The sequence below is a fragment of the Weissella ceti genome, assembly GCF_018394055.1.
Lineage (GTDB): Bacteria > Bacillota > Bacilli > Lactobacillales > Lactobacillaceae > Weissella > Weissella ceti.
Map to the genome: position 1 here is coordinate 802693 of NZ_CP074441.1, position 115343 is coordinate 918035.

The 115343-nt window shown below is 38.7% G+C and carries 112 protein-coding genes and 2 riboswitches (1 of these 114 running past the window's edge); of the genes, 11 read left to right on the plus strand and 101 right to left on the minus strand.

Annotated features, from left to right (window positions below; all coding sequences use genetic code 11):
• The first annotated feature begins 104 nt into the window (after window positions 1-104).
• A complete protein-coding gene (locus tag KHQ31_RS04145; RefSeq protein ID WP_213408101.1) occupies window positions 105-452 on the plus strand; it encodes a YxeA family protein in 348 nt (115 codons plus the stop codon).
• A gap of 114 nt (window positions 453-566) precedes the next feature.
• Here the strand turns inward: KHQ31_RS04145 and KHQ31_RS04150 are convergent, their stop codons facing one another.
• From KHQ31_RS04150 to KHQ31_RS04195, 10 genes are all read right to left on the minus strand, one after another.
• The gene (locus KHQ31_RS04150) at window positions 567-905 is read right to left on the minus strand and encodes a thioredoxin family protein (protein WP_213408103.1); all 339 of its coding nucleotides are present in this window, start codon (window positions 903-905) and stop codon (window positions 567-569) included.
• 254 nt (window positions 906-1159) lie between these two features.
• The gene (locus tag KHQ31_RS04155; RefSeq protein WP_213408105.1) at window positions 1160-1369 is read right to left on the minus strand and encodes a hypothetical protein; all 210 of its coding nucleotides are present in this window, start codon (window positions 1367-1369) and stop codon (window positions 1160-1162) included.
• A 206-nt stretch (window positions 1370-1575) separates the two neighbouring features.
• Window positions 1576-2529, minus strand: coding sequence for a membrane protein insertase YidC (gene yidC / locus KHQ31_RS04160; RefSeq protein WP_213408107.1), 954 nt, complete (start codon window positions 2527-2529; stop codon window positions 1576-1578).
• A gap of 95 nt (window positions 2530-2624) precedes the next feature.
• Window positions 2625-3068 carry a hypothetical protein gene (locus KHQ31_RS04165; RefSeq protein ID WP_213408109.1) on the minus strand — a complete coding sequence of 148 codons (444 nt, stop codon included), beginning with the start codon at window positions 3066-3068 and terminating at the stop codon, window positions 2625-2627.
• Between the two features lie 181 nt (window positions 3069-3249).
• Entirely contained in the window at window positions 3250-3759 is a 510-nt protein-coding gene (msrA, locus tag KHQ31_RS04170) for a peptide-methionine (S)-S-oxide reductase MsrA (RefSeq protein WP_213409711.1), read from the minus strand.
• A gap of 104 nt (window positions 3760-3863) precedes the next feature.
• Window positions 3864-4295, minus strand: a complete 432-nt coding sequence (locus tag KHQ31_RS04175; RefSeq protein ID WP_213408111.1) for a GNAT family N-acetyltransferase — start codon at window positions 4293-4295, stop codon at window positions 3864-3866.
• Between the two features lie 58 nt (window positions 4296-4353).
• Complete coding sequence (locus tag KHQ31_RS04180; protein ID WP_213408112.1) at window positions 4354-4845, minus strand: GNAT family N-acetyltransferase; 492 nt, start codon at window positions 4843-4845, stop codon at window positions 4354-4356.
• A gap of 139 nt (window positions 4846-4984) precedes the next feature.
• Window positions 4985-5668 carry an NADPH-dependent F420 reductase gene (locus KHQ31_RS04185; protein WP_213408114.1) on the minus strand — a complete coding sequence of 228 codons (684 nt, stop codon included), beginning with the start codon at window positions 5666-5668 and terminating at the stop codon, window positions 4985-4987.
• A gap of 159 nt (window positions 5669-5827) precedes the next feature.
• The gene (gene ndk / locus KHQ31_RS04190; protein ID WP_213408116.1) at window positions 5828-6244 is read right to left on the minus strand and encodes a nucleoside-diphosphate kinase; all 417 of its coding nucleotides are present in this window, start codon (window positions 6242-6244) and stop codon (window positions 5828-5830) included.
• A gap of 135 nt (window positions 6245-6379) precedes the next feature.
• The gene (locus tag KHQ31_RS04195; RefSeq protein WP_213408117.1) at window positions 6380-7711 is read right to left on the minus strand and encodes an APC family permease; all 1332 of its coding nucleotides are present in this window, start codon (window positions 7709-7711) and stop codon (window positions 6380-6382) included.
• A gap of 363 nt (window positions 7712-8074) precedes the next feature.
• On the opposite strand from KHQ31_RS04195, the gene KHQ31_RS04200 reads away from it, so the two are divergent.
• Window positions 8075-8698: a DUF1361 domain-containing protein gene (locus KHQ31_RS04200; RefSeq protein WP_213408118.1), complete on the plus strand. Its 624-nt coding sequence runs from the start codon at window positions 8075-8077 to the stop codon at window positions 8696-8698.
• Window positions 8699-8968: 270 nt separating this feature from the next.
• Here the strand turns inward: KHQ31_RS04200 and tagD are convergent, their stop codons facing one another.
• From tagD to KHQ31_RS04265, 13 genes are all read right to left on the minus strand, one after another.
• Window positions 8969-9376, minus strand: a complete 408-nt coding sequence (gene tagD / locus KHQ31_RS04205) for a glycerol-3-phosphate cytidylyltransferase (RefSeq protein WP_213408119.1) — start codon at window positions 9374-9376, stop codon at window positions 8969-8971.
• Between the two features lie 28 nt (window positions 9377-9404).
• Entirely contained in the window at window positions 9405-10580 is a 1176-nt protein-coding gene (locus KHQ31_RS04210; protein ID WP_265583720.1) for a CDP-glycerol glycerophosphotransferase family protein, read from the minus strand.
• Window positions 10581-11019: 439 nt separating this feature from the next.
• Complete coding sequence (locus KHQ31_RS04215; protein WP_213409714.1) at window positions 11020-12009, minus strand: YeiH family protein; 990 nt, start codon at window positions 12007-12009, stop codon at window positions 11020-11022.
• A gap of 322 nt (window positions 12010-12331) precedes the next feature.
• Window positions 12332-14188, minus strand: a complete 1857-nt coding sequence (locus tag KHQ31_RS04220) for an ABC transporter permease (RefSeq protein ID WP_213408120.1) — start codon at window positions 14186-14188, stop codon at window positions 12332-12334.
• A complete protein-coding gene (locus KHQ31_RS04225) occupies window positions 14188-16188 on the minus strand; it encodes a glycosyltransferase (RefSeq protein ID WP_264336117.1) in 2001 nt (666 codons plus the stop codon). Before KHQ31_RS04225 ends, KHQ31_RS04220 begins: the two co-directional genes overlap by 1 nt.
• Complete coding sequence (locus KHQ31_RS04230; RefSeq protein ID WP_213408121.1) at window positions 16181-17248, minus strand: bifunctional glycosyltransferase family 2/GtrA family protein; 1068 nt, start codon at window positions 17246-17248, stop codon at window positions 16181-16183. The genes KHQ31_RS04225 and KHQ31_RS04230 overlap by 8 nt, the downstream gene beginning before the upstream one ends.
• Window positions 17249-17676: 428 nt before the next feature.
• The gene (locus tag KHQ31_RS04235; RefSeq protein WP_213409716.1) at window positions 17677-18852 is read right to left on the minus strand and encodes a thiolase family protein; all 1176 of its coding nucleotides are present in this window, start codon (window positions 18850-18852) and stop codon (window positions 17677-17679) included.
• Between the two features lie 205 nt (window positions 18853-19057).
• Complete coding sequence (locus KHQ31_RS04240) at window positions 19058-20008, minus strand: Dyp-type peroxidase (protein ID WP_213408122.1); 951 nt, start codon at window positions 20006-20008, stop codon at window positions 19058-19060.
• A gap of 207 nt (window positions 20009-20215) precedes the next feature.
• Complete coding sequence (locus KHQ31_RS04245) at window positions 20216-20647, minus strand: Fur family transcriptional regulator (RefSeq protein WP_213408124.1); 432 nt, start codon at window positions 20645-20647, stop codon at window positions 20216-20218.
• 11 nt (window positions 20648-20658) lie between these two features.
• Window positions 20659-21861: a serine hydrolase domain-containing protein gene (locus KHQ31_RS04250; RefSeq protein ID WP_213408125.1), complete on the minus strand. Its 1203-nt coding sequence runs from the start codon at window positions 21859-21861 to the stop codon at window positions 20659-20661.
• Window positions 21862-21970: 109 nt separating this feature from the next.
• On the minus strand, window positions 21971-22753 hold the full coding sequence (locus KHQ31_RS04255) for an ABC transporter permease (protein ID WP_213408127.1): 783 nt from the start codon (window positions 22751-22753) through the stop codon (window positions 21971-21973).
• Complete coding sequence (locus KHQ31_RS04260; RefSeq protein ID WP_213408130.1) at window positions 22737-23390, minus strand: ABC transporter ATP-binding protein; 654 nt, start codon at window positions 23388-23390, stop codon at window positions 22737-22739. The genes KHQ31_RS04255 and KHQ31_RS04260 overlap by 17 nt, the downstream gene beginning before the upstream one ends.
• Window positions 23391-23496: 106 nt before the next feature.
• Window positions 23497-24291 carry an alpha/beta fold hydrolase gene (locus KHQ31_RS04265; protein WP_213408132.1) on the minus strand — a complete coding sequence of 265 codons (795 nt, stop codon included), beginning with the start codon at window positions 24289-24291 and terminating at the stop codon, window positions 23497-23499.
• Between the two features lie 288 nt (window positions 24292-24579).
• Here KHQ31_RS04265 and KHQ31_RS04270 point away from each other — a divergent pair, with 288 nt between their 5' ends.
• Entirely contained in the window at window positions 24580-25536 is a 957-nt protein-coding gene (locus KHQ31_RS04270; protein ID WP_265583721.1) for a sugar-binding transcriptional regulator, read from the plus strand.
• 193 nt (window positions 25537-25729) lie between these two features.
• Here KHQ31_RS04270 and KHQ31_RS04275 read toward each other — a convergent pair whose 3' ends face one another.
• From KHQ31_RS04275 to KHQ31_RS04290, 4 genes are all read right to left on the minus strand, one after another.
• Window positions 25730-27511 carry an FtsX-like permease family protein gene (locus KHQ31_RS04275; RefSeq protein WP_213408134.1) on the minus strand — a complete coding sequence of 594 codons (1782 nt, stop codon included), beginning with the start codon at window positions 27509-27511 and terminating at the stop codon, window positions 25730-25732.
• 14 nt (window positions 27512-27525) lie between these two features.
• The gene (locus tag KHQ31_RS04280) at window positions 27526-28278 is read right to left on the minus strand and encodes an ABC transporter ATP-binding protein (RefSeq protein ID WP_213408136.1); all 753 of its coding nucleotides are present in this window, start codon (window positions 28276-28278) and stop codon (window positions 27526-27528) included.
• 242 nt (window positions 28279-28520) lie between these two features.
• A complete protein-coding gene (locus KHQ31_RS04285; RefSeq protein WP_213408138.1) occupies window positions 28521-30215 on the minus strand; it encodes an alpha-glucosidase in 1695 nt (564 codons plus the stop codon).
• A gap of 171 nt (window positions 30216-30386) precedes the next feature.
• The gene (locus KHQ31_RS04290) at window positions 30387-31715 is read right to left on the minus strand and encodes an SLC45 family MFS transporter (RefSeq protein WP_213408140.1); all 1329 of its coding nucleotides are present in this window, start codon (window positions 31713-31715) and stop codon (window positions 30387-30389) included.
• Window positions 31716-32079: 364 nt separating this feature from the next.
• Here KHQ31_RS04290 and KHQ31_RS04295 point away from each other — a divergent pair, with 364 nt between their 5' ends.
• Window positions 32080-33012 (plus strand): LacI family DNA-binding transcriptional regulator, encoded by a 933-nt coding sequence (locus KHQ31_RS04295; protein ID WP_213408142.1) that lies wholly within the window; start codon window positions 32080-32082, stop codon window positions 33010-33012.
• 86 nt (window positions 33013-33098) lie between these two features.
• Here KHQ31_RS04295 and dltD read toward each other — a convergent pair whose 3' ends face one another.
• From dltD to KHQ31_RS04330, 7 genes are all read right to left on the minus strand, one after another.
• Window positions 33099-34379: a D-alanyl-lipoteichoic acid biosynthesis protein DltD gene (dltD, locus tag KHQ31_RS04300; protein ID WP_213408144.1), complete on the minus strand. Its 1281-nt coding sequence runs from the start codon at window positions 34377-34379 to the stop codon at window positions 33099-33101.
• Window positions 34372-34611, minus strand: coding sequence for a D-alanine--poly(phosphoribitol) ligase subunit DltC (gene dltC / locus KHQ31_RS04305; protein WP_213408146.1), 240 nt, complete (start codon window positions 34609-34611; stop codon window positions 34372-34374). Before dltC ends, dltD begins: the two co-directional genes overlap by 8 nt.
• 27 nt (window positions 34612-34638) lie before the next feature.
• Complete coding sequence (gene dltB / locus KHQ31_RS04310) at window positions 34639-35880, minus strand: D-alanyl-lipoteichoic acid biosynthesis protein DltB (protein ID WP_213408148.1); 1242 nt, start codon at window positions 35878-35880, stop codon at window positions 34639-34641.
• A complete protein-coding gene (dltA, locus tag KHQ31_RS04315; protein ID WP_213408149.1) occupies window positions 35880-37415 on the minus strand; it encodes a D-alanine--poly(phosphoribitol) ligase subunit DltA in 1536 nt (511 codons plus the stop codon). Before dltA ends, dltB begins: the two co-directional genes overlap by 1 nt.
• Window positions 37416-37442: 27 nt before the next feature.
• Window positions 37443-37571, minus strand: a complete 129-nt coding sequence (gene dltX, locus KHQ31_RS04320; protein WP_213408151.1) for a teichoic acid D-Ala incorporation-associated protein DltX — start codon at window positions 37569-37571, stop codon at window positions 37443-37445.
• Between the two features lie 318 nt (window positions 37572-37889).
• Window positions 37890-38471, minus strand: a complete 582-nt coding sequence (locus KHQ31_RS04325) for a GNAT family N-acetyltransferase (protein WP_213408153.1) — start codon at window positions 38469-38471, stop codon at window positions 37890-37892.
• A gap of 160 nt (window positions 38472-38631) precedes the next feature.
• Entirely contained in the window at window positions 38632-41001 is a 2370-nt protein-coding gene (locus KHQ31_RS04330) for a mucin-binding protein (protein ID WP_213408155.1), read from the minus strand.
• 284 nt (window positions 41002-41285) lie between these two features.
• Here KHQ31_RS04330 and lepA point away from each other — a divergent pair, with 284 nt between their 5' ends.
• The 3 genes from lepA to KHQ31_RS04345 all read left to right on the plus strand — a co-directional run bounded on the left by lepA (window position 41286) and on the right by KHQ31_RS04345 (window position 44099).
• Window positions 41286-43061: a translation elongation factor 4 gene (lepA, locus tag KHQ31_RS04335; RefSeq protein WP_213408161.1), complete on the plus strand. Its 1776-nt coding sequence runs from the start codon at window positions 41286-41288 to the stop codon at window positions 43059-43061.
• A gap of 169 nt (window positions 43062-43230) precedes the next feature.
• A complete protein-coding gene (locus tag KHQ31_RS04340; protein WP_213408163.1) occupies window positions 43231-43467 on the plus strand; it encodes a hypothetical protein in 237 nt (78 codons plus the stop codon).
• 68 nt (window positions 43468-43535) lie between these two features.
• A complete protein-coding gene (locus tag KHQ31_RS04345) occupies window positions 43536-44099 on the plus strand; it encodes a helix-turn-helix domain-containing protein (protein WP_213408165.1) in 564 nt (187 codons plus the stop codon).
• A 69-nt stretch (window positions 44100-44168) separates the two neighbouring features.
• Here KHQ31_RS04345 and KHQ31_RS04350 read toward each other — a convergent pair whose 3' ends face one another.
• From KHQ31_RS04350 to KHQ31_RS04455, 22 genes are all read right to left on the minus strand, one after another.
• Complete coding sequence (locus KHQ31_RS04350; RefSeq protein ID WP_213408167.1) at window positions 44169-45194, minus strand: alcohol dehydrogenase catalytic domain-containing protein; 1026 nt, start codon at window positions 45192-45194, stop codon at window positions 44169-44171.
• Entirely contained in the window at window positions 45184-45894 is a 711-nt protein-coding gene (locus KHQ31_RS04355) for an IspD/TarI family cytidylyltransferase (RefSeq protein WP_213408169.1), read from the minus strand. The genes KHQ31_RS04350 and KHQ31_RS04355 overlap by 11 nt, the downstream gene beginning before the upstream one ends.
• 10 nt (window positions 45895-45904) lie before the next feature.
• Complete coding sequence (locus KHQ31_RS04360) at window positions 45905-46699, minus strand: LicD family protein (protein WP_213408171.1); 795 nt, start codon at window positions 46697-46699, stop codon at window positions 45905-45907.
• A 99-nt stretch (window positions 46700-46798) separates the two neighbouring features.
• The gene (locus KHQ31_RS04365; protein ID WP_213408173.1) at window positions 46799-48526 is read right to left on the minus strand and encodes a CDP-glycerol glycerophosphotransferase family protein; all 1728 of its coding nucleotides are present in this window, start codon (window positions 48524-48526) and stop codon (window positions 46799-46801) included.
• A 59-nt stretch (window positions 48527-48585) separates the two neighbouring features.
• A complete protein-coding gene (locus KHQ31_RS04370; RefSeq protein ID WP_213408175.1) occupies window positions 48586-49323 on the minus strand; it encodes a 3-oxoacyl-ACP reductase in 738 nt (245 codons plus the stop codon).
• 7 nt (window positions 49324-49330) lie between these two features.
• Window positions 49331-49819 carry a QueT transporter family protein gene (locus KHQ31_RS04375; RefSeq protein ID WP_264336043.1) on the minus strand — a complete coding sequence of 163 codons (489 nt, stop codon included), beginning with the start codon at window positions 49817-49819 and terminating at the stop codon, window positions 49331-49333.
• Window positions 49820-49823: 4 nt separating this feature from the next.
• Window positions 49824-49868: riboswitch (PreQ1 riboswitch) on the minus strand.
• Window positions 49869-50083: 215 nt separating this feature from the next.
• Window positions 50084-50275, minus strand: a complete 192-nt coding sequence (locus tag KHQ31_RS04380; protein ID WP_213408179.1) for a hypothetical protein — start codon at window positions 50273-50275, stop codon at window positions 50084-50086.
• A gap of 146 nt (window positions 50276-50421) precedes the next feature.
• Window positions 50422-51753 carry a dihydrolipoyl dehydrogenase family protein gene (locus KHQ31_RS04385; protein WP_213408181.1) on the minus strand — a complete coding sequence of 444 codons (1332 nt, stop codon included), beginning with the start codon at window positions 51751-51753 and terminating at the stop codon, window positions 50422-50424.
• Window positions 51754-51801: 48 nt separating this feature from the next.
• Window positions 51802-52362: a TetR/AcrR family transcriptional regulator gene (locus KHQ31_RS04390; protein ID WP_213408183.1), complete on the minus strand. Its 561-nt coding sequence runs from the start codon at window positions 52360-52362 to the stop codon at window positions 51802-51804.
• Window positions 52363-52501: 139 nt separating this feature from the next.
• Window positions 52502-52771: a 30S ribosomal protein S14 gene (gene rpsN / locus KHQ31_RS04395; protein ID WP_009496480.1), complete on the minus strand. Its 270-nt coding sequence runs from the start codon at window positions 52769-52771 to the stop codon at window positions 52502-52504.
• Between the two features lie 2 nt (window positions 52772-52773).
• On the minus strand, window positions 52774-52923 hold the full coding sequence (rpmG, locus tag KHQ31_RS04400; RefSeq protein ID WP_009496479.1) for a 50S ribosomal protein L33: 150 nt from the start codon (window positions 52921-52923) through the stop codon (window positions 52774-52776).
• Window positions 52924-53113: 190 nt separating this feature from the next.
• Window positions 53114-53746, minus strand: a complete 633-nt coding sequence (locus KHQ31_RS04405) for a hypothetical protein (RefSeq protein WP_213408185.1) — start codon at window positions 53744-53746, stop codon at window positions 53114-53116.
• A 108-nt stretch (window positions 53747-53854) separates the two neighbouring features.
• Window positions 53855-54058 carry a hypothetical protein gene (locus KHQ31_RS04410; RefSeq protein ID WP_213408187.1) on the minus strand — a complete coding sequence of 68 codons (204 nt, stop codon included), beginning with the start codon at window positions 54056-54058 and terminating at the stop codon, window positions 53855-53857.
• Between the two features lie 112 nt (window positions 54059-54170).
• Window positions 54171-55355, minus strand: coding sequence for an acetate/propionate family kinase (locus KHQ31_RS04415; protein WP_213408189.1), 1185 nt, complete (start codon window positions 55353-55355; stop codon window positions 54171-54173).
• Window positions 55356-55666: 311 nt separating this feature from the next.
• Complete coding sequence (gene pepT, locus KHQ31_RS04420) at window positions 55667-56917, minus strand: peptidase T (RefSeq protein WP_213408191.1); 1251 nt, start codon at window positions 56915-56917, stop codon at window positions 55667-55669.
• 16 nt (window positions 56918-56933) lie between these two features.
• The gene (locus tag KHQ31_RS04425; protein WP_213408197.1) at window positions 56934-57731 is read right to left on the minus strand and encodes a Nif3-like dinuclear metal center hexameric protein; all 798 of its coding nucleotides are present in this window, start codon (window positions 57729-57731) and stop codon (window positions 56934-56936) included.
• Window positions 57718-58419: a tRNA (adenine(22)-N(1))-methyltransferase gene (locus KHQ31_RS04430; protein ID WP_213408198.1), complete on the minus strand. Its 702-nt coding sequence runs from the start codon at window positions 58417-58419 to the stop codon at window positions 57718-57720. Before KHQ31_RS04430 ends, KHQ31_RS04425 begins: the two co-directional genes overlap by 14 nt.
• Before the next feature lie 164 nt (window positions 58420-58583).
• Window positions 58584-58736 (minus strand): hypothetical protein, encoded by a 153-nt coding sequence (locus KHQ31_RS04435; protein ID WP_213408199.1) that lies wholly within the window; start codon window positions 58734-58736, stop codon window positions 58584-58586.
• Between the two features lie 18 nt (window positions 58737-58754).
• Window positions 58755-59258: a Fic family protein gene (locus tag KHQ31_RS04440; protein WP_213408200.1), complete on the minus strand. Its 504-nt coding sequence runs from the start codon at window positions 59256-59258 to the stop codon at window positions 58755-58757.
• The gene (locus KHQ31_RS04445) at window positions 59221-59433 is read right to left on the minus strand and encodes a hypothetical protein (RefSeq protein ID WP_213408202.1); all 213 of its coding nucleotides are present in this window, start codon (window positions 59431-59433) and stop codon (window positions 59221-59223) included. Before KHQ31_RS04445 ends, KHQ31_RS04440 begins: the two co-directional genes overlap by 38 nt.
• Window positions 59434-59662: 229 nt before the next feature.
• A complete protein-coding gene (locus KHQ31_RS04450; protein ID WP_213408204.1) occupies window positions 59663-60943 on the minus strand; it encodes a tetratricopeptide repeat protein in 1281 nt (426 codons plus the stop codon).
• Complete coding sequence (locus KHQ31_RS04455) at window positions 60944-61090, minus strand: hypothetical protein (RefSeq protein ID WP_213408206.1); 147 nt, start codon at window positions 61088-61090, stop codon at window positions 60944-60946. It lies immediately after the preceding gene.
• Window positions 61091-61198: 108 nt separating this feature from the next.
• On the opposite strand from KHQ31_RS04455, the gene KHQ31_RS04460 reads away from it, so the two are divergent.
• Window positions 61199-61675 carry an NUDIX domain-containing protein gene (locus KHQ31_RS04460; protein WP_213408208.1) on the plus strand — a complete coding sequence of 159 codons (477 nt, stop codon included), beginning with the start codon at window positions 61199-61201 and terminating at the stop codon, window positions 61673-61675.
• Window positions 61676-61802: 127 nt separating this feature from the next.
• On the opposite strand, the gene KHQ31_RS07895 is transcribed toward KHQ31_RS04460, so the two are convergent.
• From KHQ31_RS07895 to KHQ31_RS04585, 26 genes are all read right to left on the minus strand, one after another.
• Window positions 61803-61928: a hypothetical protein gene (locus KHQ31_RS07895; protein WP_264336046.1), complete on the minus strand. Its 126-nt coding sequence runs from the start codon at window positions 61926-61928 to the stop codon at window positions 61803-61805.
• Between the two features lie 553 nt (window positions 61929-62481).
• Complete coding sequence (locus KHQ31_RS04465; RefSeq protein WP_213408210.1) at window positions 62482-63414, minus strand: lactate/malate family dehydrogenase; 933 nt, start codon at window positions 63412-63414, stop codon at window positions 62482-62484.
• A gap of 19 nt (window positions 63415-63433) precedes the next feature.
• Window positions 63434-64651 (minus strand): MFS transporter, encoded by a 1218-nt coding sequence (locus tag KHQ31_RS04470; RefSeq protein ID WP_213408211.1) that lies wholly within the window; start codon window positions 64649-64651, stop codon window positions 63434-63436.
• Window positions 64644-65153: an ECF transporter S component gene (locus tag KHQ31_RS04475; RefSeq protein WP_213408213.1), complete on the minus strand. Its 510-nt coding sequence runs from the start codon at window positions 65151-65153 to the stop codon at window positions 64644-64646. The genes KHQ31_RS04470 and KHQ31_RS04475 overlap by 8 nt, the downstream gene beginning before the upstream one ends.
• Before the next feature lies 1 nt (window position 65154).
• Window positions 65155-65967, minus strand: coding sequence for a bifunctional hydroxymethylpyrimidine kinase/phosphomethylpyrimidine kinase (locus tag KHQ31_RS04480; protein ID WP_213408215.1), 813 nt, complete (start codon window positions 65965-65967; stop codon window positions 65155-65157).
• A gap of 328 nt (window positions 65968-66295) precedes the next feature.
• The gene (locus tag KHQ31_RS04485; RefSeq protein ID WP_213408217.1) at window positions 66296-66538 is read right to left on the minus strand and encodes a GlsB/YeaQ/YmgE family stress response membrane protein; all 243 of its coding nucleotides are present in this window, start codon (window positions 66536-66538) and stop codon (window positions 66296-66298) included.
• Between the two features lie 331 nt (window positions 66539-66869).
• Entirely contained in the window at window positions 66870-67259 is a 390-nt protein-coding gene (locus KHQ31_RS04490; RefSeq protein ID WP_213408219.1) for a hypothetical protein, read from the minus strand.
• Between the two features lie 46 nt (window positions 67260-67305).
• Window positions 67306-68091 (minus strand): alpha/beta hydrolase, encoded by a 786-nt coding sequence (locus KHQ31_RS04495; RefSeq protein ID WP_213408221.1) that lies wholly within the window; start codon window positions 68089-68091, stop codon window positions 67306-67308.
• 67 nt (window positions 68092-68158) lie between these two features.
• Entirely contained in the window at window positions 68159-69577 is a 1419-nt protein-coding gene (locus KHQ31_RS04500) for a CDP-glycerol glycerophosphotransferase family protein (RefSeq protein WP_213408222.1), read from the minus strand.
• Between the two features lie 45 nt (window positions 69578-69622).
• On the minus strand, window positions 69623-72355 hold the full coding sequence (locus KHQ31_RS04505) for a CDP-glycerol glycerophosphotransferase family protein (RefSeq protein WP_213408224.1): 2733 nt from the start codon (window positions 72353-72355) through the stop codon (window positions 69623-69625).
• Complete coding sequence (locus KHQ31_RS04510; RefSeq protein WP_213408226.1) at window positions 72324-73466, minus strand: glycosyltransferase; 1143 nt, start codon at window positions 73464-73466, stop codon at window positions 72324-72326. Before KHQ31_RS04510 ends, KHQ31_RS04505 begins: the two co-directional genes overlap by 32 nt.
• Before the next feature lie 11 nt (window positions 73467-73477).
• Window positions 73478-73912 (minus strand): hypothetical protein, encoded by a 435-nt coding sequence (locus tag KHQ31_RS04515; protein ID WP_213408228.1) that lies wholly within the window; start codon window positions 73910-73912, stop codon window positions 73478-73480.
• 357 nt (window positions 73913-74269) lie between these two features.
• Window positions 74270-74545 (minus strand): HU family DNA-binding protein, encoded by a 276-nt coding sequence (locus KHQ31_RS04520; RefSeq protein ID WP_009496463.1) that lies wholly within the window; start codon window positions 74543-74545, stop codon window positions 74270-74272.
• Between the two features lie 331 nt (window positions 74546-74876).
• Complete coding sequence (gene der / locus KHQ31_RS04525) at window positions 74877-76187, minus strand: ribosome biogenesis GTPase Der (RefSeq protein ID WP_213408230.1); 1311 nt, start codon at window positions 76185-76187, stop codon at window positions 74877-74879.
• 135 nt (window positions 76188-76322) lie between these two features.
• Window positions 76323-77570 carry a 30S ribosomal protein S1 gene (gene rpsA / locus KHQ31_RS04530; RefSeq protein WP_213408232.1) on the minus strand — a complete coding sequence of 416 codons (1248 nt, stop codon included), beginning with the start codon at window positions 77568-77570 and terminating at the stop codon, window positions 76323-76325.
• 95 nt (window positions 77571-77665) lie between these two features.
• Window positions 77666-78343 carry a (d)CMP kinase gene (gene cmk / locus KHQ31_RS04535; protein ID WP_213408234.1) on the minus strand — a complete coding sequence of 226 codons (678 nt, stop codon included), beginning with the start codon at window positions 78341-78343 and terminating at the stop codon, window positions 77666-77668.
• Between the two features lie 120 nt (window positions 78344-78463).
• The gene (locus tag KHQ31_RS04540) at window positions 78464-79027 is read right to left on the minus strand and encodes a LysM peptidoglycan-binding domain-containing protein (RefSeq protein ID WP_213408236.1); all 564 of its coding nucleotides are present in this window, start codon (window positions 79025-79027) and stop codon (window positions 78464-78466) included.
• 165 nt (window positions 79028-79192) lie between these two features.
• Complete coding sequence (locus KHQ31_RS04545) at window positions 79193-80629, minus strand: RecQ family ATP-dependent DNA helicase (protein ID WP_264336048.1); 1437 nt, start codon at window positions 80627-80629, stop codon at window positions 79193-79195.
• The gene (locus KHQ31_RS04550) at window positions 80629-81675 is read right to left on the minus strand and encodes a hypothetical protein (protein ID WP_213408238.1); all 1047 of its coding nucleotides are present in this window, start codon (window positions 81673-81675) and stop codon (window positions 80629-80631) included. Before KHQ31_RS04550 ends, KHQ31_RS04545 begins: the two co-directional genes overlap by 1 nt.
• An 18-nt stretch (window positions 81676-81693) precedes the next feature.
• The gene (locus tag KHQ31_RS04555; RefSeq protein WP_213408240.1) at window positions 81694-82281 is read right to left on the minus strand and encodes an ECF transporter S component; all 588 of its coding nucleotides are present in this window, start codon (window positions 82279-82281) and stop codon (window positions 81694-81696) included.
• Between the two features lie 74 nt (window positions 82282-82355).
• A riboswitch (FMN riboswitch) is annotated at window positions 82356-82473 on the minus strand.
• 60 nt (window positions 82474-82533) lie between these two features.
• Window positions 82534-83304, minus strand: a complete 771-nt coding sequence (locus KHQ31_RS04560; protein WP_213408242.1) for a pseudouridine synthase — start codon at window positions 83302-83304, stop codon at window positions 82534-82536.
• Window positions 83297-83908 carry an SMC-Scp complex subunit ScpB gene (gene scpB / locus KHQ31_RS04565; RefSeq protein ID WP_213408244.1) on the minus strand — a complete coding sequence of 204 codons (612 nt, stop codon included), beginning with the start codon at window positions 83906-83908 and terminating at the stop codon, window positions 83297-83299. The genes KHQ31_RS04560 and scpB overlap by 8 nt, the downstream gene beginning before the upstream one ends.
• 3 nt (window positions 83909-83911) lie before the next feature.
• The gene (locus KHQ31_RS04570; RefSeq protein WP_213408246.1) at window positions 83912-84691 is read right to left on the minus strand and encodes a segregation and condensation protein A; all 780 of its coding nucleotides are present in this window, start codon (window positions 84689-84691) and stop codon (window positions 83912-83914) included.
• A complete protein-coding gene (locus tag KHQ31_RS04575) occupies window positions 84684-85058 on the minus strand; it encodes a reductase (protein WP_213408249.1) in 375 nt (124 codons plus the stop codon). The genes KHQ31_RS04570 and KHQ31_RS04575 overlap by 8 nt, the downstream gene beginning before the upstream one ends.
• A gap of 22 nt (window positions 85059-85080) precedes the next feature.
• Window positions 85081-85986, minus strand: coding sequence for a site-specific tyrosine recombinase XerD (gene xerD / locus KHQ31_RS04580; protein WP_213408251.1), 906 nt, complete (start codon window positions 85984-85986; stop codon window positions 85081-85083).
• A 58-nt stretch (window positions 85987-86044) separates the two neighbouring features.
• Window positions 86045-86917: a CvfB family protein gene (locus tag KHQ31_RS04585; RefSeq protein ID WP_213408253.1), complete on the minus strand. Its 873-nt coding sequence runs from the start codon at window positions 86915-86917 to the stop codon at window positions 86045-86047.
• A 205-nt stretch (window positions 86918-87122) separates the two neighbouring features.
• Here KHQ31_RS04585 and KHQ31_RS04590 point away from each other — a divergent pair, with 205 nt between their 5' ends.
• On the plus strand, window positions 87123-87671 hold the full coding sequence (locus KHQ31_RS04590) for a hypothetical protein (protein WP_213408255.1): 549 nt from the start codon (window positions 87123-87125) through the stop codon (window positions 87669-87671).
• A gap of 94 nt (window positions 87672-87765) precedes the next feature.
• Here the strand turns inward: KHQ31_RS04590 and KHQ31_RS04595 are convergent, their stop codons facing one another.
• The 5 genes from KHQ31_RS04595 to glpK form a co-directional block, all read right to left on the minus strand.
• The gene (locus tag KHQ31_RS04595) at window positions 87766-88926 is read right to left on the minus strand and encodes a CDP-glycerol glycerophosphotransferase family protein (RefSeq protein WP_213408257.1); all 1161 of its coding nucleotides are present in this window, start codon (window positions 88924-88926) and stop codon (window positions 87766-87768) included.
• Between the two features lie 206 nt (window positions 88927-89132).
• On the minus strand, window positions 89133-89831 hold the full coding sequence (locus KHQ31_RS04600) for an MIP/aquaporin family protein (protein WP_213408259.1): 699 nt from the start codon (window positions 89829-89831) through the stop codon (window positions 89133-89135).
• Window positions 89831-90619 (minus strand): triose-phosphate isomerase, encoded by a 789-nt coding sequence (tpiA, locus tag KHQ31_RS04605; RefSeq protein WP_213408261.1) that lies wholly within the window; start codon window positions 90617-90619, stop codon window positions 89831-89833. The genes KHQ31_RS04600 and tpiA overlap by 1 nt, the downstream gene beginning before the upstream one ends.
• 17 nt (window positions 90620-90636) lie before the next feature.
• The gene (locus KHQ31_RS04610; RefSeq protein WP_213408263.1) at window positions 90637-92439 is read right to left on the minus strand and encodes an FAD-dependent oxidoreductase; all 1803 of its coding nucleotides are present in this window, start codon (window positions 92437-92439) and stop codon (window positions 90637-90639) included.
• A complete protein-coding gene (gene glpK, locus KHQ31_RS04615) occupies window positions 92440-93948 on the minus strand; it encodes a glycerol kinase GlpK (protein WP_213408266.1) in 1509 nt (502 codons plus the stop codon).
• A gap of 182 nt (window positions 93949-94130) precedes the next feature.
• Between glpK and KHQ31_RS04620 the strand changes: the two genes are divergently transcribed.
• Window positions 94131-95156: a PucR family transcriptional regulator gene (locus tag KHQ31_RS04620; RefSeq protein WP_213408268.1), complete on the plus strand. Its 1026-nt coding sequence runs from the start codon at window positions 94131-94133 to the stop codon at window positions 95154-95156.
• Between the two features lie 56 nt (window positions 95157-95212).
• Here the strand turns inward: KHQ31_RS04620 and KHQ31_RS04625 are convergent, their stop codons facing one another.
• The 12 genes from KHQ31_RS04625 to KHQ31_RS04675 all read right to left on the minus strand — a co-directional run bounded on the left by KHQ31_RS04625 (window position 95213) and on the right by KHQ31_RS04675 (window position 112597).
• Window positions 95213-96184 carry a cation:proton antiporter gene (locus KHQ31_RS04625; protein WP_213408270.1) on the minus strand — a complete coding sequence of 324 codons (972 nt, stop codon included), beginning with the start codon at window positions 96182-96184 and terminating at the stop codon, window positions 95213-95215.
• 146 nt (window positions 96185-96330) lie between these two features.
• Window positions 96331-96498: a type II toxin-antitoxin system RelB/DinJ family antitoxin gene (locus tag KHQ31_RS04630; RefSeq protein ID WP_009496442.1), complete on the minus strand. Its 168-nt coding sequence runs from the start codon at window positions 96496-96498 to the stop codon at window positions 96331-96333.
• Between the two features lie 177 nt (window positions 96499-96675).
• Entirely contained in the window at window positions 96676-98901 is a 2226-nt protein-coding gene (locus tag KHQ31_RS04635; protein ID WP_213408272.1) for a RelA/SpoT family protein, read from the minus strand.
• 118 nt (window positions 98902-99019) lie between these two features.
• Window positions 99020-102334: a DNA polymerase III subunit alpha gene (locus tag KHQ31_RS04640; protein WP_213408274.1), complete on the minus strand. Its 3315-nt coding sequence runs from the start codon at window positions 102332-102334 to the stop codon at window positions 99020-99022.
• Between the two features lie 356 nt (window positions 102335-102690).
• Window positions 102691-102816 (minus strand): hypothetical protein, encoded by a 126-nt coding sequence (locus tag KHQ31_RS07900; protein ID WP_264336051.1) that lies wholly within the window; start codon window positions 102814-102816, stop codon window positions 102691-102693.
• Between the two features lie 294 nt (window positions 102817-103110).
• The gene (locus tag KHQ31_RS04645; protein ID WP_213408276.1) at window positions 103111-103299 is read right to left on the minus strand and encodes a DUF2929 family protein; all 189 of its coding nucleotides are present in this window, start codon (window positions 103297-103299) and stop codon (window positions 103111-103113) included.
• 151 nt (window positions 103300-103450) lie between these two features.
• Window positions 103451-103948: a dihydrofolate reductase gene (locus tag KHQ31_RS04650; RefSeq protein ID WP_213408279.1), complete on the minus strand. Its 498-nt coding sequence runs from the start codon at window positions 103946-103948 to the stop codon at window positions 103451-103453.
• A 1-nt stretch (window position 103949) separates the two neighbouring features.
• A complete protein-coding gene (locus tag KHQ31_RS04655) occupies window positions 103950-105863 on the minus strand; it encodes an ABC-F family ATP-binding cassette domain-containing protein (RefSeq protein WP_213408281.1) in 1914 nt (637 codons plus the stop codon).
• A complete protein-coding gene (locus tag KHQ31_RS04660) occupies window positions 105863-107086 on the minus strand; it encodes a CCA tRNA nucleotidyltransferase (RefSeq protein WP_213408283.1) in 1224 nt (407 codons plus the stop codon). The genes KHQ31_RS04655 and KHQ31_RS04660 overlap by 1 nt, the downstream gene beginning before the upstream one ends.
• A gap of 268 nt (window positions 107087-107354) precedes the next feature.
• Window positions 107355-107918 carry a hypothetical protein gene (locus KHQ31_RS04665; RefSeq protein WP_213408285.1) on the minus strand — a complete coding sequence of 188 codons (564 nt, stop codon included), beginning with the start codon at window positions 107916-107918 and terminating at the stop codon, window positions 107355-107357.
• Window positions 107919-108080: 162 nt separating this feature from the next.
• Complete coding sequence (locus tag KHQ31_RS04670; protein WP_213408288.1) at window positions 108081-109001, minus strand: site-specific integrase; 921 nt, start codon at window positions 108999-109001, stop codon at window positions 108081-108083.
• Window positions 109002-109114: 113 nt separating this feature from the next.
• The gene (locus tag KHQ31_RS04675; RefSeq protein ID WP_405196832.1) at window positions 109115-112597 is read right to left on the minus strand and encodes an HsdR family type I site-specific deoxyribonuclease; all 3483 of its coding nucleotides are present in this window, start codon (window positions 112595-112597) and stop codon (window positions 109115-109117) included.
• An 83-nt stretch (window positions 112598-112680) separates the two neighbouring features.
• Here KHQ31_RS04675 and KHQ31_RS04680 point away from each other — a divergent pair, with 83 nt between their 5' ends.
• Window positions 112681-113247 (plus strand): restriction endonuclease subunit S, encoded by a 567-nt coding sequence (locus KHQ31_RS04680; protein ID WP_213408292.1) that lies wholly within the window; start codon window positions 112681-112683, stop codon window positions 113245-113247.
• Between the two features lie 156 nt (window positions 113248-113403).
• Here KHQ31_RS04680 and KHQ31_RS04685 read toward each other — a convergent pair whose 3' ends face one another.
• Window positions 113404-113985: a restriction endonuclease subunit S gene (locus tag KHQ31_RS04685; RefSeq protein ID WP_213408294.1), complete on the minus strand. Its 582-nt coding sequence runs from the start codon at window positions 113983-113985 to the stop codon at window positions 113404-113406.
• Window positions 113982-115343, minus strand: the 3' portion of a protein-coding gene (locus KHQ31_RS04690; protein ID WP_213408296.1) for a type I restriction-modification system subunit M. 222 nt of this gene lie beyond the right edge of the window; the window shows 1362 of its 1584 coding nt (coding positions 223-1584); its start codon lies beyond the right edge, outside the window — the gene reads right to left on this strand; its stop codon occupies window positions 113982-113984. The genes KHQ31_RS04685 and KHQ31_RS04690 overlap by 4 nt, the downstream gene beginning before the upstream one ends.

Sequence of the window (115343 nt, forward strand, 5' to 3'; positions counted from 1 at the left end):
CTCGCTGTTTTTTGTTTCCGTTGACCACCGATGATATTTATCGTATAATACTATTGTTCATAAAATAAACCCACATTATGGGCATAAACAGAGATGAGGTATACATGATGAAAAAAATTTTGGCGCTACTACTCCTAGCCGCGGTTCTATTCGTTGGTTTCAAGGGATATAACTACTACAATGATCGTTACAACGGTTCACCTTATTATGTTCAAGTGTTAGATGCGCCTAAGGAAGAACGTCAAAAATCTGACGATGGCCAAGATATGGGCATGGGTTACATCTACAATTTCACTGCTAAGGATCCTAAGGGACAACCACGTAACTTAGAAGTGGTTGAATATCGTAAGCCTTTACCAGAAAATGCTTGGATTAAGATCACAGCAAGCAAAAAGATTGTTAATAATGTTGAAATCGTTGCTGCAGCGGATGTTCCTACTCTCGCTAAGTAAGCATATCATCCGTATATAAACACAAAAAGGCTAATCGAATAATCGATTAGCCTTTTGTTTTTGTAAAAGCTGACTGTATTTTACGACGTGTAGTCGGTCATCTTTATTTAGTCATTAAGCAAGGTTTGCTTCTAACCAAGCTTCAATGTCTACGGGTGATAGACGTTCCCCATTTCCAATGTGATCAACTTGCTTTCCATCTTCAAATAGAACAAAAGCAGGAATTCCACGTAGGTTTTGATTCAATGCGACATCAAGGTTTTCATCACGATCAGCATCAATCCAAGCGACATCCTTTGATTCAACTTGATCACGGAACTTTTGGACGAATGGCTTGATTACCTTACAGTCTCCACACCATGATGCTTGTAAGAACATAATTGTCTTCCCATCCGCATTGATGGCTGATTCAACTTCTTCATTTGTATGGGCTGTTGCTTCATAAAAATTCATGAATCTTTCCTCCTCTCATCTTTTCTTATATTATATGCCGTTTAGAAACGGAATACAAGATATTCTACTTACACAATATAAGTGCAATGATGGTGGAATATTTGCTTTTCTACCTTCGAATTATTTGCATCGCAAAAAAAAGAAATAATGCAATTAAAATAACAAGCACAAAAAAACAATGAAAGGTTGTTAATAGTGTGACTAGCAAATAACACACAAGTGTTAGGCCCCATAATATTACTAAATGACTGGCTTTAATCATAACTTTTCACATCCACAATAGCTTTATTCATCATATTCTGATTTAATGTTTGTTTTCTTGGGCAAGGCTTATCAAACGTTATCAGATCAATATTGATCATTTTACTTGCTAAAAGCATTGTGCGCCCGTTCGCCGGTGCGAGACTATGTAACTTATGCTTCATCCAACTATAAAATCTTAATTGAAATAATTTTTTAGGCATAGTCATCCTCCTTATGTTTACATCAATATATGTTGAATTATAGCAAGCATTATTGAATTGTTTACGCACTCTTTTTTAGAGAACGATAAATTAACTGTGTTTTTAACATATTGCTCCTGCATCTAATCCATACATTTTCTAAAATGATTAATGTACAGAAAAACCGCTTACTAGGTATTTCACCTAATAAGCGGTTCATATTAATGTTATTGGTTGTTCTTTTGCTTACGAGCTTGATTTTCACGACGAATGTCTTCTTCAGTCACTTCGTTAGTGATATCCTTCGGTGCTTCTTGAGATTGCGCAGCTTGTTGCTCTTGCGCCTTCTTCATAGCAGTTGCGAACGCACCAGTTTGTTCAACTTCAACACGACCAGCCAAAGCATCATCGGCGACATCAACAACAACGAATGAATTGGCAACTCCGGCACGAATACGTGGACGCCATACAACGATGATAATTGTTTGAACAATCATAATCAAGGCACCTACCAAGAAGTACAAGGCAATACCAGCGTTAGTTACCCAAGTCATGAAGAACATCATAACTGGCATAATGTACATCATAGTTTGCATAGCCTTCTTTTGTTCCGCTGGAATACCAATCATTGAAAGATATGCTTGAACCATGTAGATCACTCCAGTGGCGATTGCCAAGAATGGGCTTTGTTCTGCCAATGAAATCCCAAAGAATGACGCGTGAGCCAATTCTGGAGACCCCTTAATGGCATCGTACAATCCAATAAAGATTGGCCATTGAATGATCAATGTTGTGAAGTTCATCCCCCCAAACATTGATACACCGTTCTTTTGGTAAACAGCCATCATTGCTTGAGACGCCTTCATCTTTTCTTCTTGTGTTGTTGCATTCTTTTGCGCTTCTTGCACCTTTGCTAATTGCGGTTGTAGCAAACGCATCTTTTCTTGTTGCACTGTGGCAGCATGTTGTTGTTGGACCATCATTGGCATCAAAACCAAGCGGACAACAACTGTCAACATAACAATTGACCAACCAACGGCATTCACACCACCGATTGAGTGTTCTGCCCATTGCATAAAGTTAGTCAATGGCCCTTGCAAGAACCCAATGTTTCCAGTAAACATCAAGACTAACAGTGCAATCAACAAAATTGGTGTAATGCTGAATTTCTTCTTATTCATTTTGCTCTATTCCCTACCTTAAGACATCATTTATTTGTCTTATTATATCACATGTTCTTCAAATGCCCTTAAGATAGCCCTTTTCTTATCTAGATTTAAATGAGTCTTGTATATAATGCAACTTTATCCAGATCAATCTGTTTTTTGTCATCAAAATTATCAAATGCAGATATATTACCTGGATACTGCTGAATAACATTAAACGCATATTGTGCAACTTCATCTGGTGTTACATTATTTATTTCTAATTGTTCTTTTGACAATTCTACTAGCAACGTCCGCTTATCACGTGCACATCCTTTGATTGCTGAAACATATCTATTTCGTTCTCCTTCAACGGCACGCTTCCCTTCAAACCATTGATTCAACCCATCAACTTGTTGATTAAAGGTTTTGTTGATCACCTTTTTATCGTCAGAATGGCCGCCCATCCCCAAAAACATCAACAAAACTACAGCTACAGCCACAACCAATCCCCTAATTTGGTCCTTCCCCATCTTATTCACTACTCCTCTTTTTTGAAGTGTTCCCAATCCCATACTCACTCATGAATCAAATATTTACTAAAAATAAAAATGATTCCAAAAATAAAAATCATACATTCATCTTTTTGATAAGTTTAAAATTCATTATACACGATTATCCCCAATGAATCATGATGGATTCGAACCATCAATGCACCCCGTAATTTAGTGCTGATTCTGTTTAAAAGTTATTTGTTTATTGCCAAAGTTGTTCTAAAATACGTTCACGGTGTGAATGATATTGTTGGTAAGCAGTTGGATGCTTCTTGTAGTATTGTTGGTGATAGTCTTCTGCGACGTAAAATGGCACTGCAGGTTCAATACTTGTCACAACTGGACGAGACAATTGACCACTCTCATCTAATGCTTTCTTACTTGCTAATGCTAATTGATGTTGTTCTTCTGTAGTGTAGAAAATAGCTGGACGATAACTAGATCCACGATCGAAAAATTGTCCAAATTCATCTGTTGGATCTGTTTGTTGCCAATAAATGTCTAATAATTCTTGATAGCTGATTTTATCTGCATCATACATGATTTCAACTGCTTCTGTATGTCCAGTTAGATGTGTACACACTTCTTCGTATGTTGGATTAACTGTGTGTCCACCAGTGTACCCGGTCAGGACAGTTTCGATACCATCTTTTTCTTCAAAGGGCTCTACCATACACCAAAAACACCCCCCGGCAAATACAGCACGTTCAATATTTTTACTCATTTCGCATACCCTCCATTAGCTTTTTTCGTGGTTCCTTTCTGCACGTTTTTACATCATTTACTTCTGATTCATTAAGATACAATCCTATGCTATCACAGGAAAAGTTTCATTTCGATGTGTTCAATGTTTGCTTCTAAAAAGGGTTCCCCCACTTTGCTAAAACCTAATCGTTCATAAAATGAACTAGCATGTACTTGTGCACCTAAATTAACTGACTTGATTCCTTGCAATTTAGCAGTATTAATAATTTCCGCCATCAATTGATGTCCAAATCCTTGCCCACGCATTTCTTTAATCGTTGCTACTCGTCCAACATGCCATTCATTTCCTTGTGAATGAATCCGGGCTGTTGTTACAGGCACTGTTGGTCCGACATACCCTACAAAATGAATGGCCTTCGCATCTTGATCATCAAACTCCAGCATAGGATCAATTTGTTGTTCTTGTACAAAAACAGCTTCTCGAATTTGCTTTGCATCTTCACTTACTTGTGAAAGACCTGCTGTTTTTACTATATTTAGCATATCTTTCCACCTTCTTTTTGATTTCTTGCTTCAGACTATATATTTCATACGTGCATCATTAAATGCCAAATTCTGGAGCGTACACCAATGTTCCCGTATCTACTGGACCAAATGGCTTAATGTGGAAATATTCACTTGGTACATCCATCGGTGGCAACACATCAATAACCGCAGCTGGTGAATAACCAAATTGTGTGTAGTAAGCATCCCCAAGAATACTGATAAAGGCGTAATCATTGTCAGCGGCAATTTCATCTAATTCATCCATCAACGCTGAGCCAATGCCTTCTTTTTGATTTGCAACGCGTACCGCAATTGGCGCTAATACTAATCCCTTAGTATTCCCAACCATGGCTTCGCTCAACAATGCATGTCCTTTTACAATATTTTCATCCCATGCGATCAATTCAATCGTGGGTGTATCACTTTCACGTAAAGCTTGGGTCAATTCAGCTTCGCCACTGTATCCATGGTCAGAATTGGTAAAAGCATCTCGTAATAATTGATCAATTTGTTCAAACATTTCTGGTTGCGCTAATTTAATTTCCATATTGATTCTCCTCGCTTATCTCTTACCTATACTGTAACAAAAACCCCTCATAGTAGACATAAAATTCAAATGATTCGTTGGTATAGACAAAAGAAAAACCTTAACTGATATACAGTTAAGGTTTTCATTTACGCATTAATTAGGCCTTGTGCGCTTCCTTGAATTCAGCAAGCTTCTTCTCAGCCAATTCCTTAGTAGGAACTTGTCCTTCTAGACCACCATATTGGTGCAATTCTCCACCAACTTCAAGATGTCCGTAACCTGATACATTCAATCCCTTAGTATCAGCGTTCAATGGGAAGTAACCAGAATCCTTAATCAATTCTTCAGCCAAGCGATCGTTTTCAGCTGAGTCTGTTGCATAGTACAAGACAACTGACTTATCAGCTGAAGCTTCATCAGCTAAGCTATCTGCCCCCATTGTTCCAAAGGCCTTAATGTATCCCACACCTTCAGGCAAGTTGAAACGAATAACTTCACCAGATGAAAGTCCTTCTGGCAATGTACGACGTGATTCACCTTGTGAGTTGTATCCAACAGGGTTAGATGGATCAATGACAATCTTGTTTCCCAATTGTTCGTAATAGCGGTTGATGAAGTCCAATTGTTGAACCATCCACATCGTTAGGATAAGAACGTCACCTTGCTTCACAGCTTCTTCTTCTGATACAGCGTGAACGTTATCACCATGCGCATCCGCAAACTTTTGAATCTTATCAAAAGAACGGTTTGCAAGGTAGATTTCATGGTCACTACCATTATTCAACAAGTTGTTTACAACTGCACTACCAATGTTTCCAAATCCAATAACAGAAATCTTCATTATCCTAATCCTCCACTTTTCTACTCTATAACTTATTTAGCTGAGCTAAACTATATTTATATAATAAGCATCTTACCTTAAAATACCCTTATTATAAGTAAGTGGTTTAAAAATTATTTTATTTTTCTTATTACCATTACATAGGTTATATACAGATTGCTAATTGAACCAGATGTCAATCTCGCGAGATGCTGTTTCTGGACTATCCGAACTGTGTACAACATTTCGTAGAATGCCATCTGGCCAATCACGTCCAAAGTCTCCACGAATTGTTCCAAAAGCAGCTTCATCAGGATTTGTATTTCCCGCCATCTTACGGAAAACAGGAATCACGTTGGTCCCACTCGCAACGATTGCAACAATTGGGCCTTCTTGCATATATTGCTTAATTTCCCCAAAGTATGGCTTATCGATCTTGTCATGATAATGTGCTTCTAACAATGCATCAGTCGCCTTAGTCACCTTAAGTTGATCAATGCGATAGCCCTTATGTTCCAAGCGTGAAATAATTTCACCAATATGCCCTTGGCTAACACCATCAGGTTTTACTAGAATCAATGTACTTTGTTCTGCCATAAGATTATCTCCTTTTCTTTATACGCTCATTATAGCGTAGTTCATTCACTAAAAAAAGAAAGCGTTTTCCATTCATTAAAAAAAGAAGGTAGCATTCAAATAATAAATGCTACCTTCTCTAAAAAGTCATCTATATTAAATTTCAGTGTTCAATCGCTTAGCATAGTATAGATAGATTGGTAATCCTGTCAGTACGAGTCCAATAGATACCATTGCTGAGAACGGATTACTAATTATTGTACTTAGCAAGACATACAATGCTCCTAGCCCGGCTAAAATTGGCACGATTGGGTATAGTGGTACCAAGAAAATATTTTCAGGGTGACCATTACCTGCTAACTTGTCAGCGCGGCGTAAACGGACCAAACCATAAAAGGCCATTAGGTAGAACATCCAAATGATGAACATACAAGCATTTGATAGCCAGTCTGCTGACGCTGAGAATTGTAGTAATCCACCTAGAACTGCAAGTGTTAAAATCGCTCCTGCAGGTTCTTGTGAACGGTTAATGTACATCATAAATTTAGGCATCATACCATCAGCAGCCATGGCGTAAATTGAACGTGGTAAAGCCATCATCTTTCCATTCAATGTGCCCGCAATGGAAATCAAAATTGCTAATGATAATAGTCGTCCACCTAGATCACCAAAGGCAGATGTTACGACACCAAAAGTTGCATTATCACCCAACGCAATAATTTCAGCGGCAGGCATACTTTGCATAACACCATAAGAAATACCGACATACGCAACAATCACAATCAATAGACCATAAATAATTGCACGTGGGATGTTCTTACTTGGATTCTTTAATTCTCCACCCAAACTTGTTAAAGTTGCCCATCCATCATACGCATATAATGTTGCTAGGATGGCTACACCAAAGCCACCACCCGGCGTTGCTGTGATTGTATCAATTGTTTGACCAACAGCATTTACATTTCCAAAGAACAAACCAAAGATAATAATTGCCGCAATCGGTAATAATTTGATTGATGTTGTTGCAACTGCGAATGCTGCTGGAATACGATTATCCAATAGGTTCATCCCTGTGATAAACACAATAGCTAGCAATCCAATCCACTTAGCCCAATCACTTGGTAAGTAAAAGAAGTTCGTAATTAAAATGGCGAAATAAGCTGATAATGATGCCACAATAGCGGGCCCATATAGAAATGATTGTCCCCATCCACTTAAGAAACCAGCAGCTGGACCAAAAATTTTATGTATATAAACGTATAATCCTCCAGTTGATGGAATGCGTGACCCTAATTCTGCAATCGTTAATCCGGCCATTAAAGTAATTAGACCACCAAATAGCCATGCTAGCAGTGCACCTGTTGTTGATCCTGTAATGCTAAGTACTTGTGCTTGTTTAAAGAATATTCCTGAACCAATAATTGTTCCAACAACGATTGAAATCCCCGTCGTCAGGCCCATTGATCGTTGCAAATTTTTACCTGCCATGCGATATGCCTCCATATGAATATAAAAAAGCCCTCCACTCCTGTTATCTAACATACGAGTGATGGGCTTTGTGATTTGTAAATTACGTTTTTCCGACGCAAAAATCCTCACCCAATTAGGAACTGGTTGAGGTTGTAGAGAAACGACGATTTAGTTGTTGTGCGTGATAATACATAAGCTCTACCTCTGCTTTCGGATATGTTAATTAGAAGATTATCATTTAACGAGCATATATGCAAGAGTTTTCTCATTTTAAGGGAAACCAATCATTTTCCCGTTAAAGTACACAACATAAAAAATTTAACAACAATTTAACGTATCTCTGATAGATTAGACCGTATTCCATACAAAACTGAGGTCTTTATGAAAAAATACATACTCTCAACTCACATCTTAATTTTATTGTTTATCGTTACAATTTTTCTCTTACCTACTCGTTTCACTTTTCTTGCCTGGAATATCTTCCTAGCCGTTATCCCTTTTGATATTGCCTTATGCGTTAAAAAGCTAACGCCTAAACACAAATTATTAGTAATTCCTTTAACATTATTATGGTTGATTTTCTATCCAAATACCATTTATATGATTACCGATTTTGCGCATCTTTCTGCAATTGGTACTGGACTAATAACCTCTACCCAAATTTTAAATTATGGCCTATTAGCTATTGGTATTTTCTTAGGTGTGTCGTTAGGTATTTCTTCGGCGCGTATAATGCTTCAAACTTGGCTACCGACTAGTTCATATATAGTAACGTTCGGCGTATTCTCAATCATTTCAATCCTATCTTCATATGCTATTTACATGGGGCGATTCTTACGCTTAAATAGTTGGGACTTGCTATTGGATATCCACAACGTAATACTACAAATGAATCATGCACTTTCTGTCCATTCCTTACATTTCATTCTGGTCTTTACTTTTGTACAAATTTTCTTAATGATTATAAATGTGACATTAAATCCATATACACAAAATAATAACTAATATATGCTTTCCTCTGATTATTCGTGTAATGTATAAATCCTTTTTTCCGTAATATCAGAAAGCTTAAGACAGTAAAGCACTCCACGGCTCTTTTTAAAAGTAAAGTCGGTAATATACATCCAATGAACCTCAATAATTCATACTTTAGTAGTAAAATTAACACTTATATTTAGAACATCCAAATTCATTTTTATAACTAAAAAAGCAGCTAGTTTCTTGATGAAATTAGCTGCTTTTGTTGATTCTTATATATTGAAAATAAGTACCTTGTTATTTGAAATCATTTGCAATATCACGTTTTATTTGTGTTGTACTTGTGTTTCCTCGTGGGAAATACATTACTTTTAGATCAGGAAATTCTAATTTTAACCCATCAAATTTCCCTCTCCAGTCATCCCCCATTGCAAATATATCAATGTCTAACATATCGATATACATAGACTTGTCATCCCATGTTTGTTCAGGCACAACTAAATCAACATAACGAATAGCTTCTAAAATGTATTTTCGAGTCGCGTAATCTTGATATGCACGTTTACCTTTTTCCATATTAAATTGGTCTGTTGAAAGCATAACGATTAGTTTATCCCCTAAGTTTCGTGCATTTTTTAACATATCGATATGACTTTCATGCAATAAATCAAATGTCCCTGCAACTAATACTGTTTTTTCACTCATAAAATTTTCCTTTTAACCCATCATTTTCTTATTTATATGTTATAAACCTATCAATTATATCAGTAATACTTTTATTTTCTATTAAAGGATTATACACATCGTTGAATTCTTGTAATGTATTTGGATCAAATACACGATCCTTGATTGCATCTAATAATTCACTCTCATCTTGAATGATTTTATTTGGTAATTCTGATTCGACATCTAAATAAAATCCTCTAAGAACGTCTTTATAATTTTCGAAATCATACATATAAAAATATATCGGACGATTAAGTAATGCGTAATCAAAGAAAACACTTGAATAATCTGTTACAAGTACATCACTAACTAGATAACAATCATTAATTTCTGCATTTGCAGGTACAAATTGAACAAATTTTTTAAGTTTTTCTGAAATTGTGAATGTATTAGCTATTAAATAATGAGGTTTAAACAACACTACATACTCATCACCTAGTGACTCATACCAATGTTCAAAATTTACATTCAACTGAAATGAATAGCCGGAATCTGTATAATTATCATCTCTAAACGTTGGAGCATACAAAATAACTTTTTTATTGTCCGGAAGCTTAAACTGCTCCTTTAACTTAGCTACATAGTTATCATCATAATTTAACAAAATATTATTCCGTGGATATGGAGCCATCAACATTTTAGAAGTTGAATACTGAAATGCTGATGCATATCGATCACGCATATAGTTACTTGATGCTAACAATAAATCCCACTTCTCACTATCCACATCATACGTTTTTAACATATCTGCATATGACATTTTAGTTCGATAAAATGTCTGATTTTCGTTTTGGATATCATGAGCCAATCGTTTCAAAGGAGTACCATGCCAAGTCTGAAAATATACTTGATTTTTTCTTTTATACATATAATTTGCCATTTTGGAATTAAACACCCAATATTTGGCTTTTAATGAATAATAAAAATATTTCATATGACGCATTCGAACGACTTTGGCGCCTGGAATAATGACATTTGGATTGTTCATAGCAAAAACGAACGTGTACCCTGCGTATTTCGGATTATCTCGCATTTCTTCAAAAATCGCCCTAGGATTACATGAATACCCTTTTCCATGAAAACTACAAAATAAAACAACTTTTGAATCTACTCTAACAAACACTCCCATTACGCGTAGTATCACAGGCATTAATTTAACAATTATCTTTTTTACATTTTTCACAATTACACACCATCATTCTACTTAAATTTCAAACCTGCACCAATTCTTTTAATTATATCCATGTTTTTTATAGACGTCAAATGCACAAAATGTAGTTAATATGGTATGTTATGACGTTTTTAGAGACAACATATCTGACCATACTTACAAAACTTATTACCATAATTTATTTCTTGATGTGGCATTGCAGTTAGTCGCTTATTTACAATAAAGCACATTTTAACTGTGATCTCTTTATATCCGTTACACTTTTAACTAAACGTAGGCGCATACTTCCAAAATAAAAAAGGCAGCTAATTTCGAATTGAAATTAGCTGCCTATACCTCGCCCATCCTAATAAGTTTTACCTTAGAATCCTGAACACGACGGATTGATTATTGTCAGCCAGCCGCTTTTTCGGTATATATTTACTTTTGCCAATGTATATAGACTTACTGATTAGATAGCGTATATAACGTAAATCAAAGCTAATGCAACAACAATTTGGAATAGAATTGTCAACAATCCGTATCCAAGGAACTTTGTTCCTGCCTTCTTAATTGTTAACCACTTCAAACTCAATCCAATTCCAGCCAAGTTAACAACTCCAAAGAAGCCTGTAATGTGCTTACTTGCGAAAATGGCTTGTTCTGGCAAGTGTAAGAATGTGTTAATTAGCACACCTAGCAAAAATACGATAACAAACCAAGGAACACTTAGCTTTGACTTCGTCTCCACTTCTTCTACTGCTTCTTCCGTTGTTTCTTTATTAACCGCACGTGTCATATAAATAACCACAACTGACAATAAAATAACTCGTAACATCTTAAACAAAGTTGCGTACGTAACAACGTCTGGATTAATCAGACTAGCTGTTCCAACAACTTGACCAACAGATTGCAAAGTTCCCCCAACAAGGGCTCCCATTAGCATGTTATTATCACCCAAGAAAATTGGTGCCAACATTGGTAAGATTAGCAATAAGATGGTTCCAGAAATTGACACTACTGCAACGGCTGTACGACGGTCATCATCATGCGCTTTAATTGCTGGTGCAATAGAAGCAATCGCACTTGATCCACACACTGCATTTCCACCAGCCATCATCGCTGCTGTACGAATATCAACTTTGAAAAGCTTGGTTCCAATCCACATAACAAACTTAATTGTTGCCCACATTAATAGCAAAATAAATAGAATTCCTTGCCATCCAAGTGAGAAGATTGTATCAAATGTTAATGAGAATCCTAGAACTGCGATTCCCACTTCAATGGGATACTTTTCAGACCACTTAACTCCTGATCCCCAACGATCTGCAGTCAAAACAACATTTCCAATGAATAATCCTAAGAACATTGCAAGTGTTTCACTACCAAGCATGGGTAAAAACTTTGCTAATTGTTCTGCTACAAGCGCTACAGTAAGGGTCAAGGCAATTCCAGCCCACATACCACGATTAATTTTAAACAAAACTCTACTACCTTTCTGAAATAGAAAATTGAGACGTCAGTAATCATACCATAATAGGTTCATATAAAATTGATGATTTTTAGTTCACCACTTTATTATCGAAATTGGTACGTACCATTTCTTTACATTTATATTTTATTGTATAGAACCGGTTTCACATCAAGAAAGAAACTGACCTTTTTTTCAATGTTTCTTTAAAAAATAAACAGTTTGTGGTGGTTCATACACATTAAGATTCCATCGGACGTATCCATAGACAAAATAAAAAAACGACCTAAGTCGTTTTCATTCTTACATGATATTATACATCCATTTTTTTAACTGCTATCAGACCAGTATCCGTTACTTGATACAACCCAGGCGTTAGTTTTTGATGATATACAACATTAGCTAACTTTTCATACGTCTCATGTTTAGGGAGTAATAAGACATAATCGTAATCTTCGTTATGCTTTTTAAATTCTTCTGGTGAATAATCAAAAGCTTCTTGTGCATCCACATTGGCTGAGAAAAAATAATATTTTCCAGCAAAACCAGCATAATATGAATTAACTTCATCAGTTTCAGGATCAACTAATAGTACCTTTTTATCGTTATACGTATATTCTTCAGGCGTTAATTTAGCCAATTGGAATGGTAGTCGATCAGCATTTTGTTGCTCATTGAAGTTTAAACGACCAATTTCACCATTTAACCCAATAATCGCAAAGAATAACAACGCAAAAGCACTTCGTTGATACAATTTTTTATTACGTAATACACGGAATGACTTAAGATCACGTTTCTCATAGTTACGTTCAAACATATTATCGTCTAACGTTCTTGTAACCATCCCCGCCCCCCAAAGCAGCAACAGTACAACAACCGTGGATAGATAGCGCTCAAATCCAGCTAATACAATCGCTTCATCGTAAGGCATAGACACAAGGTACATCGCAAAAATACTGATATAGTACAAGATAAAAATAAAGTCTAGTAATAGTAATTGATAGAGCACAATTGAGCGTCGATTAATTAGCTTTAGACCAATCCAAACTGCTAACATCGTGATGTTGATAAGCACCATACCACGAGTAGATAGAGATGACCACTGCATCGAAGCATCCAGCATCCGATGTGCAATTTCACGCATGTATTCAATTCCTTCAGAGTTCAATTGCCCACTAAATGCAGCAGCATCCAGCTGATGCTTTGAACTAGTGAAGGTACTCTTAACATGATTTAACCAAATCAAGAACGGTGTCACGCTCAATGCCACCACTGCTAGCCAACGCGTAATAATACTAATCACACGTTTTACTGACCAAGCCTTCCCCTTTGGATATACCCACAAGGCGACGAAATAATTAATCAACAAAACTGCGACAAAGAAAGCTCCCGAGTTCTTGATTAGCAACAAGTTGGCACTGGCCAGAAATACGTGACCCGCTTGTAACCATGGATGCTCTTCACCATAAACACACGCGCCGACAAAACCAGCTACCGTTACTGCTGCAATAACATAATCAACGAGTAAATTATTAAAACCAATTTCAACGTTCGCAAACATGGTCAATGTAATCACCATACAAATAATTGATGAAAACAGCACACGTTTCTTGTCTTTTAAGAATTCAAACACACCGTACACTGTCGCCCAGATGTAGATGAATTGCGCTACCAACATATTTCCTGAGCTGAAACCAGTAAAGTTAATAAAGTAGTTATTAAACAACGCTGTCCCAATTGGGTATGAGCTAAAGGAAATAATTGTATCACTAGCACCCGGTAGACGTTGCTCAAAGAACATAAATTTCACAATAGTTGCCCAATGTGAAAAATTGTCATAATGTACCATCGTCATACCCTGCAAGGTCATCCCAATCAAGATTCCACCTAAGATCATCCACACGTCAAAAATATGAACATGTAAACCAGCGCCTCGTACTTTGTGCAGCAAACGTAAAATAACCTGACCAATGAAGAGAACTAATCCAATTCCCGTAACAACATAAATTCCGGTTTGAAAGTAACCTGTCATTGCAAATGCATATAACAACAGGGTAATAATCCAGAAACTAGTAATCCAACCTAGGTAAGCAGCAACGCCCCATTGACGTAATTGCAAGAAATACCCCAGGATCACAACCATAAAGAGTAAAAGACCTAAAAGATTCATTATGATCGCCCTCGTTTCTTATCTGATTTTGCCCATTTATTGTAACGACGCATCCATTTTTCAAAGCGTTCAGCCACATTTGTATACAAGGCGTCCGTTGGTGTAATCCATTCATCTTGTTCTTCTGGTAACACCAGGTTAAATCCATCATAGATGATTTGGAAATAGACATTACTTGAGTGGCGTCCCATTGAACCTTCCACCAATTCAATTGCGTATTGATGTTGGCCATCTACGTCAATGACACGGACAATATGCCCAAGCACATGCGCAAATTCGTTCTTGTACTTCAATTCAATTTCGATTTCTTGTCCAGCCGTTGTAACCACATCATTTGTATTTGGTGTAATCACTAGCATCCCCTTTTCAGAGACATTAATCGTTTCAATAGCATGCTTGACACCATTAACCATGACATTTCCGTAATACGTACGGTCAAAACGTTCCGCATCTCGATACACTGGACGTCCACTCGCCAAGAAAATACAGAAAGTTACATTAATTAAATGCATGACTAACCAGAAAGTTACGATACTTCCCATCATGATTTCCGTACCAAACTTACCATAATTAAAGTGAATAATCGCTGCTACTAGAAATGCAAATGCGACAACGTAAGGTGCCATGTATAGACGATCACGCCAACCAAAGACACTATCTTTATCCGTCACTTTAAACTTAGTTTGCTTAATCCCTAATGCTTGGAACAAGACTGGTAAAACAAGGTATGGCGCAAAAAATGTTTCCTGTACTTCACCCCAGCGTTCATTACGAATACTACTTGATGTATCACCCAGTACCCAATGTAGAAGGAAATATCCTGGTGCCCAGAAAATCATCAATAGCCATAAATTAGCAATGACGACTGGTTCTTCAAACAAAGCAAAAATAACTGGTGCAGCCATAAAAATAATACGTCGAGAAAATGACCACCAATATAGATAACTGTTAATCAAAACCAATCGGTTATTAAACTTTAACTTACGATTCCAGAAAATACGCATGTTACGTGATGATTGAATAACCCCACGTGCCCAGCGCACACGTTGCTTAATTACACCCTTAACGTCAACTGGTGAGATTCCACTCGCTTGTGGTTCTTTGGTTGAGTAACTAACGTACCCTTCCATATTGATACGACCACCCAATTCAAAGTCTTCTGTTAGCGTTCCCACAGGGAAGCCACCTGCATCATCAATTGCTTGACGAAGAAATACAGTATTAGATCCTGTAAAAATCGCTGATCCTGTCATACTATTCAACACATTGATATCACGTGAGAAATAGTCTTGTTCATTTGGTACGACTTTTTCAGAGAACAAGTTGAATTGGAAAATGTCTGCATTATAGAAACTTTGTGGCGTTTGCACAAACCCCAATGGTTGCTCTTTAGGATCGTCTTGCGCTTGATCAGCCATATTTTGCATAAATACTGGCACTGTTGCATTCAAAAATGTTGAATATGGAATCATATCCGCATCAAAGATTGCCACTAATGGTGAATTCACTAATGTTAATGCATGGTTAATATTTCCTGACTTTGCATGCTTATTACCAGATAGTCCAATGTAACGTCCACCATATTCTGCCGTTAGTGTTGCAACTTCAGGACGATTCCCATCATCTGCTACGATTAAATGTACTTTACGCTTATCTGGGTATTCCATATAACTAATTGCGTTGAAAGTTTTACGTAGTAATTCAGGATCTTCATCATGTGTTGCAACGATAATATCGACATCTGGTACTTCTATCCCAGGCAAGTACTCCATATGGTCTAAATCTTGTTCAATGTGCTTCTTTGCGACACGTATACGTAAGTAAATCACGATATACGCCGTAATATTCGAGATAATTTCGGAACCAATTAGTAGAATCGCAAAGATTAAAATCCCAATTGAAGCGTTCCAAGGCAGTGTAAATAGCACACGCCAAATTAAATACAATACAGTTAGCAGGAACGCTAAAACATAGGCTATCTTTTTGGTTCGACTAATCATTTCCCACTCCCTTAAAAATCCAGCGCTTTTGGATTTGATAACTCACGACAAACAATAGTAGATCAGCCACAATTTTTGCAATCATTGCTGTCAATGTTGTTTCCGCAGATACAAGGTATTCTGCAATTAAGTATGTCAATTCTGCTGCAAAGAACATTTGGACAATTACTAATGCAAAATACTTAACTAACGTGTTATTACCTGCTTTATCAAATACGTAACGATGGTTTAATCCATAGTTCACCAAACTTGATACAATACGTGCAATAATAACAGCCCACATGATGTGTTCGCGCGTTTGCGTTCCCAAAACGATCATCATGATTGTATATACACCTAAATCAACTAGAAATGATGCAATTCCTGACCCCGCAAATTTTAGGAATTGCCCATAAATTGATAATGAATCCTGTACAACTCGGAAATTTGATCCAACATTATCATTCAAGTAAATAGTTTGAATTGGTACTTCAGTCATCTCAACCCCGTATTGATGACTATCTAATAACATTTTAAATTCGAATTCAAAATGATTTTCCGGAAAAGCCAATAATGGCGCAAAATACTTCTTTGGAATAACACGTAAACCAGTTTGTGTATCTGATACCCCTTGACCAGTAAATTTTGAAAACAACCAACTTGTCAGGATGTTTCCAAAACGGCTACGTAGCGGAACATCTGGATCGAATTCACGAACACCTAAGACCAAGTTCTCTCCATTAAATGCTTCAATACTACGACGAACATCGGGAATCGCATGTTGTCCATCTGCATCTAATGTAGCAACACCTTGAATTTCTGGATATTCAACGTCAAAGTACGCTAGTCCTGTTTTTAAGGCTGCGCCTTTCCCTGCGTTTTCGGCGTGACGAAGCAATGTCATACGCGGACCATACTGTTCAATTAATGTTGTAAATATGTATTGATGTTCTTCATTACTACCATCATCAACGATAACGACGTTTTGGCTTAATTGCTCGTCTCCCATAATTTCTTGCATCACCATCAAAAATTGTTCATCTGGATTAAATGCAGGAATTAGTATACCTATGTTGCCCATGTTATTTACCTCTTTATTTATGTACTCTCATATCCATTTGCTTAATTACACAATTACTTACAATAACATAGTTGTTATTTGCATTCAAAATTTAAAATTCATATTCCCATATATTTTGAATAAAAACCATGATTAAATTTTAAAAAGTTGAAACCCGTTTCATAAAGCTTATAAAAAAACAAAAACAAACACAACGCCCGGCAACTATACCAAATGACATACTGAACAAATAGTAAGCAACTACACAGGCATTTGTTAGACGATACCATTTAACCAAAAATAATTTCATTCGTGCTCACTAAAATATGCGTATTTTTTGACAAAAAAACAAAAAATAATCTTTTTAATACGCAATCCATTGCAATTGGTACAGTCATCATAAATTCACAAGCATTTAATCAAAATAAATACAAAATAAAAATCTTATATTATTGACGGGTAATCAACGCAGAAACGCCCATGCCACCACCAATACATAATGCAGCTACACCACGTTCAGACGGCTTCAACTCATGAATCAGAGTTACAAGTACACGCGCTCCGGAAGCACCTACTGGATGTCCCAAAGCAAGCGCACCACCATGTGGGTTAACACGACTATGTTCTAATCCTAGTAACTTATTAGAAGCTAACGCTTGTGCCGCAAAGGCTTCATTTAGTTCAAAGGTATCAATATCGTCGGTTGTTAGGCCATTGTCATTTAATAGCTTATCAACAGCATAGTATGGCCCTACTCCCATTAATTTAGGATCCAAACCAACTAAACTAGCCCCTTGCCATTCTGCTAATGGTGTTAGTCCATATTCTTTCAGAACGTCTTCACTAACAAGAACAAGCGCAGCAGCCCCGTCGTTAATACCTGATGAATTCCCTGCTGTTACACGTCCGTTTTCTTGGAATGCTGGCTTAAGACTAGCTAACTTGTCCAATGTTGAATTGGCACGTGGTCCCTCATCTTGTGCAACAATGATTGTTTCTTTTTTAGTTTTAACTGTTACGGGAATAATTTCAGCATCAAAGTATCCTGAATCACGAGCTTCGCTGGCATTTTGATGACTTGCCAAACTAAAAGCATCCATTTCTTCACGAGAAACGTCATATTTGTCCGCAACATTTTCTGCTGTAATTCCCATGTGGAAACCTTCATTAGCATCTGTTAAGGCATCGGCTAACAAAGTATCACGCATTGTTCCATCACCCATGCGGTAACCAAAACGGGCCTTATCTAAAACATATGGTGCATTTGACATGCTTTCCATACCACCTGCGACCATTACATTTGCTTGTCCTGATTGAATCATAGCCGCTGCCATGTTTACACTAGTCAACCCTGATCCACAGACATCATTTAATGTAACCGCAGGCACACTATCACCTAGTCCAGCTAGTTGGCTCGCTTGGCGCGCAGGATTTTGCCCTGCTCCGGCTTGAATAACATTTCCCATAAACACTTGATCCACTGTTAAATCATTCGGCAACTGCGCTTGCGTTAGAGCACCTTGAATGGCTACTCCACCTAACATCGCAGATGTTTGACTCGCCAAAGCCCCACCAAATTTCCCAATGGGTGTACGTTTTGCACCAACAATAAATACGCGCTTCACCATGTGTCATCTCCTCGTTTCTATGTAACTGTAGTAAATCATAAGTAGCTTAATGAACTATTAACACAAGAAAACATTATACATCATAATCCAAGACAAGTATCTAATCTTGTTTTCCAAGCCAGGTTAGACACTCTATAAACAAAAAAGCATTGCAGAGCAATACCTTCTTTTCACTATCGTACATATATAAATAGAACTAGGTTTAATCGTTCAATTCGCCACCAGCAATCTTATCCAATAATGGACGTGATGGAATAAAGAATAATTGCCCAGATTGAATCGTTGAAAACGTCAACAAGAAGTCATTCATGTCTACCATTTGTTGTAGCATTCCCTTAGTCACTTCCCAGTAACGTGAATAACCAATAAAGTATGTTCCTGTTTCCCCACGTGCTGGATCAGAAAATGGCACATTCATGCGGATAATCTTTTGTTCTTCACCATCAACCTCAGTCTTTGAGGCTAAGTTATGTGCATTCGGTAGCTTATCTTCATCTTCTAATTCTAAGTCAGTGAATTTGTCACGACCCACAGCCTTATCTTGATGTGCCACTGACATCTTACGCCAGAAGTCCATGTCATGTTGCCATTTTTGTGGGAATGCATATGATCCATCAATAAAGAACTCGTCTTCTTCACCGACTAGGGCATATGGTGCCGCATCTTCAACTTGTGGCGCTTCAGTCCCATCAATGTAGCCAATAATGGCACGACCTTCCATATAACGGAAGCCCTTCGTTTCATCAATCACTTCTGCAAACGATGACAAGAACTGCATATATTGTGTGATGACTTCATACAATACGCCAGCATTTTCAGCACGTACGTGCAAGAAAATATCTCCATCTGAGGCTGGCATTGAGGCTTCTGGTCCAGAAACTCCTTCAAAAGTTGTCAATTCGCGAGGCTTAGGCGCAGTAGGGAACAAATAGTCCCAAGCATTACTACTAAATCCAATGGATACACGTAGATTTGATTCTGGTTGGCGAATCTTCATTGAACGGTTAATCGCCTGCGAACGATCAACAAACTCTTGAATGCCTTCTTGTGTTGTTTCTTGATTTTCACGCTTCAATCGCAAGACGACAAAGACAACATTTTCACCTATGTCCTTCCAAACATCTTGTGCTAAATTCGGATTTACTTCTACCATTTTCTTTCCTCCTAATATGTAACACCATTCAATTTGATTGGTTATTCACATTCTACCATAACTTGTAATCATTCTAAATTAGAACACTGGTTTTTATATGCTTATTTTTTTGGTTATTTTATATCAATTTAAAATTTTAGACAGTTTTAGACAGAAATGGTCTAGAAACAAAAAAGTCGATTACTAGCTTGTAATCGACTTTGACACTTAATTTAATTTTGCTTGGCAAGCTGGGCATAGGCCACGTACTTCTACATGGTAACCTGTAATTTTATAACCTGTTTCTTCACTTGCAATTCGTGTTAATTGACTCATATCAAATTGATCACCGTCAGTAATCAATCCACAATTTGTACACATCGCATGATAGTGCGGTGTCCCAAAGTAGTCGAAATGTTGCTTTCCATCAACATCACTATCGATGACAAGAACTAATTGTACTTTTTCTAACATTTCTAACGTATTGTATATTGTTGCAACACTGATTTGCTCACCCTGAGCTGATAATCCTTGATGAATCATCTCGACCGTTGGATGCGTGTGTTGTTCAGCTAAGTAACTTAAAATCGTAATACGTTGATTTGTCATCTTGTAACCTGCATTACGGATGACTTGTAATGCGCCATCAATCGACTTCATGACGTCCATCCCTACTCCATTGCCATTATTTCAGTAAAAATTGGCGCTGCTAAATCTTCATCAATTTTCCCTGTGACATGATTACTAAATAAAACCACACCGTTCTCACCAGTTTTATCTAACATCATACTTGGTTCGTATCCTTGTAAAATACCGTGCAATAAATAACCATAATCTTGAACATACATACCACCTGAATAACCATAACCACCTTCAGTACGTAGCTTAGTTAATTCCGAGAACTCTTGTTTGGTTAATTCCGAGAACTCTTGTTTGGTTAGATTTTGCCCTTTAATTTCGTCGCTAATGTATCTATATGCGTCCCATGCAGACATAAAAAGACTGCCTGTTCCAACTTCACGATGAAATCGTTGTGGATTGAATTGTTTGACGTCTCCGTTTTTGGCATACGCAGTGGGTCGATTTTCTAATGCTTCAAACTCATCAACTGTTAAAACATTATATTTTGGCTTCAATTCACGTTCCACTAACTTATTATATGGAGTTTTGGTAAGTTTATACAACACATTCGTCAAGATTTGATAATCGGCAGCGTTATAATGCCATTTTTTATCATTCGTTGGCTTGTAGGTTATACCTGTCAAATACATGTTCATAAACTCTTGTTCGGAACGATCCCCATAAACATACCCGATCCCGTGATATGGGGCGTCCATGCGAATTAGATCACGCAATGTCGTTTCCTCAGCCCCCAACATTTTGGGATAAAAATAAGATAGCTTTGTATCTAATGTCATCTGGCGGCGCGTTAATTCTTTCATCAACAAATATGCGGTCACATTTTTAGAAATCGATGTTAATGAAATGGGTGTGTCTGGCTCAAATGGTACACCTGGTGACATCTCACCAAATGCTTGTTGCCAAATGGGTTGTCCGTGTTTAATCAATAACACACTGCCTTGGTAATGCTGTTCCTCTACCATATTAAGTATGGTCGTAAACTTCGGATCATCTATTTTACCCACTGTGCCCAATTTTGCATGTTGTACGTGTGATTCGTTTGCCTTAACATTTTCATCAGTTATTTGTTTTGTTACCTGTGCTTTTGTCGATGATATTTCTGTATGCCTAAATTCCGACTCGTTTCGTACGTGTTTCAATTCTATTTGAAACCACACGAATGTAATTCCGATTGCAACGATAACGAGACACCCAATGACCTTTATCCCTTGCCATGTATTATGTTGTTCCATGATTTCCTCAGCTAATTTCCTAAACAGTATTGTTTAATTGTAAGCCATTTATATCATCTTGAACATTGAACTTTAATTAAATGTAAGCTAATTATATTTTTTAAAAATTTTAGTGATGCGTTTCTCCAGGTAGTACCAATTGCCAGTGGGCGTTAAAGAAACGTCGTACAGCCAAATAACTTGTAAACATTGAGGCAATCGCTGTGGCTGAAAGTAAGGTAAATGCCACAACAATTTGATACTTAATGGCATAGACTGGATCTACACCAGCCATGATTAGTCCTGACATCATTCCCGGCAAACTCACCAACCCATAAGTACGAATTGAATCAATAGTTGGTTGCATCCCAATACGTACTGCTTCATTTGCAATAAGCTTACCAGCTTCACTTGGTCGTGACCCTAATGCTAAACGTTCTAGAATTTGTTCTTGTTGATCTTTGAATTGTTGATTCAATCCACGAAATACCAAGCCAACTGCGACCATAGAATTACCAGCGACCATCCCTGTAAAAGGAATTATTTGATAAGGGACAAATTTAATAGCCCCACTTGCGACTAGAATTCCTACTGTAATCACTGTAGATGACATAATAGCAATTAACGCAATTCTAAACGCATGTGGCAGATGATCACTACGTCCTCGTGCATTCCATGCTGCATTGAAAACGATCACTAACGCCATAATTGCAGTTAGCCAAATTTCATTCACATTAAAAATAGTATGTAATACAAACCCAACAACAGTTAGTTGTATCACAGCGCGAATAACTGAAATAATCGTGTCTTTACCTAAATTTAGCCGTAGCCGATAACTGACAATTAAAGAGACGGCAACTAATGCTAGCGCCAGCATTAATGATGTATTACTAATATCAACGGTTGTATTCATGAATTTGTCCCTTTCCATCTTCTAATCGTAATTCGTATCGTGCATGTGCGATTTCATCTTCATCGTGGGTAACGGATAAGATACCAAATTGGTACTTAGCTTGCATTTTCACAATCAATTCCCATAATTCAGCCTTACTATGCGCATCTAATCCAGTAGAAATTTCATCTAGTAATAAAAACTTTGGCGGGAATAATAAGTTACGAATAACCGCAATTCGTTGACGTTGTCCACCAGATAATTCATGAATATCGCGTGTTAAAAAATTAGGTGTTAGGCCAACCATGCCTAACAGTTCAATTTGACGATCGCGATCAACAGTTTGTTGACGTACTTGATATGGGAGATCTAAGTTTTCTTGTACTGTCTCATCAAATAATTGTGCCATCTGCATAGCATAAGACACATCTTCACGATAGCTTTCGATATCGTGATTCCATTGTGATACGCCATCTAATAGCACTTCACCGGATGTTGCATCCTGTAATCCAGCAACAATTTTTAGAATGGTACTTTTACCGCTTCCTGATTCACCTGTAATGGTTAACCATTGTCCGCTTGTCACTTCAAAGCTAACATCAGAAAACACAGTTGAATCATATGTCATACCGATATTATTAATCGTTAGTTTGTTCATAGCTTTTCCCCTAAATAAAAGACTCGAAGAACATATCTTCGAGTCCATTTTATAACTAATTTAGAATGATTACAATTTAAAAGTTTGTTTTTTCACATGAAAACTTTCATTTATTCGCATTTAGAAATGCCAACACAGCTTCGTTAAACAGTTTAGGCTTTTCTGCATGTGGCATGTGCCCAGTATCAGGAATAATCACAGCGTCAGCAAGCTGATTTAGTTGTGCACAATACAAGGCATGTTCACTAGACCAAAGCGGAGACTGTCCCCCTGCAATATACAATTGTGGCACATCAATGCTTTTAATAACGTTTTGCCACTTTAAACTGACATGGTTCATCAATAAATCTTGATTTCCCTCTGTATTAAATGGATATGCAGCTTGATCTGCTTTAATAGCTTTAAATGTTTCGTCTGGTAGTCGGGTCACTGTCATTTTAGTTTCTTTAAACCGCTCCATAACGTTTGTCATCGTTCCCCATGTTGTATCAAATAAACTATATGCCCATTCATCTGCGGAAAGGCACTGTGGTGATTCATCAATTGTGATAATTCGTTCAACTCTTCTGGTTCCAAACAGCTGACAATAACTCCATACTACTGCTGCTCCCATTGAATGAGCAAGCAAGATAACTTTGTCTCGATTCAGATATGTAATCATTTCATGAATATCTACGCTAAGTCGAGCAATGGTCGCTCCTGCATCGTATGAGGACCGTCCATGATTACGTAAATCCACTTGCACAATATGATAACCAGCCGCCTTGAGTGGGTTAATTTGTTCTTGAAATTCAGCATGGCGTCCTGAAAAACCATGGATCATGATAACCGTTGGATTTGTTTGTTCTCCAAATTCTTCATAATATAGATTCGCACCATCATTTAAGGTTAAAACTGACATTTTCCACCTCTTTCTCAACACCATATTCAACTGCTATTATTTGTGTATGTTAGTTTAACAACATTATCTAACAATGTATATACCGTATACAAATAAACGATATCATTTTTTCTAACGTAATTATTATCTTTCACTTCAAATTTTAACAACCATCGTCTATTTTTTAAAACCAAAACTATTTTTATTTAATTTTTTAAAATTTTAACTTCTTACTATAAATACTTGTATATGATTAGTATATGTCATATACTGGTGTAAACCTAATAATAAAGAAGAAAGAAGAAGTATATGATGGCAAAAAAAATGAACCATCGGGATCTTTTGGCTAGCCTAGCCCATGATTACTATCTATCACAACTATCGCTTGCTGACTTAGTGGAAAAATACGATCTAAGTCGTTACCTTGTTAACAAATACCTTGAAGACGCGCGTCGTGAAGGTGTCGTTACAATTAATGTCGCGGCTCCTAACCCGCGTAATCTAGAAATGGAAACAAAGTTCCAAGAACTGTTTGATATCGACAATGTTCACATTATTAGTGACAGTTTGAACCCTATTGAAACAAGTGAAAACGTCCTAAACTATGCTGCGCACCAAATCACACCTTTGATTACACAAAGTCGTGTTGTTGGTTTGACATGGGGAAGCACTGTCTATAACTTGATTCAAAACCTACCGGTTTCAATTCAAGAAGATATTACTTTCACACAATTCCTTGGTGAAAACATGAAATATAAGTCTGACGTTGGATCAATGCGCATGGTAGAACTTGTTGCATCTAAGTTCTCTGCCGAATATCTAACAATGGCTGGTCCACTTTATGTTTTGAACGATGATGTTCGTGAAGGGATGAAGTCTGAAATTGCGATTAAGCCATCATTTGATGCCGCGCAACACATGGATTTCTTGTTCACAGCTCTTGGAACAGTTGCATCACTAAACAGTATTCCTGTGTGGCGTGAAAATGCGGATGCAATCCTTTCAGGAATTAATCAAGAAGATATTGCTGGAATGGTTTACGGCCGTCCATTCGATATTGATGGTAACTTCCTAGCCTTAGACAACGATCACGTATTTGGCCTAGATATTGACACAATCATGTCTACTCCGCGTCGTTTTACAGTTGTTAAGAGCAAGTTTAAGACCGACGCTTTGATTGGTGCCCTACGTGGTAAGTTCTTCACTGACATTGTGATGACTGAAGCTGTTGCTCGTCGTGTCTTAACAGACATTCCAAACAAGTAGTCTTCAATACTTGTTTGTTTAAATTAAAAAACACGTTGACATCCCGATCTGTCAACGTGTTTTTTGTATGCCATCACACCACCTAATCTAAACTTATATCTTGTTGCTATGTTAGATACAAAAAAGACACCTCAATTTATTGAAGTGTCTTTTTGTATATACTGTATTTTCTATTCGCTCAGCGAATTAAGGATTATTTCTTGTTTAATACCAAACGTTGGTAAATCATGACTGTAACTAAGTAGTACATGACATATATACCGATTACCCATGGCAAGGCTGTTGCAACACCAGCATATGCATCTGGCATCATTGGCTTAAACATTTGTAGTCCAAGCAAGGCATCCGCCAAACCAATTGTCATTGGAATAAAGAATAGAATTCCCAAGTCCTTTGCAACTGTCATCTTCGCTTGATGCTTGGTTACACCCACCATGTTCAAAATTTGGTAACGGCGAATATCAGAAGCGACGTTAGATAGAATCTTGAACATCAAAGTTGATGCAAGCATTACCATAAAGGCAATTCCTAGGAACATACTCATGAATTCCAATCCACCAAACAAGCTCTTCATCATAATCAACATACCATATGATCCAGGTACGCTTGATGGCCCTTCTTGATCACTTTGATCCAAGAATTGTTCTTCACCCTTGTAAATACTACGCAAGACCTTATCATTACCATTTACATCAGATGTCGTAAAGGCACGCATCGTCTTTTCTTCACCAGCTGGCAATTCGTCTACCACAACAGCACGACTTTGGTATTGGGTTCCAGCAACATAATTAGCCCAGTTACCTAGTGTGAAGTTCTCTTGCATCTTTTCTGAATCAGGAGAAATATATTCCAAACGTGAATCATTCATCCCAATAAACTCACGGTTAGGAACCTTAGACTTCGCAAGATCTGACTTCAAGAAAAAGACTTCTTCACCCTTAACAACATACTTTACATCTGTTCGATAAGTAACATCAGAAACATCTGTTAAATCTGTTTCTTCGTTACGAACAACCATTGTGACTTCTGAGTTTTGTACCGCTTGTGATGGCAATGAGATGTAATATCCTTGCCCAACGCTCATGGCACCAAGCGCCATTCCGAATAAAACTGAAATCATTGTCAAAATACGCTTGTAGTCAGCTAAACGGAAACGTAATTGTCCATTTAAGAATGGGCGTAATCCACGCATTCCAAAGTTAGACTTTTGAATCCATCCTGTAACCAAGTTCAATGTGTGACTAACGAACAAGTATGTTCCGATCACATTCAAAATGATAATAACCACAAATCCAGCAATTTGAATAGTCTCAATGTGTGGCATCAACCAGTAGCTGGCTACCAACATTGCTAATCCAAGCAAGCCAAAGATAAACATCTTAAATGTGCTTAGCTTTGTTTGCTTAACAGTCGCATCAGCTGTTAGCAATGTCAATGTATCACGACGAGTCAAACGCATACGGTTGTACAAACCGTTCACAAAGAACACAAGCATGAAGAAGACCACCGTTACGATAATGGCATTTGGTGTCACCACTGACCAGTTTGTCAACTTAACACCAATCAAATCCATTAGGTAATCGGCACTAACACTTGTTAGTCCCATCCCCAACAAAATACCAAGTCCAACTGAAACAATTCCAACTAATAGCGTTTCACGCATCAATAGTGTTCCAATTTGACGCTTCGTCGCTCCCAACATAGAGAACAACCCGTATTCTTTCTGACGTAAACGTAGTAAGAAACTATTTGCAAAGTTTAAGTACACAAAGGTAATGATCCCCAACAAGACTTCACCAATGATAAACACTGGGATAATCATCTTCATTGTTGAGTTAGCCTTCAAAAAGGCATCATTTGTTGCCATGGCACTGAACATGTAGAAGATTCCAACGGCAATAGTTGTTCCAATTAATAGAACTAGATAATCACGCCACTTATGACGCAATGATTTTAAGGCAATCTTAGTTAACATATCTGCCACCTGCCTTATTCGAAGTTTCCAAGTTCGCGTAGGATTTCACCGTAGAAATCTTCACGAGCTGAGTCACCACGTACAAGTTCACCTGAGATTTCTCCGTCGTTCAAGAACAAAATACGTGAAGCAAAACTTGCTGAGAAAGGATCGTGCGTAACCATCAAAATTGAGATGTCCGCGTTTTGGTTAATCTTAGTTAGGTAATTCATCATTTCACGCGCATTTTCTGAGTCCAATGCTCCTGTTGGTTCATCTCCAAAAATCAATCCTGGGTTGTGTACCAACGCACGTGCAGCCCCAACACGTTGTTGTTGTCCACCAGATAGTTCTGATGGGTACTTGTTCAAATATTCCGCAATGTTCAACATTGTGGCTACTTCGCTAACACGTGTCTTAATTGCGGCTGGACGTTCCTTTTGCAACATCAATGGCAATGCAATGTTTTCGTAGACTGTCAAACTGTCAACTAGGTTATAGCTTTGGAAAATGAATCCCATATCTTCACCACGGAACTTTGCAATTTCGTTGTCGTTCATGTGCAAGATATCTTGTTGGTTAATACGTACTTCACCAGATGTTGGCTTCATCAAAGTTGATAGGATGTTCAACAATGTTGACTTACCAGACCCTGAAGGTCCCATAATCGCCAAAAATTCTCCCTTTTCAACTGATAATGAAAGATTATGTAAGACTGTTTGTTCGACACCTGCGGCACTCTTATAAACTTGCTTAATATTATTTGCAACCAAAGCTGGTTCTGTCATGATATTACCTCTTCTATTTTTTATTTTTAGTCATATCTTATTACACAGGTAACGTTATCATACGCCGTATAATACTGCAACAGAAAAAATTAATCCAATTTAACCTGATAAATCACATAACATTATCTATGAGATGACATCATTCCGTACAAATCCCACCATTAAGCCATTTAATCCGGTTTTTAGAGAAACAAAAAAACGTACTTCAGATATTAATAAAATCTGAAGTACGTTCAATTTTTTTATTGTCCAATGACCATAGCGGCATATGGCGCCAACGTAATATTATCACCTGCCAATGTCTTCGCTGCATGAATATCGTTTACCAATAGGACTTCTCCAGCCATAATCGTAGGCATTGAAACGGTTTGAGTTTCTGCACCTAGATTAATCAAAACAGTGATTGTACGATCACCTAATTGACGCTGGTATGCAATCACATCCGCTGGTACATCCATTAATGGTGTAAACTCACCATCAATAATTGTTTCATGCCACATGTCATCAACACGTACTTTATTCATTGCGCGGTAGTATGCTAAGACTGAGTTTTCATCTGTATTTTCCACCGCAACGTTAATACCTTCACGACGATTGTTCATTTCCAACCAAGGCTCTGCGTTTGAGAAGCCACCGAACGCTTCATCAGTCCATTGCATTGGTGTTCGTGCGTTATCACGAGACTTTGCATTAACTGTCTTCAATGCCTCTTCCTTCGATACACCAGCTTCCATCGCAACGGCATAGTTGTTCAATGAAGACACATCATTGAATTCAGAAATATCAGAACGTTCGAAGTTCTTCATTCCAATTTCTTGCCCTTGATAGATGAATGGCACACCAGGTACAAAGTAGTACATTGTGGCCAATGCCTTTGCGGCCGTTGGTGTTTGGAATTCAGGATTTGGAACATACTTAGTCAATGCACGGTTTTGGTCGTGGTTTTCTAAGACATTTCCCAGCATTCCGTTTGACTTCTTAATTTCAGCTTGGCTAGCAAACAACGTTTCCTTCAACAGCTTAGTATCCCAAGCTGATGGGCCGCGGTACCATTCGTTAACATCTTGTACTTCAATGTTAATGTATGAGAAGTCAAAGATCATTGAGAAGTAACCATTAGGGCCAATGTAAGCTGGTAAGTCTTCTTCAGGTACACCATACGCTTCACCAACCGTAATGACATCGTACTTATCAAATGTTTCTGCCTTCAACTCATCTAGGAATACGTTAATTCCAGGACGGTTTTGTCCCTTCTTAACTACTGACACACGTCCATCGTCACCATCCGCTGGCAATGATGCCCAGTCTAGATCCTTCTTCAAGTGCGTAATCGCGTCAACACGCCATCCAGCAACACCCTTTTCATGCCACCAGTTAATCATGTCATAGATTTCACGACGCAAAGCTGGGTTTTCCCAGTTCAATTCTGGTTGTTCTGGTGCAAATGTGTGGAAGAAGAATGTTCCAGGCTCTCCTGGCACTTCTGTCCACGTTGAACCACCAAAGATTCCACGCCAATTGTTAGGTACTTCACCGTCTTCAGTTGTCTTGAAAATGTAGTAATCACGGTACTTACTTGTTGGATCTGCCAATGCTTGCTTGAACCATTCATGTTGATCAGATGTGTGGTTAACAACTAAATCCATCACGATCTTAATACCGCGTTCTTCCCCTTCTTGTAAGAGGATATCAAAGTCTTCCATAGTTCCAAATTGTGGATCAATTGCTTGGTAATCAGCAATGTCATATCCCATATCAACCATTGGTGACTTATAAATTGGTGAAATCCAAACCATAGTTACCCCTAAGCTTTGTAGGTAGTCCAAACGGTTAATAATTCCTGGCAAATCTCCAATTCCATCATCATTAGTGTCTTGGAATGAACGTGGATAAACTTGATATATTACTTCATCTTTCCAACGGCTAGTTGTTCCCATTATGTCATCCTCCCTGGATTTTAATGTCTTATTGAATGATACAGAATAGCCAGACCCTAAGGTCTGACTATTCTCTTTATTTACATAAATTTGTTTTACTATTTTATTTACATCTTACATTTGAGCCTGATAAGCGTTTGTCATGTTCTTAATATGAAACTCTGTTAGTGCTTATTGCTTAACAAAACGTGTTGCAACAGCACCCATAATCATCAAGATTCCTGAAATCAACAACATTGTTGGCATGCTTGCACCAACCAATGGGAAGATCGCAAATGAAGCAATTGATGCAACGATTTGTGGCACACAGATAGTACTGTTGAATAGTCCCATGTATGTTCCGTCGTTCTTACCATCCAAAGCTGTCGTCAAGTACATGAATGGGATAGCGTTCATTGTTACCCAACCGATACCGATTGCAATAAATGAAGCAATCAACGCCATTTGTGAGTGAATCAAGAATACTGAGATAAATCCAAGTCCACCAATCACCATTCCACCAGCGTAAGCCATTGGACGTTGCTTAGGCGTTGTCTTAGATAGTAGCAACCCCCAAACTACAGACGCAACCGCTTGAGTCGCTGACAAGATTCCAAACCAGTTACCAGCTGATTGGTATGCAGCTGATGAAGGATCAGCAGTGTTCCAAACGTTATCAGCAATCGCACCTGTTCCGTAAGTCCACAAGTATTGGAAAGCTCCCCATGCGAAGAATTGCACCAATCCTAGTGTCCAGAAAACCTTAGGGGCAGACTTTAACAAGCTGAAGACACCTTGCTTGTTTTGTTCATCCTTGTTAATTCCGTGGTACTTAGCGTATTCGTCAGGTGTGTATTCCTTAACAGACATAACTGAGAAGATTGCACTAACCAACAGTAGAATAGCACCAATGTAGAATGCCCAGATAACTGAGTTAGGCAAAGTTCCCTTTGCCGCAACATTAGATACACCAATCAAAGTCAAAATGAATGGTAGCAAAGTTGCTAGGATTCCCCCTAGGTTACCCCAGATTGTTTGGAATGACCACGCATAGTTCTTTTGATCGTCAGGTACCATATCTCCGATGATCATCTTGAAAGGTTGCATGGCCATGTTAGAAGACAAATCCATGAACAAAATGGCGAAGGTTGCAAACGATAAGGCTGCTACCGATCCAAATCCAAAACCAAAGGATCCAGCGTTTGGCAACAATATCATCATGATAACGGCAATCAGGGCTCCAATCAATAGATATGGCATACGACGACCACCTAACTTAGGCAACCATGTACGATCTGACAAGAACCCAACAATCGGTTGGATAAACATTCCCACCAATGGTGGCAAAATAAAGAAGAAACCAAGTGTATGTGGATCTGCTCCAATTGTTTGGAAGATACGTCCCATACTTGAACTTTGCAATGAGAAGGCCATTGAAACTCCCAAGTTTCCAATAGTCATCATCATGATTGTGCGTTTTGCCAAACTTGGCAATGATTTTGTTTTTACCGCTTCAGCCATCTGACTGTCCTCTTTTCCTATATAATCCATAAATCGCTTATCAACATTTATTATGATAGCGCTTACAGAAAACGTTTACAATGGGTTTTCAGATGTTACCGGTAACATTATCATTTGAGCGGATGACTTATTTTTTCACATAGTCCGTAAACCCGCTTAACAACTGCATTTACTTGCATTCCCGCCTTTTCGTGCCAAATCACCCCATTCAAGCTTCACAAACTGCATCCTTAGATATCAATCAACTGTATACGCAATGACTCCACCGTTCTAACCTATTATAAGGATTTGTTTCCCTGAATTATTTGCTATAATACTGTAAAGGCTTTCAAAACAATTCATATAAAGATAAGGAGCAATATTTATGGTATCTATCACAGATGTCGCTAAACATGCGCACGTTTCTAAGATGACCGTATCCAGAGTTTTAAATCATCCTGAAAAAGTTTCACCTAGCATTAAAGCTGATGTCTTAGCTGCCATTGATGAACTTGGTTACGTCCAAAATCGTGCTGGTCGCTCCTTAGCCACTAAACGTAACTACGCAATCGCATTCGTTATGTTAGATCAAATGGATCAGGTTGAACCTTACTTTGGGAATCTTATCCTATATATTGCAGATGAATTGCAACGAAAAGGCTACACAATGTCGCTACATCGTTCTTTAGACGATAGTTATGAGAATATGGATGGTTTATTGATTAGCGGTGCCCGTCCACATGATATTGCAGCGATTCAACAACTGTCACTTCCTTCTGTGTCATATGGTAATCATCCTGACATCAATTCGGTTGATATTGATAATATCGCTGGGACAGCATTAGCCACAGATGAACTTATTAGTCACACATATGATGAGTATCTTTATCTGGATCTTGATATGCCTGATACCTTTGCAAACGATCGTAAACAAGGTTTTCTTGATCATATTGGTGCTCAACCACACACCATTATCACCTTAGCGAATGATGAACATCTGGCATTTGACGCCGTTTCAACCGTCTTAAAAGAGCATCACAATATTGGGATTGTTGCTTCAACAGATCGTTTAGCATTAGGTGCTTTACGTGCGGTTAAACAAGCCAAGCTAGTCATTCCTAATGACGTCGGTATCATTGGATTCGATGGTATTTTTATCCACAAATTGGCTGAACAAGAACTAAGCACCATTGTGCAGCCATTAGCTGGGATTGCTCAAGAAATGGTTAATCTATTATTAGAACAACTAGACACACCATTGGACTCGACCATATCCCGTGCAGTTCCCCCTTATTTCAGTCAGGGTCAGACTTCGTAAGTGTTTTATCATTCATATGTATAAAAAAAGAACTAACCATAGCGAATGCTGTGATTAGTTCTTTTTTTGTGTCACTTACCTTGTTATTACTTAATAACATCAGTAATGTCTTGTTCATAAGGTAGGTAATTATCCCACGCTTCTGATAAGAATTGATTGTCAATCTTGTATTCAACAGGTTTACTTGGTTGTGACAAGAATGGCTTAACTGCATCATCAATTGCTAGCCAACCGTTCCATCCAACGTGGATTGTATCTTGTAGGAAATACGGCTTACCACCATCTTTACTCAAATCAGTAATGTTATTGAACCCTTGCGTTGTCAATTGTGTTTTAATCTTTTCGACTGCTGAGTTATAACGATCAACATTTAAGCCGGTGTAGTCGGACCACTTCTTGTTGACCGGCGGAATGATAAACAAGACATCTGTCTTCGTCTTAGCCAATTGTTCCAACACTAATTGGAAATCACTATACTCACTTGAACGACAATAGTTAAAGTGTGTTTGTGAATTTTTCAATTTTGCCAACTTATTTCCATGCCCCAAGCGTTCAGCAAAGAATTTATTTTGAATACCAAATTGATTATTCGTTGTATTTTCTTCACCTGCTTTAGTTGCAATTTCTGTCAACGTTTGAAGATCAAACTTATTAGGCAATGTTGATAGATTTTTCTCAACATCTTTTTTATAATCAGCATTCAAACGCCATGCACTGAAGAACTTATCTTCCTTCATTTGGATTTGTAATTGCCAATCAATCCAATCATGATCTGCTTGATTCAATGACTTACCTTCTGAGACTTTAGTCATCAACTTAGTCATTTTACCATCCGGAATCATGGCTAGGAAACGTGTGGCCGCGTATTGATCAGATGCATCTGTTGTTGCATTCTTTAAGAAATACAGCGCTTGGGATGGGCTATAAAACTCCCCAAAGGCCCCCTTACTTGTTCCACGCTTGGCAAACCATTGTGGTGAGATTACAAATACAGCTTGTTTGTTAGTCATTTGGTCAGAAATTTGTTGCATACCAAAATACTGTGATAGAGATGTTGCTCCAGCTTGCCCTAGTAGCAATGGTCGATAATCACGATCATACTTCTCAGCTAGCACTGAAGGATGAAACGGATCAAATCGTTTCCATTCACTTGAACCAAAAAATGGTACAAAGCGATGTTCTGTATTCCCTAATAGTTCTTGTTTTAGCGTTGCGCTTTTAAAGACTTTTGGATCAACAGATGTCGCTGTTTTCTTCTGTGCTGTGTAATCCATCTTAGGACTAACATCAACTAAGAATACCAACGTAATGACACCTAACACCGCAAGCAAGACTGGCCCAAACATCAGCCAGAGACGCTTAAGCATTACGTAATCCCTCTACTCCAGCAACGATCTTGTTAGCTGTATTCCAGTCATCACGTCCCATTTCAGAAACAGGTACCTTGATGGCAAACTTTTCTTCAAGTGCAAGCACTAATTCAACAACTCCCATTGAATCCAAAACACCAGCATCAAACAGGTCTTCATCCATCATGTCAGAAACATCTTCCATGAACAAATCTTCGATAATTGCGTTTACTTCTTCATTAATATTCATTATTTTTCCTCTTTATAATTAGATGTATTACTTGAACCATAGCTTATCTAGGAAGCCAGAGAACAACAAGAAACTAAACATTGTGACATTGAACGTAAAGAAGATGGCAAACGCATTTGTCCAACGATTACTTGGCAACAATGCTTGGCCAGCTTTCTTACGCTTCAAATTAATTTTCTTCTTCTTACGCAACCACCAATCATTGATGATCAAGCACAATCCATGGAAAACACCATATGCGATGTAGAACCACGTTAGACCATGCCAGAATCCCATCAATGTCATGTTAAATAGGTACGCAACAGATGATGTTGTATTACGATTCTTAAATACCTTGTGTCGCATCAGAACCATGACTAGTCGCATAAAGACATAGTCACGGAACCAGAAACTCAATGACATATGCCAACGGTTCCAAAACTCTTTAACATTCGGTGCCAAGAATGGCTTGTTAAAGTTCATCGGGGTTTTTACACCCATGACGTATGAAATTGAAATCGCAAATAATGAGTAACCAGCAAAGTCAAAGAACAAGTTTAGTCCGTACAAATACATCACTAAAACTGTTCCCCAGTTGAATACGCCACCTTGTGCCAAAGCAAATTTTTCTACCGGTGGTAACATCACTGACCCAAAGGCATAAGCAAGCATAAACTTGTAGAAAAATCCTAGCATCAAGAACCAAACTGCTTTTTGCAGCATATCGAGATATTCTGAACGTTCAGGCACCGCTGTAATATCTTCTTCAAAACGACGGAAACGATCAATCGGACCTGATGATACCGTTGGCATAAATAAGATAAAGCGGATTGTCTGCCAAATCCCAACGTTAGCAAGCACCCCATCGCGCATTTCCATAATCATTGCAACTGTCTTGAAGGTTAGATATGAAATCCCCAAGAACCCAAGTAATGAATTATGTCCGCTCAAAAGTGGCGTAAATTTAACAATAACCAGCGGCAAAATACTTAAGGCAACTGCACCATAGAAAATCCATTTATTATCGGCTTTTTGACGATAGCGGTCATATAACCAAACCAAGCCAGTTTGCCAAACCACATACCCCGCTAATGCATAGAATTGTGGCCAACTAGCACCCGCAAACATCAATAAAATAAATACAAAGGACACAATGGTCTCATAAATAGCCCAACGCTTACCTAAGAACATCCCCACAACGATTGGTAATAATCCTAACAACAAGAAACCAAAATATTGTGGATCACTGTATGGTTGCATATTAGGTAATGAACTTAACCATTCCGTCATTATGCATTCACCTCAGCAATAAGTGCCTTAATATCAATTTTACCGTTTGGTGTCATTGGTAGGCTTTCGCGATACATAAAGCGTGATGGCATCATGTATGGCATCATATCATCAACCAATGTTTCCTTAATCGCCTTAGTTGCAAGCAATGGCTTACCAAATTCTTCCATTACGCCGTCCTTTGGTACCACATATGCCAACAATTGTTGTACTTTATGTTGATCGTTGTAACGAGGTACTGCCACAGCTGCTTCAACCAATGGTGATAGGTTCAAAACGTGTGATACTTCCTCCAATTCGATACGGTAACCGTTGAACTTAATTTGGAAGTCCAAACGCCCACCATAATGAATCAAATTTTCTTCATCAAAGAATCCAACGTCACCTGTGTGGTAGGCTGGTTGTCCATCAATTTCAAAAAACGCTTCCGCTGTCTTATCTGGGTTATTCAAGTAACCCTTAGAAACAGCTGGACCAGTTACAATGATTTCACCTTGTTCACCAACTGGTAGAATTTCACCATCTGCCATGACATATGTTGGAGAGTCAGGCTTTGGATATCCAATTGGCAAACGTTCTGCCTTTTCAATCATTGCTGATGTAATTTCGACCGCTGATAAAGCAACCGTTGCTTCTGTTGGCCCATAGGCATTTACAATACGTGCGTCTGGGAAACGTTCATGAACCTTCTTAGCTGTGTTAACGGTCAATTCTTCACCATCGAAGTAGAAGTACTTCAATTGTGGCATCTTTTCAGCATTAAATTCGTCTGACAACATTGCCATATCAGCAAATGAAGGTGTTGAGGTCCAAATTTCAATATCTAATGTAGGTAATACGCTAAATAGTTGCTTAAAGTCATTAACCACATCACGCGGCAAAGCAAACAAAGTTCCCCCTGCCGCTAGCGTTGGTGCCCAGTACATCACTGACAGGTCAAATGAGTATGGTGGTTGAGCCAACATCTTTGGTTGTGCTGGTACATCAAAGGCATCCGCTTCTAACATCCAATTTGTGAATGATAGCAAATTATCATGTGAGATTTGAACACCCTTTGGCTTACCTGTCGTTCCAGATGTAAAGATAATGTAGTAATTATCATCGCCACGAACCATGTTCACAGCGTCATATGTAATATCTTTTGCCATTTCTGTTTGTACTGTTTCCAATGAGAAAACCGGTACATCATTTAATTCGACTGGTAATACATCGATTGCAACAACTGCCGCAGGATTAGCAATTTCTACAATAGAAGTAATACGTTCTTCCGCCGAATTAATGTCAACTGGAATGTAGGCGTGCCCTGACTTAGTCAATGCCACAAATGTAACCAACATTTCATATTGTTGTTCTCCAAACACCATGACTGGTGCTTGATCCGGTAGATTTACCGTATCAAAATACGCAGCAAGCGCATCTGAATCATGCTTTAATTGCGCATATGTGTGCGTCGTTCCCAAAATGTCATAGACTGCTTGGTCGCCTTGCGTCTTTGCATAATTATCAATTGTTTCGATCATATTTGTTGTTAACATGATTTTTCCCTCATATCACTTTATTTACTAGAATTCGTTGTAGATAAATCCACCTTGTCCATGACCAGAGTAGCCATATAGGTAAAGCAGAAATAATAGAATGCCGAAGTAAAATACGGTTTGAAAAACGAACCGCCAAAATGTGCTATTTTTCATAATATTTGAACCTCTTACGTAATTATCCAACTGAGTGAATTCTTTATGAGTATACTCTCCTAAGTGCCTTAAAACCAGCTTTTTTATCGTCTATTATGACGAAACATTACCATTACTTTACATAATTCAAAGATTTTGTCATAAAAGACTTATTTGTTATAAGCAATAATTATGACGTTAATTGTCAACGCCCTACATCAAACAACACTAGCCAATAAATACATTACACTATTTCAACTGTAATTATATGTATAAATAGAATTACTCTACAAATAATCTTTGAAAGTAATTCCCACTTATTCTTCTCGCTTATGACAATTAAGCACCTACAAATGTACGAAAAGTATCTAAATTAGATTTATTGAATACAAACGTTGGAATTCCCGGAATTGCACCCAGTTCATCAATCCCCTTCAAATAGTCGTCCATTGTAATATATGTCGTTGAACGCATTAAATGAAAGACACCACCCAATGTGTATGACATTAAGTTGGAATCTTGCATACCATTTCTATTATAAAATTCATAACGACGTTCGCGTTGTGTTGCATTTTCGGCATTCACATCTAACATCTCTGTTTCAAGAATAATTCCTTGCGGGTATGTTGCTTGTAGTGCTGCAAGGACCTTACTACCATAACCTTGGCCACGTAATGATGCATCCATTGCTAGGTATAAAATAAGCGCTTTATCATTTGCCATGTTATTTAAGAAAATAATCCCCACGGCTTGATCATCATCATAGACAATTGGCATTTGTGCGCCAGGCACATCCTGAGTTAAGGCAACTAGAATATCTAATGGTGCACGTTCTTCTACAGGAAATGCTTCCATATAAATTTTTTCCCAATATGCTAATGCCTCTGTATCATCAGCAGTTACATTTTTAAAATGAATCATACACTTTCTCCTCTATTTTTAACTTATGTATTATATTATATCACATATAGCTACTTGGACATAAAATACATTCATAGCTAGTTTAAACAAAAAAACCTTTTTGGGTCATCTGTTCGAGGCCTCAAAAAGGTTTTAGTTTATTTATTCAAATATTCTTTTATCATACTGGTACACTTTGTAAGCTCCAAGTCAGGCCAAATGTCTGCACTTTATCTTTTAATTCTGATGAAATAGTTTTATTCCTCAATTTTAATGCGAGACTGTCTTTATTTTCTTGGTTTAGCAACACTGTTTTATCAGAAAAACTATTTGCCATGTTACTTTGATAAATGGTTTTAGACTCGTTCAACTCAACAGTAACATTGTTAATCACAAGGGCTGCGGGTACAGATGCCTTATCTAAGGACAAGCTGACTTTCCAATTAGGCACATTTAAACTCGAAACTGCTAATTCACCTGTAATACTTTGTGCCCTTTGATTTTTGCGGCCAAAATATTCATCACTACCTAGACTCACTTCTCCAAACGAAATCTCAGAGGGGGCAATCAAATGCATAAACTTATTTTCTTTGTAATTCACTTGTACTGTTTGGTTAATTGGTGTTTTATCCGTTAATTTTTCAGTTGGAACATGCGTTTTGTCAGCTAAATACCCTGGTATTTCAGGACTAGATACTTCACCAAAAGACTGAATAGGTTCTAACAATGTTGTAGTGCCTAGCGATGGAACTATTTTTACCGATTGTTTCACCGATTGTACTTGTGTAGGTGGCACTTTCATTCCCGATGGTCCTTGATATTGAATCGTACGCTTATACTCTTTTGTCACAATATTAACGATACGACTGTATGTCACAATAATTTCTTGTTTCAATGGTGTATCATTCTGAAGGGTTTGAGCCGAAATCTTTGTTTTATCTGGATTAAATCCATTAACTGCCGGAACTTGTACTTCATCAAATTCTCTAATGGGATCAGTTAAGGTGACCTCCCCAATCGCTGGTTTAACACGTACATCTTGTTCTACAGATTGTTTGACATCTGGTAATAATTGCTTACCATCTGTATCTTGAAATTTGACCACTCGCTCGTATGTACGTGTTTCATTTGTTTCCGTAAGATTGTATGTCACAACAATTTCTTGAGACCTAGGTATACCGCTACTTAACCTTTGAGCAGGAATATCAGATCTATCTGGCAAATATCCATCGACCTGCGGAATATTTATCTCGGAAAATGTTTGAATTGGGCTAGCTAATTCGGTTTTTCCAGTTGCTGGCGTAGCAATAACTTTTTGTTTTATAGTTTGAACAATATCACTTGGTATGTTCATGCTTGAAGGTCCCTGAAACTTAATGGTTCGGGTGTAATCTCTATATTCCACTCGACTTATTGGTGTGTATGTTACAAACAACGTCTGTGTTAACGACGTATTACTCGTTAAGGTTTGTGCTGGAATGCTTGATACATTTGCCTGATAGTTGGGAATCGAGGGAGTTGGTACAGATGAAAACGTCTGTATGGGGCTTTCTAATGACGTTTTTCCGGTAGCCGGCGTGACCCGCACCTTCTGTGTAACGGTCTGTACTTTATCTGGTGGCGTTTTCATGCCACTTGGACCAAGATAACTTATTGTACGTTTATATGTCCGATTTTCTACCCGACTAGTTGCAGTATAGTTAACATTTACTTCTTGATTGACTGGTGTATTAATGGTCAATTTTTGTGCTGGAACATTTGTCTTATCTGGTTGATAGTTGGTTACAGTTGGCGAAGTTACGCTAGAAAAGGAACCAATTGGACTTTTTAAACTTTCTTGTCCTGTAATTGAGTCCACATTAATCGTCTGATTTACAGTTTGGACCTGTGTTTTCGGATCGGTCACACCGGCAGGCGTATGATATTTAATAGTACGTTGATATGTCCTCTGTTTAGTGATTAATTTTGGTGTGACATACACTTCACACGGCGTATTATTTCTACCTGAATCTGGTTTTGCATAACCAGCTACATTCGCAAATTTTACAAATGTATAACCTTGTGGAATGTATCGCTTAGCCACTACATCCAAACTATAAGAGCCTCCGTTTAGTTGAAGCCGATATTCAGTGGTTAGCACCCGCTTATTTGTATTAACGTCAATAATCCAAATAGGTATATATGGCCAGTTACTTCGAGGTTCCTCTTTAGTGTCACTTAATTGTGATAATATTCTATTTTCACGTACCATATGTTCTTCAGTAGTGATGTGGTTAATTAAATAGCCATTTAAGGGCTCGTCTCCATTTTTATCTACGTTCATTTCTAAATTTTTATCTTTTGGGGCTACAATTTGAGACACGGCCTCACCATATATAGACACACTATCTCCCACATTTTCTACTTGAGGTTTTAATTGTTCCCTAAATAACATGTTTTGCATTTCAGATGTATTTGCTTCCGTCTTTGTTAGTACGATTTGTAATCCAAAACAAATAACCATACATAACGTAATAACTAATTTACTTACTAGCCTCAATTTGTTATTCAATATCCATTCCACCTTTATTTAAAAATTTGATATGGCTTTCACCTTTACATTGCAGAAAGCTTATCATCCCAATGCACGTGTTCTCATTTTTAATATTTCCTAAATTCCCTACTACTAGTTTATTTCATAGAACCCGTTTCATAACAACTACAAAATTTTGTGATTATTCCTCTATTTAGCGTAAATATGATTTGCAAACCACGCTCCCCTCCTTTTCTTGTGTATATATCAGTCAATAGATATAATGAGTAGATATAAATAAAAATAAGGACGGCGCTTATTAAATGTCACAACGACAAGAAAATATTCGAAATTTCGCAATTATTGCGCATATCGATCACGGTAAGTCTACTTTGGCTGATCGTATTATGGAAACAACAAACACAATCAGTAATCGTGAAGCATCAGCTCAACTCCTAGATGATATGGAAGTTGAAAAGGCTCACGGTGTCACTGTTAAGTCACGTACTGTTCGTAACTACTATGTGGATGCTAATGGTGATGAATATGAATACAACCTAATTGACACGCCTGGCCACGTCGACTTTAATTACGAAGTGTCACGTAGTCTATCTGCCACTGATGGTGTGTTGCTATTGGTTGACGCAACTAAAGGTGTGCAAGCACAAACCGTTGCAAACTACCGCCTTGCTAAGGATGCAAACCTAACCATCATCCCCATTATCAATAAGATTGATAACCTAATGGCCGATGTTGAAAAAACAGCTGCTGAATTGATTGATTTGGATGAAAGTTTCGTGCCAGAAGTAACGCTACATATTTCCGCTAAGACTGGATTAGGTATTGACAGTGTTCTTGAAGCGATTCGTGATCGTATCCCGGCGCCAGTTGGTGACCCAGAAGCACCATTAAAAGGCCTAATCTTTGACTCAAAGTTTGATCCATATCAAGGAGTTGTCGTACAGGCACGTATCTTTGAAGGAACATTGTCTAGCCAAGATCAATTGCGTTTCATGGCCAAGGATGTTCAAACTCAAAGTAAAGAAATTGGGTTCTTTGACCCAATGAGCCGTAAGACCAACACATTGTCTGCTGGTGACGTAGGCTACATCATTACGGGAATCAAAGATCCGCGTGCAGTACAAGTTGGTGACACTGTGACAACTAAGAAGAATGGTGCATTAGAGCCATTCCCTGGTTACCAACAAATTGAACCAATGGTGTATGCTGGTCTATACCCTAAGGGTGGTGAATACAGTGACTTGAAGTTAGCCATTGAAAAGCTATCTTTGAACGACGCGGCTTTCCAATATGAACCAGAACAATCAGAAGCACTTGGAATGGGATTCCGTGGTGGTTTCTTGGGAATCTTCCACTTGCAAATCATTCGTGAACGTTTGAAGGCTGAATTTGGACTAGATGTTCTAACAACGATGCCTAACTCAACTTTCCGTGTCACAGTTAAGAATCAAGACGCACCGTTATACATTGAAAACCCAAATCAATTCCCGCGTTACAATGAACTGGTAACGGTTGAAGAACCATATGTGCGTGCCAAGATTACTGCACCGAACGAACAATTGAACGACATCATGCGTTTGGCTGAAGGTCGTCGTGGTGAAATGGCTGATTTGGAAACAATTGGTGACATGTTGTTGATCACCTACCGTATGCCAATTTCAGAAATTGCCTATGACTTCTTTAACGAACTAAAGTCTGTCTCACACGGATTCGCTACCCTATCCACAGAACGTGATGATTTTGGTCCATCTGATTTGGTTCGTTTGGACATTGCAATTGACTACGTTGATATTGATGCACTGACATTCGTCATGCACCGTCTACGTGTTGATGCATTCGCCCAAGAGATTACTAACCGTCTAAAGGACTTAGTACCACGTAAGCTGCAAGCAATGCCCGTACAAGCTACAGTAGAAGGTCGTGTGATTGCGCGTTCAGATATTCCACCACTACGTAAGGCTGCTGCTTCAGGTGGTAAGACATCAAAGAAACAACAACAAATGCGCCGCCAAGGTCAAAAATCACAAATTGAATTGCCACAAACTGTATTTGACGCAATTCTAGATATGAATAGTTAAGATTAATTGATACTAAAAAACCACTTAATGCCTAAATTCCAAGGTCATTGAGTGGTTTTTGTTTTAATACATTTTTTAAGCATCCCTAAATATGATTGTCAGTCTATTTGAACATATTAAGCTAAACTGTTCATATTGCGTTGTTATTTTTATTTGGAGGGAAATCTCAATGGAATTATTATTGAACCTTAATCTTGAGGATAACATTATTTATAAACAAGAAATATATCAAGACAATGGGCATCATATTACACGAATTGTTACCTTACAAGGTGGTGTGTTTATTCTAGATCAGACATCTGTCACGGAAAGATTTCAATGTAATTATCATTACACATTGTCTGATCTAGGTATTACTCCCATTTATACCCTACCCAGTGATGATTTCATAGATGTTCGCATCTAAAGTTTCTTCTTTATATTGCCACTTTTCAGGTACAATATAATTAAAGAAACCATTCAAGGAGCCAATCTATGAATAATCTACAAACTTTACGTGAATTTTCAGAACTTTCACAAACAGTTATCGCAGATGCCATCGACGTATCAGTTGATGAATTAGCTGCATTTGAAAGCGAGACACTACAACCGAGTATTTCTCAATGGCAAGCACTAGCTGAATTTTTTGCTTCTCGATTCCACGTAGCCAACATCGGTAGTCATCGTGAGCCCATTCATTTTCGTCTAAGTACAGATTATTTAATGAACACAGGTCTAACATTAAATGACCTATTAGCGATGCAATGGTATTTTCTAAATCGTCGTCCTGAGCTTGGCCAATTTGGCGTTGCTTTGTTCACACCAGGTGACCCTACTGCCTTAGAGCGTATTACAACTGATTTAAATAAAATACTTGATGAATATGCGGGATTCCTATTATTAAACCATGATGGATCCCTAAATAAATTTATTGATGAACGCAACAATAATAAAATTAGCGATTGGCGTTTAGTACTATATAAAAATGAAAAACAATATTTAGATATCACTGATACCTTAGTCTACATGTCTAACTTGCCGAATTTCAGTCAATTTTAAATTTAAACTGTCTAATAAAAACACCGAGATACCCATTGGGTTATCTCGGTGTTTTATTTATTTATGATTTTACATCTTCCAGTCAAGTACTGTCTTACCCCAGTTCTTCGTTAAGTCATCATCAAAAGCATCTGTAATATCTTGAATTGTTCGTACTTCTTGAACTTCAGGAACCATAACCTCTAAACGATTTTTAGCTGCATCGCTGTTGGCCACCATATCAATAGCTGTTTGGAAATCTTCTCGCGTTGAACGAGTTGTTCCAACCAGTGACAATCCCTTTTCTAGGACCATACGTGTATTAATTGCGACAGGATTTTCTGAAACACCTGATAAAACAATTGTTCCGCGTGGTTTGATATATTTAATAATTTGTTCGATCGCACTTTTAGATCCTTGACCACCAACTACTTCAATCGCCTGATCAATTACTAAATCTTCCGGTATGTCATTAATTTGGAGTGTCTTAGCAAAAGAAATATAGTCTAATTTCTCTTGATGCTTTCCAAAAACAAATAGTTCAGAATCAGGGAAAAGTTCACGAGCAACTACGGCCGTAATATACGCAACGTTTCCGTCGCCCCAAATCCCAATTTTGTCAGATCGATTAATCATCGTTTCTTTCAAACGATGAATTGCTTGGACTGCTACAGAAACAACTTCAAAAAATGCATTCATATTTGATTTAGCTTCTTGTGGAATTTCAATCAAATTTTCTGGCTCCATCGCCACATATTCGCGCATAAATCCATCTTCCGTTGAAGAACGGAAAGTAGAACTGCGAAGATAGTTATCAGAAACTAACTTATCATGCCCATGAGCATGTGTTGGAATCATAGCAACTAACGTACCTGGCTTGAACGTATTTGAAGTATCTCGAACAACTTCACCTACCGATTCATGTACCAACGCCATTGGCAAACGTTGTGCTAAAATTTTTTGATCTCGCATACCAGTATAATAACGTTCGTCGGCACGACACAAAGACATTAATGTTGGACGAACAATTACTGTATTTGGTTGATTAATCGACATGTTTACAGATACTCGTTCAATTTGACGAACACCTGTTAAACGATAGACATTATTTAACATCTAAGTTCTCCTGTGCAATGATATTGGCAATGCGTAAATCATACGGACGAGTAATCTTAATGTTAGACTCATCTCCTTCAACGATACCAACTTTATGTCCGGCCAGTAGCATTACCTTAATTGAATCAGACAAAATTACACGTTCATCTTCAGTCATTTGGTTATATTGCTCTTGGAAGGCCATAATATTAACCGTTTGTGGTGTTTGCCCTTGGTACATTTCATCACGTACTGGGATTTCCACAATTTCACCATCAATCGCTCGAACAATTGTATCAGTTGCACCAATCACTGTATCAACAGCCTTATACTTGGCAATTGCATCAATATTATCCTTCAAGATACGACGAGAAATAAACGGACGCACAGCATCGTGCATAACTAAGACATCATCCTCTGTTAGACCAAAGTTTTCTTCAATATAGTTAATCGCGCCCATCACTGTATCGTTACGTTCTGCTCCACCTTGAATGACGACGATACGATCATCATCTAAATATTTTGCAAATAAATCACGTGCATATTGCATCCATTGTGGGTGTACAGAAACGATAATCTTATCGAATTCTGATGCTAATGAAAATTTTTCTAGTGTATGAATAATAATTGGCTTGTCTGCTAGATTCAAAAATTGCTTTGGCAACTCAGTATGCCCCATGCGACTTCCAATTCCACCAGCCATTACTTGTGCGTAAATCATATGTTTACTCCTATTTCATCCAAAACTTTGCGTGTTGTTGTTCTTGTTTAATTGGTGTCTGCCAATCGCCATATAATTGCGTTAAATACGTGTCTATATCAGCAACTTGCCAAACTTGACTGCCTTCAAAGGTAACTGGTACCAAGTCTTGCCAAATGTTTTTGTCAAAAAACTCTTTTTGTCCATGCATACCATTCAATACACCTGCATATGCCGGCGACTTCATGTATTTCAGGTAAATATTTACCCATTTTACTTCTAATGTATTCAATGAATGCGCTTGATTATTATGAATCACTTTTCGCAACATTTTCTTAAATGGAACACCTTTAGCATCTGGTGGATATGCGCCAGTTGAACGCGCAGTATTTCGTAAAATATTGATTATTTTATGACCAACTAAGTAAATTTTACGCTTAATTGACTTTTCATCTAATTCGTCGATGGGAAAAATATCAATAAAGACACCATGTGTCATCTGATAGTATGGTGATTTACCTGTAGATTCAGTATCTACTAATCTCATGTACGGCACCAGACTATCTTGATCATGTTCTTGGATTAAACGAAAACGCGGATTTTTTGGTACATAATTTTCTTGTATCCACGTATAATCTGCACGCATCAAACCAACGTCAACATCATCATCCCAAGGAATAAAGCCTTCGTTTCGGACATGACCTAATAAGCTACCACCTAACAAAATAATTTGTTTTTGATGATCAGCTGCAAACCCCGCAACATCTTTTAAAAGTTCGCGCATAATAGCTTGTATTTGATTTGTTGATAGCTCTTTTTGCGTCATACTCTTTCTCTAACTTTCACATATTCCTTTTTAGTATATTCACTATTTTCAAGGACGTCAATTTTTCATATTTATTAAAAAACAAATATTTTAATTTTTTTATTTCGTTATTTTATATGGATTAATTGTCTTAAATCCTGATTGCATTGCATCAACAAAACGTTTTGAAGCCAGTCCATCTAAATCATCAAAATAATAATCTAAAAATCCATTTAAACGTTCTTCATCTACTGTTTTATAATCTTCAATTTCACGTACTAGGTCGTCAAACTCTTTTACAATTGGACCTGGCACAAAATCAGTATAATTAACATAAAAATCTCGTTCTGCTGTGTAAGCTTCTAAATCAGGTGTAAAGAAGATTGTCTTACGCTTCAATAAGCTATATTCAAAGACAACAGAAGAATAGTCAGTAATTAATACATCTGATACTAACAATAAATCATTGATTTCACGATAACTTGATACATCGTAAAAGAAATCTTTGTATTCAGCAGGAATATTCATTTGATTCTTAACAAATGGATGAACTTTCATCAAAAATACAAACCCTTGTGGTTTAAGTGCATCATACAAAGCTTTAAAATCAAGCCATTCATATGGATAGTGTGCTGTTCGTTGTCCTGGGCCACGGAATGTAGGAGCAAACAGCACAACTTTTTTATCTTGAATAAAGGGTAATTCTTCTGTTAATTCAGCAATCGCTTGTTGTTTCTTAACATCATCGAAAAATAAATCTGTACGTGGTGCACCAAGTGGCAACACTTTATTTCGATCAATACCAAATCCTTCAGCATAAAATGGTGCAACATTTGTCGAAGAGACAACGGCAAAATCATAATTACGATGATTTTTTGATAGCGGATTGGGTCCACCAGGCTTGCCAACACGACTAAAGCCAAATGTCTTGAAAGCACCAACTGCATGCCAAACTTGAATTAAATCAACTTCAGGGCGAATCGTTAACGGATATACTAACGGATAATAATCGTCCAAAATAACTTGATGGCTTGTTGCAATCCCCCATGCTAACTGTGTATATTCACGCCATGACTTTAACTCATTATTGGTTTTCTTCAAATAGAAATTTAAGCGAAAATCTAATTTTTGATTTTCAATTTCCTCTACAATATATTGAAAATTACCTGATAAGTCGTTACGGGAATCTGACAAAAATAGTACTTTTTTGTTGTCTACTTTTGCAAAACGTACAAACATGCGGTATAGCATCTCAAAATATACTCGTTGTAGCTTATCATAAGCTTTACGTGGGAATTTTCGTGCCTGTTTCATCAATTTAATTAATTTACGACTAATTTTTTGTCCATAAGCCATCAATTTGTTGTTGATTGAAACAAAGTCTTTGTTAGATGTAATATATCCATCACTGGTTTTCAATCGTGGTAGTCCACTCTCAGTCCATTCTACGGCTTGAATTTTGACTCGTTCCCCACGCATAGTTCGCTTGTTTGTGCGCGTTGATTCATCAAAAGTTGTACTTGTATAGTAGTGTGATGATGAAATAATAAATACACTATCTACGTTTTCGTAGACATAATTTACAATGTTCTTTTCTAATAACACTAATTGTCGAATATCTGATCGGATGTAGCCGCGATCTGTCTTAAAGAAGGGCGTTCCAGTTTCAGTCCAACGTAGTCCTTCTACAGTGATTAATTCAAACTGTTTTAATGTGCCTTTTGGTGTTGCGTTTGTTAATTGTACAGCCGTAAAAATTGGTTGATCGCTTAATGCCACCACACGTGCTGGAAATTTTTTTGGCACCAAATATTCGACTGATTCATTTTCTAACGGTGTTTTTATCAATGTTCAACTCTCTTACATTTCATTAATTAATTTCGTTTTGCTTATCTTTTAAGTATACACTATCGGATTGTCCACCCACCATCGATTGGTACAACCTGTCCTTGAATGTATGCTGATTGTGGACTTGTTAGATACAAGGTTAAATCTGCAACTTCCTGAGGTTGAGCCCAGCGTTTTTGTGGTGTTTGTGCAGCGACTTCTTTTGCCATCAACCCTTCACCTGCAAAGTCTGCGGCATTCATAGGCGTTTCAATCGCCCCTGGAGCAATAGCATTAATATGAATCCGATCAGCTGCATAATCTAATGCAAGTTGACGCATCCACCCAACTAATGCATGCTTTGACGTTGTATACGCACTACCGCCACCGCCGGCAATCATCCCCGCGATAGATGCCATATAGATGATCTCACCTTGCTGACGTCCTTGCATTGATGGCAACATTGCTAACGTTAATTGGATTGGGGCATTTAAATTGATTTGCATAATGCGTTGATAATCAAGCATGCTCATCTCTAATGCTGGCCTGAAAGCATCTAAGACACCTGCAGTACTTAAGAAAATATCAATCTTCGTTAATAACTGCGTATTATCTGCAATCCACTCATCAACTGCAATCCCATTTGATAAATCCAATTGCCAAGTTATCAATCGAGTATTTACCTCAGTAATGATCTCTTTATCAATGGCGTAAAAATCTGCGCCAGCTTCTAAATAGGTCTTCATCTGTTCACGACCTATACCTGATGCAGCACCAGTTATAAGAACTCTTTTTCCGGTATAATTTTGATTAATCATATCGTCCCTACTTCGTTAAATCAAAACGGCGGCTCAGTCCATAGATTAATACACCACCTAGCATCAATGACACAAATTCACCTATTGCGACCCAACCATAGGTCATCCAAAATGGTGTATCTGCAAAAAGATGTAGTTCTAGCGCAATAACCCACATCATAGCCGAATTAATAACAGTGCTTAACACTAATTTCAATGCGATACTGTCAATGTGACGCGTTGCGTAATAGCTCATGGTTGTCATCATGAACGTTCCTAGTGTACCAAACAACATGTCAATCATCCCCAATGGAGAAAACATGTTAACAATGAACACACCGATTGTTACAGCAACAATATAGCGTTTATTAAATACAGCTAGATGATTTAAGCCTTCTGATAGTCGAAATTGAATCGCACCATATTGTGGCACTGGGATAATAAAAGTTAGGATAACATACAATGCACCAATTACAGCAATGATCGTACTATCCTTCGTATTAAATCGTTTTTGCATCTTCATGCTCCTAGTTTTTTTGCGTGGGATGGTTACGAACCACGTTAAATTTAAAATTTAGACAAATAAAGGCCAAATCTTATTTAATAATTATAACATTAATGGTATAGCACTGCCTTATTCTTCTAAGGAAGATACAAAAAGAGCCGAGGATGATCTTACATCATCCTCGGCTCTTTTCTTGTGTTATCTTTTCTTGTGTTATCTTTTCTTGTGTTATCTTTTCTGGATGTTATTTCCTACAACATCCTAGCTAGGAAATGCTTATGATTCCACAAGTTCAAATAATTCAGTTTGTACACCTCGTCCAGCCCACATTGCTTGGATAACTTGTGCTTCGTCAAGCGGCATGCCTTCCAACCCTTCTAATGTGCGTTGTTCAGTCAAGCAATTGTTACGTCGACCTAAGATCAACACTGAACTAAATGCTTGATTCAAAATCTTTACCAAGTACATATACATTTCCTAACCCTATTTATCAATTTACTCATACAATTATACAGAATTTCAGATGTTTTCTCAACCAGTTTACTTACTAAAATCCATGAATAACAGAAAAAAACTAGGCATGGTCAGCATGCCTAGTTCTTAATTATTTTTGATTAAATTTGTCCCCAAACATCAAATGAAATTGATGGGAAAATACCAACCAAACGGCTGATTTGTTCTGGTGACAACTTAAATTCAATTGCTGGTAGCAATGCGTTTACGATATCTTCTGCACGGTCAGAAACATCAGATACACCAACAAGGTTACCTTCTTGGTTGAAGATCATTGTAGTTGTTCCTTGTGTTTCGTATGTCACTTGACGGTACCAGTTTCCAGCAACGTCATGCTTAACGATCGTGTACAATTCTGGTTGTTCTTCCGCAGCTTGAACAGTCACACCTGCCATCGCAACACGTGGTGTTGTGAAGACGTTTGTGGCGATTGTTGGGTAGTCAATAGCCGCTTCTGATTGACCTGAGAAACGACGCATTAGGTACAATGATTCGAAGATTGCAGTTGGTGTCAACTTAGGTTGAGTCTTGTTGATAACGTCACCTGAAGCGTAGATGTTTTCAACGCTTGTTTGCAAGAATTCGTTAACTTCGATTCCAGCAGCTGATGCTTGAATACCCAAGTTTTCCAAACCAATATTTTCAACGTTGGCAATACGACCAGTCGCATCCAACACGTAATCAGTTACGATTTCGCCGTTTGTAGTTGTCACTGTGATTTGACCAGCGTTTTCAGCCAATGAAGCTACTTCAGTATCACGCATGATTGTTACACCACGTTCTGCCAAGTCAGCCAATACAAGGTCTGAAGACGCTTCTGGGAAGGCACGCAAAGCCACTGATCCACGTAGAACCAATGTAACGTCTGCACCGGCAGCGTTAGCCATTGTTGCACTTTCCAAGGCCACATATCCACCACCAATAACAGTCATCTTAGCTGGCATTTCTGACAAAGCCAAGAAGTCCTTTGAATCGTGTGCCAATTCTGTTCCTAGAACATCCAAACGGTGTGGACGCAATCCAGTTGAGATAACAATCTTATCCGCAGTGTATGTCTTGTCTCCAACTTGTACAGTGTGAGCGTCAACCAATTCACCACGACCAAAGATCATTTCGATCCCTTGTCCAGTCATCATACCTTCAATGGCACCTGGCAAAACATCAATAACATTGTTCTTGTGTGCTTGGTTCTTTGCCCAGTCAATCTTAGTTTCACCTGAGATGATTCCGTTTGACTTTTCAATGGCGTGTTGTAGCTTAACAGCTTCTTCTAGCAAAACCTTAGCGTTACATCCCCAGTTTGGGCAAGTTCCCCCAACCTTGTCAGCTTCGATAACACCAACCTTAACACCGCTAGCCGCCAAAGGAATGGCACCGTCAAATGTTCCGTGTCCGCTACCGATATATAGGACGTCAAAGTTAAATTCTGTCATTGTATTTCCTCCAAATGTTTTGTTGTCAATAAAGCGATTGCTACATCATTAATCCATGAAAATTGCGCGTTGCGCCATTTCAATCAAAGCATCTACTTCTTCTACCTGTACCTTCGCATTATGTTGGGCACGTGTTTGTAGTAGCCATTGTAGTGGTTGTAGCGCTTGAGCTACAATCAAATCTACGTTTTTAGTCCGCAACTTGTTTTGTTCATACGCTTGTTTGATAACGGCCATCATTGCTGGCCCCAGTAAACTATCATCCCCTTGCATTTCCTCGGGTAAGTATTCTGGATTCGCACTTAACGCAGTCATGAAATTAACTTGCTTTGGATGTGCTAAAAAGGTTTCAGCATACGTACGCATCACTTGAGCAAACTGCTCTTGCACCGTTGATGCTGGGTTTGGTAGTGGTAAATTAAGAATTAGTGTCTCACGAATGCTTTGATATAAAGTTCCCAACAAGTCCGCTTTATTTTCATAGTAAATGTATGCTGTTGCGACTGATACATTAGCACGCTTAGCCAATTTATTAATACTCAATTGGCTTAATCCCTGTGCTTGTACCAAGTCGTAAGCAGCATCCTCAAGGGCCTGAATCTTACTCATATCTCTATTTCGCATACTTAAATACTAAACTGTTTATAGCCTTTATTCAAGTTAAGTCGCCGAACATGTTAAGTATTTAGACACAAAAAAAGCACCCCACAAGTGGGATGCTTCTTTTAGACTCCTGATAATCTGCCGATTACCAAGAAGCCTTCTTAACACCAGGGATTTGACCCTTGTGTGCCAAGTCACGGAAGTTCAAACGAGACATTCCAAATTGACGCATGTAAGCGTGTGGACGTCCGTCGATCTTGTCGCGGTTGTGTGCACGAACTGGTGATGCGTTACGTGGCAACTTTGATAGTCCTACGTAATCTCCAGCAGCCTTCAATTCAGCACGCTTTGCAGCGTACTTTTCGATAGTTGCTTCGATCTTCAATTCTTTTGCGATCTTTGACTTCTTAGCCATAATTACTTAACCTCCTTGAACACAGTAACACGACGCAACTTTGGAGAGTACTTCTTAAGCTCCAAGCGGTCTGGTGTGTTACGACGGTTCTTAGAAGTTAGATAGATACGTTCGCCAGTTTCAGCTGACTCTAACAAAATGTTAATGCGCATTAACAATAACTCCTCGAATTTATTTGTGAGGTGCCCCCCACTACTTACTTGAACGACAGATTCGGCTGCATCGGCCAAATCCAAGCTTGCGCCGTTTCAAATAGCTAGTAAATACAAATGTTTACTATACACGGATTATCAAACAACTTCAAGCTTTTCCCAAGTAATTTTTTCATTTTTTCTGACAACATTATACTGCTGTCTTACGTCCATGATACCAGAAGATAAAACCAAATGCAGCTGCAAGCGTATCCAATGCCAAAACATCAAAGAATCCACGTAGCGGCCAGCCAATAATACTGACGCCCATTACCATCACATGGAATAGTCCAAATAAAATGGCTAGTAATTGGACAGCGTTTCCTAAACTCATTTGGCTATCTGAAAAGGCAGCTTGACTGTAGCGCCACAGTGTAACGATGATTAGCGATACATATAATGTATTCATCACGTTACCAGCTGTTAAACCAGTCTCAAAGGCGACTGTTGCCATTTGAGAAGATACTCCCAGACTTAGTCCCACATAGATTACGAACGCCACAGCGACCTGTTGGAGCTTTGTCGCAAGGTCGTCTAGTCGTCGACTTTTATATTGTTGATACACAGCAACCAGACTAAATAAGATTAATCCGGCTGCCACAATTTGCAAGGTCACGAATGCCATTCGATAAGGTGCATCACTGGCGGTCAAAACAGCCAGTGGATCTCTCGTAATATCGTAGAGTGGCCAGATAAACGTTGCCACCATACTTTGCATCATTAAGATTAAAGTCCCCCCAATTCCTGCGAAAATACTTATTTTTTTTTGCCACCATTCTTGCATATTATTCCCCTAATTCGTTTTTAATATCATTTATTATAGATGATTTGACCGTAAAATTTCTAATAAAAAACACCATATCGTCGTTGATATGGTGTTCGTATGTTCAAATTAGTCACGAGTAGTAGACTTAACTTCCTCGAATTGACCTTCAAGCACATTTTTATTATTTACTTTGTTTTGTCCAAATGACGCACCGTCTGCAGTATAAACATTTACTTGTTCACGCAAACGCGCCATCATTGTGCGAGCCTTGTAACGTACGTACAAGCCAATCGCTAGGAAAATTAAAATAATAACGAACAATACTGACATTGTACATCCCCCGTCTCTTTTCTATACATATAGATTAACAGCAATAACTTAAAAGAGACAAAAAAATATTTAGACAAACAAAAAAGCCTGCCTAAGCAGACTTTAAAGTGAATTATCCCTTTAGACGTTCAACGTCACGAGCGATTTCAAGTTCTTCGTTTGTTGGGATCAACAATACTGAAGCAGCTGAATCTTCTGTTGAGATAACGCGTTCAACACCACGAACGTTGTTCGCTTCTGTGTCAATCTTGATTCCCATGAAGTTCAATCGGTTGATGATGTCTTCACGAACGTTAGCAGCGTTTTCACCGATACCAGCAGTGAATGTGATGGCGTCAACTCCACCCATTTCAACGATGTATTGTCCGATGTACTTAACAACGCTGTCAGTGAACATAGTCAAAGCCAACTTAGCGTGTTCGTTAGTGTCTTCAACTTGTTCCAAGTCACGCATGTCTGATGACAAAGTAGAAACTCCCAACAATCCTGACTTGTTGTTCAAGACGTGTAGCATTTCTTCGTTTGACAATCCTTCACGTTCTTGGATGTAGTAGATCAATGAAGGATCTACGTCACCTGAACGAGTAGCCATAGTTACACCTGCCAAAGGAGTGAATCCCATTGAAGTGTCAAATGACTTTCCATCCTTGATGGCAGCAACTGAGGCACCAGCACCCAAGTGCAAAGTGATAACCTTAAGATCTTCCAAAGGCTTCCCCAAAACAGCAGCTGTACGTTCTGAAACGTAACGGTGTGAAGTTCCGTGGAATCCGTACTTACGTGCCCCATACTTTGTGTAGTATTCGTATGGCAATGCGTACAAGTAGTTTTCACGAGGCATTGTTTGGTGGAAGGCTGTGTCAAATACTGCAACAGAAGTAGCTTCTGGCAAGATTTCACGGAAGACCTTGATACCTTCAGCGTTAGCTGGGTTGTGTAGAGGAGCGTAAGCAGCAAGACGTTCGATCTTGTTAACTACTTCGTCGTCAACAACAACTGACTTGTTAAACCATTCTCCACCCGCAACGACACGGTGTCCAACACCTGTGATTTCGCTGATTTCAGCGATAACGTTTTGTTCTTGGAATTGTTCAAGCATTGTTTCAATAGCTGAACGGTGGTTTTCGAAATCCTTAACGATTTCAAACTTTTCACCGTTGAACTTCATTGAGAACACACCGTCTGTTAGACCGATACGTTCAACTTGTCCGTTAGCAATGACTGTTTCTTCAGGCATTTCCAACAATTGGAACTTCAATGAAGATGAACCCGCATTAATTGATAAAGTTTTTGACATGGTTAAATCCCCTTCTGACATTTACGTAATTTCTTCAAATTATATTCTAGCACAATTACTTAAACTCTTGTGAGTTTTGTTTAATTTCTTCGTATATTCGTGTAAAAAAACGTTGATTCATCGTATTGATTGCGCATTCACTTTTTTTCACAAACTCGACGTCATTTATCTGTAAAATGGTTAATTACACCTTTTTTACGTGACAAAATCATCACTAACTAGACGTAATTTACAATTGTTTAAGAAAACAACATTTTATCAAGTTATATTTTTTACGAAAATTTTTAGCACAATAACACCTTTTTACTGAATTAAGCTTGTGTGTTTAATTCAACAATCTTCAATACTGTATCAACCGCTTGCTTCATTGTACGTGTTGAAACGTATTCGAAACGACCATGCATGTTTTCAGCACCGGCGAAAACGTTAGGTGTTGGTAGGCCCAAGAAAGTAATCTTTGACCCATCAGTTCCACCACGAACTGGTTCGATGATTGGTGTGATATCCAGTTCCTTCATGGCTGCTTCTGCAAGGTTAACTGATGTCATGTTGTCCTTCAAAATTTCACCCATGTTGTAGTATTGGTCAGCCATCTTCAAAGCAATACGTTCTTCACCAAAGGCAGCGTTCATGTCATCAACGATCTTTTGCATCATTGCCTTACGACCTTCAAACTTTTCGCGGTCGTGATCACGAATGATGTACGCCATTGAAGCTTCTTCAGGTGTACCGTCCATTGCTAGTAGGTGGAAGAATCCTTCCATGCCTTCTGTGTGTTCTGGACGATCATGTTCTGGCAAAGCTGCGTGCAAGTCCATTCCAACTTGCAAGGCATTAACCATTGTATCCTTAGCTGTTCCTGGGTGAACGTTACGTCCCTTGATCTTAATTTCAGCACTAGCAGCTGAGAATGTTTGCCATTCTAGTTCCCCTAGTGGTCCACCATCAAGTGTGTATGCAAAGTCTGCACCAAATTCTTCGACGTGGAAGTTGTTGGCTCCCATTCCGATTTCTTCGTCAGGTCCGAAAGCAAAGCGCAATTCTCCGTGCTTTACTTCTGGGTTAGCAATGAAGTATTCTGCAGCGGCCATAATTTCAGCAACCCCAGCCTTGTCATCTGCTCCCAACAAAGTTGTTCCATCAGTTGTAATCAATGTGTGGCCATCGTACTTCTTTAGACTTGGGAAGTCCTTTGGTGACAAAGTGAATTCGTCATTCAACTTAATGTCTGATGCACCGTCGTAGTTTTCGACGAATTGTGGTTGCACATTTTCAGAGTTAAAGTCGGCTGTGTCAACGTGCGCAATGAATCCAATTGTTGGTACGTCAGCATCAATGTTTGATGCCAAGTCTGCGAATACATATCCGTCAGACATTGTACGAACGTTTTCAAGTCCCATCTTTTCCAATTCAACGGCCAAGTCAGCCAAGAAAGCAACTTCCTTCGGGTCAGAAGGTGTTGTCGTTGATGTTTCGTCAGAACGTGTATTAATCTTCACGTAACGTACAAAGCGCTCCACCAAGTTTGGGTATACTGCGTTAATTTGTTCTAATTCACTCATATTGATTACCTCTTCCTTAGATATATTGATAAGGATCTGTATTCACATCAGATGTAAATACATTATCCAATTCCCACTTATTATCATTTTGCCACTTTTTAACTAATTTTGCCATTTCTGATGTCGCTAAAGCTTCCATATGATGATCTGGATCAATCACAACGAAGTCATCCATCAAAATACTGTGCCCAACGTGATAATAAATATCCGCTGTAACATAAGCATCTGCACCAGCGGCTTGCGCAACGACATATTCCTTACCACCATCACCACCTAGTACGGCAATCTTTTTAATTTGGCGATTCAAATCATTGGCAATGACACGAACCTTCTCAACACCACAGATATCACGAATAAAAGCTGCATATTCTGCAACAGTCGTTGTTTCTGCTAATGTTCCGATACGACCAAGCCCCGTTTCACCATCTGCGTTAGGCAATAACGGCTTCGTATCTTGAATACCAAAGGCAGACGCTAACCAATCGTTCAAACCATCTTTGGCTGAATCCAAGTTAGTATGGGCTGCGTAAACAACAATATCGTGCTTAATCAACTTGGCGTACATTTGGTTTTGTGGATCACTCAAATCCAAATTCTTAGCTGGACGGAACATCACTGGATGATGAGCGAAGATAAAATCAACACCCTTTTCAATTGCCTCGTCTACCACAGCAGGCAACACATCCAAAGTCGTCATCACATTATGAATTTCTTGTGTGCCATCCCCAATTTGAATCCCAATTGCATCACGTTCCCACGCTAAGTGCTTTGGTGCATGTGCTTCAATCTTTGCAATTAAATCATTCGCCTGCATGAGCAAGGACCTCTTCAATTTCTGACTTTTGTGCCACGTACTTGGCGTAGGCTGGTGAATCTTGCTTTTCAACAGCGACCAATTGCGCCATCACATCACCAATACGGTCTGCTTCACGTTGCCACTTAGCACGCCATACATCATCGTTGTTAGCGATATTGAATGGTCCGTAGTGACGTTCTTGATCAGTCAATTTTTGTGCGCCTGGTTGTGCAACCAAGATTTCGTAGTAATGTCCTTCATCCAGAATCATTGTTTCGGCTGTTAGCTTGTAACCATGTTGTTCTAACCATTCACGTACAACATAAACATCAATGTTGGGTTGTAGAATCAAGTAGTCATAACGTTCGTTGTTTTGGTGACCAGCTTCAAGAATTTGCGCAATCAAACGACCACCCATTCCTGCAACAACAACAGTATCAATATTGTCTTCTGGCTTAACGGCTGCTAGACCATCAGCTAAACGTGTTTCTAACTTATCAGTCAAACGGTGACGCATCACTTCTTGACGCGCATTTTCTAGTGGGCCCTTAGCGACTTCACCCGCAATCCCAAAACTGATTTTGTCAGCCAACAATAGGTTTGCTGGCAAGTAAGCATGATCAGATCCAATATCAGCCAAACGGGCGTTAGCGGGTACGAAATCTGCAACAACTTGTAATCTCTTTGATAAATGCAATGCGTCCATAATTTTGTCTCGTTTTCTTTAAAATATTAGTTCTATTTTATCACAATTCAAGGAACTACTTTGGCTAGTTATGATAGATTAATAAGTTTTTGACATTCTCAGTAGATAGTAAAAAAGAGCAACCATATTTATGGCTGCTCTCTTACTTTGTTAAATAATTACGATTACATTTCTGAAAGTCGCTTCATAGCGTCATATACGTTTTTGTTGGACAAAATTCGTTCCACAGATTCACGCATTGCTTGCTCTACACTCTCTGGTGCTTTGTATTCTGCACGTACTTTAGTGGCGTATTGAATCAGTTCTTCTTCTGTCATTCGAATTACCTCCTCTTCTTACTCAAATAGTTTAATAGCACTATGTTTAAAAAGCAAATCATAAACATTTGCTTCCGTTAGCTTACCATTTGCAATATCCACGGAAATTCCATACATATCTTTACCTGTTTCATGCACCAACGCCTCTTCATCAAATATATAACCATTTAAATCTAGATATGCAAGAGCTGATAACAAAGCCGTTCGTTTATTACCATTATGGTAAGCCTGTTTCGTGGCAATTCGCACCCAATAAAACGCCGCCCTCTCGAGAATCGTCATTGGATAGTCAACTCCTAAAGGTGGGTACAAAGAAGCGTTTAATATATATTTAATTTGACCATCAAATTTTACACCATAAACACCATTTTCTTCAAACAGATCACGAGCAATTTGATTTAATGCTACCATGATTTCAAAGTCAAAGTTAACTGGATTTATATCGATTATTACCAGAGACATCATACTTTCACAGACTAACTTATCATCTTTTATACTGCTCCTTCTTTCCAGAATCAACATAATATCCTACTACTTTATCATTGGGGTCTTTTGTTTCTACCAGCCAACTTCCTGAAAACTGTTTGTTTAAAAGACTAACGAATTCTGCATATTGTTTCTTTCCAATACGAGGTTGTAATAGAATTTTGGGTTTCCCACTAACATTGAACAAATCATTTCCTGATAAGTTTGACATCCTGTTTCTCCTTTTTATAAAAAGCATTTTCACAGTTACGTGATAACAGTAATGCGCCTCAGATATTATTTTTTCCAATAATTTTAATACATGTTCCCAGCAAGCACTTCGGCTTGATCGACCTAAAGCATTTACAGTAATAAGTATTGGTTAATAGAGCTAATTAAAAAGACACCCACCATAATTAGTGAGTGTCTCTCTTAAATGTTAATTCATGATTTACAACAACTTAGAATTCGCTGTCAGCCATTCCGGCCAATGTTTCACTCATTTCTAAGTCAGTTGGTACCAATTCAACGTAACGTGTTAATGTTTCAAGCGCTAGTTCATGGTTACCATTTTCACGGAAGTAGAAGAATGCTTCTCGTAAGAAGTTTGCATCATCAATAAACAATGGTACAGCGGCTTGCCAGTATTGAGTTGCCATTTCGTAATCTTCCAATGCTGTGTAGCTTTGCGCCAAATTACGGTAGATGATTGGATCAATGTCCGCTTCATCATCTGCAAGATAATCATTTAGCAAGCTAATGTTTTCAGTGTGCTTTCTTTGTAGGACCAACCAGTCAGAGTAGTCCAAGACTAGTGTTGTGTCACCAGGGTTATTGCGTAGCCCTTCTTGGTACAATGTTTCAGCTTGTTCACTTGACCCTAGTCGTTCACTTAGGATAGCGGCACGTTCAACCAACTTTGTGTTGAATTGATCAACGGCCAAACCAGCTTGATAAGTACGTAGTGCATCTTCATCTTGTTGCGCATGTTCGTACAAGTTTCCTAGTGGTTCGTACAAAGTTGCGTAACTTGCATCAATGTCCATCAACTCTTCAAAAGTATCAATGGCCTTTTGATGCGTTTCTTCATCAGCAGCGTACAACATCCCCAATTGAAAACGAACATCAGGTGTCAATTCAGTTGGCTTGATTTGTTCTAGGTATGCCAATGCATGTGTGACATCCCCAACCAACGCATAAGCCACACCAATACGTGACGCAATATCAGTTCCTGAGAAGTAACGGTCACCATTCTTCAATAGCTCACGGTAGTAAGCAATTGCTTCTTGGTACTTTGCTGAGGCAAAGTAGTATTCAGCTAAGGCAAAGCCAATAACTGGCTCTTCAGGCGCCAAACTATAAGCTTCTTTCAACTTTGATTCCGCTGGTTCATACAATCCTTCTGATTGATACAAGTCCGCCAAAACCATCAATGATTCCAAGTAAGCATTTGACGTTGGCTTAATATCAGCCAAGTATGTCATCGCTGCATCAGTATCATCTTCATCAATTGCGATATCAGCTAAAGCTGTACGTAATTGATCTTCATCTGGATAACGTTCTAATAGCTTTTCGTAAGCACGCTTAGCTTGATTACTCATTCCTAGCGCGTATAGTTCTTCGGCCAATGAATAGATTGTGTCGTCGTCATCATGACGCAATGATGAGGCAAATGACTTCTTTGCTTCATCAACTTGACCCAATGCCAATTCATTTAGCATGCGTTCTCCAAAAGATGCCATTTATTGCTCCTTATCTGCATTGGCTTTTTGTCGTGCTTGAGCCAATAGCGCTGCGCGTTGTGATTGCTTTTGCTCACGGGTTACTTGGCCGTTTTGTGCGGCTCCACGTGAAAAATCGTTTGATTTAAGTGTTCCTTTAGTTGACATGTTCTTGCCCCCTTTTTTAAGTAAGTACATCAATTATATACCACTTTGCCTGTCTAACCAACGCCTAACCCCACCATGTTATAATACATTTACGGAGGATATATCATTATGGTTATGGAAGCGTATTTTAAAGAATTACGAGAGAAGATTGGACATGAAGAAATTATCATGCCTGGTGTGATTGGCGTTTTGTTTGACGAAACGCGTACTAAGGTACTCCTGGAACAACGTGGGGATGGTGAAATTGGGTGGAGCTTCGTTGGTGGTATGCAAAACATTAACGAAAGTGTCATGACTTCAATTATCCGTGAGTTCAAAGAAGAAGCTGGTTTAGAAGTTGAAATCGACTCGTTGATTGGTGTCGACACAAACTTCCACCATGTATTCCCAAATGGTGACCAAGCACAAATTCCCGTAACTGTGTTTGAGGTTAAACAAATTGGTGGACAATTAGAAGCCGATGGCGAAGAAACATTGAGCCTACAATTTGTTCCCTTAGAAAGTCATCCTAAGATGTACAACAAGCAACATCAATACACAATTGATCAATTAATCGCTAATAAGCCTTATGGTTGGTACAACTAATCATTTAATTGATGATGTACTAGCAATTACATGAATAAAACCGCTGAAGCAACGTGTCATTCCTTCAGCGGTTTTTTATTTGCCTATTCTGTATTTACTAGCTATTCATACATTTAATTGACTTTAATTATTTAGGGTTTTCAGTTTGATGTTCCTTTGACGCAGAAACACGCTCACCATCAACGATAGATTGTCGCTTTGATTCTTCGATAACTCCTGAGTCTACTTCATTAAATTCTCGTTCTATTTGCATGATGATCTCCTCAATATTATTACTTACATGTCTACTTTGCTCTCTTGGGTAGAGAAACTTAAGTCTTCAGATGCTTTTATATGAGTTCGTTCATGTTTTATCAGCTATCAAATCGCAGGTTCCTTACGGACAATTGGAATTTAAAAGCAAGTGAAGATTAATCTGGGTTACTACCTGTCAGTCTTAGAATACACCTGGACCTACCACTAAGGTTAAGCCAGGATATTTTCCTTGATGATGTGCCAATTGTGTAAGTATTCTATCCATCATATCTCATCCTCCTCTAGACGTGATTTTTGGTACTCGTCATTCAGCGCACTCCACTAGTTTTAGATATATGTTGTTCCTTAAACCTAATAAAAAGAAACGCCATTACATTTAATACTAGTGACAAATAATAATAGATATACATCTCATCTATTTATTAACATTATAATACTAATTATTTGCTTTCGCTTATTTTTTGTAATTAAAAAAACGATGAACAACATCCGTTCATCGTGTTTTTCTGTGTTTATTATATGGTTTTACCACGAACTACGCAGATTTGAAATTATGCCTTTGTTGCAACTTCAGCAAATTTTTCAGCAATAAAGTCACGTGACGTAGCAAGCAACGTTTCTTCTTCATCCGTCAAATTAAGTTGGCAGCTTTGTACAACACCATTCGAACCAATAATAGCTGGATATGAGTAGTACACACTTTCACCTTCACGTAATTGTGCTAGAACTAGTTCTTCATGCGTATTACTTAAAACAGCTTTCGCAATTCGAATACCTGACATCGCAACACCGTAACAAGTGAAGCCTTTACCCTTCATGATTGCTTTGGCTCCTGCCCCAGCCTTAGCAGCAACTTCGTCCAAATCAATTCCACGCTGAGCAGCTAGTTCCACCATTGGCATCCCTAAGGCCTTAACAGTTGACCAGGCAACAAATTGGGTTTGCCCATGTTCACCTAAGCTATAACCAGTAATTGAACGTGGATGAATATCTAGTTCATCCGCCAAGACACGTTGCATACGCGCCGTATCAAGCGCTGTTCCGGTTCCTACCACTTGGTTAGCTGGCAGTTCTGTTTCTTGTTGGTAAAGCGTTGTAATGACATCTAATGGGTTTGACATGACAATCAAGACCCCATTAAAACCAGAAGCTTTAATTTTTTGACTCACATCACGAACCATTTCACTTGTAAAGGCCATTTCGGCAAAGCGATCACCATGGCTATTCTTTTGAAGCCCAATATCACCTAGGGTTGAAATCAACACATCAGCATCCTTCAACGCTGACCAATCATTCGCAATGATCTTGGCATTAGCCATCAAATCATTGCCCATAGCATCTTCAAAATCAAGCTTGTTCGCTGTTGCTTTCTCTTCGGTACGGTTTAAAAAGACGTATTCATCGGCAACATTTTGCGCAATCATTCCTTGCGCAACGGCACAACCGACATTTCCCATGCCGATAATTCCAACTCGTTGTGTCATGTGTATTTCCTCTTTCGTTTTATGAAAAGACTTTCTTATATGATGCGGTGTAAACACCCGTAATCAATAATACCACCATTAGTCCTAGGTAAACCCAGTTTTGTAGGTTTCCATCAGGATTAATAGAAAAAGCCATTCCATAAACGATCGGTCCGGTTGCTGCTAGTAGGTATCCACCAGCTTGTGCCATTCCAGCCAATGCAGCTGTTTGCATATGGTTTTCTGTCTTTTTCGCGAACATTGTCATCACGTACAAGAAGAAGAACGAAATCACATATCCCATCACCATCAACAACGCAACCCAGTAGAATGTGTTACTTGTTTGATGCTTAAACATCATCAATGCTGAAACAAGTCCTAGTAGCCCCGTCCCACCAATCAAGATTTCAACTTGACGACGAGTTAAGCGGACTAGGATGTTAGGTACTAGAATTGATACTGGCATTCCAATTAGAGAATACAAAGCCATAATCCAACCAATATTCCCATCTGCAACCCCTTCGTAAGCCATCAATGCTGGCATCCAAGCAACAACCGTATAGTTAATCAATGATTGAATACCAAATGTTAGCAACAAAGCCCACGCACGTGGGTTTGTGTACAAATGCAATGTTTCTTTCTTCACTTCTGTTTCAACTTCATCTGAAGCAGGCTTCGCATCAACCTGCGGCTTGGCATGTGCCTTAGCAAACATCCATACTAAGAATGTTAGGACAGTTAGCCCAAGAATGACGTACATCACTGATTGCCAACCGAAAGCCTTCATAATTGGCACTGTCACGACGTTAAAGATAGCAACCCCTAACATGATTGTTAGTGAGTAGATTGATGTGTAGACGCCAATTTTATTTGGAAAGAACGCCACAACGAAAGATGGCATGAATACGTTCAAGTAGGCAATTCCTGCCCCTAATAGCATTGTTCCAATTAACATCGTTGGCATACTAGCAAAAGCACGGAATACAGCTCCTAATACAACTAAAGCGATCGCTAATGTCATAGCACGCTTGATACCTAAGACATTCATTGTCTTAGCTGCAAACGTTGAAATCGTCATAAACATCAATAGCGGAATAGTTGTCAAAAGACTCAACGCTGCTGGTGTTGTTTCTAACGTTTTAGCAATCGGATCCAGCATCATGGGTAGTGCCGTAATTGGTGCACGCATAATGCTTCCTAGTAGAACTACGCTCAAAACTAACGCAAGCGTTACTTTTGAATAGTTACGATTAATCATTTATTTTTTTCTCCTGTTTTTCAAGTACTTGCATAAGTAATTGAGCAACCACCCAACCAACAAATACTTGCACAATATTTAATGGTATTTCAGCCAAAGCCGCAATCAACGCGGTTACCAATGACATATTCATACCAGCCATTAGCCACATTAGTAATCCACCAGCAAACCAGTAGCCCCCGACAACTACGACCAATGCAATTACAAGTGACCATACACGCTTAAAACGAGTTGCTTTTGTATCAACTAACCAACCTTCAGCTCCATGAATCAATAGTGAGAAAATCATCCATTGTGGATAACCTGCTAATAGATCTAACAACAATCCAGTTAACCCACCCACTAACATTCCACTTGCACGCCCATAACGCCAAGCAGCAATAAAGATTCCTGCTTCAACTAATGATACAAAACCAGTTGGTGTTGGTACTTTCACAACGACACTCAATGCTACATTCAGCGCCACAAACATACTTAATAACGTCAATTGCTTAATCTTCATTTTATTTTCCCCCTGAAATACGTCGTGCTGATTGCCAAACATTACCTAATGCGTCCCCACGCTGTAAAGCAATCCCATGCTGTATACCATTAAATACAAAATCCTTTGCATCTGACACACTGTCTGTTACAGACGCATCTTGCGCTAAATTAGCAGTTATTGCAGAAGCAAACGTACATCCAGCCCCGTTGTTGAATGACGTATCTAATTTTTGATTTTCTAATTGCACAATATTTTGACCATCAAAGACCATGTCTAATGCTGTATCGCCAGCTAAACGTGCACCACCTTTAATGACGATAGCTTGAGGCCCCATTACCTGTAAATCTTGTACTGCTCGTTCCATATCAACTCGGTTATTGATTGCATAACCCACGAGTAACTCAGCCTCAGCTAAGTTAGGTGTAATAATCGTTGCCAATGGCAATAGATGTGTTTTAAATAAACTCACAACCTCACCTAAATCCCAAGCATCACTTTCTTTCACGACCATAACTGGATCTACGATAATTGGTATTTTACCTACAACATGTTTCGTCAAATAATCCGCAATCAATTCAATTTGTTCACGATTGGGAATTAAGCCGGTTTTAACTGCGGCGATATCATCCAAAGCAAAAACAGATTGTAATTGTTCCACGACGACATCGGTGTCGACTGGATAAACATTAAAATCGTCCTCAAGTACAGTCACAATACTTGTTAGGACACTAAGCCCCTGATAGCCATATTCTGTAAATGTGGCTAAATCCGCTTGAATCCCACCACCTGCTAAGGCGTCGGATCCAGCAATTGTTACTAAACGTTTTGTCATATTAGCTCCTTTCCAATTCTCAACTCAAGAATATGAAATAACTAAAAGAATTATGTATTGTTCGTTCTCACGTCACATCATATTAACTTATCACATTTTTTTACAGACAACAAAGTGCATGTTTTTACATTTCATAAATTTTGTTAAGTCTTATCGCATTTCGCTAGCATTATTGTCTGTTTAGTAGCTTACCCTATTATTTTATATGGTACACCCGGCAAATTTCCATAACTTTTTATAAGTAAATGTGCTTTATTCGTATTTTTATGCAAAAGAAAAAGAGTGGACATAACATCCACTCTTTGCAATTTAACTTAATTGAATAGTCTTAATTTGCGTTTCGGCCAACAAACCAAGTTGTTACTATCACGACAACAACCGCTCCAATTACAGAGGGGATTAGCGCCATATTAGCCAAATGTGGTCCCCATGATCCAAGCAATGTTTCACCTAGCCATGAACCAACAAGTCCAGCCGCAATATTTGCAATCCATCCCATTGACGTTTTCGTAATTGCTCCACCAATGGCTCCGATTATTGCACCAATGATTAATGTCCAAATTAGTCCCATAATAGTTACCTCTTTCATATTACTATATTCAACAATAATTGATTGCTTATTAATAGTATAAATCTTTTTCATCATACTTACAAATAATCAGAAAATAAATTCATTGAGATTACTTTGATGTTCTAACGGACCACTGAAAATTTGAATTTCATTCACTTAAACAAAACACCTTTATTCTTGATAAAACGACTACACAAACAAAAAACACCTTTAGAAACGTCCGTTTCTAAAGGTGTTTCAAGTATCACTTGAATTGATGATTTAACTCCATGAAACATTAAATATTAATGACCAAAATCACTAGTTAGTCTAGCTCTTGCTTAGAATAATATTAATGTGCTTTTGTGAAAACAAACTTTTTTTGCTTATCTTTTTGTTGTGTCATGTCTTTAAATGTTAACGTATCATCTTTTTTTTGAACATCGTAAACATATCCAATATTTTGTTTATTATTTTGGAAAATCGCAACCGTCTTATCTTTTTGTTTACCTTCAAAAACTGTATATGTTACATTTTTGTTGTCGTTATTAGTAATCGTTACAACACCATCTTTGAATACAGCCGATGCCCAATTTGAACCCTTTACTGTATACTTACCATTTTGGATTATTGCAGACTTACCTGTATTAACAGGATTATCCATATATAAATACATAGAACCAATACCTACCAAAATTCCTATGACAACAGATACTGTTGCAATCAAACTATTCTTTAACATTAGTTTTCTCTCCATCCTTTATATGAGCTTCTCACTATTAAACTTTTCACAACATATTTTTAAGATCTTCATGGCTTAATTCGTAAGATAAAATAGCCAAAATTTCATTCAACGAATTTTTCACAACATTATTATGACGCGTTACAACATATTCGTTGTTATGAAAGACTTTTAATTCTGTGCCACTCTTCTCTAATGCTGTAACCAATTGCGGAATATGCTCATAGTAGGTATTATCATTTTTAGATGTAATAAGGTATACCTTTTTTGGTACATAATTTGCATCTTTAATCACATTATCTAGATAATTAGCATAAAATTCTCGATCTTCAACAGTATAGTTTTCAGGATAAATGTAATCTAAAAATGGCTTATATACTTGGATCCAATGATCTAAATCAAATTGTGGTACACTAGCCATCACTGTATTTATATTCAACAAATAGCCAAACATGATTGCCGCATATCCACCTTTTGAAAATCCAAATGTCATAATATTTTTTGATTCAATCCCATATTCTTGAATTTTAGAATTAATTAGATCTAACACTGCTTTTTGTGTATCTAATTTACCATTGACACCCAAATAATAGTCTCCGACGAGTCCGTGATCATCCTTGATATATAATTTGCGACAATTATAAAATTTCAATCCATCAATTAACGTGTATGGAAAACGTTTCCTAGGGTCATCAGATTTCTCGTCCCCTAATGAAGAAAAGATGATTAACAGTTTTTGTTGTCCGATTTTATTTTCTACTGGATATGGATCTTCCATATACGTAACATTAGTACCATTATTGGCATGAAATACAATTTCTTCCTTACTCATATTAGTTTTTCTCCCTTATATAAACAACTTTCTATTCGAATATTCACTATGTCACGCCTAACGTAAATTAGTTATCCCGATAATAATTTAAAATATGAGCAACACATCGGTCAGTATTATCTTTATCGCTATACTTGAAGTACATATGCTTTTGTTGTGCATCTTTTTCACTCAAAACATAATTATAATTAACAACTGTTTGCCAGTTATTCAAAACATCAAGCTTTAGCCCAAAAGGTACATGATTAAGATCGAGATAAGATCCTACAATACTTTCATACATATTTTGATCAAACATATCGAAAATAACTGGAATGTTACGATAATACGCTTCCCATGCTACAGATGAATAATCAGTTACTAATAATTTAGTTTGATCAAACACAGATTTAATAGATGTTTCATCAGTGTTAATGAAAACACTTGGAAATGCATCAACTTCAGATCGCATTAAACTAATCATTTTAGGATGTAAGATAATTTTTATACTTGAATCTTTCTGTGCTCGTTGTGCAATGTTACGAATGTGTTTTGCGTAGTCACTATTCAGTTGTTCTTCAATAGTTTTACTTTCTAGCCAAGGGCGCCAAGTATAGAAAAAAGTAGTATATTTTTGCTTACTTTTATCCGTAATTATCTTATCAAAACGAGGTAATCCGGTTACAATAACTTTTTTGTTGTGGCTTTCGCCATACCCCAATTCTTGATCAATGATTTGTTTTTCAAAATCACTACTTGCAACAAATAAGTCAGGCCCATATACGCTTTTAGCATTAAAAATATAGTCTATTTTCTTAAATCCAATTACACCGTGTTGTAAAAAGATAAATGGCTTTAATTTAATTGTTCTTGGAATTAGTCCATTACGATCACCCCAGAAATAAGAATGTCCTTTCCCTTCTGTTGAAACAAACATTTTACAAGCTACAAGAAAAATAAAATGCTTCATTGTCCCAAACAAAATGATATGGTCATCATCCTTAAATTTACCAATATCTCGACTATCCCGCTTCATTACATAATATACAGGTATGTCTGGATGTACTTCTCGAAATTTCTTATAGACAAGATATGCTGAGTCTTCGGCATAATTGGCATATTTTTCAAAAATCAAAATAGGATTTTCCCAAAAACATTTTAGAAACCGTCCCGCACTATAAGCAAAATATTCCATCAAATAATGATGAAATTTTTTGCCATTATCCGGTAAGATCGAAATCGATAATTTTTTATGTCCCCTGCCGTATGGAAATACCATAAATCGATTTTTCCGTGTCACAAATAACATCGGAAAAAACATCATCAATAAATACGTTAATTTATTGATTGTATAAACACGACCATCCTCATAGAAAACATCATAAATTTCTCGTTCTTGAAAATCAACGTTTGAAATACAGTCATTTCTTATTCCAAGAATAGACTTTTTCTTCGTAAGAATGACATTATCATTTTTACGAGATATTAATTTTAAATACTGTGCCATATGTGCCTCTCTAACTAGTTATTATTCAGACACTCATGTATCACTCTAATCGTCCAGTGGTGTATCGACAATTGCGTCATAGACACGTTGTGAATTTTGGTGATCAATATTGTCAAAATGTTTATGTTGTAGAGTCTTTAATTGTTCTTCATACGCTTCTGTTCGACCTTCAGTTACCAATGCTGACATAGCCTCTACTAAACTATCTGAATTGTAGTAAACCATACCTTCAAATGATTTTTCCATATCAATATAACTGCTACGGTGCTTCTTATAATCATAAATATCTGGTTGGAACAGCATAATGTTCTTTCCTTGATATAGGAAGTCCCAAACGACTGATGAATAATCTGTGATCAACAAATCTGATGACTTAATCAAATCACCAATTGATGAACCAGCTTCAAATGTAATATTGTCAAATTCTGCTTCAAACGTGTTACGTGGATCGTATCCAAGATTTTGCAAGAAGAAATCATGGAAAGCGACTGTCATCGTACAATTATTTTCCGCTAATAAACGTGATAATTCAGGATTTTCTAGGAAGCGGCGTAATTCATAATTAAATAAGTCATTTTCCTTTGGCTCTTTAATCCAATCACGCCAAGTTGGGAAAAATGTAATATGACGGACACCATTATTGACTGCTTGCGTTAGATTATCCATTCGTGATAATCCAGTCACTGCAATACGATTTTCATCGAAACCATTTTCCTTAATCATCAAGTCAGCTTCTAGTGTTGAACTAACCATGAATTTCTTTAAATTGCCTGCATAGCTATCTGGTGTATATTGAACGCGTTTTAGTGCAATAACACCATGTTGTAGATAAAATACAGGTTTATTATAGTATCCCTTTGACCCCGAAACATCCATAACACTGTGAGTAACAATTAAGCGCTCTGCAATCTTCAAGAGCGCATCATGTCCCAATGAATTTTTGATAACTGTATTATCGGGATATTTTTCTAATAATTCTGTTTCGTTACGGCTTACGACCAAATATACCTTAACACTATCGGACTTATTATTTACCATCCAATCAAAAAACACAAAACTGTTGTCACCTTTGATGTCACCTTGGTTTTCACCAATCAACCAAAGCTCTTTATTATCATCAGTAAACTCACTAGAAAAAGTTGAATGATATAGTTCCAAATCATTATTTAGGAACATTTCATTCATATTCTTAGTTCGTAATACTAAATGTTGAGTTTTGTTGGTAGACAAGTATATTGTAAATTTATCCATTTGATTCAAAATAATTTCAATTGGTTCTTTAAACTTTACAGACTTGCGTTTTCCTTCTGAATCAATTGAGAAAATCTCTGTTGAGATTTGGAAACGTCCGTTTGCCAATGTCAATAAATTAAATGTGCTATTTTTAAAGTCACTTAACTCTAACTTATTGTTTTTATATTCGAATTCAGCAACTTTATAAATCTTACTGTGAATTTCTACATATAGTGGATTTGTCGTCAAATCTTCTTCAGATACAGATTCTGTTGTTTCTTCTACCAAACTTCCTTTACCAAAGGATTTTGATAACCAACTAGATTTATTCACCATTGATTGTGAACTGTTCACTTCTGGAACTACGCTTATCGCATCATAAAATGTCGTAACAGTTAATGCTGTATCGTTTTCCACGCACAAAAGGTTATCATTCAATGACTTAACATAATAAGGCATTGAATATTTATTTGGTGCATAGTATGCAGAACGATTGTCACAAACAGGAACATTAATAAACTTTCCTGTTTGTTCATCTACAAACAAGAAAGAAAATGACTCATTAGTATATACAGCATCTGAAATTGATAAAGTATATAGAACCTTCTCATCAACTGACTTTGAACTATACGAAATAGTCTGTCCGTTTGAAGAAATGATACTACGTAATTGAATATCACCCGTAATAAACGGCAACATTTCTACATTCAAAGAAAAAGATGTATCTGTGGTAAACCATGTCTTCATCATGATATCTTTGGCATACCATACAAAACCAGCACTGCTGTTTGATAACGTAATAGTAGTTGGTGATAATTCAGTAAGAATGTTAAAGCTTTGTGTAAAATCTATATCAGATTCATCAAATTGAAAGCGATAATTACGTGATGAGTCTTTCGTATTAAAGAAAGCATGGTATACACCGAATTTCAAAGAGACTTTACTTAATTCACTAAGCGGTAATGAATATGTGCCATCACTTTCAACAACCGGAATAAGTAATTCTGTTCCCAATTTATCGTTCTTTAGTACCAACGTAAATGCTTCGTTGGCATCAAAATAAACAACGTCTTTGTCTGCCTTCAACACTTTAACACTCGGTTTGTTGAACATTTGTACTTGGAAATGTAAATCGTCTGTTAATTCAATTTCACAGTATTCATTATCAGGAAATGAAAAGATCAAGTATCCATTTTGAGCATTTTCAACTTTAACTTGTGGGTCCTCTTCACTTAGAGGCACGATATTGAAGTCTTCGTCTGTAAAAGTGGCTGCTAACTTATTGAAGTAGAATACACCATTCTGGATATTTGATACTTCGTATACATCATCATTACTATCTGTGTAATAAATGCCATTGTTTCCTTCTAAAGCTTGTAATTCTTCAAAAGGAACTACAAGCTTACCGTCTTCCATTTCGAAAGATACGTTATATCGTTCCCCTGTTTCATTCTTAAAAAAAACATTATTAATTGTAAGGTCGCTGTTAAAAATTAGTGCTGTGCTACTCGCATCATACAGTTGCATCGTTGTTAATCCCTTCATAAAACGCTACCCATTTTTCCCCAATGGTATTCATACTATATTCATTCACTGTTGCTTGCCCATTTCGCACAAGTTCTTGTCGCTTTTCGGGATTCGAGATTAAATCACTTAATCCTGCTGCAAACCCTTCAACATCGTCTTGTTCAAACAAAAGACCATTGTATCCATCTTTAATCAGGAAGTCACTTCCTTGTGTTTTGTATGCAATTGGAACTAACCCAGCAGACAACGCTTCAATAATAGTTAATCCGAATGATTCGAAACGTGATGGAACCAAGTAGATACTTCCCTCTGCCATATCTCGATCGGGCTTTTGTGTACTTGGGAAAATATGAACTTTATCACCTAAATAGTATTTGTTAATTTCTGATTGAATAACTTCTTTTTCAGATCCAACACCATGAATTCGAACTTCCCAATCTGGATATTCATCTGAAATTAGTGAGAAAATTTCAGGAATGCGATCAAAGCCTTTTTCTTCTGAAAGGCGACCGATTGTTAACATCGTTTTATTTTTATTTGTACTTGTATACTTAGATACTTGGATACCATTTGGAATAGCCAGAGTTTGTTCTTTAGAAACACCCACCATGCGTTGTAACTCCGCACGTGATGCTTCATTAAGTGTAATAATGTAGTTTAACTTATTATACTTTTCACGCATTTTTTCAATAACATCAGCCTCAAAAGACTTAATTTCTGAATGCTCTTGTGCAATTGTGATAGCATTTTCATGCGCATAATCAGACAAAGCAAATGAAATTGATGGAATTGTAGATACCAAGAAAGCATCTTCGTAGCTTTCAATAGCCTCGATCAACGCGTTGTCAATTTGCTTGTTAACACGGTCAAACAAAGGTTCTGTTGCATCAAAGACTTCACTTGGAGTCTCAAAAAATTCGTTTTTCTTATCTTTACCATCTGTAAATAAATCAATCAAGTTTATACGTGGATCAATGTCGAACTTTGTTACTTTATTTGCGAAACGTAAACTTACAATATCAACAGTGAAACCCTTGCTAACTAAAAAATTAGCTTGATTAACAATTGTACGAACAGTTCCACCAATCCCATGTATATTGTAAACAAAAAACACTACTTTTCGATTCATTTATTTTCCCCTTACAGTTGCGTGATGATAATGTGTGTAATATCAGAAATAGACATGTTGGTTTGAAAGTCATCTTCAACAATTGCAATAATGTCCTTATATTTCTTAATATTCTTGGCACGCTTTAATTGAATAAAAATACGGTTCATGTAATCTGGACCTGGTTTTACATTCAAAAACTTTCCCAATTTAAAAATAGTTTCACGTGATGTCATAATCACGTAGCCACTCTCTGGCTTACTATCAATTTCAACTACATTACCTGATTGTAATGCATACACTTCATCATTCATAAACAAATACACTTGCTTATCATTAGAATTTGTAGGAAAATCGGTCTTTTTACGTAACAATTTTTCCACTGATCCAACCACACCAATCAAAAATGCTAGGTTTCCTGCAAACTTCAATCGGTTAAACAATTTATTAATATCACTCTTCATCATAACCCTCCCGGTTAATACTCATAACAGACAATATTTTTGATACGTTCATAATATATACCAAACTTCTAACACGCTTTCGACATACCTACAGTAGTTCAAAAAACGTATACGTTTAGCCTACAATTAGAATAATCGCAATATAAACAACATTATATCATATCTCAAAGGTTTGGTTAAGTTTCATACTCTGCCATGTTCTAAAAATTTAATAGTATTTATAAACATAAAAAAAGAGTTAACTCCAATGAGTTAACTCTCTTTTTGATGTTTAGTACACACCGATTCATTGCTGTCTCTTATGTATGTCCCCTAAACTGTCCCCAAAACGCTAATAAACTGCAGTCTATAGCGGTTTGCTTACTTAACGGCGTCCTTCAATGCCTTACCAGGCTTGAATGCAGGTACCTTTGATGCTGGAATTTCGATTTCTTCCTTTGTTTGTGGGTTACGTCCCTTACGTGCGGCACGTGAACGAACTTCAAAGTTACCGAATCCGATCAATTGAACCTTTTCTCCCTTAGCCAATGAATCTTGGATAGATGAGAAAACGGCGTCTACTGCTGAAGCAGCGTCCTTCTTAGTCAAACCAGTTGCAGTTGCAACATCATTTACCAATTCTTGCTTGTTAGCCATATCAAAATGTCCTCCTGTTTGATAGCAAATTGGAACTCCCAATTAAATGTTGAAATAGCTTTCTAAACTTTCTATTTCAATATACAGAATAACATACTATATCCATATAAACAACAAAAACACGTAAAAAAGCCTATTATATCAACGTTTTAAGAGAATCTAAACATTTTTGTTATCGTTTTCATCGCCTAAAAAAGTCTATTTAATCAAAAACTTCCATTCTTTTTATCTGTATAAATTATATATTAAGTATTTTTTATTAACAAAAAGCGTTGTTAACCCACTAAACTATACAAAAAAGCCCGGACTCTTTTAAAATCCAGGCTTTTTATTATTTACGAGCACGCTTAATCAAGTGAATTGGCGTTCCAGTAAAGTCAAATGACTTACGGATTTGATTTTCTAGGAAACGCGCATATGAAAAGTGCATTAGTTCTGGTTCATTAACAAACACGACGAATGTAGGTGGTTGAACAGCCACTTGCGTTGCGTAGTAAACGCGTAGACGCTTACCATTAACGCTTGGCGTTGGATTCAACGCCAAGGCATCCATGATAACTTCATTCAATGTTGCAGATTGAATACGACGCTTGTGATTCTCGTCTACTTGCTTAATCAAGGCAGGCAACTTGTCCAAACGTTGCTTAGTCTTAGCAGAAACGAAAATAATGGGGGCGTATGATAGGTATTGGAATTCACTACGAATAGTTTCTTCAAATTCCTTCATTGTGTTGTTGTTCTTTTCAAGTGTATCCCACTTGTTAACAACGATCACAATTGCACGTCCAGCTTCGTGAGCGTAACCAGCAACGTGCTTGTCTTGTTCACGAATACCTTCTTCAGCGTTCAAGACCATCAACACAACGTTTGAGTCATCAATCGCACGCATCGCACGCATAACTGAATACTTTTCTGTTGTTTCGTAGACCTTACCACGCTTACGAATTCCGGCCGTGTCGACCATCACGAATTCATCACCTTCAGGTGTTGTAAACTTTGTGTCGATTGCGTCACGAGTTGTTCCAGCAATGTTAGAAACGATAACACGTTCTTCACCCAACAATGCATTAACAATTGAAGACTTTCCAACGTTAGGACGTCCAATCAATGAGAAACGAATCTTATCGTCATCAGTGACCCCATCAGTTTCTGGGAATTCCTTAACGACTTGATCCAACAGGTCTCCCATTCCAGTACGGTGCGTACCAGAAATTGGGAATGGTTCCCCAAATCCAAGTGCGTAGAAATCATAAATTTCTGCACGCATTTCAACGTTGTCAACCTTGTTAACTGCTAGCACAACAGGCTTCTTTGAACGGTACAAAATCTTTGCAACACGTTCATCCGCTTCTGTCATACCTTCCTTAGCAGAAACAACGAAAACAATCACATCAGCTTCATCAATCGCAATTTCAGCTTGATGTGTAATTTGTGACATGAATGGTTCGTCATCAATGTCAATTCCACCTGTATCAATCAAACGGAATTCTTGTGTCAACCATTCTGCACGTGTGTAAATACGATCACGCGTAATACCGGGAGTATCTTCCACGATAGAAATACGATCACCTGCAATAGAGTTGAAGATAGTAGACTTTCCAACGTTTGGGCGACCAACGATCGCCATAACTGGTAATGCCATCTCACTTCCTCCTTTTTTTCGTAAAATAAAGATATCTTTAGTATAACACTTAGCGGATATATAAAGATAAAAAAATTAAGCGTGTGTCAGGAGATCCTAACACACGCTTAATCGTTAGTAATTTTAACTAATTAATTAGTTGAAATCCTTGAAGATGTCACCAAAGGCGTCACCCAAAGTTGCTGATCCTTCTTCTTCAGAAGTTGAGTAGTTCTTTGGAGCAGCTTCTTGACGAGGACGACGTTGACGACGAGGACGGTCACCACCATTGTTGTTTGATGATGAGGCGTTTTCTTCGCGTTCAGGCGCTTCTTCCAAAGCCTTGATTGACAATGACAAACGTTGCTTGTCAGGGTTCACTTCAAGAACCTTAACGTTAACCTTGTCACCAGCAGTCAAAACGTCGGCTGGGTTGTTCACGTGCTTGTGAGCAATTTGTGAAACGTGAACTAGTCCTTCAACACCTGGGAATACTTCCACAAAGGCACCGAAGTCAACTACACGCTTAACAGTTCCTTCAAGAACAGTTCCTTCAGGAGCGTTTTCAGCAGCTGCTTCCCATGGTCCTGGTTGAGTTGCCTTGATTGACAATGAGATACGTTCCTTTTCAGGGTCCAATCCCAAAATCTTAACCTTAACATCATCACCAACTGACAATACGTCAGAAGGTTGTGAAACGCGATCGTGTGAGATTTCAGATACGTGTACCAAACCATCTACACCACCAAGGTCGATGAAGGCACCAAAGTTAGTCATACGAGCAACCTTACCTTCAACAACATCACCTTCAGCCAATTCGTTGAATACACGTGCCAATGCTTCAGAACGTTCTTCGTTCAAAACATCGCGACGTGACAAGATCAAACGGCTTTCAGTAGGATCGATTTCGATGATCTTTGCACGGATAGTTTGACCCTTGTATTGGTTCAAATCTTGTACAAAGCGGTTTTCGATCATTGATGCAGGTACGAATCCACGTACTCCAGCAACGTCTACAACCAATCCACCCTTAACAACTTGGGTAACAGGTGCTTCAACGATGTCACCTGCGTTAAACTTGCTTGCGATTTCTTCCCAAGCACGACGAGCTTCAAGGCGACGCTTTGAAAGTAGGTATGATCCACCTTCCTTGTCAGATCCGATAGTTGATACAACTACCAAATCAATAACGTCTCCAACCTTAACAAGATCGTTAACGTCTGCATCGCGGTCTGAAGTAAGTTCGCGCATTGGGATTACTCCTTCAACACCGGCTCCTTCAATACCAACGATAACTTGACGGTTATCATCAATTGCTAAGACTTCACCCTTAACTACATCACCAACTTTAACTTCGGCTACGCTGTCAAGAGCTGCCAATAACTCATTGTTTTCTTCGTTCATTACAATATATCCTCCTGGTCACACGACTCTAGCAATAATTATACTAGATACAATATTTAATTACTAGTCCTAAAATGGGCTGAGCCGAAATGTTTTTAATTAATTTTTGTCGCCATGATTTTCTTTACAGATTCCACAACTTCTTCAATTGTGTGACCTGTTGTATCAACTTCAACTGCATCATCTGCTTTACGTAGTGGAGAAATTTCACGATGTGAATCTAGATAATCTCGACGTTCAATGGCTACTGCAATTTCTTCTAATGATTCCTCTGCAGCTGTGCCCTTCAATTGATTTTCTCGATAGCGACGTTCTGCGCGTTCTTGAACTGATGCAATCAAAAAAATCTTTACTTGTGCATCAGGTAAAACAGTCGTCCCAATATCACGGCCATCCATCACCACACTATTTGTTGCTGTAATATCACGTTGCTTTTTCGTCATTGCTGTACGAACTGCCACGTATGACGCAACTGCTGATACATGCTTCACAACTTCAGATGATCGAATATCTTTTGTCACCTCATCTTCATTTAAAAAGACACGTTGGCCGTCTTCTCCAGGAGCAAAACGAATATTAATTGTCGGCAATAAATCTGTTACGGCTGTTTCATCACTCGGATCTATACCTGCGCGTAACACGGCAAGCGTTACAGTACGATACATCGCACCAGTATCAACATACACGTAGTCTAAATCGTTAGCCAAAATCTTTGCGATAGTTGACTTCCCAGCTGATGCGGGGCCATCAATTGCAATCTGGATTAAATTCATTATTCACATTCCCTCTACTTTGTTAATAATTTCTATTTTACGCTAATTTTCATATAAAAAAAAGACTTGTTACTATCCCGATAATCAGGTCAGCAAAAAGTCTTTTATCGTTATTATTAATTACTTAACACGCAACATTTGTCCGGCTGACAAACTATCAATGTTAACGCCTGGGTTCAGTGTGCGCAATTCATCAACTGTGATACCAGCATTAGTTGCAACACGGAAAGCTCCTTGACCTGCTTCAACAGCAACGGTCTTTTGATCCTTATCCTTGTCTTTGTTCTTATCCTCTGACTTAGATTCAGCCTTTGATTCTTGATCAGCTGCTTTTTTAGCTTCTTCTTGAGCCTTTTGGCTTTCAGCTTCAGCCTTCTTTGCTGCAGCCTTTTCTTCAGACTTGGCAGCATCACTTGAGAAGCTTGTTACCTTAGTCTCTGACGTCATTGTCTTTGACCATGCTTGTTCTTGGCTAGTTGGTTGATTCAATGTTTGTAGGTATCCGATTACCGGTACCATTGATAATGCAACCACAGCCGCAATCAACACACCGATAATAACTCGGACTTGTTGGGTCTTACGGCGATGTGCAACACGAGATGTTTGTTCAGGCTTGCTTCCTGAAAAACTATTGTCCCATGGCTCTTGTGAGTCTTTTTGCACTTTTTCTTCGTTTTCAGACATGTTGTTGTTCCTCCTACTCTTGCCTTTTCATAAACCTAGCATACAGGTTAAAGGAACAATAAACACAAATAATTATAAATCCTTAACAAACATAGAAAATTTTAACTAACTTTAGGACATATTTAGCGAAAACCAGCTTAAAACATCGTTTTTCTGTCCGCTCTTTTACTTTTTCTTAAACAATTGCGCTAACTTTACTTGCCAATTTTGCAAGCTATCTTGCACGTCGGGCGTTTCCGTTGCGATTAATCCTAATTCTTCCGGCTGCCACAAACGTTGTCCTACTGATTCGTAAAGTTCATAATCAGATGGTAATGTTTCACCAAAAAATTGTAAGATTTTCTCTCGCAAGCGTCCGTTTGCATTTGCATATTGCCGCATTTTTTCTAAATCTGCGTAGCGTGCATTTTTACGAGCATGCATAATATCCAACACTTCAACTTCACGATAGTCAGCATTTTGATAGTACGTTAAGAGCTGTTGCTTTTCTGGCGATTGTATTCGACCAGTCTGATAAAACATTTTAATCGTTTGATCATCAGGAATCGTTTGATCAATTAATCCATAATGTAGCTGTTCATCCCCAGGAGCAAACAATAAAATTGCTACTGCATTCTCCCCATTTCGGCCCGCACGACCAAATTCTTGTAAATAATTGGGAATATCACTACTCATATGGTAATGAATCACATAACGAATGTTATCTTTATCAATTCCCATTCCAAAGGCAGATGTCGCCATAATCACGTCTAGCTGCCCCTGCATGAACTGTTGTTGAATGCGATAACGTTCCGTCGTTTCTAAGCCACCATGATACGCAGCAATTCGCTTTCCCGTTTCTCGTTGCATTTCTCGGGCCATATTCGTTGCTTCATTACGACTAGAGAAATACACAAGGCCTGGTCCTTGTAATTGATTAATTAAACCGCCTAAGCGGTCCTTCTTATCTTTGCGCTGTTGAAAATGTTCCGTGTGCAAATAAATATTGGGCCGATCGACTGATTCAACGTAGGTAAACCACTTCTTAGCAACTAATGGAAAATAGCTTTTTAAATCACTTAACATACTTGGCGTCGCTGTCGCTGTTAATAACAATAATTGCGGCGCCTTTAATTGCTCATGAATTTGCGTTAAAGCTAAGTAATCCGGTCTAAAATCCGGCCCCCACGTCAGCATCGTATGTGCTTCGTCAATGACCATTAAGTTGATCTGTACACGTTGTAACGCATGCATCACTTCTTCTTGATTCAACATTTCTGGAGAAATGAAGATGAAACGATATCGATCAATGCGTTCTAAGACACGTTGGCGTTCATATCCAGTTAACGTGGAATTGAACGCGACGACAGCACGCTCACCTTGGTAATTCAAACGCGCAACTTGATCTTGCATTAATGACAACAATGGCGTGACGATGATTGTGACACCAGGTCGCAGATATCCCATCATCTGATAAATTAAGGACTTACCACCCCCGGTTGGCAACATCGCCATAACTGGTTCTTGATCCAATAATGCTTGAATAATTTCCTCTTGACCAGGTTTAAATCGATTGAAACCAAAGCGTTGTTGCAAGACTTGATAGATATCTTGTTCTGCCATTATGCTTCAACCTCCAATTTCGTTAACCAAATTTGATACAGGCGAAAGACAAGAAATTCATATGGATCACCAGTCATGCGTACCATTGTAAAACGCCACGTATCAATTGATCCTGTTAATGTTTCTTCAAAATAACGTTTCACTTCATCGGTTAGAAACTGTTCATATGGAAAGCCACTCAGTGGCAACCAAATCGCAGCGGTTAGAAAATGTTCGCGTACCGTGCCCAGTTTTAGATGTTGGTGTTGGGAAATCACATCTTCTTGATATCCTGCTTGAAGCCCTGCTAAACTACGTTGTACTTTTGATAACGGCCCACTTAAACGCGCAACCAGATCAACTAGTGCACGTAATGGTGCAACATCATTCGTTTCCACATGACGTAACCATTTCGCATAGATATCACGTTGCCACATCATACTGTCCCATTCAGTCCAAGTCACCGGTAGCTCTAACTGTGAATTGGCTAAACCTATCACGTCATGGCCGGACCATGTTGCAATGAATTGATTCGCTTCATGTTCATCTAAGGTCTTAAGAAAATCACTGACTGCCTTAGTCCATGCCTCAACTAAGGTTGCTTTATCTTGTTGTTGAAACCACATCTTTACGTAGGCCATCTGTTGTTGGTTAATCTGCATTGGATAATAAGCTTTATTAGCGTACGACCATTCAGATATAACTTGATTCGTCAGCAACATCACCTGCGCAAAATTCGTAACATTATAGTTCACAAAAACATCAGCATATCGTAATTGATAATGCTCACGTTGATACGTCTCCCACAGGTCATTTCCAACAGCGGTGCGAATATAAATGCCTTCATCTACTTCTTTTAAAGCGCCTTGTTTAACTAATTGTTTAATGAATTGGTCAAACTGTTTTTTCGTTAATTCTGGTAGAACACGGGCAAAACGTAAAATATTGTAACGTAGTGCCCAATATTCAGCTGATACGGTCATTTCATTTTTCAAGACAGCGTAAATAATCCGACTGCGTCGGGGTTGTTGCGCTGAAAATAATTCTAATAAGAAATGCGGATTCATATCAGCCTCCCTGTTTGACTACCCTTGTAATTGTTGGCGTAAACGTGCAAACATCGCCTTAAATGGAAAGACTAGCATCCCTAATACGATCATTAAGATTGCCCCGAATAATAAATTAAATGGTACAACCATGTAGATTAAGTAGTTGCCTGTTCCAAAAATCTGATTAATGTCAAAGTTAACTAACCAGGCATATAGCGGAATTCCGTAGACATAGTTCATTCCAACCATCACCACAGTTAATAGCAATGTTCCAGCTAATGATGCCATGACATAACGTGAAACACGCCATGTTGTAAAATCAGTTCCCATCACCTTCATGACGACAGTTAGCAAGACCGCTAACCCAATGATATTCATTGGTAGTCCAATGTAAGTTTCTACCCCACCATTATCTAATAGTAATTTTAGCACAGAGCGTAATATCAAAATGGTATAACCAGTCTTAACATTTACTAACATTGCACCTAAAAATACAGGCACAAATGAAAAGTCCATCTTTAAGAACGAAACCCCTGGCACAATCGGAAATTGTGTCAAAAGCATCAAAATGAAGGACATTGTCCCTAAAATTGAGATAACTGTGAGTGATTTAATACGTTGCATGTTTTTTCCTCCAAATAAAAAATGCCTTTTCTAAGTCCAGGGCGACCTAAAAAAGACACTTTCGTCTATGGTTTTTAGTTCTTCTGCATACCAGACTTTACTGTCGGTCATGGAATTGCACCATGTCAATCGCTTACGCGAGTCGCGGACTTTACCGCCGGTCGGGAATCTCACCCTGCCCTGAAGAAATATTTAATTGTTTAATCAACTTACTTTTATATAGTAAATCAATTAAATGCAACTGTCAATTGTTTATAGACGTCCACCAGACTTACGGAATTGTTGTCCTGACTTCAAGTTTTGGACTTCTTCGTAACGCAAGTCACGGTATTCACCTGGCACCAAGCCAGTCAAATCAAGCATTCCGTAACGTTCACGTGTCAACTTAATAACTGGATGACCAACGGCCTTCATCATTTCCTTAACTTGGTGGTAACGTCCTTCATGAATTGTCAAACGAACCATTGCCACTTGCTTACGGTGATCAGTTGAGATCACTTCAGCCTTAGCTGGCGCTGCATGATAAGTCACGTGACGGTTCTTTTCAACCGTACGCACTGTCACACCTTGACGCAATTCCTTTAGTTGATCGTTAGTTGGAATTCCCTTAACCTTCGCAACATACACCTTGTCGATGTTGTACTTAGGGTGCATTAGCATGTTGGCCAATTCACCATCGTTGGTCATCAACAACACACCTGTAGTGTCGTAATCCAAACGTCCAACTGGGTAAACACGTTCTTGCACGTCCTTCAAAACGTCCATAACTGTGTCACGATCCTTATCGTCAGAAGTTGTTGTCACAACCCCACGAGGCTTGTTTAGTAGGTAGTATACCTTCTTTTCAGTCCCTTCGATTGGTGTTCCATTAACTTGAATCTTGTCCCCACGTTCAACCTTAGTTCCAAGTTCTGTCACGATCTTACCGTTAACAGAAACACTTCCTTCTGCGATTAGCTTTTCAGAGGCACGTCGTGACGCAACCCCGGCTTGTGCCATAACTTTTTGTAGTCGTTCAGCCATTTTCTTCTCCATTGTTCTCTGTTGTCTCAAATGATGACTCATCGTTCATCAATGGGACTGTTGTGTTTTCTACTGTTTTCAATGCTTCCAATAGGTCTAGTTCCCCTAATGGTGGCAAATCTGTCAATTTGTTCAAACCGAAATAATTCAAGAAGTAATCCGTTGTCCCATATAAGTTTGGACGACCAATTTCCTTTGAACGGCCTTTGATCTCCACTAAATTACGTAGCATTAACTTTTGCAAAGTGGCTTGTGATTGAACACGACGAATTTCATCGATTCCAATTCGCGTAATTGGTTGCTTATATGCCACAATGGCCAATACTTCTAATGATGCTTGTGACAATGATGTCGTTAACGGCACCGTAAAATAACGTCGAACAGTATCCGCTAACTCAGCCTTAGTCACTAATTGATAACGATCATCGGTCTGCAACAAATCCAGACTTGAATCTTCATCAGCAACATAGTGTTCAGCTAAATCATCTAAAATTTGGGCTATTGCCGAAAAGGAGAAACCAGTAATCGCGCTCATTTCAGCGATTGTGACTCCTTCATCCCCTGCCACGAATAAGACAGCTTCAATTTGTTGTCGGGTACTCATCCGTTAATTTCCTTCTTCTTTAAATGTGTATGGTAACTCACCAGGTGTAAAACGTATTGTGCCAAACTTCTCTGCTTGGTCCACCAAAATATGTTGATGGCGTACCAATTCTAGTAGTCCTAAGAAAGTCGTTACGATCTTATCACGACTATCATCAGGTCCAAATAGTGAGTCAAAGGTCACATCTCGTTCTTCCATGACACGTTGCATTACCAAATTCATTTGTTGACGTACAGACCATGTTTCATTACGCATAGTACGTGTTTGCCCACGCTGTTCTTTCACTGTACGTTTCTGCAACAATCGTGTGAACGCTGCTTGTAAGTCCTCTAGTTCAAGGCCTACCGGTAATGGTGCAGCATCAATATCATCTGGTACATCCATTGCAGCACGCGAGAATTGCAATTGACGTGCACCTTCAAGTTCACGCAAATCTTCGGCAGCTTCTTGATATTGTTGGTACTCCAACAATTGCTGCATCAACTCTTCACGTGGGTCACCCTGCTCCAATAATGGATCTAATTCAGCGTCGGGATCAAAAATTTCTGGTTGCGGTAATAGGTAACTAGCCTTAATAGCCATTAACGTGGCCGCCATCACCAAGAAATCACCGCCCACATCCAAATTATGCGCCTCTGCAGTATGCAAAAACTCCAAATATTGTTGGGTAATATCCACGATTGGAATATCAAAGATATCCATTTCATTAATCTTAATCAAATGAAGTAATAGGTCTAGTGGCCCATCAAAATCTTCTAAGTGATAAGTTAGTACATCAGTCATTCATTTCACGCTGCCATTTCGTAATTAATTCTTGCGTACGTAATGTACCTAAAATCATTTGGCCATGGAATGAACGTTGTAACGAATCTAAAATCTCAAACAAACGTTCACGTCTTTCTGTGTGCGGCACTTCTGCTCCAAAAGCGAGCAAGCAGACTACAACGTTTCCATAGGCAAATTCAACGCCAATCACAGCTGAGTAATGATTAGTATCATTATTACGCCATAACAATAATTGACGATCTTTAGGATTTGATTCATACCAAGCAAATTCACGTTGTGCTCGATGGAATTCACGAAAACGTGGCAAATAAGACAAAAGCCCAATCGCGATTTTTTCTTGATCTTTTTTGACAATATTCAACATCGACGTTTTCTCCTTTTCAACATTAAGCCCGTGGATGACTTTGATTGTAGACTTGCGTTAAACGCTTGTCTGAAATATGTGTATAAATCTGGGTTGTTGAGATGTCCGCATGCCCCAACAATTCTTGAACAATACGTAAATCAGCCCCATTTTCTAAAATATGCGTCGCAAATGAATGACGCAGCGTGTGCGGTGACACTTCCTTAGTGATACCAGCTTGGTTTACCCATTGTTTAATTAACTTCCACACACCTTGGCGGGTCAACTGACGCCCATGATCATTCAAGAAAACAATCTTTGGATCTTGTTGTTTGCCTTGCAGTGGACGTGCTTCATTAATATAACGCGTTAACCATTTAGCGGCGATATCACCAATAGGAATAATACGTTCCTTGTCCCCTTTACCAAGCGTCTTAATTAAACCTAAGTCTAAATGTAAATCATCTAATTTCAGATTAACAAGTTCGCTGACACGTAAACCAGTCGCATACATCACTTCTAACATCGTACGATTACGCAAACCTAATCGTGTATTCGTATCTGGTAATGCTAAAAGATCATCAACCTCACTGGTTGTTAATACAGCTGGTAAGTGTTGCGCTTTCTTCGGCGGATCAACATGCTCCATTGGATTCATCGTGACCCAACCAGATTCCAATGCAAACTGAAAGAATTTACGGAGCGTTGAAACCATATGAATGATTGAATTACGTGCCTTGCCTTGGTCATCTAGTTCTTTCAAGAAATCCATGACGAGAAAACGATCAACGTCACTTAATGATAATTTTTTATCTTGTAAGAATTTGAAGAATTTTACTAAATCTTGTTGATACGACAATTTAGTGTTTTGTGATAATCCACGTTCAACTGTTAGATAGTGTAGATAATCCATCAGTTGATCTTGGAATGGTCCGACATCAATTTTCATGATTTTCTACTCCCTTCTAACATTGTCGTTAACCTTGATGGATTAACGTGACTGGTGCTTAGTTTTCTTCAGTTTCAACCAAGTGTAGTCCGTCTTCATCTTGTGTAATCTTACGTTGCTTGTACAAAGTACCAACGGCACGCTTGAATTGTGACTTAGACATTCCAAAGTAACGAGAAATCAACTTAGGTTCTGACTTGTCATTATATGGCAATGTGTGTGTTGCTGAACGTTCTAACAACGTCAAAATCATTTGTGCGTCTTCACCCAACACTTCCAAGTTACGTGGACGCATTGATAGGTTCAAGTTTCCGTCTTCACGAACACCGATAACACGTACATCTACTTCTTCACCAAGACGTGGTTCGCGGTTACGTTCACTTGGGTGGATAAATCCTAATTGGTAATGTTCTGTAATAACCAAAGTTCCAACCATCTTCAAACGGTAAACTGTGGCCTTAACATTTTGATTACGCATGTATGGCTTTGCAGGCACACGGATAGCTTGCATCACTTCACCTGAACCAAGTTCTGCCCATAGACGATCCTTGTTGTCGATACGCAATGTCACCATCAACTTGTCACCACGTTGTGGCCACAATTCCTTGATCGTTGGCAATTCATCAAGTGACAAAGCCAAGTCCTTGTTTGGCAAACCAATATCAACGAAGACACCAAGGTCACGACGGATATCAGTCACAGTTCCCCAAGCATAGTGTCCTAGGCGAACGTCTGGGACATTCTTTGTAATTTGTAATTGATGACGATCATTTTCGTAAGCAAAACCTGTCACCATCCCCCCAATCTTTAGGGGCTTTTCTAATTCGCGCTTGTCAATGGCATATGTAACTCCATCAACTTGAGCGAAGAAATCCATATCATTTTCATCTGTAACGGTTGCGGTGATAATTTCACCAACTGTGTGAGCCATAGGGTTCCTCCTTGCAGGCGTCATACGCCAACTTGCATAGTTTCAATTAGTTTTATTCTAACAGATTTTACGGTGTGATTGGGAATTTATATGCTTAAACATGTGACTTATCAAAAAACAGTATTTCTTTTTCTGCTTATTCTTTTATACGCAGGAACATGCTAAAATAATCAGCATACACAAACGTGATAAGGAGATTTATATTATGTACGCAGTTGCAATGGAGCCACAAGTTTTGATCGACATTCTTGTTGGTGCTAAGAAGGGTGTTATCTACAACTTCACTACCGAACACCGTGGAGACTTGTTGGTGACTTCATACGCTTTGAAGGAAGCTGGTCTACCATCAAGCATGGCCGGAGCCGTGGTTCAACTTGAAGAAATCGAAGAAACTGAAGATGGTTACATCTGGAAGTTCAACCCAGCCGTTAAGTTGATCCGTCCTTTCAAGGTTCGCGGAACAATGGAAATTTTCGAAATCGAAGACGACCTAATCAATGTTGAACCAACAAACTGGTTCAACATTGATGAAGAAAACGCTGGTCACGAAAAGATCAACGCTTGGATTGAAAGCTACTTGGCTGACCACCCAGAAATTGACTACATCCCTCGTGCCGATATTCCTGATGATATCGCTGAATTGGCTAAGTCATTTGATGACTGGCGTGAAGCATACCTAAAGATGATCTATGCACCAACTAAGGATCAAAAGAAGGAATTCCGTCAAAAGCGTTACGACGTTGAAGATAAGTAATTACTTCAAAAAACACAAAACCCGGTTATCTGAGTTATCAGACGACCGGGTTTTATTGTGTACTTATTTTTATAGCGCCCATTCGAATACTGACTTAAATCAATTCATTTAAAATGCGCTTAATTGTGTCTTTTCTTTGCCAAGGATTAAATTTCTCATTAAACTCAGCAAGTACTTGAGTGTCGAAATCATTAGCTTTGACAGCCTCTAACATCTCGATTTCAGATGTGTGAATTTTATTTGGTAAGTCATGCTTAACGTCTAGATAAAAGCCACGTAATTGATTTTTGTATTTATCAAAATCATACATGTAAAAATAAATCGGACGTCCTAACAAGGCGTAATCAAAGAAAACACTTGAGTAGTCCGTAATTAAAACGTCACTCATGATATATAGATCGTTAATCTCCGCTCCAGCATCAATTTCTTGTACGAAATCAGTCATATGCGAAATATCTGTATCTACTTGTTTAATGAAATAATGTGGCTTAAAGACCACATAGTACTCATCCCCTAACAATTCACGCCATAGTTTAAAATTAACTTCCAAACTACAATTAGTGCCATCATCCGAGGCATCATCACGATAAGTTGGGGCATATAAAATCACTTTTTTATCCTGCGGAATATTATATCGCCCACGCAATTCAGCTTTTTCATCCGTTGTTGCATCAATTAACCGTTGATTACGCGGTAGGCCAGCTTGAATAACAGGTTTATCTTGATACATAAAAGCAGATCTAAAAATCGACTCAGTATAAGGACTGTAAGCTAATAGATAATCCCATCGTTCACTCTCTATTTCATACCCACGGATCATATTTTTATAAGACGTTTGCCCGTTAGTAAAGACATTATTTGATTGATTAATATCATCTGCCAAACGTTTCAATGGCGTTCCATGCCATGTTTGTAGATAAATTTGATCATCTTTTTTATACAGATAGTCTGGCATGCGAGCATTAAACACCCAATACTTAGCCTTTAAAAGATAGTAAAAGTATTTCAATGTCTTTGTACGTACGACTGTCGCTGCTGGTATCGTAACATCTACGCCTTTCTTCAGAGCAAAGACAAATGTAAAATCAGTATATTGTGTATCTGATTTCATATACTCAAACATTGCACGAGGACTATCTGAATAGCCACGCCCATCAAAGCTTGAAAAGATAATCATGCGCTTATCTTTTCGAATAAACTTTGCCCATATTTTTAATGTATTTTGCCAAGCACCTTTGGCTTTTTGCTTCCACATATATCTTTTCCCACTCTCAGAATCTAGCCTCTAAATCTTTTTAATTTTATCAATTGTCGCCAGCTAAGTCAAACTAACTACCTGTTAGAACAAGCGATATAGTGCCACTTCAGCGCTACTTTATCATAATATTCGTCAATATAAAAATACCCTGACCATCTATCGATTAATATCGACTTTTGACTAGTCAGGGTATTTTTTAAGTTTTAAGCAGCCTTGTCAGTCAAGAAGTAACGATCGATTCCAACCGCAATCAATGTTCCAACAAATGGTGCTGTAAGGTATAGCCATACTGATGATAGTGCTTCCCCACCAGCGAACAAAGCTGGGAACAATGAACGAACTGGGTTCATTGAGGCACCAGTCAAGTTACCACCAACCATAACCAAAACGAAGATTGTCAATCCAACTACCACTGCGCCTTGGGCACCGTTAACGCCTAGCTTGTCGTTGTTTAGTACCAAGACGGCAATCAACAAGATCGTTGTTAGGACAACTTCAGTTAGGAAGGCCATTCCAACGCTTAAGTTAGGAAATACAGTCGCATTCAAGTTGTTAGCTGCGACACCGGCTGACCAGCTCAAACCAGTGTTGGCTAGAACTGACTTGTATGTTGCAACAAGTAGCAATTCACCAATCAAACCACCAGCTAGTTGTGCAACAAGATATTGTCCAGCTTCTTTACCAGGCATACGCTTAGTCAAGAACATCATTAGCGTTACGGCTGGGTTAAAGTGTGCGCCAGACATGGGGCCGAATGTGTAGACCAAGACCGCTAGCATCAATCCCCAACCCATGGCTGGGCCAAGTAGATCTGTGTAAGGTCCACCAAAGACAACCAATCCAGTTCCAAGATAAATCAATAAGGCTGTTCCAACGAACTCACCAAACATTTTTAAACGCATTATAGGTCACCCTTTTCTTTTGTGCTGACGACAGCATCGTCAATCATTTGTAAGAAGTTATCTGGATTTAGAGAAGCACGTCCAATCAACAATCCGTCGATGTTAGGTTGCTTCATGATTTCAGCAGCGTTATCAGGTGTTACCGCTCCACCATATTGAATACGGATCTTATCAGCGACTTCTTGTGTGAACAAGATCGCCAATGAAGCACGGATAACCTTTGCTGAGTGTTCGATGACATCCATTGTTGGTGCTTCACTACCACCAATGGCCCAAGCAGGTTCGTAAGCAATGACAATCTTGTCTGCCTTCGTACGGTCAATACCAGCCAACGCAACCGCGATTTCAGTCAACGGTGGCATTTCGATGTCACTTGGGTTGTAACGAGTAGTATCTTCAGCAATCGCGATAATTGGTGTTAGCCCATTACGCAATGCAGCAGCAACCTTCAACCCAACAGTTCCATTTGTTTCCTTAAACATCTTACGACGTTCGTAGTGACCAATGATGGCTCCATGAACACCGATGTCAGCCAACGCAGCTGGTGATGTTTCACCAGTGTATGATCCTTCATCAGCCCAGTGCGTGTTTTCGGAGAACACTTGTACTGGTTCTTCAGAAGTTTCTGCAGCAACAACCATTTCGTGCAAGAAGATATCTTGCGCCGCGATTCCCACTTCGATGACGTCTGATTCTGGCAACTTGCCTTCGATTGCACGCAAGAAGTCATGTACTTCAGCGGCTTGCTTGTTTGTCTTCCAATTCCCAACAATGAACGGTACTCTCATAATCCAATCACCCTTTTCTATGCTTCCTTTAGGTACGCCAATTGTGCTTCACCACGCAATTGGTAGTACTCTTGTTTCATGTTTTCAGTAGTGTCTGCTGACCAGTCCAACTGCTTGGCCATTTCAGCAATCACCGCTGCTTCAATTTGATCTGTAATTTCTGAATGGAACAACAAGAAGTTCGTACGACGTAGCATGAAGTCGATTGGTCGCATAACCATTTCGTTTTCAAGTGCGTAGTGCAACATGCTTGTTTGGGCCAAAGTCAATCCTTCAGCAATTTCGCCACTTTCAACATACTTCAAGACTTCTGGCACGTTAGAACCATACAAGTTCGCCATCATCTTGGCTTCGTCTTCTGGCAAGCCAGCGTCAACCAATGTCTTGGTGTAAGCGTCCATTGTTTCATCAACAGCCATATGGTCGAAATGTCCACCTGAGATTGCATACTTAGTTGAATCAACTAGTGATACCTTCACCCCAAATTCAGTGGCCAACAACTTAGCAACTTCCTTCATGGCGTCTGATCCCATCAAACGGTAGTCAGTCAACTTTCCACCAGAAACGTTAACCATGCCGTAATCAACCTTGATTTCAAAGCCACGAGAGACGCTTGAAGCGGCCTTGCCACCCTTGCTCAATTCAGCCATTGTTGCATCAACGGCATCACGTTCGACATCGTGGTTGAAGTATTCGTTCAAGACAGTTTGCAATTCACGTAGACCGTCATCATCAACAGTCTTCTTTTGTGTATTACCATTGTAATCACCAGCTCCAATCAATGGACGAAGACCTGCCCAACTAGCTTGGATATCATCAATGGTTAGGTTAGCACCGTCGAAACGGTTGTTGATAGCCTTCAATAGGTAATCAACATCAGCTTGTTCAACCTTTGGATGTGTGTAATCACCCTTAAAGTCAGTGTCAGTTGTTCCAAAGTAAGTCTTACCTTCACGTGGAATAACGAACAACATACGACCGTCTTGGTAACCTGAGTCAAAGTAGACAGTGTCTGGCACTGACAAACGGCTTGAGTCAACAACCAAGTGCACACCCTTTGTTGGGCGAATCTTTTGTTGTTCTTGTGTATCAGCCAAACGTAGCACCTTGTCATACCAAGGACCACCAGCGTTCACAACAACCTTCGCTTGAATCTTGAATGTTTCACCACTCACTTGATCTTGAACCGTTACCAACTTACCATCATCAGTTTCGCTAATGTCGATAGCCTTAACTTGGCTCACGGCCAAAGCACCATCTGCAGAAGCTTGCTTGATGTTTTCAATTGTTAGACGCGCGTCATTGTTTTGGTAATCCAAGTAAACTGCCAAACCTAGCAAGTTTTCTTGTTTTAGGTTCGGCACGTATTCCGCTACTTCATCCGCAGACAATAGCTTGTGCGCGTATGGGCTTTCACGTGGCACAGCGGCCAACTTGTCGTACAATTCCATCGCAATCTTGGCACTAAATGGGCTGAAAGTTGCTTCACTGTCGTTATACAAAGGCATCAACATACGTGATGGACGTGGAATGTGTGGCGCAATACGTTGAATACGCGCACGTTCACTAACTGTGTCAGCCACAACGTCGACGTCAAAGGTCTTCAAGTAACGAATTCCACCGTGGACCAATTTCGTTGAACGACTACTTGTTCCTTCAGCGAAGTCTTGCATTTCGACCAAACCAGTCTTCAAGTTAGAAGCAGCTGATTGCATCGCAATACCGGCACCGGTGATCCCACCACCGATCACCAAGACATCTAACTTCTCGGTTTGTAATTGTTCAATCGTTTGATGACGATTTAGTGTTGATAAAGTCATTTATTTCATCCCTTTCTTAGGCTTAAAGCTTTGTGTTGCTTGAACCGCTTGTGTCCAACCTTCGTACAAGTCTTCTGCACGTTCTTGATCCATTTCAGGTTCGTAAACCTTTGAAATGGCTTGTAGAGACTTCAATTCTTCAACGTCCTTCCAGAAACCAACGGCCAATCCAGCTAGGTAAGCTGCACCAATCGCAGTACTTTCAACGTTGGCCGCACGCTTGATTGGTACGTTCAACAAGTCAGCTTGGAATTGCATCAAGTAGTTGTTCAATGATGCTCCACCGTCGACACGGATTTCTGGTACGTCGATACCAGTTTCCTTAACCATCACGTCCACAACATCCTTACTTTGGTAAGCCAATGATTGTAGTGTGGCCTTAACGAAGTCGGCACGTGTTGTTCCACGCGTCAAACCGAAGATAGCTCCACGGGCGTCTGAGTCCCAGTATGGTGCACCCAATCCAGTAAAGGCTGGCACAACGTAAACTTCGTCGTCGTTAGTTGAGCTATATGATAGTTCTTCACTCATTGAAGTCTTTTCAATCATTTCGATTCCATCACGTAGCCATTGCATAGCTGATCCGGCAACGAAGACTGAACCTTCCAATGCGTAAGTGACCTTACCATCAAGTCCGTATCCAATCGTTGTTAGTAGTCCGTTATCTGAGATAACTGGCTTTTCAGCCGTGTTCATCATGATAAAGGCACCGGTTCCATATGTGTTCTTAACAGTTCCAGCATCCAAGGCCAATTGTCCAAACAATGAAGCTTGTTGGTCACCAGCGATTCCGGCGATTGGCACTTCAGATCCGAAGAAGTGAACTGGCATCGCAGTTCCGTAAACTTCTGATGATGAACGAACATCTGGCAAGATAGCTGCGGGGATGTTTAGCAAGCTCATGATTTCTTCATCCCACTTTAGGTTGTGAATGTCGTACAACATTGTACGTGAAGCGTTTGTGTAGTCAGTTGCGTGAACCGCTCCACCAGTCAACTTCCATAGTAGCCATGTGTCGATTGTTCCAAACAACAAGTCTCCCTTTTCAGCTTGTTGTTGTGCACCAGGTACAGCGTCCAAGATGTAACGAATCTTAGTAGCTGAGAAGTATGGGTCAATTGGTAGCCCAGTCTTGGCACGAATCATCTCTTCATGGCCCTTTTCACGAAGTGCTTCAGCGATGTCGCTTGTTTGACGTGATTGCCAAACGATTGCCTTGTGGATTGGCAAACCGGTTTCCTTATCCCAAATAACAGTTGTTTCACGTTGGTTAGTAATTCCAACTCCGGCGATGTCATCAGGTTGGATACCTGATTGAATCAATGCAGTGGCGATGACCGCTTGAACTGCAATCCAAATTTCGTTCGCATCTTGTTCAACCCATCCAGCATGTGGATAGAACATTGTAATTTCACGTTGTGCACGTGTCACTACCTCTCCCTTTTGATCATAAATAACCGCACGTGTACTACTTGTTCCCTCGTCAATTGTTAGAATGTACTTTGCCATGGTTTTTACTCTCCTTAAGTTTCCCTGTCGCGTAAATGTAAACGCTTTCTTTTTTCTATATGCTTATCTTAAGTTAGAAATAATGTTTTGGGAATAGAATGATTTCACAAAGAATTTTGTGCATTTGCACAACTAACCTTGTTGTCACTTTTGCTGAAAAACTCCTGAAAGGACGTCAGACCATGATACTAAGCCATTCCATCGCTCAAGCTGTCTTCACAAAAATCCAGGCAGACATCACACCTATCACATTAATTATCACAACACCGACTGGAATAAATTTGGCAACTGATACACCAAATCTGGTCAAGACCAATCTACCAATCCCAGCTGAAGCGCTAGAAACACCAGCGCCACTGCAGTTAACGTACAATGATGAACAAATCTACCTAATGCCCTTGGTTTATCAAACACAGAAAATTGGTTATCTCGGTTTGGTCGGTCCTTTCACAACCACAGACCCCTTAATTAAGATTGTTTCTCGTTCAGCCAATTTGATTTTGGCGGAAGAAATCTTTAATGAGAACGCAGATACACGTCGTCAACCAGCTACGCGTGCTAAGTTCTTAGATCAATGGTTGCACCGTGACCCCGAAACCTTCTCCCATGATTTCATTCTGCAAGGCCAATCATTTGGTTACGATGTCATGAAGCCGCACCGTCTAATGGTGCTTTCAGAAGAAACGTTACCGGAAGAATTAAAAGTACATGCATTAAATGCCCTACCATTACATGAAGCCAAACAAACAATGATTGTCTTAGATGGGACTAATCCAACGTTAGATAGTTTAAACATGTCCTATCCAGCTGGTGTGTCAGCGCCAACGGTTAATCTAAAGAAGGCCTTGCAACAAGCACAAAGTGCACTAAACCATGCCTTAACATTACCGATTAAGTCACCGGTTGATTGGCAACGTTCACAATACATCACATTGATTCTGGCTAGCGCCATGCAATTAAAGTCACCCTTTAGCTTTAAGGGCAATGATAATGCCACTGATTTGTTGAACACCTTCCGTGTTTACTTTGAAAACAATGGCCACTTGCAACAAACTGCTGATGAATTACACATTCACCGAAATACATTGAACTATCGTCTTGATATGATTCATAAGACAACAAAGCTTGATCCACGTAATTATCAAGACCTAATCTTCTTATACATTGTCTTCTTGGGCACATCTTCTGACGCCGTTTCAGAATTATAGACACAAAAAAAACGCACATTCGATTTGAATGTGCGTTTTTATTTATATGCATTTAATTAGTCAACCTTTGAAAGCATTGGCTTCAACATGATTGGAGCAACGATTGTTGATAGGATAATAACCACAACGAATTCGGCGAAGATTGGGGCTGACAAGACACCTGCTCCCAATCCAATCTTAGCGATAACCAAAGCCATTTCACCACGTGAGACCATTCCAGCCCCAGTAGCACGTGCTTCAGCAACGTTCAATCCAGCAAAACGAGCTCCGAAACCAGAACCGTAGTACTTAGTTGCAACGGCCAAAACAGTCAATAGTAACAAGACGACAACCATCTTAACTGACAAGTCCAATGTAACGGCCAAACCAATTGATCCGAAGAAGATTGGGTATAGTGACCATTCACCAACGTTAGACAAGATGTGGTACATGTCTTCTGCCTTTGACCAACGGCTCAAAGCCAAACCAAGACCGAAGGCAATCAATGGGAACAATGTTGTAATGCTCAAACCATTTCCACCAACGAAGGCAGTGTAAGCAGTAACCAACAACAAAGCCAAGATATCATCCAAGACAGCGGCTCCTAGAACAACGGCACCAACACGTGATTGTACCTTGTTTTGTTCAGTTAGCACGGCAATTGTGATTGAAATTGAAGTAGCGGCGAATACGATACCCCAGAAAATAGCGATTCCAAGTTCAATCCCCAATCCGAAGTAGGCAACAAGTGGGAATGCAACCAATGGTACGATAACTCCCATCAAGGCAACCCATGTTGCTGGCTTAGCGTTATCCTTCAATGTCTTCACATCTGTTTCCAAACCGGCATTGAACAATAGCAATAGCACACCAATTTCAGCAATCACTTCAATTGGGTGGCTGTTTGGCACGACGTTTAGCAATGCAGGCCCAACAATCAAACCGGCCATCAGTTGTCCAACAACCTTTGATAGCCCAATCTTAGTCCCTAACCAACCCGCAACTAGCGCAACGGCTAGAAGAACTAACAAATTAATAATAATAGACATATAACTTACTTCTCCCAACATATTTCATTATTTTTAGATGAATACTAACAAAAAAGGACACCTCAAGAAATGATTAGTTCCCCCAACTAATCCGTTCTTGAGGCATCCGTCTCAACCGTTAATTTATTCTTCTATGTAAATTTAGTTTACTTTGCTGAGAACAAATTGTCAAATGGTGAGTTACCAGTATGTGCAACTTGTGTCAAAAAGATCTTGATCGCAGTTTGTGTAGTCAAACCTTGCGCCTTGAAAATTTCGTCTGCCTTGTCCTTTACGTTGTCTTCAACACGCAATTGAATTAGCTTTTCTGCCATGGTTATATCCCCCGTCGTTTTTTATTATTTAAATTTCATAATATAGTATAACATATTGTTTTTGAAAACAACCTACTAAAAATATGAAAAATCATAAAAAAATTCGCAGAACATGACAAAACCCCGTTGTAAACAAGATTACACATACTTAATTTTACATTTTAAAACGTTTTTACGTTATTTGAATGCGCGTTCAACGTCAAACACATCTTTTACATTTTTAATACTTTCCATAATATGTTCCAATTGTTCAATATCACGGACAACCACAGTTAGGCTAATAACCACTTCATCACGGTTATTAATTCGCCCATTAATTGAGCTTAATTTCTTCGTTGTGTTTGTGACGGTACGAATAACGTCATTCAATAACTTTTCACGATTTGTCGCACGAACCAACAGGTCGGCCTCAAATTCTTCACGGCCACCCAACAAATCCGGAGCCCAATCAACGTTAATTAAACGTTGATCTGCATCTTCAGCGGCACGTACATTCGGACAATCTTTACGGTGTACAGAAACGCCACGTCCTTGGGTGACATAACCAATCACATCGTCCCCTGGTACAGGTGTACAACAGTGACCAAGACGAATTAATAGATTATCCACCCCATCAATCACGATACTATCGCGTTTACGTTGCTTAGAATCCTTTTTAACCGCATTTTCAAGGGTTGTGTGCTCTTCAAGCACCGCTTTTTGCTCAGCGTCCAGACGTTCAGCTTCTAGTTCCGCACGCTTCTTTTCGGTGAACTTATTAACGATTCCTTGTGGACTTACATCCCCAAAGCCTAAGCCAGCATACAAATCATCCGTTGTCTTGAAGTAAGTCTTCTCGGCAGCGTACTCCGCATTTTCGGTCGTCATGATTTCTTCTGGATCAAAGCCATCGTTACGCAAGAAGTCCGCTAGAATCTTCTTACCAGCCGCAATATTTTCACCCTTATCCTGTTGACGGAAGTATTGGCGAATCTTATTACGGGCACGACGTGTTGACACCACATTTAACCAATCACGATTTGGCTTGGCGTTTTGTGAGGTCATGATTTCTACAATGTCACCCGTTTGAATTTCATAATCCAACGGCACAATGCGATCATTCACCTTCGCACCAGTCGTGTGATTACCTACTTTAGTATGGATACTGTATGCCATATCTAATGGCCCAGCCCCTTGCGGCAATTCGATCACATCGCCCATTGGCGTAAAGGCAAAGGTTAGGTTCGTAAACAACTCTCCTTTGACCGATTCCATGAATTCATTCGCATCACCCACATCATCAAGATCCAAAATAGTTTGAATCACGTTCAATTTCTGTTGATCTGCGTTTTGAACGTCCGCTCCGTCTTGCTTACCTTCTTTATATGCCCAGTGTGCGGCCACACCAAATTCAGCGACTTCGTGCATCGCATGGGTACGAATTTGAACTTCCATTGGTCGACCACCTGGTCCCACAACGGTTGTATGCAATGATTGGTATCCATTGGCCTTAGGCAAGGCAATATAGTCCTTGAAACGGCCTGGCATTGGTGTCCACTTAGAGTGAATCATCCCCAAGACAGCATATGTTTCTGGCATTGAGTCCACAACTACACGAATAGCAGATAAGTCGAAGATATCTTCGAAGTCCTTATGCTTATCGACCATCTTACGATAAACAGAATAAATATGCTTCGGACGACCATAGACATCCGCATGTTCCAGATTTAGTTCACTAATGATGTCTTCAATCTCATTCACGGCTTGGTCCACGAAGTTTAGACGTTCTTGACGGCGCATCTTCATCTTCTTGGCAATATCATGGTACGCTTCCGTATCTAGATAACGTAATGACAAGTCTTCTAGTTCCCACTTAATCGTCATGATCCCAAGACGATCCGCCAATGGTGCGTAGATTTCTAAGGTTTCATTCGCAATACGGCGTTGCTTTTCTGGCTTCAAAGCATCCAGTGTACGCATATTGTGTAAACGATCTGCTAGCTTAACGATAATCACACGAATGTCTTTTGACATCGCCAAAAGAAGCTTACGGTGATTTTCTGCTAATTGCTCACGCGTTGACTTATATTTAATTTTTGAAAGCTTTGACACCCCATCAACGATTAGTGCAACGTCCTCACCAAATAGTTCCGTTAATTCTTCAAGTGTCGCATCTGTGTCTTCAATCACATCATGCAAGTATCCAGCCACGACAGTATCTGGATCCATGTTCAAATCCGCTAAAATACCGGCCACTTGCACTGGGTGCATAATATAAGGCTCGCCTGATTGGCGCATTTGGTCATGGTGCAAGTTATCAGCGAAAGCATACGCTTTATCTACTTTTGCAACATGATTTTCGTTCATGTAACTGGCAACGGTGTTGTGCACATCGGTTGCGGTTACTGATTTCGTCTCTACCATCGTGTCCTTCTTTCCGCCTGATTTAAATGTTCGTAAAACATCTAGTAAGCTGAGTATATATATACTATCTTACATCAAATGTGCCAGTCATTAAAGTTTCGGACAGAAAGTCGCATATTTATGCTTTAAAGACGACGTTTTCAGACCCTAATACGGCAATTAATGCTTGTTTTGTGGCTTCATCGGCGGCTAACCAATGACGTTGTTCTAGCCGCGTATTCTTACCCGTCATTTCATTCACAGCCACAACTGGATTGATCCCCTTATGCTCACGAATGATATTATTCAAGGCTTTCCCTTGTTCATCTGAACTATAACGGACATACCAAGTCCCACTCGCAACTTCAGGTTGCTGAGCTACTTGTAATTGGTTCACGATCATTTGCAAACCATCCCCCTTACGTTGGGCTTCAACGGTTCCTTGAATTTGCAGAATAGCCCCTGCTTCCAGCGACTTTCCCACTTGCTTATACAATTGCGGGAAGACGGTTACTGAGATATCACCACTTAGATCCATCACATCAACGAAGGCCATTTCGTCACCCTTCTTCGTACGAATGACTTTGACACCCTTCACATAACCTAAGATGGATGCCTTTGGTGCATTCAAACTCAAGTTCGCAATATCTTGATGTGGTAATGATAGGTACGCTTCGATTGGATGACCACTCAAATAAACACCTAGGTATTCAAATTCCAAATCTAATTGTTCCGTTGCATTGAACGGTTCAACCATCACTTCTTTTGGCTTAACTTCTGCCAATAGATCTAAGGACCCACCTGAGAATGAAACGGCATCAATGATTGGCTTTAATGATTGCACCAGCTTCTTACGATTCGTATCGAATCCATCTAATGCACCAGCATAAATTAGTGGTTCAATACTCTCTGGCTTTTGATACTTCGCAGGTAAACGCGCAATTAATTCGTCTAATGACTTATAACGACCATGTTCTGAACGTTCATTCAGAATCGTTTCACGGAAGTCACGACGAAGACCCGCAATTGAGGCCAAGCCCATCTGTAATTGACCTTTGTCCGTAATCGTATAACCTTGCCAACTCGTATTAATATCAGGTCGGGCAATTTCAACGCCAATACTACGTGCTTCAGTTAGATACGCCATAATTTTTGGACGTTGCGCAATCGCATCATTCATAACCGCTTTATAGAAAGCCGCTGGATAATGCGCCTTCAAATAAGCCAATTGCATGGCTAGCTTTGAATAAGCCACCGCGTGTGAACGGTTAAATCCATACATCGCAAAGGTTTCAATATACCCATAAACTTGTTCCGCAAGTTCAGCAGTATGGCCTAGACGCTCGGCTCCGCTCACAAATTGAGTTTTCACTGCATCCAATTGGGCCTTATCCTTCTTAGACATCGCACGACGTAATAAGTCGGCTTGCCCAAGTGAGAAACCAGCGAATTGTTCGGCAACACGCATAACTTGCTCTTGGTAGACAATAATCCCGTAAGTTGGTGCTAGAATCGCGGCCATACTTTCATCAGGAACATCTTGTGCTTCTTGTCCATGCTTACGGGCAATGAAGTGACCAATGTTTTGACTAGGTCCTGGGCGGAACAAGGCATTCGCCGCTACGATATCTTCAAACGTATCAGGCTTCAAATCGCGCAACATGTTCTTCATCCCAGCTGATTCAAATTGGAAGACCCCATTTGTTTGTCCCTTTTGGAACAAAGCAAGTGTCTTTTGATCATTCAAATCAATCTTATTGATGTTGAAGTCTGGATCTACTTTGGCGACGGCACGTAAGGCTGTATCTAAGATATTCAAGTTAGATAGCGCCAAGAAATCCATCTTCAAAAGGCCTAGGCGTTCAACTGGACCCTTTGGTAATTGGGTGACTAGCCGTTCATCTTCGCCTAGTTGGACTGGCATAACTTGTTCAATGGCTTGCGCAGACAAGACGACCCCAGCCGCGTGCAAAGATGCATTACGAGGTAATCCTTCTAACTTCTTAGCTGTCTCAACTAATAGTTCACCATCAACGGGCAAGTCGATTAATGCGTTCTTAAAAGGTTGTGATTGTTCATAAGCGTCCGCCACGGTCATGCCAACTTCACGTGGTAGTGTCTTGGCTAGTTGGTCAATTTGTGAGGGATTCAGTCCAAAGACACGGGCAACATCACGGACGACGGCACGCATCGCCATCGTTGAGAATGTGATGATTTGGGCGACGTGTTCATGACCATAACGTTGGTGTAGATAACGCAGGACATCTTCACGGCGGTTGTCGGGGATGTCGATATCAATATCGGGCATTTGAATACGTTCTGGATTCAAGAAACGTTCGAACAATAGATCATACGCAATGGGATCCACATCAGTGATCCCTAATACGTACGCAACTAAAGAACCAGCCGCAGATCCACGCCCTGGTCCAATGCGAATTTCTTCATGTTGCGCAAATAGAATCATGTCAGCCACGATTAAGAAGTATTGATTGAATCCCAATTCATCAATAATGCCTAATTCATGTGCTAAACGATTTGAATAACGCCCATCATCTTCAATCCCTAATTCAGCTAAGCGTGATACTAAACCACGTTCAGCTAAATCAGCTAAGTATTCCGCCGCCGTTTCACCTTCTGGCAATGGTGTTTCTGGTAGATTGTCATGGGTTGCTTCAATCTCGAACGCTGAATGTTCCGCAATCCAATCTGCGTTTTCAACAGCATCACCTAATCCCTTAGTGACGAATCGTTCTGTACTATCAGCCATTGAAGCTAGGAAACGCGTTGGTGTTTCTTTCTGGCTCAAGGCGATATTAGCTAGGACTTCTCCTTGCCCAATCTTTGTTACGACTTGTGCGGCGAATTGATCACTTGGATCAGCGTATTCAACTGGATCCATCGCTACTAGTGGTACATCATAAGCACCTGATAGATTACGGTATGTTGTAATCATGTCATCGGCCATATCTGACGTCACACCTAGATAAAGATGTCCCGCAGGTACTAAGGCTTGCACATCAGCCAGCCACTTCCCAGCAACATCAATATTACTGTTCATTCCTAGCACTAATGACAATTCACTAATACGAGGCACTACGACATACAGTCCTTCTAATGAATCCACCAACCCAGCCAACGATACTGGTTCAGTTTGACTCATAATCAAGCTACTAATGTGTAATAGATTGCGATATCCGGTTTGATTCTCAACCAATAGAATGTATGGGAAGCGTTGACTCATGGTCATTCCTTGTAGCTCGGCAGTTAAACCAAGAATTGGCTTAATATCCGCCGCTAAGGCAGCGTTATAAAAGGCATCCATCCCATACAAGATATTTGTATCGGTTAGTGCGACTGCGTTGTACCCTTTTTGCTTAGCATTCTCCACTAGGGCCTGTGGCATCATTGGGCTTTCTAACAAGCTAAACGCTGATTTCGTTTGTAATGGTGTCATATCGCTGCCTCCTTCTATCACTTAAGTGTACTCGTAACGTTGTTGATTTCACTTGAATCATCTGAATTAAACCATATTCTCATTATAGTTCAAAACTGAATGAATATCGTTATAAAACCATTAAATTCCAAACATATCTAGGGCCCTTAGGGGCTAATCTATTAACCCTCATCTTAATTTTAAAGCTCCTCTAAACATCCAAGATAGATTTTTGTAAGTTTCAATGTGGAAATCACATTTTATACAAACACCGATAAAACAAAAGCAGCTAATCTCAAATAAAAATTAGCTGCTTTAATTCAATTTAATGATGATGGAAAATTATAAAAAAGTCACTTATCGCGTTGTTCAAGAACTTAATGTTCACGTACACGGTCCAGGACCGACGCAATATCACTTGATGAGCGTTCTTTTTCTGCTAAATAATGATTTATAAATTCTGGATTTTTTAGTTCTTGTTCAAGAATTTCATCAATTTTCATAGTGTTTCTCCTACTCATTTCGTAAATCTACAACATGTTTAATTTTTGTGCTTTTTATAACCAAATTATAGCGTATTTTCATAGAATGGTACTTACTTTATTCCAGAGGAAACCTCTCATTATCTGTCTAAACGATATCCGAAATTAATCACCATCTATTTTAGATTTTTGTGATTCATAAGGTTGAGTCTCAAAATATTTCTTACTCAATATATAAAAAAACTAACTTCAAATAGAAGTTAGCTTTTTACAGATTTGACGAATGGATGACATCCGATTGGTCAGTAAGTCATTTTAAGACTTAGTTGGATTCGCTGAACGAGAGATAACGAAGAACATAACAACTCCGACAACTCCCATTACGGCTGAAAACAATGCTGTTGCAGTAGCGTCATAAGCGACACCTTGCAAAGCACTTGAGATATATCCTAGAACTTCTCCTAGAATGAACATCCAAACGAATAAATTAACGTATTTCATCATTGCTTCAGCAACCTCGATTTCTCACTTTAATATATAGCTATTCTAAACCCGTTTGCTCAATTTGTCACATCATTTCGTCGAATGATTCCACAACTTTTTTAAACAAACAGCATATTCTGTGATTAACCACTAAATCTAGCTCTTAATTTACTTAGAAACGTGTGTACTTAACGATTGAGTAGTCAAAATCATTTTCGTGATCCGCAGGACCATGTGCGATTTCTTCACCACGCCATTCAGTCTTATCAACCTTATCCATGTGGACATCACCACGGAAGTCAGTATCCAAGTAAGTGACGTACAAGTGGTCAGCCACGGCCATGAAGGATTCATAGATAGGCTTTCCACCGATAATTTGTAGCTTAGTACCAGCTTCATCCGCAATCTCCATTGCAGATTCAACATCGTAGACCTTTTGGAATCCTTCAGGAACTTCCAAGTCTTCGTTCCGTGTTAATACTAGATTGACACGGTTAGGCAATGGACGGCCACGGAAGCTGTTCATTGTATTACGTCCCATTACGATTACTTGATTGATTGTTTCTTCTTTAAAGAACTTCAAGTCAGCCTTTTGTGTCCATGGAATCCCACCATCAAGAGCGATCGTTCCATCATTTGTTTCAGCCCAGATCAAATTTACTTCTGCCATATTAGCCCTCCGCGCGTTCTGAAAGTTCTTCCCAACGTAGCATCTTTTCTTCCAATGCTGTATTAGTTGCATCAAATTCACGTTGTAGATCACTTAGCTTACCGAAGTCAGAACCATTTTCAATCATGGCCGCTTCTAGTTCACCAACTTTTTCTTCTAACGCTGCAATATCATCTTCAATTGTTGCCCACTCTTGCTTTTCAGCCCAAGTGAACTTCTTTTTCTTTTCAACAACAGGTGCTGCTTCAACGACTGGCTTTTCTTCCTTCACTTCAGCGGCTTCTGCTAACTTGCTTGGTGCATTTTCAATTGTTGGTGCACCGAAGCGTTCCAAGTAATCTGAGAAATGACCAGCAAAACGTGAAATCTCCCCTTGTCCGTGGAATACCAACAACTTTTGTGCGACCTTATCCAAGAAGTATCGGTCGTGGGAAACAGTAATCACTGTTCCAGCGAAGTGTTGTAGGTAGTTTTCCAAAACAGTCAAAGTTCCAATATCCAAGTCATTAGTTGGCTCGTCCAACAACAATACGTTTGGTTCTTGCATCAATAACTTAAGCAAGTATAGACGACGCTTTTCCCCACCTGACAACTTGTGAATCAATGTTCCGTGCATGAAGCTTGGGAACAAGAATTGTTCTAGCAAGTCAGATACTGAGACACGGTTACCATTACGATCAGTAATGGCTTCCGCAACGTCAGTTAGGTATTCAAACACACGCTTGTTTTCAGGAATCGGTTCCGTTGTTTGTGTGTAGAAAGCCATCTTAACAGTTTCACCAATTTCCACCACACCAGAATCTAGGGCTTGTTGTTCAGCGATAACCTTCAATAACGTAGACTTACCTGTTCCATTAGGCCCCGTAATTCCAATACGTTCATGCGCTTGGACTAGTTCATTGAAATTCTTCAAAATGATACGTTCGTCAAAGACTAGGTTAGCATCCTCAATGTTGATAACCTTCTTACCTAGACGTGATTGCCCAATGGCAACTTCAACGTCTTCGTCGATTTGCAAAGTCCCACGTTGCGCTTCAATTTCAGCAAAGCGGTTTTGACGCGCAGTTTGCTTCGTTGAACGGGCACGGGCACCGGCCTTCATCCAAGCTAATTCTTGCTTGTATAGTTGTTCATTCTTGTGGTCCGCTGTCTTTTGCGCAGCCACACGTTCCGCCTTTGCAGAAACGAATGCTTCATAGTTCCCCTTGTATTCGTACAATTGTCCAAATGACAATTCAAAAATACGGTTTGTGACGTTATCCAAGAAGTAACGATCGTGGGTAACAGTCATCACAGCTCCGTGGTAGCTGGCTAGGTACTTTTCCAACCATTCAATTGAATCAAAGTCCAAGTGGTTAGTTGGTTCGTCTAGCAACAACAAATCAGGCGCTTGAATCAAGACTTGCGCTAGACCGACTCGCTTACGTTGTCCCCCAGATAGTTGACTAACTTGCAAGTTAAAGTCAGGCAAATGTAGTTGCGTCAAGATGGCCTTAACTTCTGATTCAGCTAACCACGCCTCTTCTTGGTCCATATGGGCTTGCAACTTTGTGTAGTTGGCAATTACCTTGTCATCTTCAGGATGTGCCGCATATGCTTCCAAGGCTGCTTCGTAGTCACGAATCAATTGGAAGACTGGTTGCGCACCAGCAAAGATGGCTTCCAATACGTTCTTTTCATCATCCAAAACTGGGTCTTGGGCTAGGTATCCAATTGTGTAGTCATTTGGTGTTTCGATCATCCCACTGTCAGCGGGCACAACATCTGAAATGGCGTTCATCAAGGTCGTCTTACCTGAACCGTTAACCCCAATTACACCTACTCGATCACCCGTTTCGATTAGAAACGATACATGATCAAGCAATGTCTTTTCACCATAGATACTTGTTAAATCAATTGCTCGTAATTGTTTCATTAGTTTTTCTCGTTTTCATTATCAATTGCTTTTTGTACCGCTGCCATCAATGCTTCTGATGTATTCTCCAGCTTACCCGCCACAACCGCAGCTTCTAAGTCATTAATCAAGCGACCAAATAGTGGCCCTGGCTTCAAACCAAAGTCGACAGTCAATTCACGACCAGTCATCTTTAATTCTGACTTGTTCTTAATCACCAAGGCATCATAACGTGCTTGCAAAACATCAGTATCCGCATTCAATTCGCTTAATTCAGCCACAGCTAGTGCTGTCTTAATCGCTGAACCAGCTTTGTACAAATCAAAGTTAGATGCTTCACCATAGCTCAATGTGTATAACAAAGCTAAGCTCGTTCGCACTTCATTCATCATGTCCTTGCTGTGCTTCCAAGTACGTAGGAAGACACTTGCTTCTTCATCAGATAGTCCCAATTCAAAACACAACAAAGTCCAAGCGACTTCATCATTTTGTGGTTGGTTCTTTTCCAACAACTTCGCAAACGCAACTAGGTCTAATTCTGAACCACCTAGGGCTGGCATAGACTTAAATAGTCCAGTTGTAATCATTTCAAGTAAAGCATATTCCGCTGCCTTACCTTGCATTAGCTTAGTAAATTCAACGTTCGTACGTTCCACAGCAATGTGTGTCATTAGTTCGGCATTATCATGCACCGCAACCAATGTAGATTCTTCAATCTTGAAACCTAATTGCGCCGCAAAACGAACCGCACGCACCATGCGCAAAGCATCTTCGTTGAAGCGTTCATTCGCGTCCCCAACGGCACGTAAAATACCATTGTCTAAGTCTGACAAACCATCAAATAAGTCAATGATTGTTCCATCGGCCTTCATAGCCAAAGCGTTAACCGTAAAGTCACGACGCTTCAAGTCTTCTTCCAATGAACGCACAAAGGTTACTTCATCAGGACGACGGTAATCTGTATATGTAGATTCAGTACGGAACGTTGTTGTTTCGTACCCTTGACCATGATCCAAGATCATCACTGTTCCATGTTCAATCCCAGTATCAACTGTACGATCAAACAAAGCTTTCACTTCATCTGGATATGCTGATGTTGCAATATCCACATCATGAATTGGCTTCCCAAGCAATGTATCACGAACTGATCCACCGACAAAGTAAGCTTCATATCCGCCTGCTTCAATCGTTGCCAAAATTGGTAACGCCGCTTCAAATTCTGCTGGTAAATTCTTAATTTGCATACTAGCCTCCACGTGTTTTCTCTTATCTCTAGTATAGCAAGGAATACAGGAATAGTTTCATTTTTAATTTCATAAATTTACAACAATATAAGTATCAATGAACGTCTAATAAAAAACACAGCTCACCAATTGGCAAACTGTGTTCATAACACTCTATTTCATTAAAACGTCGATTAACATCCTTACAACCATGTAAGTTACTTATCCCTGTAAATTTACCTAAACACTATATAAAGAATTATTCTACACATTTGCAAGATCATTTATCTTAAACACTAAATGTAAATGATGCCTTTGCATTCTTATATCCCGTGTACTTATTCGGAATAAATGTAAAAGTATTATTTCCATTGTCCGTTATTTCACCAATATTTTCTCCTGGTGCTTGCTGTCCAGCGTACACATAAAATCCACCTGGTTTTTCAACTAGATTTATCCCAACACCAACTGGATTATCTTTACCCATAACATACTCATATACTTGGGTCAGAATTTCTGCACGAATTCCCCACAAAGCCTTATTAGTTGTGCCATAGGTTGCAGCATTTCCACTATACGCTGGTTGATGCGCTGTTTCATCTACCGAACTTGTTTGATTAATACTCTCAGAATCTGTCACAGTATCATCTTTCACGTTCTTATTATCCGGTTTTTCTAAAGTTATATCTTCACTACTGATTTCAGAACTTGTCTCATTGGACACACGTTCTATTGCAGACGTTGGTTCTGTTTTGACAACTTTCTGTTGAGCTAATAATCCCACAATCACACTTCCAACAAGAATGGTGCCTACAATACTTAACCCAATTAATACTTTCTCAGCTGATTTCATATTTCCCTCTTTAAACCTGTAAATTTTTTATTTAATGTTTTTCTCAAACTCATACCCTATTGGCATGAATAGAGTTTCCATAAATTTTTGAAAATAACTTAACAAGGTATGATACAAAGAACATTATTATCCTCTTTAAAAGTATAACAAAATAAACACATTTTACGTTAGAGATGTCAAATATCGCATAATCTTATCATTGTCTGCGTTTTCTAATTCTTGAATAACATGCAAATAAATTCGTTGTGTCGTGTTCATTGTTGAATGTCCTAATCGTCTAGAAACTGTTGCAATCGAAACTCCTGCGTACAACAGTAATGATGCATGCGAATGTCGTAGCCCATGCATACTGATTACAGTTACTCCTGCTTTCTTACATTGCCTAGCTAACCTATCATTTAATGTTTGAATGTATATCTTCTTACCTGGTGTTACAAAAATAGGCTCATCTGCAGGTAAGTCTTTGATCAATTGCGAAAACATCATAGCGGTTTGCCAATCTAATGGAATTTTACGAATTGATGAGTGATTTTTCGTAGGCGCAAATTCACCTGTTGGATGTTTATAATTCCATGTTTTATTAATGCTAATCATGTGTTGTCTAAAATCAAAATCTTTCGGAGTCAGACCTAAACATTCTGAAATACATAATCCTGTTTTAGCAATTAATGCGATTAAATAATCGTTGTTTATTTCCATTCCTAGATTTAAAGACTCTAGTAATGCCGACATTTCTTTTTGATGTAAAAACTTAGACTTATGTTCTCGGTTAACAACACCTTTAATAACTGCTTTTCGTGTTGGATCTAAAGGAATCATACTTTCTTCTAGAGCGTCTAATAATGACGCTTTCAAATGATGGTGAAAATCCATCGTTGTTTGCCGTTCATGATCCACAGCAAAATCATTTAACAGTTTTTGATATACAACTCTGTTTAAGTCCTCTAAATAAATCTCTGGTGCTAGGCGCTTAATATGTCCTAGTGTATTCCAATATTTTGACAACGTAACATCTCTAACCGCACCTACTTTGTACAAAGTGACCCATTCCGTAAAGTACTCTGAAAATAAAATTTGTGTCATGACGACACCTCCTATAAATATATTTGGGGAATCCCCCTATTTACAGAATAAAAAAAGCCCGACCAAAAGGTCGAGCTTTCTAGATGTAATTATTCATTTATTAGTTATTCAACTTATAACGTTTTAAAGAATTCCATCAGGTTCTTTTCAAATGATGCCGCAGCCAGGAAACTTAATTCAGATGATTTTTTAATGTCATCTAATTTACTTCCCAGCTTTGGATTATCAGTTAGTTCAATTCCGGGGATGTAGTATTCATATGCGTCTACCACATCACGTCCGTTATATCCCTTTTCATCTGCCCACTTATACATCTTCAACTCCGTACGCAATCCACGGCTTTTACGACGTTCTTGTTTCAATGTTTCGGTAGTCAAATGTTCAGTAATATCTTTATTATCGATACTTTCAAGAACATCTCGAATTTCTTCCTTACCATCCTCATCCATTGGCATGATGTGTTCTTCAACAGCATCACGATTAGCTTGAGATTGTTCATCAATGTAACTATTCAATAGATCAACCAATTGATCATAATCGATAACTTCTTCGTTGTATTGTTCAATCGCAATGGCAATGTCTGTCAAATCAACGATAGACCCATCCCCATCATTATCATTTGCATCATATATTCGTGCTTGAAGTGCACCAAATTCATTGTCAGATGCTAAATTTAGTGTGATTGTTTCTCCTGTTTCATTTCCATCTAAATCAACAACACGTAAGTCTTCTCCTAAACTATATCCTTGTTGAATTAATCGCTGAACTTTTCGACTTACATCTAATCCAAGAAGTATTAATTCTTGTCTTTCTTTTTCAGACTTAGGATTTTGTGTGAAGTCTTCCGAAATTTCCCTTAACCTATCAATCTTTGGTATTAATTCCTTAATTTGATCAGACTTTAATCCAGCAATTATTCCATCATCAATTAATAAGTCCCAGCCTGGGTCTTTTGTCGGTTTCTTTTCGTTTAATGTGTCGTTTCCACCCTTTGTATAGATAATCAACGCATTTTTAACATTTTCTTCCATCAATTGTCCTTTTCGGAAGAAACGTACTTTACCATATGGCTTAGCGTTACGATTAATTGTACGGTTTGTACGAGACATCGCTTGAATCAATAAACCTTCTTTTAGAAGTTTATCCATGTAGATAATGTTCACGTACTTTGAATCAAATCCCGTCAATAATTGATCAGATACAATAACCAAATCCAAACGTTCTTTATCATCTTTACGGTTATATGGCTTTTTGTGAGCAATTCGCTTAGTAATGTCGTTCAAGTAATCACGTTCTGGATTATCAGAGTCTAAGAAATTACGTGTTCCATACATCTCAGAATAATCAGTCATGGCTTGCTTCAAACCACTTTGTAAGTCAGCGTCACCAAATCCATTGTCATCATTCTTTGAATAACTCATCGCTACTCGAAGATTTGTATGTTTCTTAAACAACTTGTAGTAAGCCACAACCGCTTGCTTACCTGAAACCGCCAACATACCATGGAACACATTTTTTTCACGTACATTAGCTTTCAACTCACCTGAAGCATTCTTATCCCAGTTCTTGGCAATATCTTCAACAACTTGTTCACGATAAGGTGCACTAGAATATACTTCTCGTTCAATATCTTTTTCAGTTAAATTTTTGTCACTAATTTCAATATTCGGTTCCATGTATGACACATCAAACCCCAGAACATTTCGATCACCAATGGCATCTTTAATTGTGTACTGGTGTAGACGCTTACCAAATACATCAGCAGTTGAAACATCACGAGTTGTTTTAACATCGTTACTTTCGTCACTATAAAAATTAGGCGTTCCAGTAAATCCAAACCATGTTGTTTTAGGGAAAGCATCCTTGATACGCTTTACAGAATCTCCACTAGCTGAACGATGAGCTTCATCCATAAGAATTACCATTCGCTTATCAGACTTAAAATTTCCATCGCGAACTAACGCATCCAAACCTTGCACACTAATCATGTAGATGTTAGCAGGATGTGTGTTATTCAACTCACGACGTAATGTCGCTGAGTTAACATTCTTAATACGCTTCTCCATGTGCTTATAAGCAAAGCCTTTGAAGTTTTCATAAGTTTGGTTAACAAGGTCAACTCGATCCACGATGAAGAATACATCCTCGACTCGAGGCATGTTAGCTAGTAATTGTGCAACCTTAAATGATGTAACTGTCTTACCAGAACCAGTAGTATGCCAAACATACCCACCTTCTTTTTCTGGTAATCCGTTATGTTCCATCACACGCATACGGTCCAATATTTGACGCGTCGCTTGAATTTGATAAGAACGCATAACCATTAGGTTATTCGTACTTTCGTCTGGAATCATATTCACCGTAACCAAACGATGCAATGCCGGAATTCCCATTGTTTGATGTAAGAAGTCCATCGCATTTGTAATGTCTTTTCCATTATCATCACGCCATCCAAAAACAAAATCAGGGTTATATGATTCAGTATCCTTTGGACGTGCAAAGTAATGTGCAGAATGTTGTGACAAAATAAATTGAATTTGCACGAAAGAAAATAGACCTTGATACATTCCTGAATCAGCATACTTCTTCAGTTGTTCAAATGCATCCCATTGATTAGCTAGACGTTCATCTTTCTCTTCAATGTGAGCAACCGGAATACCATTAATCAACATCATGATATCAATACGACGCTTAGATGTTAATGATGATGGTAAATCAGTAAATGTAATTTGCTTAACAATTTCATATTCTGAATGTCCACCAGCAACTTCATCTCCATAGAAAATTTCAATTTCTAAAGGTGTTCCATCGTCACGTTGAAGTGGCAATGAACCAATTCCACCAGCACCTGTCAAAATTAATTGCGCTTCATATGGAGTCTTGATGTTATTGATTTCTTGACGCAATCGACCTAACTCAGCATCAGTCAATGGTGTTCCATTTAGACGGTTGCGATTGTTGCGATTCAAAATGTCACGCCAGTGGTCATACAATTTTTCAGATGTTGAACCAGACAAATCATCATTGTAAGTCCAACCTTCAGTTTTTAAACCGTTTCGACCAGCTAAGCGGTCAATTAAATCTTCTTCAAATCTTTCTTCAGCCATATAAAGCCTCTTTCTTTTAATTTTTATTGATTGCTGGTTAGCAGTGATAAGATTTTCTACGTCCTTAAGAAATCGAGCAATCTTAACTTGTTCATCTAGACGTGGTAGTGGAATGGGCATCTGAACAAAGTCTTTGTCTTTAATGGCAAAACGATCCGATCGAGCCCCTGTGTCTCCGTTCATTTCCATGAAACGATGCCATTTTGTACTTGAAAAGTATTTTTCTAAGTACGTGCCATCAACGTTGTATGTTGTAAAGACATAGTACAGTGGCGACATTACTCCAGTTCGGCCCAATGTATTTCGCTTAATCGGTCCAACTGGCGCATAATTTGAAATTCGAGGATTATACACAAAGTCTCCATCATGAACAACGTAATATGTGTTTAAATTTTTCTCGTTTGAAATATCTTTATCAAAAAAATCACGCTGACTGATAATTCCATATTCAGCAGAATTTGTTAAAGTCTCAGAAAACTCATTATTCACATTCTTTTCGATAACTTTTTTGGATATATCCGACAACTTACGCTGTACCCAAACATAAGTATGTTATTGATAAATACAAAAAAATGGTTTCTTGGGTACAGCGTAAGTTGTCTGAAGTGGCCACACTAATAGGCGGTGGAACACCTTCAACAACGTCTTCAGAGTATTGGGATGGAGATGTTAATTGGTTTACTCCAGCAGAAATCAACGACCAGACTTATGTCTCTGAAAGTACTAAAAAGATATCTGTCCTAGGTCTCAAGAAAAGTTCTGCAAAAATGTTACCTATTGGAACAATTCTTTTTACATCACGTGCCTGCATTGGAAAGACCGCCATATTAGCAACTGAAGCATCAACAAATCAAGGCTTTCAATCAATCATTCCTGGAGACACTTTACATTCATATTTTTTATACTCTTTAACAGATAAGTTAGCTAGATATGGTAATAAGATGGGATCTGGTTCAACCTTTAATGAAGTTTCTGGAAAACAAATGGGAATGTATCCAACAATAATACCTGAAATTAAAGAACAGATTAAGATTGGTTATTTGTTTAGTAATCTTGATGAACTTATCACTGCTAACCAGAAAAAGGTTGAAAACTTGCAATCAATGAAGAAAATGTTGCTGCAACGAATGTTCGTGTAAAGAACTTTGTGTTAGAGATAAAAATAGTAAGACTACAGTTCATTTTAATGAATTTATTGAAACAATGCTTATTGATGCTGAAATATTTTGGGATTATATTAACAAAACGATATTTTTTGTTCTACAAATCATCCATTTGATGGGAATATTTGGTTATTACTGGTTAGCAGCGATAAGTTGATCAACATATTTAATGAGGTTACCAACTAATTGTTGTTCTTCAATGAGAGGAACACTCACTTTAATTGTTTCAATGTCTGATGCATTATAGCTTGGTAGTGCCCCGACTTGAGCAAACTGATGCAAATTTTGCTTTTCAAAAACGATTTTCCCGAAATACGAATTCCATGAGTCATCAAATAAATACGCCATCATATTGTTATCAATAAGGAATGGTTCGTTTACAAGCCGCTTTCTATTAAGAAAAATAGCTGCTCCAACTTTAGCAAAAAGAACTCCTTGATTCTTAGGAACAATTGGATTCCATTTCTTGTTAGATATTTGCTCGTCAGTCACATAATTATTTGCATTTGTCATATAGACATTATTTCCTAGAATATTCATATCTGAAACTTTATAAAAAGGCGTTCCTGAAATACCTCCTTGTTCACTCTCAGAGAATCCAGTTCCAGATTTTGTTACACCTAAACTTCCCAACTTATACTGTACCCAAGGGTCAGTGAAACCAGCAAAGCGAATGGCTGGATATTGGTTGTTATTATCACGAACATTGCTCATTTTAGGATACCTCGCAATAGTTCTAGAGTTTTGTTTGCTTCATCAGTTGTTCCAACAAGTTGATCAAACATTTCATTTAGCTCTTTTGTTAGCTTTTTTTCTGTTTCATCAATTTCTTGCATGTCACGAACAAGTGCTTCAACGTCTACTGGTTCTTCTTCTTCAAATGTATCAACATAACGAGGAATGTTTAAGTTGTAGTCATTTTCAACAATCTCATCCATCGTTGCAACATGAGCATACTTTTCAACATCTTCACGTGCTGTGTAAGTTGAAACAATCTTTTCAATATCTTCTGGACGAAGCTTGTTTGAGTTCTTTTGCTTTTCAAAGTCCTTTGACGCATCAATAAACAATACATCACCAGATTCACGATTCTTTTCTAGGACCATGATAATTGTTGGAATTCCAGTGTTCGTAAAGATTTTTTCAGGTAGTCCAATAACAGCTGAAATGTTATGTTCCTCCAACAACGCCTTACGAATTTTACCTTCAGCAGCTCCACGGAACAAAACACCGTGTGGCAAAACAATGGCCATACGTCCGTCTTGCTTCAAATGGAATAGTCCATGTAGTAAGAATGCGTAGTCAGCCTTTGAAGCTGGCGCTACCCCCATCTTGAAACGAGGATCGTCTTCACGATTCTTGTTATCCCACTTCAAAGAATATGGTGGGTTAGCCATAACGGCATCAAACATACGTGGACTATCTGCGCCATCAACAACACCATCAGGCCAGTCACCATTCAATGTGTCCCCGTTACGCAGTTGCATATCGTTATAGTGAATACCATGCATCATCAAGTTCATTCGAGCCAAGTTGTAAGTCGTGGTGATCAATTCTTGACCATAGTACTTAACTGCACCAATAACACCACTATTCTTCATATATGAAGCTGTAGTCAACAACAATGACCCCGATCCCATTGTTGGGTCATATAGCGCATATTCTGGCAAGTCTTCACGCCCAGATGTCATCAAACGAGCCATAACCTCTGAAACTTGGTGTGGTGTATAGAACTCTCCTGCCTTTGCTCCAGAGTTAGCCGCAAACATTCCGATTAGGTATTCATATAGATCCCCCAATACATCTGCGTCTTCATCCAAATCAATCTCAGACATCAAGTTAATCATTTCAATCAATGTTGCTGTACGCATTTGAGCGTTACTTCCCAAACGTGTTGACGTAAGATCCATATCTGCAAAGATATCTGCGAAGTCTACTTTTGAAGCTCCTTGAAGTGCGTTATCAAAATGTGCAATGGCATCTTGAACCATACCTACGTTGAACTTGTCTTCACTAATTGCTTTTTGCCAATCATCAAACATTTCACCAGGTTGAATAACATACCCAATTTT

Coding starts and splice junctions, on each gene's coding strand:
- KHQ31_RS04385 (WP_213408181.1), bottom strand. CDS start 51,753: ATGACAGAATTTAACTTTGACGTCCTATATATCGGTAGCGGACACGGA.
- KHQ31_RS04550 (WP_213408238.1), bottom strand. CDS start 81,675: ATGAATCCGCATTTCTTATTAGAATTATTTTCAGCGCAACAACCCCGA.
- KHQ31_RS04240 (WP_213408122.1), bottom strand. CDS start 20,008: ATGGTAGAAGTAAATCCGAATTTAGCACAAGATGTTTGGAAGGACATA.
- KHQ31_RS04380 (WP_213408179.1), bottom strand. CDS start 50,275: ATGTACTTGGTAAAGATTTTGAATCAAGCATTTAGTTCAGTGTTGATC.
- KHQ31_RS04505 (WP_213408224.1), bottom strand. CDS start 72,355: ATGAAGGGATTAACAACGATGCAACTGTATGATGCGAGTAGCACAGCA.
- KHQ31_RS04555 (WP_213408240.1), bottom strand. CDS start 82,281: ATGCAACGTATTAAATCACTCACAGTTATCTCAATTTTAGGGACAATG.
- KHQ31_RS04510 (WP_213408226.1), bottom strand. CDS start 73,466: ATGAATCGAAAAGTAGTGTTTTTTGTTTACAATATACATGGGATTGGT.
- KHQ31_RS04155 (WP_213408105.1), bottom strand. CDS start 1,369: ATGCCTAAAAAATTATTTCAATTAAGATTTTATAGTTGGATGAAGCAT.
- dltC (WP_213408146.1), bottom strand. CDS start 34,611: ATGAATATTAATGAAGAAGTAAACGCAATTATCGAAGATTTGTTCATG.
- KHQ31_RS04275 (WP_213408134.1), bottom strand. CDS start 27,511: ATGTTAACTAAGATTGCCTTAAAATCATTGCGTCATAAGTGGCGTGAT.
- glpK (WP_213408266.1), bottom strand. CDS start 93,948: ATGGCAAAGTACATTCTAACAATTGACGAGGGAACAAGTAGTACACGT.
- KHQ31_RS04260 (WP_213408130.1), bottom strand. CDS start 23,390: ATGAACAAACTAACGATTAATAATATCGGTATGACATATGATTCAACT.
- KHQ31_RS04265 (WP_213408132.1), bottom strand. CDS start 24,291: ATGTCAGTTTTAACCTTAAATGATGGTGCGAATCTATATTATGAAGAA.
- pepT (WP_213408191.1), bottom strand. CDS start 56,917: ATGAGTGAATTAGAACAAATTAACGCAGTATACCCAAACTTGGTGGAG.
- KHQ31_RS04520 (WP_009496463.1), bottom strand. CDS start 74,545: ATGGCTAACAAGCAAGAATTGGTAAATGATGTTGCAACTGCAACTGGT.
- KHQ31_RS04635 (WP_213408272.1), bottom strand. CDS start 98,901: ATGGTAGAGACGAAATCAGTAACCGCAACCGATGTGCACAACACCGTT.
- KHQ31_RS04215 (WP_213409714.1), bottom strand. CDS start 12,009: ATGTGGGCTGGAATTGCCTTGACCCTTACTGTAGCGCTTGTAGCAGAA.
- KHQ31_RS04470 (WP_213408211.1), bottom strand. CDS start 64,651: ATGATTAATCGTAACTATTCAAAAGTAACGCTTGCGTTAGTTTTGAGC.
- KHQ31_RS04460 (WP_213408208.1), top strand. CDS start 61,199: ATGGTTATGGAAGCGTATTTTAAAGAATTACGAGAGAAGATTGGACAT.
- KHQ31_RS04485 (WP_213408217.1), bottom strand. CDS start 66,538: ATGGGACTAATTTGGACATTAATCATTGGTGCAATAATCGGAGCCATT.
- KHQ31_RS04480 (WP_213408215.1), bottom strand. CDS start 65,967: ATGACAAAACGTTTAGTAACAATTGCTGGATCCGACGCCTTAGCAGGT.
- KHQ31_RS04650 (WP_213408279.1), bottom strand. CDS start 103,948: ATGGCAGAAGTAAATTTGATCTGGGCTGAAACAAATGATGGAACGATC.
- der (WP_213408230.1), bottom strand. CDS start 76,187: ATGGCATTACCAGTTATGGCGATCGTTGGTCGCCCAAACGTTGGAAAG.
- KHQ31_RS04360 (WP_213408171.1), bottom strand. CDS start 46,699: ATGACGCAAAAAGAGCTATCAACAAATCAAATACAAGCTATTATGCGC.
- tpiA (WP_213408261.1), bottom strand. CDS start 90,619: ATGAGAGTACCGTTCATTGTTGGGAATTGGAAGACAAACAAGCAAGCC.
- KHQ31_RS04685 (WP_213408294.1), bottom strand. CDS start 113,985: ATGAGCAATGTTCGTGATAATAACAACCAATATCCAGCCATTCGCTTT.
- KHQ31_RS04245 (WP_213408124.1), bottom strand. CDS start 20,647: ATGAAGTCGATTGATGGCGCATTACAAGTCATCCGTAATGCAGGTTAC.
- KHQ31_RS04560 (WP_213408242.1), bottom strand. CDS start 83,304: ATGGCTGAACGACTACAAAAAGTTATGGCACAAGCCGGGGTTGCGTCA.
- KHQ31_RS04355 (WP_213408169.1), bottom strand. CDS start 45,894: ATGATTTACGCACAAGTAATGGCTGGTGGAATTGGAAGTCGCATGGGG.
- KHQ31_RS04500 (WP_213408222.1), bottom strand. CDS start 69,577: ATGGCACAGTATTTAAAATTAATATCTCGTAAAAATGATAATGTCATT.
- KHQ31_RS04145 (WP_213408101.1), top strand. CDS start 105: ATGATGAAAAAAATTTTGGCGCTACTACTCCTAGCCGCGGTTCTATTC.
- KHQ31_RS04590 (WP_213408255.1), top strand. CDS start 87,123: ATGTACGCAGTTGCAATGGAGCCACAAGTTTTGATCGACATTCTTGTT.
- tagD (WP_213408119.1), bottom strand. CDS start 9,376: ATGAGTGAAAAAACAGTATTAGTTGCAGGGACATTTGATTTATTGCAT.
- KHQ31_RS04410 (WP_213408187.1), bottom strand. CDS start 54,058: ATGTCAGTATTGTTCGTTATTATTTTAATTTTCCTAGCGATTGGCTTG.
- KHQ31_RS04600 (WP_213408259.1), bottom strand. CDS start 89,831: ATGCGTTTAAAAATGTTTGGTGAGTTCGTTGGAACAGCCTTATTGATT.
- KHQ31_RS04660 (WP_213408283.1), bottom strand. CDS start 107,086: ATGCAAATTAAGAATTTACCAGCAGAATTTGAAGCGGCGTTACCAATT.
- KHQ31_RS04575 (WP_213408249.1), bottom strand. CDS start 85,058: ATGTTGAATATTGTCAAAAAAGATCAAGAAAAAATCGCGATTGGGCTT.
- dltB (WP_213408148.1), bottom strand. CDS start 35,880: ATGACGGAATGGTTAAGTTCATTACCTAATATGCAACCATACAGTGAT.
- KHQ31_RS04490 (WP_213408219.1), bottom strand. CDS start 67,259: ATGTTAAAGAATAGTTTGATTGCAACAGTATCTGTTGTCATAGGAATT.
- xerD (WP_213408251.1), bottom strand. CDS start 85,986: ATGAAAATTGATGTCGGACCATTCCAAGATCAACTGATGGATTATCTA.
- KHQ31_RS04445 (WP_213408202.1), bottom strand. CDS start 59,433: ATGTCAAACTTATCAGGAAATGATTTGTTCAATGTTAGTGGGAAACCC.
- KHQ31_RS04425 (WP_213408197.1), bottom strand. CDS start 57,731: ATGCAGGCGAATGATTTAATTGCAAAGATTGAAGCACATGCACCAAAG.
- KHQ31_RS04640 (WP_213408274.1), bottom strand. CDS start 102,334: ATGACACCATTACAAACGAAATCAGCGTTTAGCTTGTTAGAAAGCCCA.
- KHQ31_RS04345 (WP_213408165.1), top strand. CDS start 43,536: ATGAATAATCTACAAACTTTACGTGAATTTTCAGAACTTTCACAAACA.
- KHQ31_RS04540 (WP_213408236.1), bottom strand. CDS start 79,027: ATGTCTGAAAACGAAGAAAAAGTGCAAAAAGACTCACAAGAGCCATGG.
- KHQ31_RS04620 (WP_213408268.1), top strand. CDS start 94,131: ATGATACTAAGCCATTCCATCGCTCAAGCTGTCTTCACAAAAATCCAG.
- KHQ31_RS04150 (WP_213408103.1), bottom strand. CDS start 905: ATGAATTTTTATGAAGCAACAGCCCATACAAATGAAGAAGTTGAATCA.
- KHQ31_RS04595 (WP_213408257.1), bottom strand. CDS start 88,926: ATGTGGAAGCAAAAAGCCAAAGGTGCTTGGCAAAATACATTAAAAATA.
- rpsA (WP_213408232.1), bottom strand. CDS start 77,570: ATGAACGAAGAAAACAATGAGTTATTGGCAGCTCTTGACAGCGTAGCC.
- KHQ31_RS04545 (WP_264336048.1), bottom strand. CDS start 80,629: ATGGCAGAACAAGATATCTATCAAGTCTTGCAACAACGCTTTGGTTTC.
- KHQ31_RS04250 (WP_213408125.1), bottom strand. CDS start 21,861: ATGGAACAACATAATACATGGCAAGGGATAAAGGTCATTGGGTGTCTC.
- KHQ31_RS04325 (WP_213408153.1), bottom strand. CDS start 38,471: ATGATTCATTTTAAAAATGTAACTGCTGATGATACAGAGGCATTAGCA.
- KHQ31_RS04475 (WP_213408213.1), bottom strand. CDS start 65,153: ATGAAGATTAAGCAATTGACGTTATTAAGTATGTTTGTGGCGCTGAAT.
- KHQ31_RS04225 (WP_264336117.1), bottom strand. CDS start 16,188: ATGATTAGTCGAACCAAAAAGATAGCCTATGTTTTAGCGTTCCTGCTA.
- KHQ31_RS04495 (WP_213408221.1), bottom strand. CDS start 68,091: ATGAGTAAGGAAGAAATTGTATTTCATGCCAATAATGGTACTAATGTT.
- rpsN (WP_009496480.1), bottom strand. CDS start 52,771: ATGGCTAAGAAGTCAAAGATCGCAAAAGAATTGAAGATCGAAGCAACT.
- KHQ31_RS07900 (WP_264336051.1), bottom strand. CDS start 102,816: ATGAAAATTGATGAAATTCTTGAACAAGAACTAAAAAATCCAGAATTT.
- KHQ31_RS04465 (WP_213408210.1), bottom strand. CDS start 63,414: ATGACACAACGAGTTGGAATTATCGGCATGGGAAATGTCGGTTGTGCC.
- yidC (WP_213408107.1), bottom strand. CDS start 2,529: ATGAATAAGAAGAAATTCAGCATTACACCAATTTTGTTGATTGCACTG.
- KHQ31_RS04175 (WP_213408111.1), bottom strand. CDS start 4,295: ATGCTAAATATAGTAAAAACAGCAGGTCTTTCACAAGTAAGTGAAGAT.
- KHQ31_RS04200 (WP_213408118.1), top strand. CDS start 8,075: ATGAAAAAATACATACTCTCAACTCACATCTTAATTTTATTGTTTATC.
- KHQ31_RS04370 (WP_213408175.1), bottom strand. CDS start 49,323: ATGATTAATCAAAATTATACCGGAAAAAGAGTTCTTATAACTGGTGCT.
- KHQ31_RS04220 (WP_213408120.1), bottom strand. CDS start 14,188: ATGAATCTTTTAGGTCTTTTACTCTTTATGGTTGTGATCCTGGGGTAT.
- KHQ31_RS04655 (WP_213408281.1), bottom strand. CDS start 105,863: ATGAAACAATTACGAGCAATTGATTTAACAAGTATCTATGGTGAAAAG.
- KHQ31_RS04295 (WP_213408142.1), top strand. CDS start 32,080: ATGGTATCTATCACAGATGTCGCTAAACATGCGCACGTTTCTAAGATG.
- KHQ31_RS04440 (WP_213408200.1), bottom strand. CDS start 59,258: ATGTTGATTCTGGAAAGAAGGAGCAGTATAAAAGATGATAAGTTAGTC.
- KHQ31_RS04515 (WP_213408228.1), bottom strand. CDS start 73,912: ATGATGAAGAGTGATATTAATAAATTGTTTAACCGATTGAAGTTTGCA.
- KHQ31_RS04430 (WP_213408198.1), bottom strand. CDS start 58,419: ATGGACGCATTGCATTTATCAAAGAGATTACAAGTTGTTGCAGATTTC.
- ndk (WP_213408116.1), bottom strand. CDS start 6,244: ATGGCAGAACAAAGTACATTGATTCTAGTAAAACCTGATGGTGTTAGC.
- KHQ31_RS04630 (WP_009496442.1), bottom strand. CDS start 96,498: ATGGCAGAAAAGCTAATTCAATTGCGTGTTGAAGACAACGTAAAGGAC.
- KHQ31_RS04195 (WP_213408117.1), bottom strand. CDS start 7,711: ATGGCAGGTAAAAATTTGCAACGATCAATGGGCCTGACGACGGGGATT.
- KHQ31_RS04455 (WP_213408206.1), bottom strand. CDS start 61,090: ATGTCAACTAAAGGAACACTTAAATCAAACGATTTTTCACGTGGAGCC.
- KHQ31_RS04340 (WP_213408163.1), top strand. CDS start 43,231: ATGGAATTATTATTGAACCTTAATCTTGAGGATAACATTATTTATAAA.
- dltX (WP_213408151.1), bottom strand. CDS start 37,571: ATGAAAAATAGCACATTTTGGCGGTTCGTTTTTCAAACCGTATTTTAC.
- KHQ31_RS07895 (WP_264336046.1), bottom strand. CDS start 61,928: ATGCAAATAGAACGAGAATTTAATGAAGTAGACTCAGGAGTTATCGAA.
- KHQ31_RS04185 (WP_213408114.1), bottom strand. CDS start 5,668: ATGAAGATTTCTGTTATTGGATTTGGAAACATTGGTAGTGCAGTTGTA.
- KHQ31_RS04290 (WP_213408140.1), bottom strand. CDS start 31,715: ATGGCTGAAGCGGTAAAAACAAAATCATTGCCAAGTTTGGCAAAACGC.
- KHQ31_RS04570 (WP_213408246.1), bottom strand. CDS start 84,691: ATGACTGATGTACTAACTTATCACTTAGAAGATTTTGATGGGCCACTA.
- KHQ31_RS04435 (WP_213408199.1), bottom strand. CDS start 58,736: ATGACAGAAGAAGAACTGATTCAATACGCCACTAAAGTACGTGCAGAA.
- dltD (WP_213408144.1), bottom strand. CDS start 34,379: ATGCTTAAGCGTCTCTGGCTGATGTTTGGGCCAGTCTTGCTTGCGGTG.
- KHQ31_RS04180 (WP_213408112.1), bottom strand. CDS start 4,845: ATGGAAATTAAATTAGCGCAACCAGAAATGTTTGAACAAATTGATCAA.
- KHQ31_RS04625 (WP_213408270.1), bottom strand. CDS start 96,184: ATGTCTATTATTATTAATTTGTTAGTTCTTCTAGCCGTTGCGCTAGTT.
- KHQ31_RS04270 (WP_265583721.1), top strand. CDS start 24,580: ATGATGGCAAAAAAAATGAACCATCGGGATCTTTTGGCTAGCCTAGCC.
- KHQ31_RS04350 (WP_213408167.1), bottom strand. CDS start 45,194: ATGTTAAATAATGTCTATCGTTTAACAGGTGTTCGTCAAATTGAACGA.
- KHQ31_RS04670 (WP_213408288.1), bottom strand. CDS start 109,001: ATGACACAAATTTTATTTTCAGAGTACTTTACGGAATGGGTCACTTTG.
- KHQ31_RS04230 (WP_213408121.1), bottom strand. CDS start 17,248: ATGGGCAACATAGGTATACTAATTCCTGCATTTAATCCAGATGAACAA.
- KHQ31_RS04665 (WP_213408285.1), bottom strand. CDS start 107,918: ATGAAATCAGCTGAGAAAGTATTAATTGGGTTAAGTATTGTAGGCACC.
- KHQ31_RS04375 (WP_264336043.1), bottom strand. CDS start 49,819: ATGCAAAAACGATTTAATACGAAGGATAGTACGATCATTGCTGTAATT.
- KHQ31_RS04585 (WP_213408253.1), bottom strand. CDS start 86,917: ATGGCTCACACAGTTGGTGAAATTATCACCGCAACCGTTACAGATGAA.
- KHQ31_RS04165 (WP_213408109.1), bottom strand. CDS start 3,068: ATGGGATTGGGAACACTTCAAAAAAGAGGAGTAGTGAATAAGATGGGG.
- KHQ31_RS04405 (WP_213408185.1), bottom strand. CDS start 53,746: ATGCAAGAATGGTGGCAAAAAAAAATAAGTATTTTCGCAGGAATTGGG.
- KHQ31_RS04280 (WP_213408136.1), bottom strand. CDS start 28,278: ATGACAGAACCAGCTTTGGTTGCAAATAATATTAAGCAAGTTTATAAG.
- KHQ31_RS04610 (WP_213408263.1), bottom strand. CDS start 92,439: ATGACTTTATCAACACTAAATCGTCATCAAACGATTGAACAATTACAA.
- cmk (WP_213408234.1), bottom strand. CDS start 78,343: ATGAATTTAATCCAGATTGCAATTGATGGCCCCGCATCAGCTGGGAAG.
- KHQ31_RS04645 (WP_213408276.1), bottom strand. CDS start 103,299: ATGATGAAATACGTTAATTTATTCGTTTGGATGTTCATTCTAGGAGAA.
- KHQ31_RS04680 (WP_213408292.1), top strand. CDS start 112,681: ATGGTTTCTTGGGTACAGCGTAAGTTGTCTGAAGTGGCCACACTAATA.
- lepA (WP_213408161.1), top strand. CDS start 41,286: ATGTCACAACGACAAGAAAATATTCGAAATTTCGCAATTATTGCGCAT.
- dltA (WP_213408149.1), bottom strand. CDS start 37,415: ATGTTAACAACAAATATGATCGAAACAATTGATAATTATGCAAAGACG.
- KHQ31_RS04255 (WP_213408127.1), bottom strand. CDS start 22,753: ATGAATACAACCGTTGATATTAGTAATACATCATTAATGCTGGCGCTA.
- rpmG (WP_009496479.1), bottom strand. CDS start 52,923: ATGCGCATTAACATTTTGTTAGAGTCAGCTGAAACTGGCGAACGTATC.
- KHQ31_RS04390 (WP_213408183.1), bottom strand. CDS start 52,362: ATGAGTAAGATTCAGGCCCTTGAGGATGCTGCTTACGACTTGGTACAA.
- scpB (WP_213408244.1), bottom strand. CDS start 83,908: ATGAGTACCCGACAACAAATTGAAGCTGTCTTATTCGTGGCAGGGGAT.
- KHQ31_RS04415 (WP_213408189.1), bottom strand. CDS start 55,355: ATGTCAAAAACTTTATCAATTAATGCGGGTTCATCTTCATTGAAGTTC.
- KHQ31_RS04285 (WP_213408138.1), bottom strand. CDS start 30,215: ATGGGAACAACTAGCCGTTGGAAAGATGAAGTAATATATCAAGTTTAT.
- KHQ31_RS04450 (WP_213408204.1), bottom strand. CDS start 60,943: ATGGCATCTTTTGGAGAACGCATGCTAAATGAATTGGCATTGGGTCAA.